The sequence below is a fragment of the Shewanella sp. BF02_Schw genome (assembly GCF_014596695.2).
Lineage (GTDB): Bacteria > Pseudomonadota > Gammaproteobacteria > Enterobacterales > Shewanellaceae > Shewanella.
In genome coordinates this window covers 576715-692057 of record NZ_JABKAW020000002.1, presented here as the reverse complement: position 1 = coordinate 692057, position 115343 = coordinate 576715, and the positions used below count along the sequence as shown (strand labels likewise).

Sequence of the window (115343 nt, the reverse complement as noted above, 5' to 3'; positions counted from 1 at the left end):
GCAGTACATCGCCGTGAACATTAAAACCAGGGGTGCCGATGGTTGAAGGGTTTTTAACCATCAGTAAATCATTGGGCTTAACGGTAATTAGTGCGCCTAAATTACGCATGTCGACCGAGCCGTCTTCGCGTTCTTGTGGTTGTAATAAGCGCTCACGAGCTAAGGCGACTTTTCGGGTTAATATCGCATTGTCGCCGTTAACGGCTGCTTTACCGCAAGCTATGACGCCTTCACAGGTTTCTCCTGGTGGCAATATCGACAAACGCTGCATTAATGCCATGATTTTAGGTTTACTCAATCCCATTTTAATTTTTTGAGTTTTAAGGGTATTAAGTACATCTGGCAGGGTAATATCTTTGCCGCCCCAAGCTGAAGTGATTTTCATACTGGCTTGCATTTTATCGTCACTGACACTGATATTAACGATACCGTCTTTACGTTCGGCAATGGCAAAAAAGAGTTCGTGAGTTCCGGAGTTTTGACCGCATAGAGCATTAACTTCCGCTACCGCTTTAGCAATTGCAGGGGCAATAGGAAACAGCATAGCAAAAGCCGCCTGTGTGAGTAAGGCGTTAATATCCTCTGCTGACACTGGGCCGTGAGTATTGGGAATTATACGTAATCCCACTTTATTTTTATCAGCACTTAGTGCGACGATTGAGGGCTCTAACATAACATCCTTTGTTTTTATTTTTATATCAGGTCATAACAGGCAAATAGAATACCAACGAAATGAATTACAAAATGTGCGTTATTTTGCCTTTAAGCCAATTTAGCTGATATTAATCTGCATTTCCAGCAGTAAGCTTGCTTTGTCGCTTATAAGTGAAGCGGTTTGAGGTGCGGAGTATTATTGGTATGAGTGTTGATGGAAATACAATTTATACTTATTGTTTTCCGCTACCACATTCACTTTGCCAAAATGCGTCGCTATCGTCTCTGAATAAGGCAAATGGCGATTAGCGACAATCTGCCATACACCTTGTGATGTCAGCCTAATAGCACTTTGTTGGACAAATTGCGTGGCAATATCAGTCGTGCTGGTTAACCCATCATGAAATGGCGGGTTGGAGATAATACCATCGAACTTGCCTGAGATTTGATTAAACCCATCTGAAGGATAGACCTTTGCCTGCATACTATTGGCTGCTAGGGTTAATTCACATGAGAGTAACGCCATTGCATTGATATCAATGCACTCAATGGTTAACTCTGGATTGGCTTTTAGCAATGCAGCTGTAATGACCCCTGCACCACAACCAAAATCGAGTACTCTGCCGCGTAAGTTATCCGGTAAATGTGACAGCAGTAATTCGGTACCCTGATCGAGACGTTTCTCGCTGAAAACACCGACAGTATTACAAATTTGCAGTGTTCCCTGTGGGGTTTCTAGTGAATATTGGCTTACCCAATCGCTTATGGATAGCGTTGGTGCTGCTTGGGTTAAATAACTGACATACACTAGACAATGGCGGGCATTATCTTGCTTGATCGGGGTTGAGTAATAATCAGGTGTGAGTTTATCAATTGATTTAACTCCACCTTTATTTTCACCCACAATCATCAATTGGCCATCGATATTTAAATGTTGTGCAGCCAGTTGCAGTAAATAGCCCATTAAGGGTTTAGCTTTTGGAAAGTAAATAATGACGCTATCAAATTTTGTATCAGCTAATGACTCAGGCAGTTGATGGCCAAAATAGCATTGTAATTTTTCATTCGCGCAAGAGGATAATGTGAGGTGATGATTAAAGTCTAGCGCTAGGGCGGTGACATTATCGGCAAACTCAAGACATTGATGTGCAAAAGTATCAGCTTCATAATTGAGCACTAACACATTGTGTTGCTGAAAGTATTTGCTGTTTCTAATTAACGCTTGAGAAGGATTTGTTAACACGTCGGTTGCTCATAATGCTAGTGATAAGATAAACACGCTGATATTAACACAACCCCCCACTTCGATAACGGGGATTGTGTTAGACATAGTCGTCAGTCAGTGATTAAGGTGTTTGCACCGATTGCGGTAGTAAGCTAAACATCTTAATCGCAATATCAATATTGTCTTGATGACCGCTAAATAATCTCGCACCTGGGCCTTCTGCAAAGACTTGAACATCCATCGCGGTATGACCGCCACTTGTCCAACCGGTATTCGATTCAATATCAATGAGTTTACGCAGTGCGATTGATAATGGCTCATTACCTTGCATGCGTGCGCTTTGTAATTGACTGTATTGCGCTTCATTTGGTGTAAAACCAAGTAGCGTCGCCGTTAAAGGTTGCCAGTTATCTTCGGCAATGGCACGGGTAGCAATGACATCAGGGCTGGCTTGAACCTTATGCAGTACTTCAGGGTGCCATTCGTATTTGTCATGTGCACCAACTGATAATCCACCGGTATTATGATCTGCTGTCACAACCATAAGGGTGTCTTTACTTTGGCGAACAAATTGTTCAACCACTTCGATAGCGGATGCAAATTCATCCATTTCACCCATCGCGGTAGCAATATCGTTACTGTGACCTGCCCAGTCAATTAAGCTGCCTTCTACCAATAACACAAAACCTTGTTCATTTTGTGATAGTAAATCTAATGCCTTTTGGGTCATATGGCTGAGTTTATGCGCTTGTTTATCATTAATCACCCAAGGCAATTGTACATCAGCAAACAGCCCCAATACTTTTGGCGTAGTCACTGATTCTAGCTCAGAGAATTCAGTGATGTGTTGGTAGCCTTTCGCGCTAAACTGCTCAAGTAATGTTGGGGTGAAATATTGCTGGCCACCACCAAGAATCACATCAGCATCAGATGCTAAATAAGCTTCTGCAATGTCTATGTAATTACTACGGCTTTCGTTATGAGCCAAAAATGCTGCCGGTGTAGCATGGTTTACTTGGGAGGTAACCGCTACGCCAGTAGATAAGCCTAATGCTTTGGCTTTTTCCATTAAGGTTGTGAGTGGGCGTTTTTCGGTATCAACGGCAATAGCACCATTATAGCTTTTAACTCCAGTTGATAATGCAGTGGCAGATGCGGCAGAGTCGGTGACATAGCCACTGATAGAAGCTGGGTAAGTGCTTGCCATACCAACGAGTAAGCGATCAAAAACCGTTTGTTCAATCTCTTCCGTTTCAGGATTATCTTTATAGTAACGATAAGCTGTGGTGTAAGCCGGTCCCATACCATCACCAATCATAATGATAATATTTTTGGGTCTTGATGGACCGACGGTTGGCACATTATTGCTTGCTGTATTAGCGACTACAGGTGACATAACGACTTCATCAGCCATTGCACCTGTTACGATCAAGCTAGATACCAATAATAATCTACCGATTATCCGTTGGTAGGTAGATAAAAAATGCATGATTAATCCTATTTTTGCTGACTAATACGGGCTTCGATGGCATCCATAAGCATGCCGGTAATATTAACGTCGAACGCTGCTTCAATTTCTTTAATGCAGGTTGGACTAGTCACATTGATTTCAGTTAACTTATCGCCAATAACGTCTAAGCCGACAAAAATAAGGCCACGCTTTTTCAATTCTGGACCAATAGCACGAGCAATTTTCCAATCACTTTCCGATAATGGTTGGGCTACACCACTACCGCCAGCAGCTAAGTTGCCACGGGTTTCACCTTTCATCGGGATACGGGCTAATGCATAAGGTACCGGTTCACCGTCCACCACTAAAATACGCTTATCACCTTGAGTGATTTCTGGAATAAAGGCTTGCGCCATCGCGTATTGTTGACCATAACTGGTTAATGTTTCGATAATCACGCCAACGTTAGGGTCATCTTTTTTCACTCTAAAAATAGACGTACCGCCCATACCATCTAGCGGTTTTAAAATGATGTCTTGTTTTAGCTGGTGGAATGCTCTGATGCGTTTAGCATCGCGGGTAACAATAGTGTCTGGGGTAAATTCAGAAAACCATGCCGTAAACAGTTTTTCATTGGCATCACGTAAGCTTTGTGGCTTGTTAACAATCAATACGCCTTCTTCTTCCGCACGTTCGAGCATATAAGTCGCGTAGATGAATTCGGTATCAAATGGTGGATCTTTACGCATTAAGATCACATCAAGTTCGGCTAAGGGAGTATCAACTGACTCGCCTAAGGTAAACCATTGATCAGCATCTTGCTTAACCGACAATTCACGCATCGTGGCCATGGCTTTGCCGTTGACCATCGCAAGGTCATGCATTTCCATATAAAACAATTGGTAGCCGCGTGCTTGTGCGTCCAATAACATCGCAAAGCTCGAATCTTTTTTGATGTTTATGTCGCTAATCGGGTCCATAACAATACCGAGCTTAATCATGTGTGTATCCTTTAATAATGTGCAGGGAAGATATCGGTTTACCCAATATCGCCAAATTTAACTTGTAATGCGGTAATGGCAGTTAATGACGCTGTTTCAGTTCTAAGTACCCTTGGCCCCAATAAAATGTCGGTAAAATGTTGGGTTTCGGTCATGGCAATTTCTTCGTCAGACAAACCGCCTTCTGGGCCAATTAATAATCTTACTTTGTGGTGTTGACCGGATAACTGCAAACCATTAATACCGTGTGAGGCTCTCGGGTGCAAATTCAGTTTTAAGGCTTCGGTGGATTCTTCACACCATTGTGCCAATGTCATTGCAGGACGAACAACCGGAACAATACTGCGGCCAGATTGTTCACAGGCACTGATAACAATTTTTTGCCATTGTTGCAGTTTTTTGTCTAAGCGCTCACCACTCAGTTTGACACCACAACGATCAGAAAATAACGGAGTAATGGTTGTTACACCCAACTCTACTGACTTCTGAACCGTAAACTCCATTCGGTCTCCGCGTGAAATCACCTGGCCTAAATGTAAGTCTAACGGCGATTCACTGTTGTTAGCCTCACAACTTAAGACCGTGACAGCAATCGATTTCTTACTGGTTTCAATAATTTCAGTTAAGTAATCATTGCCGTCACCGTTAAACAAGCTGATGCGATCACCCATTCCCATGCGCAATACTCGGCCAATGTGGGCGACACCATCCTCATCTAATTGAAGAGTTTGCCCTTGTTGTAAATTGTCTAGGGGCTGAAAAATGCGTGGGACTCTCATCAGTGTTGACCTTATTTAACCAATTGTTCAAGGGAAGCTTGATCGTCAATTAACGAACTAAGCCGTTATTTTGGCATTGTTTGAATACAAAATCATTATGATTACCTTGGTTAGCAGCGATTAAGGTATCACGCTTGCACTCAGTTGCCGTCACTGGCTGCATTTTGTCCCATGCATTAAACAGTTTTTGTTGGCTACTGCTAATCTGTAGACCATAGGTTTGTTGCATATAGAGGTAAGTGCGAGCGATAGGACCTCTTGCTCGTTCAGGCGGTTGTGCTTTGCGGCCTTTAAAGTCGACAATCATTTCACATTGTCCGTATTGATTCGCTTTTCCACCCCAATCACTAAACCTAAAGTTGCTGCGATCGCCATTGACCTCACCAACAGCAGGAACGAGATTATGTAAATCTGCTTCCATTTTTTTGAATTGCTTGTTGTTTTTACCACAATTCTTACGGCCGCCGTCTTGCCAACATTGCAGTTGATGACCAAATTCCCAAGCGGGAACCACGTGCTCCCATTCGATACGGTTGGATCTAATAATTTGTTTTCTAACCTGATAGCCACAGCTAGCATGATCTGCTTGCCATAATTTGCCTGCTATGGCGATGTCGCAGCCGCAATAAAAAGTACTGAGGGGGAGGTGTTGTTGGTAAATCTTTTTAGCAACTTTTTTCGCTTTACCAAAACTACTTGGATGTTCTGCAGCGATAAGTGTGGATGAAAAAATGCCGCACAGAAGCGACACCCAAAATAACCAAGAGTGTGTGGATGATAAGCGCAAAATTAAACCCTAAAATTAACAAAAACATCATTACAGCGCAGGCTTAGCCTGTCATTTTGGCTGATGTTAAGCCATCAGATGCGATGACGCAATTGATACCGTTTATTATTCCGAGCAAAGGTTATTTAGGGTTAAAAGGGGTTAATGTTTGTTGGCAGCGGCGACAGCGATATTGAGTTTGGCCACGGACAATTCTGTTGTGACGTCTTATGGTTAAGTTGATACTGCCACAGCCACAAAAATATTCGAATTGTTGGCCACTGACAGACTGAGTATTGAGTTGGTGAGTGGTCTTGGGAGTAATATTAAATGTCGTCAGCATTACGCTCTGCCATTCTTTACCATGAGGTCTTACTTTACCAAAGAGATGGAAACAGACTAAATGGCTAATTTCATGTGGTACCACTTCGTTAATAAAAATATCCGGATTTTCAGCCAGTAACACCGGGTTAAAGCGTAATTTATTGGTTTGTAAATGTGCTGTGCCGGCGCTTTTTCCACGTAAGCTAAAATGCACACTAGGGCGTGGGAATTGACGTTTAAAATGTTGTTCGGCTAATAGGTAGTCCGTTTCGACTTTGGCCAAGATCTGCTGTTGTAAAGGATCACTAACGGAAGTGTTCAGCGATGGGTGGGTTCGAGAGCCCACTGATAACGAAGACTCCTTTTCGTGGATATCTTGCGTTAATACTTGATGTGCGCGCTGAGTGAGATTAAAAATACTTTTAAACATGTTGAATAGCTTCACTTGCCTGAATGATTAATGAAAGGTTCAGGCAAGTAAAGTATCGGCCTGTTAAGTTAGTTGGTAGACATTACAGTGTGCTCGCCGCTGCAGTTATCATGGCGCGTATTTGCTCGACAATGTCTGACTCTACTTGCGAGTCGTAACCTTTAATACGTGGAGTATGAATGTGTCCTACCGGTAAATTCAAGTTAAATTGATCTCGAAGTAAAATACTGCGATAGGAAATTTCATTGGATAAATAGCCGCCACCAGAGCCTTCTACAGAAATTTCTTTTTGTAGTTCAGCCAGTGATGATGCCTTAAATTGTCCCCGAGATAAGGTGCTAATTTGATTATTGTCATTAACACTCCAATGCCCTTTCACTGCCGCCATTGCTTCAACGGGCAAAGAGAATTGCACAAACTCAGGGCCATTTAATTTGCCATTGGCAGAGGTTCCACCGTTAAATAATGGCGCTTTAGGATTGCGCTGACTGGCACCCGTTAATACATTTAAATTGTCTGGAGCTTCTGCGCTGCGATTACGTCCAGGAAAGCGTTCAATGTCGAAGTTTTCACGACCCATACTAATGGTAAACACCATGTCGACACTGTCTTCACGATAAAACGGCGTGAGTAACGATTCGATAATACCATTGTCGAAATCGCTAAATCTTACTGGAATCATTACGGTTTCGATTTGGGCTTTTTTACCATTAACCTCAAAACGATAACCATCGAGTGCTAATGCAGCTAAACCTGATGGATTGCTTTGGCCAATATTTCTATCAAGGAAAAAGGGGTCAAAACCGGTCACTAAAATATTAATTTGTGTATCGGGAGAAAACGTAATATCGCTAAAGCCGCGAGAGGACTTTTCAACTGCTTTGACTAAAATATCACGTTGCCAATCGGCCATATTGAATCCGGCTTTTTCTTGCTTTAGGACGTTACGCATGCTTAAACGACTCCAGTACAAGGAGCGATCATCACTGTGTCCCGATTGTACATCTCGTACAGCTTGCTGCCATAACCTATGCCCTTGATGCGCTGCCATTTCGGTAACGGCTAACTCATCAGTAGATTGGGCTAACTTGACCTCTAAAGTATCACTGATCGCTTGATAACGATTAACCACATTAGGCATAGTTTGCCCCGCTTTTGATACACGCATCTCTTCAACATCTTTTGAGAGCGGCCCAGCATTAACTGCAGTAGATAAGGTTAATGCCAATGTACTTAACATTATAAAAGCACTGTGTTTAATCATGATGGTTCCTTTAGGACCCTAGATGTCTATCTTTGGGTTGCATTTAACGACTTTACTGCCCGTGAGGCGGTCTACGTTATAGTTATAACACAGTTGTTTAGAGGGTTTAATAGGACTTTAAGACTCGTGTCAGTAAATCGTTTTTAAATTATGGATTGAAGTTAACCTCTTTGGAGGTCGTTAAATGTTGCAGATATGGCGATTTAATTGCTGCTTTTTATATACTATTAGCGCTTCTATACCATACTAAGATCATAAGAAAGATGTAGCTGAGATAACAGATACACTAAAGTTAGTCATCGTTACGGTTAATCTGGGGTGATAAGTCGATAAAAAGATGATTAAAAATGTACCAAGTGTGGTTCTGACTATGTATTAATATTGAATCAAATAATGATACTAGCTATGAGTGACTACATTATTGATGTATTAAATTACCGAAGATATAAACGATTAGCCAATGATCAGGGTTTATATTTCAGTAATATTATCCGGTTATATCTATAGATAAGATGCACATGCTAACCTTGTGTTAGCACTTTGGTGCTCACTGTATCGAAAGGATATCAACATGGAACCATTACTAATGGCAGGTTTTCAGTGTAATGAGCTAAATGAAGTACTTTCTCGATTAGACTTGACCCTGTAACAGATTCTGTGTAACTACCTAATTTATATATAATCTGAAATTCGTTCTTCAAATTCAATAATAAAGCGATTCAGTGCCGGTTTCCAGTTTCTAATCGGCATTGTCCATTTCTTCGATGCTTGCATAATAGCCAAGTAAACAACCTTCTTCGCAGAGTCATCATTAGGAAACAGTTTGCGGTTCTTGATGGCCTTTCTGATAACACTGTTCAACGATTCAATTGCGTTGGTGGTGTAGATTGCTTTTCGGATATCTTCAGGGTAGTTAAATAGTGTATTGAGATTAGCCCAATTTCGCTGCCAAGAGGCTGAGATACTCGGATATTTTTCATCCCATTGCTCGCCAAAACGCGCTAAATTCAGCAAGGCTTCTTCTTCCGTCACTGAGTGGTAAATCTTCTTTAAGTCAGCAGCAACGACTTTGTAATCCTTATACGGCACAAATTTCATCGAGTTTCGTACCATATGCACTATACAGAGCTGAATTTGTGTTTTCGGATATACGGTATTAATGGCATCAGGAAAGCCTTTTAGGCCATCTATGCAGGCGATGAGGATATCATTGAGTCCTCTGTTTTGAAGTTCAGTCAACACATTGAGCCAAAACTTGGCTCCTTCATTCTCCGCTATCCACATCCCAAGCAGCTCTTTGTGACCTTCAAGGTTAACGCCAAGGGCTAAGAAAATCGCTTTGTTGATGACCTTATTGTTTTCCCTTATTTTAACCACGATACAGTCTAGAAAAACGATGGGGTAAACAGGCTCAAGTGGACGCGACTGCCACTCTATAACCTGGTCTATAACTGAGTTCGTCACTCTAGAAATGAGCGTAGGAGAGATTTCAGCACCATACATCTCATCAAAAGTATCGACAATATCGCGTGTTGTCATACCTTTGGCATACAGATGTAAAATCTTGTCATCCATTGATGTGAAGCGGCTTTGATGCTTCTTAACAATTTCAGGTTCAAAACTGCCATTACGGTCGCGAGGCGTATCTAACTCAAAGCTACCTTCTTCCGTTTTGACTTTTTTGCTGGAGTAACCATTACGGCTATTGTTAGTGAGGGCTTTCTCATTTTTTTGATAACCTAAATGATGTTCAAGTTCAGCATTTAATGCTGCTTCAACGGTAACTTTAGTTAACATTGCCCTGAAATCATTTAGGTCTGCTTCAGACTTTATGCCTTTGGCTGCTTGTTTAGCGAAAGCTTCTAATTCTTGTTTATTCATGTGCTACCTTCCATTGACCCTAATAGGGTACTGGTTGAAAAGCAGTTACACAAAATTATTTACAGGCTCTTAGACTTTCAGCTTCACTACATTGATAAGTATGATCAAAATAAAATTCCCATCAATTGTGCCCTGTGTTTAATCGATCTTCGAAAAGAAAATATCATAAATGAAATCAATTATCTGGTCAGAGAGTTAGACCCTAGGGTCCATATCATTGTACTCATCAATAAATCACAACTCGACATTGCAGCGATCACGACTTTTATTGCGCAATATGCTTGGGATTTTTGTACTAGCCCTATTGATCCTGAAAGATTAGCGAAATGCTTGGGTCATGGCATTGGTTTATCTAAATTAAAGCAACAGCATCATGTTCCACAGCCTGAATTAGCTGGCAAAGAAACCGATCCATCGGTGTATCCATCGGACGTCATGCAACAGTTATTTCGTCAAGTTGAGCGAGTTGCACCGACAGATATTCCGGTGCTCATTCGAGGAGAATCTGGCACTGGTAAAGAATTAGTCGCGACCAAACTACATCAATTATCTTCTAGGAAAGATGGACCTTTTATTACGGTTAACTGTGGTGCTATGGCTGCTGGCTTAATTCAATCGGACTTATTTGGTCATGAAAAAGGTGCCTTTACGGGAGCAACAAGTAACAGGAAAGGCAAAATTGCATTGGCTGACGGTGGTACATTATTTTTAGATGAAATTGGTGATTTACCCGCTGAGTTGCAAGTCAATTTATTGCGTTTTTTACAGGAGGGGTTGTACGACTCAGTGGGCGGCGGCATACCGCAATCGGCTGACGTGCGTATTTTAGCGGCGACTCATGTTGATTTAGAAAGCGCCATTGATCAAGGCCGTTTTAGGTTAGACCTTTATTACCGTTTGAATGGCATAACTATAATTACCCCAAGGTTAAAAGAAAGGCGTGATGATATTATCGGTTTAGCCAATCGATTTATTCGGGTGTATTCGAATGAATATGGACTTGTGACAAAGCCATTATCGCAATCAGCTTGCCATGCACTATTAAACTACCCATGGCCAGGAAATGTCCGCGAGTTAATTAATCGTGTTCGCCGAGCGGTGGTATTGTGCGACACGCCGCAGATAAGTGCACAAAATCTAGAGTTAGCTAATATCGATAAAAAACGCCACATTGCGCTATCGCTTAAAACCTTAAAAGACAATGCTGAAAAACAAGCCTTACAACAGGCTATTCTGATTGCAGACGGTCAAGTTGAGCTTGCAGCAAGTTATTTAGATATTTCAAGGGCAACCTTTTATCGACTCATGGATAAACATCGTTTACCGCTGATGTAATTGGTTTAATTGAGACACTATTTAGTTGCTTATTCAGTCTTAATATTAAGATTGTACCTAAAAATAGAATTAAGCTTTATATCAATAACCTAGCTATTTTTATTCTTAACTTTAAGAATCCCTCTTGATCTAGAAAGCGCTATCTATATGAAATTTAATAACTTTCATGTTTGGCATAAGGGTTGCTATATCCTTTTATCAAATATGGAAGGAACATCTTATGGAAATCATTAGCCAGGTACATTGCAAATTGTTGCAATTATCATTGAAGCGAGCAATACAGCTCAGTGCGCTATTGCTGGTTGCTCATTCATACGCTGATGATTCAACGGTGATTGGTTCACATGTGATGCAAGGCGCAGGTCGGGCAAGTATCAACCAAGCTGCTGGCGATTTTAATATTCAGTCTAACAGCCATGCATTAGGCCAACGCACGTCTATCCAAACGATTAATTACAACCAATTACCGCAACCAACATCATTATCAGAATTTAATAAGCAACTTACTGCAGTAATAGACAGCCAAGCCTTTGCTCAATTTCAAGGCTTAGCCAGTATTAATCAAGTCAGCGGTGAGCAAAACATACAAGCTAACATAGGCAGCATTGCCATGGACTCGACCCTAGAAACCATCATAGGGCAAGGGTTGAATGATGAAGCCTTAACTCAAGTGTCGAGCCAATTGGCACCGTCATCTTATCAATTATCACACTATCAGGCCGACATCGCTCCAGACAGTTTTTTGGATGCGCAGGGCGTGATGCAGATTAATCAAATTTCTGGTGACAATAATGTTGCCATTAACCAGTTCTCGTTGCAGTTACCAAGCGGGAATTAATAATCATCGATCGGAGGAATGGAAGATGAAAAAACTCACTCTAGTGCTAAGTATTGCAGCAATAATGAGTAGTTCTGCATATGCAAATGGAATGACAGATTCAGACAGTAGTGTTGAATTAGATAAAAAAATAGATGTATCTAAAGAGCTTAAATATAAAGGTAAAGTGACCATTGAAGGCACTATCACGGCTAATGGTTTAGGCATGGCTGTAGTTGAAAATGTACAGGAAACTAGCGCAAATTTAGTTGAAAATTATTATCACGATAATGACGCTAAAATATCTGGTAATGCGTTTGAAAACTCAAGCGGTAATATTGGTGTTAACCAAGCGGCAGGTGATTTTAATGCGCAAAGTAACTCAGCTGCATTAGCTTCTATTGATGCCGGTTTTGCTTTTGGCTCTGGTGATGCTGAAATCTTCAGTACTCAAATGGGTGGTTTTAATGGTGTGTGGAACGAAGCCTCAACTAATACATCAACCATCAATGGTGCGTCGTTCATGAATGCCTCAGGTAATATTGGTGTCAATGTTGCTGCAGGTAACAACAATATTCAGGCTAACAATATGGCCGCGTCTTCATACAATGGTCGTTTAGGTGAAGCCAGTGTGTCTAATGTGCAAAGTACTGGGCATAACGGCACGATGAATATAGGGGTTGTTCAGGATAGCGTGGAATATGTCGATGTGGATCTTGTTCTTGATGCCGGAGGAACCTATGAAGGTACGTCCGCTTTAAATGATGCCTATTATCCAGAAATTATTTTAGAAGGTGACGGAGAACATAATTCAGGAACAGGAACTGTAGTGGGTCATGTTGATTTTGATACAGAAAACCCATCTGGTGCTGAAGTGATGACCTTTGATGAAGAAGGTGATTTAGCGCTTAATGGTACCGTGAGTGGTCAATTACCTTTCTTTGTTCAAACTGTGCTTCAGAAGTCTAATAATTCTTCATTATTAGCTGGAACAGCCTTCCAGAATGCATCGGGTAACATTGGGGTTAACTTGGCCAGTGGTACGGGTAACCTTCAGTCAAATAACCTTGCTTTAACAAGCATTACGGGTCCTGCAGAGATTATTTCTGGCGAGTAAAGACCTAATGATACGTTATGAATAAGGCAGGGGGGTAACCCCCTGATTCATCTTATGCGCGACATAACTAATTTAATGATTGCACTGCTGATCATGTCCAGCTTTAGTCTCACTTATTACAGTTACGCAGCAGATATCCCATTAACGGGTGTCGTGCCGGGTATGGGAACCTATTCTAAATCTATTCAGAGTATACGTGAGCGAAAATTTGAGCATGTTATAGAGCAAAAAACCGACTTTTCATGCGGTGCCGCTAGTCTAGCTAGCCTGTTGAAATATGCCTATGACCGTCAAGATATAAATGAGCAGGAAGTGTTAATTGGCATGTTAGAGCATGCCGATCTGACATTGGTACAAGAGCAAGGATTTTCACTGCTTAATATGAAACGGTATCTGCAATCTCAAGGATTAAGGGGGCGGGGATATAAAGTCGGTGAAGCTGAAATGTTGTTGCTCAAGATACCTGCCATTGTATTACTTAATGATGGTGGCTATAGCCACTTTGTGGTTTTTCGTCGACATGATCGCGGAGAAGTTTATTTAGGCGATCCCGCATTAGGTAATAGGATCATGACAATGGATGAGTTTACCCAAAAGTGGAATGGGGTTGTATTTGTGGTTATTGGGCAAGAGTATCGACGTGATAATCCATTACTACATCCAAGAGCAAAACTAACGTTTAAGGCACTCGATCCGCTCTCACCTATGACGGATGCTGAGTTACTTGAGTTTGGTTTTTCTTATTCAGATATGCTTTAAGGAGGAAGTTATGAAACTAAGCATGATGCTATTACTGACGATTGCAGCACCTGTGATGGCCAGTTCGCCTTCATTGACGGTATTCCAACATAGCCAAGTGCTGACAGACTTTGAATTGGAATCAATGAAAGGTAAATACACTAATAATGGCCAAGATTATTACTTTGGCTTGCAGATGCAAACGCAGTTTATTCAAGATAATGGTGTCCAGCAACAAGTTGGAATGCAAATTGAGTTTTCTCAAGTCGACAATCAGCCCTCAGTGAATATTACTATCAGCGATCCCAATGCCATTAGTAGTAACAATGGGTTTCAGTTAGATGCTTTGGGTCAAACAGCAGGATTACAACAACGAATTCAAATCGCTGGGAGTAAAAACTTAGCCGTCAATGAATTAGATATGGCTCAAGGGCGATTAACCCCGCTACTGCAAGGGATTAATGTTGCCGTCGGCACAACGCTTGTGAGTAATAATGGCAACACCACGTTTTCGGCTAACGGTAATACAGTTGGCTATCAGGTCGAACTGGCTTCAGGCAGAGCCAGTCAAGGTATTAGTTATCAAAATGGCAATGGTCAGTTAGTTCAAAGCATTTTTATTGATGGACTCAGTCATGGAGTGATAAACCAGTCTACACTAAGGTATGACGGTATGCCTGTTGGACCAATTAAGTCAAATATACTTGGTAGGCAAATCAGCGATTTAACCGCACTAGGATTTTAATTCATTTTGTACAAGCCAAGGATGTATTTATGAATAAGAAATGGACCTCAGCTGTCGCAGTGATCCTGCCTGGAATATTGGCAGTACCTGCGTATGCTGCAGATACTGATCCTCAACCAGCCTTAGAATCAACCTTATCTGAACAAGATATCGCAGTACTTAAACAGAAATTGATTCAGTTGAATCAACAAATTAAATTACAGCAACAGACCATTAATCAGATGGCTCAACAGGTGCTCAAGCAAGAGGCATTAAACAGACAAGCCAGCACGAAAGATCTCGCCTCAACGACTAAGCAACCATCAACTCCATCATCTGCACCATCATCTGCAACATCGTCAGCCGAGCGACAAGATGTTCAATCAAGCCAGCAAGGCGCAATCGCCAGCAACACAACAGAACGAAAAAAAGCGCCAGACAGAGCAAGAAGTACTGATGATGTATTACAAGAAGCACATAATGTCTTCTCTCGGAAATTTACCGTAGAACCCTCATTTACCTATAGTTACTACAGCCGTAAAGATCTCATTCTTAGAGGGTTTTTAGCACTTGATGCTATTTTTTTGGGTAACTTAAACCTAGATCGTATTCGCACTAATACAACACGATTGGATCTCACTACCCGCTATACATTAAATGAAAACTGGCAGTTTGAGCTCGGTTTGCCGTATCTGTATCGTTGGACTCAGTATGACTCAGTGGGGGGAAGGCAACTCTAGTCAACGATATGAAACGGCTAAAATTAGTGGTGGTCAAATAGGGGATGTCAGTGGTGCAGTTTATTACCGCATTAATACTGAATCTGTAGATTGGCCCGATTGGGTATGGAACTTCAGAGTTCGCGCGCCAACGGGAAAAGATCCTTTTGGGATTTTGCTTGAAACATCTGATACCGGCAATTTAACCTATCCTACAGAAATGGCAACGGGTTCAGGTGTTTGGGGGGTATCGACAGGGTTTAGCTTAGCAAAAACGTTTGATCCTGCGATTGTGTTTTTTAATTTAAATTACGGTGCTAGTTTTAAAGAAAGCTTTGATGACTTATCTGGCGCACCAGGGTTAAGCCCCGGTGAAATTGATTTAGGCAATTATCTGGATTACAGCGTGGGATTGGCCTTTGCGGTTTCCGAACGAATGAGTTTGAGTATGAGCTTTAATCAGCGATTTTACAGTAAGACCAAACAAAGACCAGAAGGTGGAGAGTGGGAGAAAATCCCTCGTACTGACACCAATACTGCGAGTTTAGGTATTGGTGCTACGTTAGCCTTATCGCCCAATCTGTCTATGGTGACATCAATGGGTGCTGGACTAACAGAAGATTCACCTGACTACCAAATCAGTCTGCGATTTCCTTATCGATTTTAGTGCTGTTCAGAAAGATTCGCGTTATAAGTTTCTCAATCGAGATAACCTTAAATGGCTTATTTGGCCATTTGAGGTTGTTATTTGAGCTAATATTCTGGTATTGATGCGAGACCATGTGCATAACAAAGACCCGATGGTGACACGTTTGCCGGTGTATAGTTTAACTCATCATCGAATTCAATGATTCTTGGCTGGTATATCGTTTGGTGAAAAAGTCTAAAAAAGCACTTATATTACTGGCTAGTTGACGGCGACTTGAATACACCCCATACACTTTAAACGGTTCCATTGGCCATTCTTGTAAAATGGGCACCAAGCTTCCGGTTGCAAGTTCTTGCTTGCAACTAGTATTAGAAAGCATGGCAATACCATAATCATCCAACGCTAAACGTTTCACCATACTGGCGCTATTAACTCGCACTTTACGTTTAAAGGTCGCCATTATTTTACGGTTACCTTTACCTAATGCCCAAATGGGTGCCGACAGTGTAGTGCCGAGTAAAATGCCGTTATGCTGAGTTAATTCTTGTGGTGTTGCAGGGCTGCTGAATTTTTTAATGTAACCAGGGCTTGCAACCAAAATAGGTTGGCGTTCAAATAATAACCTGGCGACAAGATCTGATGACTGTAGTGGACCATACTTAATTGCGATATCGTAACCTTCACCCACAAGCCCGACATCGTTATCGGTAAATTGAATATCGAGTTCTATATTGGGATAAAGGCGCATAAAACTAGAACATAAATGGCCGATAACATCTTGTGAAAATGATACCGGAATGGCGATACGTAACGCACCAGAAATATCATTATGGGTGTTTTCTATGGTGGCTTTGGCCGCTTCAATTTCATGACTAATAGAATCACAATGTTGAAAAAATAATGCGCCTACTTGAGTCAGACTTAAATTTCGGGTGTCTCGTTGCAGTAATCGTACCCCGAGTTGTTCTTCTAATTGAGCAACTTTACGACTAATTGTTGATTTAGGTTGTCCGATCTCTCGTGCTGCTTGAGAGAATCCTTTTGCTCTAACAACGGCTGCAAACAGCATCATACCGTTCAAATCGGGCATTCAAACCTCACTGTCTCAATTATGGAACAAAGCGTCCAAGCTAGTTTATATGGTAATTTACCCATTAACAAAGTTATATTTACGGGCTAAAAAAATTTTTCAGAGGCTATATAAGCAGAGGATCTAAGGATGACCAGCAAAAAGCAGCCCGCTAACAAGACTCAAGCACTATCGGCTGACCCACTTTTCTTACAAGCTGAACACTTGGCTAAAGACTTTTCATTATTTCCTGCTCATAACAAGCAGAGTTTATCTGAAGAAGTGAAAGGATTATTAACAGAAGATTCCATTCAATCAAACTTGAAGAGTTTGGCATCTTTAGACGTTGACGGTTATGTCAATAAAGTTATTCAACCGACTTTGGATAAAAACCGCCCAGGCGCGAAGCGTATGATCGCTGACTTAAAAGGCAAGATTATTGCCGAAAGTCATATCGGACCGTTTTACCGTGCTGAAGTGGAACTTAACTTTGGTACTCGTACTCGCCGTATCGGTTTTATTGCGCAAGAGCGCACGACCGCAAACGGTGCATGGATGCCAGAACACCATCTTGCAGCATGTAAGGCTATCCGTCACTTCGCAGAATTGTCGATGCCAATAGTATATTTAATTGATACTCCTGGTGCAGATGCTGGCGAAATTGCCAATAGCCAAAATCAAGCGCATACCATTTCTAAAGCGATTGCTGAAAGTGCTAATGTTGATGTACCGACTGTCGGTATTGTGATTGGTGCAGGCTATTCAGGTGGTGCAATTCCATTAGCTGCAGCGAACATTTTACTATCTGTACGAGATGGTATTTTTAACACCATTCAGCCACAAGGTTTACAGAGCATTGCGCGTAAGTACAACTTGTCATGGCAGGAATGTGCTAAATCGGTAGGCGTGTCACCAGAAGAGTTATATACCGCTGGGTGTATTGACGGCATTATCGATTTTACTCCATCAGATAAAGATGAGCGTCAGCATAATTTCCGTCGTGCGATTATCAGTTCTATTGAAGCCGTTGAACGTGCAGCAATGAACTTTGTGCGCGAATCTACCGATTTAAAAGAGCATTATGATCGCAGTTTACAGCGTTATTTAGCGCCGTCGGCTAATCTGCTCACACTTGAAAATAATACCCGCTTATCGGTCGCCAATAACCCAACGATGTACCACAATATTTTTGGTAGTGCATATCGTTATTTGCGTTATTTGACCTTGCGTAGCCGTATTCATTCAATCTCACAAGAACAGTATGGTCGCTTATCAAAAGTGAGCGTGCCAGAAGGTGATTTGTTAGCGCGCATTAAGCAAGAACAGGAACGCGTGTTCCAGGCGTGGTTAACCAACCCAGATAAGCTTGTTTACGATGAAGAACTGAATAAACTTTGGGGTACATTCAGCGCTAAACGTAAAGACATTTCTGCCGAACGTAACGTGATTACACGTTTTATTTTGGGTGAACCAAAAGAGAACTATAAAAAAGCACGTAAAGCATTGTTATTTAACATTGGTTGGTCGTTATACCATCGCTGGAAAAGTAACGCCGCTAACAATTTCAATGGCTTAATTAAGCATTTAGAGTCACTGCCTAAATCTACAACGCAAGCTCCATGGCCTGAGCTAAGTCAGCTTACTGTATTGGATATTGTGGTTAACGATGAATTACGTGCTGATTTTATTTGGCAGTGTCATAACGTGCTTATCTTCAATGCGCTATATGACAATGTCGTAGGCAGCTTGGCGTCAATTTCGAAAGAAGCCATGATGTCAAAAAGTTTATCTCGTGAATCAGTGGATAAATTACTCCACAAATCGATTGATAACGCATTATCGACAAGCGACAAAGCTAACGACAAGAGCAAGTTCTATAAGTGGCTTAAATACTTTATGGATCAATCGAATCGTGCTGAATTGCTTACTCGTGTAGAGCAATGGAAGAGTGTGGGTTTCCCGCAGTTAAACGATTCGCTGTTTGTAATCTTAACTTATTTCTTCGAGCGTCTATTACCAGAGTACTTTGATAGTGAAGATGAACACGATAAATACACGGGGACAATTAACCCTGTACGTATTGGTCGTCGTAAGGATTTTTGGAACCGTTTAACAATGGGTTACCAAGACTTACTGATCCAAAAAATTCTTCGCGAAGAGAAAAAACAAGGCAAGATGGGCTGGGAAAATATTATCAAACAGTTCTTTACTAAGTTTGATGAAATTGATGCCGACAAAATGTCAGCTAACATGCTTAACTTCCCTGGTTTCCGTTTATCGATTGAAGATGCTATTGATAAAAAGATCCGCCCTTGTGGTTTAATTACCGGTCTGGCTGACTTTAATAATAATGGCAGTAAGTTACGTGTTGGTGTTGCCATTTCAAATACGGCATTCCAAGCGGGTGCATTTGATATGGCCAGTGCTGAAAAATTCAGTTCGCTATTAATTGAATGTGCAAAGCGTAAATTACCGGTTATTTGTTTTATCAGCTCTGGTGGTATGCAAACTAAAGAAGGTGCAGCGGCATTGTTTTCAATGGCGGTCGTGAACGATCGTATTACGCGCTTTATTCGTGATAACGAATTACCGGTATTGATGTTTGGTTTTGGTGATTGTACTGGTGGTGCTCAAGCCAGTTTTGTAACCCATCCTTTAGTGCAGACTTACTATCTTTCTGGCACCAATATGCCGTTTGCTGGTCAAATGGTGGTACCTGCGTACTTACCATCTACAGCCACATTGTCTAACTACTTATCTAAAGTGCCAGGGGCAATGACGGGGTTAGTTCATAATCCATTTAGCGACACCTTAGACACTCAGTTGTCGGGTATTGATCCACTGATGCCATTACCGACAATTAAGATTGAAGACGTGATTAGCAAAGCGTTGTCGACTTTAGTGCCTGAAGTGATTGAGCTAGAGGACGTTATTGTACAGGACGATCCTCGTGCATTGATGAAGCCTATCCATAAAGTACTAGTGCATGCTCGTGGTTGTACGGCAGTTAAACTGATTCGTAAAGCACACGACAACAACATTAATGTGGTGTTGGTGGCCTCAGATCCAGACATGACATCTGTTCCAGCAGATATGCTGAAAGATACTGATAAACTTGTGTGTATTGGTGGTAATACATCAGATGAAAGTTACCTCAATGCTTACTCAGTATTGAAAGTCGCTGAGTATGAAAACGTTGATGCGTTGCACCCAGGTATTGGTTTCTTGTCAGAAAGCCCACAGTTTGCGGCATTATGTGTTAACAATGGGGTCAACTTTGTTGGTCCTAGCGTGCATTCAATGACGACCATGGGTAACAAATCTAATGCTATCCATACTTCTCAAAAGCAAAATGTGCCGGTTGTTCCTGGTAGTCATGGTATTTTGACAAACGCAGAACAAGCCGTGAACGTAGCGTCTGAAATTGGTTATCCTGTGCTGTTAAAAGCGGTCCAAGGTGGTGGTGGTAAAGGTATTCAGGTTGTTAAACGCCCTGAGGACATGATTGGTTTCTTCCAGAAAACTGCGACAGAAGCCGCCGCTGCGTTTGGTAATGGCGATTTGTATTTAGAGAAATACGTTACATCATTGCGTCATATTGAAGTGCAGTTACTGCGTGATAAATTTGGTAATACCAAAGTATTGGGTATTCGCGACTGTTCAGTGCAACGTAATAACCAGAAAGTGATTGAAGAGTCTGGTTCGACTATGTTGCCTGAAGAGCTCAAGCAGCGCGTGATGGAATACACTCGTGCGTTAGGTGAAGCGACCGATTACATGGGCGCAGGTACCGTTGAGTTTATTTATAACTTAGATGCTAACGAAGTGTACTTCATGGAGATGAACACACGTCTTCAAGTAGAGCATCCTGTGACTGAAGCGACATCGGGTATTGATATTGTTAGCGCGCAGTTTGATATTGCTGCGGGTCGTTCAATTGAAAATCTACAGCCAATAGACCAAGGTTACGCCATGGAAGTGCGTGTGACTGCGGAAAAAGCGGCGCTTGATAGCCACGGTATTCTTCAGCTTATTCCTAATCCTGGTAAAATCACTGAATGTGTATTGCCTCAGCGTGACGATGTAGAAATTATTTCGATTGCAGCAGCGGGTAAGGAAGTATCGCCATACTATGACAGCTTGATCGCACAGATCATTATACGAGGTACTGACCGTGCCGACGTTGTGTCTAAAATGTATGCCTACTTAGATAGCGTAGTGATTAAAGGTATTGCGACTAACATTCCATTGTTGAAGCTTATCCTTAAAGATCCAACCTTCAACGAAGGGGTGTATGACACAAACTACTTGCCACGCTTAATGGCTGAGTTAGACATTCCAGCACTGATTGCTGAAATGGAAGCGGCAGCAGAAGCGATTGAGGTTGATACTGAATCATTACGTGTTGGCGAAAGCAACGAGTTGAAAGTATTGGCTCAAGGTGCAGGTATTTTCTATACCTCTCCAGCACCAGGTGAAGCAGACTTTGTTAAAGAAGGTGACATTGTCACGGTTGAACAAACATTGGCATTGATGGAAGCAATGAAGATGTTCTCTCAACTAACGTTAGCGGGCTTTAATCGTCAAACAGGTGTGTTATATCCTGAAGACCAAAAGTATCGTATTGAACGTATTCTTAATAGCAATGGACAGCAAGTTTCACAAGGCGACTTACTGTTTGTTATTTTGCCAATCGAAGCGTAATACCTACGATTGATTATTGAATAAAATACCCGCTATTTAGCGGGTATTTTTTTGTCATACTTTCGTATGTTGTAATACACTTAAGAGTATATACACTTTTGGTTCAACTAATTTGTTGGACCATATTGTTGGAGCATACTATTTTGAAAAATGATGCGAACATTGAGTCGACTTGAGTTCTCTAGCGTATTATTGATTACGCTGTTGATATTCATTAATTTGATTAACGCTAAGCATGCCAGTGCTTCGGTGGTTGAGAGTCAGTCTGCCATCAATTCAAAAAACCGTAATATCATCCGTTATTGTGTTGATCCCGATTGGTTACCTTATGAAGCCATTGTCGATGGCCGTCATACTGGTATTTCATCTGATTATTTAGCATTATTAACCGACTATACCGATTTGACTTTTGTGTTAGTGCCCACCTCGTCTTGGCGACAGAGTTTAGAATTACTCAAACAAGGTATATGCGAGTTAACCCCCATTTTAAATCAAACCCCCAAACGCGACGCCTATCTCTCTTTTAGCGATATTTTTTTTAAATCTCCAAACGTCTTGGTGTCATTAAAATCCCAACCTTTTTTACAAGGCTTTGAAAACATCGGTGATCGCTTATTGGCTATACCCAAAGATTATCGTCTAGTGGAATATATCCAACAATTTTACCCGACTATCAATACCGTGTTGACTGATAATGAGCGACAAGGATTGGAAAAGGTGGCTAACGGTGACGCGGATGTCTTCGTAGGGTCGATGTTTTCTGTTAACGCGTATATTCAACAACACGGGTTAACCTCGCTAAAAATAGCGGGTTGGGGTGGTCCTGAAGATGAGTTACGTATTGGCGTTACTCATGCAAAGCAAGGTTTGCTGCCACAGATTAATGCTGGATTGGCAAAAATCACTAAGGCAGACCATATTTCAATTTATAAAAAATGGCATAATATTACTGTTATTGAAGACATTGATTACAGCCTAGTGATCCAAGTGGTGACTGCTCTAGGAATGTTTATCTTATTTCTGCTTTACCGAACAATGTGTGTGAGCAAGTACAACCTTCATTTAGAAACCAACAACAAGCAGTTGCAAAAATTACAGTTAGAGCTGGAGAAGAAAAATTGCGACCTCGATTTTTTGGCTCAACATGATCCGCTGACAAAATTGTATAACCGCCAATATTTTAATCAAACCTTTTTAGATGATGCAAGGCAGCCGCTGAAAAAAATGGGTCAGAACAACAAGATGAGTTTGATCATCATGGATATTGATTTATTTAAAGCAATAAATGACCTGCATGGACATGCAATTGGAGACAAAATATTAGTTCAAGTCGCACAAGTATTACAAGCATCAGTAAGGGAACTTGACGTTGTAGCCCGGTGGGGCGGTGAAGAGTTTGTGGTGGTTTGTCAGCATGTACAGTTACACGATGCCACTGAGCTTTGCCAACGAATTACTGATGAACTTAGTTATTTTCATTTTTATCACAATATTAACGTGACTTGTAGTTTCGGGATTGCCTTATTGGGCGAGAATGAACCTATACAAGCTTGCTTTGAACGAGCCGATGCCGCGTTATACAAAGCTAAGCAGTCTGGGCGTAATCAATATTGTAGTGCGTAGATAAAAACCACATCTTGCTGGATGTTTGTGCCATTAGCAAAAATCGATCTTTATGTGAATAAATGCATATTTGTTGTGGTGTGATGTTGTTTCGCGACATTATGTGGCTCTAAAAATGCCGATTTAGGTATTTCATCTAAAATTTAACATTTTTCGGTCAAATTACTCCTAAGACTAAAAAATAATCTACTATATTTTAGTCAATTGTTTTATATGCAATTTATAGCATTAATTGAGCTTTTTTATGCTAAAAACAAATAAATATTGCAACAGCTATTTGCGCCCAGCAAGGTTCCAATTTACAATATGCGCCTTAATAACCTGATGTGCGGTGTGTCGGTTCTTTTTCGCATGCTCCGTCTACTTCTTAAACTAATCATTAAAGTTGAATCATGACCGAATTATCCAAATACAGAAACATTGGTATCTTCGCTCACGTTGACGCGGGTAAAACCACGACCACCGAGCGTATCCTTAAGCTAACCGGTAAGATCCATAAGATCGGTGAAGTACATGATGGTGAATCAACCACAGACTTCATGGAACAGGAAGCTGAGCGCGGTATTACCATTCAGTCTGCAGCGGTAAGCTGTTTCTGGAAAGATCACCGTTTTAACGTTATTGACACTCCTGGCCACGTTGACTTTACAGTTGAAGTTTATCGTTCGCTAAAAGTGCTTGACGGCGGTATCGGTGTATTCTGTGGTTCAGGCGGCGTTGAGCCTCAGTCAGAAACAAACTGGCGTTATGCTAACGATTCTGAAGTTGCGCGTATCATCTTCGTAAACAAGTTAGACCGTATGGGTGCTGACTTCTTACGTGTTGTTAAGCAAACTAAAGACGTATTAGCGGCTAACCCATTGGTTATGGTTTTACCAATCGGTATCGAAGACGAATTCTGTGGTGTTGTTGACCTACTAACTCGTGAAGCTCACATTTGGGATGATACTGGTTTACCAGAAAACTTCGAAATTAAGCCTGTACCAGCTGACATGGTTGACATCGTTGAAGAATACCGTGAATTGCTGATCGAAACTGCTCTTGAGCAAGACGATGCTTTATTAGAAGCTTACATGGAAGGTGTTCAACCATCTATTGAAGACGTTAAGCGTTGTATCCGTGCGGGTACTCGTACAATGGCTGTGTTCCCAACATACTGTGGTTCAGCATTCAAAAACAAAGGTATGCAGTTATTGCTAGATGCCGTTGTTGATTATTTACCTGATCCAGTTGAAGTTGATCCACAACCTCTAACTGACGAAGAAGGTAACGAAAATGGCGAATTCGCAATCGTTGATGTTGATGCACCTTTTAAAGCATTAGCGTTCAAGATTATGGATGACCGTTTTGGTGCGTTAACTTTCGTACGTATCTACTCTGGCCGTTTGAAGAAGGGTGACACCATCCTTAACTCATTCACTGGCAAAACAGAACGTATTGGCCGTATGGTTGAGATGCAAGCTAACGAACGTAACGAACTTGAATCAGCACAAGCTGGTGACATTATCGCTATCGTTGGTATGAAGAACGTGCAAACTGGTCACACTTTATGTGATCCTAAGCACCCTTGTACACTAGAAGCCATGGTATTCCCTGAGCCAGTTATCTCTATCTCTGTTACGCCAAAAGATAAAGGCGGTTCTGAGAAAATGGGTATCGCTATCGGTAAAATGATTGCAGAAGATCCATCTTTCCGTGTAGAGACTGACATTGATTCTGGTGAAACCATCCTTAAAGGTATGGGTGAACTTCACTTAGACATTAAGGTTGATATTCTTAAGCGTACTTACGGCGTTGACCTAATTGTAGGCGAGCCTCAAGTTGCTTACCGTGAAACTATCACTAAAGAAATTGAAGATAGCTACACGCACAAGAAACAGTCTGGTGGTTCTGGTCAGTTTGGTAAAATTGACTACACTATTCGCCCTGGCGAGCAAAACACTGGTTTCACTTTCACTTCTAAAGTGGTTGGTGGTAACGTACCTAAAGAATTCTGGCCTGCTGTTGAGAAAGGTTTCAAGAGCATGATGAACACAGGTACTATCGCAGGTTTCCCTGTGTTAGACGTTGAACTTGTGCTTCAAGACGGTGCTTTCCACGCAGTTGACTCGTCAGCTATCGCGTTCGAAATCGCTGCTAAAGGTGCTTTCCGTCAATCTATGCCTAAAGCCGGTGCACAACTTCTTGAGCCTATCATGAACGTTGACGTATTCAGCCCAGATGACAACGTTGGTGACGTAATTGGTGACCTTAACCGTCGTCGCGGTATGATCAAAGATCAAAACGCTGGTGTTACAGGTGTTCGTATTAAAGCTGACGTACCGTTATCAGAAATGTTCGGTTATATCGGTTCACTACGTACAATGACTTCAGGCCGTGGTCAATTCTCTATGGAATTTGCTCATTACAGCCCTTGTCCAAACAGCGTTTCTGAGAAAGTTGTTGCTCAAGTTAAAGAACGTAAGGCTGCTGAAGCTAAGAAGTAATTCTAGTTTCGACTTGCCCATAAAAACCGTTGCCTAGGCAGCGGTTTTTTTATGTCTTTTTTATGTGATTTCTACGATATTAAATGGTTATGACACAGTATTGATATTATTCATGACTGTTTCTGCTGAGCGTTAATAGCGCTTGGGCTGGTGGGGTTAACGGTAGGTTCTCTCGCCATATTAAAGCCAGATCCCAGGTCATTGCCGGTTGCATAGGTTTAAATACCAGTTTGCTATTGGTTAGCCGTTGGCAAATGGGTTCGGGTAAAATCGCGACGCCTAAGTTAGCTTCAACCATTGCGGCTAAAAAGTCCCACTGACCTGTTCGAAAGGCGATATTGAGGTTTACACCAACTTTACGGCTTAAATAATTAATTAACTTTGCTAATGAAAAGTCTTCGTTGTAAAGAATGAAGGGATAAGATTCAAAGTCTTGCCAGCGTATGTCAGCATTGTTAGCGAGTGGGTGGCCTTCTGGTAAGCAAGCCAGTAAGGGATATTTAGTCAGAAGTTGACTTGCTAACTCTGTTTTATGCGTTGTCGGAAGTGCAGTAAAGGCTATATCTAGACTGTTGCTCAATAGTGCTTGCTCGCAACCAAATCCGCCATACTCGTACATCTGTAATTCGATTCCGGGATATTTTCGTCGATAATCGGTCAGCAAAGGAGTGATTAAACTACTCATCATAGGGCAGACACCAAGTCGTAATCGTCCTGACTTCAAGCCACTGAGGTTGTTAATACCTTCTTGTAGTCGATGCCAATGGCCTAAAATTTCCCGTGCACTTTGCTCAAACAATTGTCCTGCTTGGGTTAATTCTACTGTTTGGTTATTCCTGATAAGCAATTGCTCACCAATGTTGTCTTCTAAACGTTGAATGGTTTTTGTCAGTGTCGGTTGGGTCATAAAACATTTTTGTGCCGCCCGGGTAAAGTTTTTGGTTTCAACTATGGTGAGAAAGGTCTGTAAGGTCTTGATTGGGATGTTCATGCTTAAATGGAATCCTCTCTATGGTAATTATTCATTTTACCTATGAACCCTAAACGATTACTTTGAACTCGTTAACAAAAACGGAGCAATGGTTATGAAGTCAACATCAAGTTTATGGGTCGGTGCATTATGGCAAGCGGCGATGCCTGTGAAGCATGAGATACAATCACCTAATACGTCACAAACATCAGCAGAACCGAGTTCGCCAGTTACACAGCAGACATATAAACCAACAAACCCAGCCTAGGCTGGGTTTTGTTTTTAGCCCTTTTGTTGTTCGGACTTGTACCGTTTTAACACTGACACTGATAAAAAAATGCCACTTCGATTGAAGTGGCATTGCTCAAATTGAGGAATGGGGGGAATTTATATCTTCACTAATTACTTTGTCGTAAATGTGTTTTCCACTAACTCCTGTTTATTATCTGCTTGTGCAACATGGCACTGTACGCAGAAGTAGTTCATGCCATTTAATGTGCCTTTGTCATCTATAACGTGTGACTTCGCCACTGGCGTTGCTTTCATTCTTTTTGCTTTATCCCAGCTATGGCATGTTAGACAGCCATTTTTGTCTGTAGTGATGCTATAGCTATCTTTGTGAGGGATTAACGGCGGTTGTTCTGCAAAGCTGCGCGCGATAGCTTTTCCTCTTGTAGGGTAGGTGGCGATAGCATCAGCAGGTGAGTTGTCGGTTATGGCGACGTTACCTACACGAGACTCTACTTTTACAGGAGTATTGTCTGCTACGGCTTGTTGTCCAGAATATGCGCTAAGGCTTAATAGTATGGCCACGACGCTAAGTAATTTTTTCATTTTCATCTCCGTTACATCCTAATGAATGTAGAAATCGAGTGTCGCAGCTGTCATGGTGTAATAATCCAGTGACAGCTGCAGCAATTAATATAAAAGCAGTATTAGGCTTTAAATATTTTTACTGGACACTTTTTGAAATCAGTTTCTTTTGATAATGGGTCAGTTGCATCCAAAAGCAGCTTGTTGACTAATTGTTTAGCGTCGAAGAATGGCATAAAGACCACCCCTCTAGGTGGCTTGTTGCGACCTTTGGTTTCCACTCGGGTGTTGATTTCTCCACGTGGTGATGCCACGGTAACCTCGTCCCCTTGGGCTAACCCACGTGCTTTAGCGTCAGCAGGATGCATAAAGACTTGAGCACTTGGCATTGCTTTATGCAATTCAGGTACGCGAGCGGTCATTGACCCTGTGTGCCAATGTTCCAGTACTCGTCCTGTTGACATCCACAGATCAAATTCTTCATTAGGCTCTTCTGCAGCGGGTTCATAAGGCAGTGCAAATATGACGGCTTTCCCATCTGGTTTACCGTAAAAATTGAAGCCTTCACCGGCTTTGACATAAGGGTCACTGCCTTCAACGAAGCGGCGGGTAGTTTCTTTGCCATTAACGACAGGCCAGCGTAATCCTCGCGTTTGATGGTAAGTGTCAAAGTCTGCTAAATCGTGTGCATGGCCGCGACCAAATTGAGCATATTCTTCGAAAATACCTTTCTGCAGGTAAAAACCAAAGTGTTCGTTTTCATCGTTATAAGCACCTTTACAATCGCTGGTAGGGAACTTATTGATTACGCCGTTAGCAAATAACACTTCATATAACGTTTTATCGGCTAGCTCAGGTTGTTTAGCGATTAATTCAGCAGGCCAGACTTCACTCACTTTAAAACGTTTAGAAAATTCAACTAACTGCCATAAATCAGACTTAGACCCTTCAGGTGTTGGAACAAGCTGATGCCAGAAATGGGTACGGCGTTCCGCGTTACCATAAGAGCCTTCTTTTTCAACCCACATTGCGGTTGGAAGAATTAAGTCTGCGGCCATTGCCGTGATAGTTGGGTAAGGATCCGAGACCACAATAAAGTTTTCTGGATTACGGAAACCTGGATAAACTTCATCATTGATATTAGGACCAGCCTGCATATTGTTAGTACACATAGTCCAATAACAGTTTAATTTACCATCTTTAAGCATACGGCTTTGCAGTACGGCATGGTATCCAGGTTTGGCTGGAATAGTGCCGGCAGGGACTTGCCAAAGTTTTTCAGTAATTTCACGATGTTTATCATTGTTCACCACCATGTCAGCAGGTAAACGATGTGAGAATGTGCCTACTTCACGAGCAGTACCACAAGCTGAAGGTTGGCCCGTTAACGAGAATGGGCTGTTGCCCGGAGTGGCTATTTTACCGGTGAGTAAGTGGATGTTATAGAGCATGTTATTTGCCCACACACCACGAGTATGCTGGTTTATACCCATGGTCCATAAGCTCATCACTTTGATGTTAGGGTCGGCGTAAGCTTTTGCCATAATCTCAAGTTTGTCAGCCGGTACGCCGCTCATTTTAGCTGCGTATTCTACAGTGTAAGTGCTAACGAATTTAGCATACTCGTCAAAGCTAATCGGTTTGGCATCACCGCTACCTGGGTTTTTAGCTTTCTTTTCCAATGGATGTTCAGGGCGCAAGCCATAACCAATGTCAGTGGTACCTAGGGCAAATTTAGTGTGCTTGCTAACAAAGTCTTTGTTTACGGCTTTGTTTTGAATAATGTAGTTGGCAATATAATTTAAGATGACTAAGTCTGTTTGAGGCTTAAACACCATGGCATTATCTGCTAAGTCAAAGCTACGGTTCTCGTAAGTAGAGAGTACGTGTACGCGGGCATCTTTATGGCTTAAGCGACGGTCTGTTAAACGTGCCCATAAGATGGGATGCATTTCTGCCATGTTGGCGCCCCACAATACAAAGTGGTCAGCGGCTTCTAAGTCATCATAACAACCCATGGGTTCATCAATCCCGAAGGTACGCATGAATCCGCCAACAGCTGATGCCATACAATGGCGTGCATTAGGGTCGATATTGTTGGTCAGAAAACCTGCTTTATGAAGCTTAGATGCGGCGTAGCCTTCCCAAATGGTCCATTGACCAGAACCAAACATCCCTACAGAAGTTGGGCCTTTTTTGGCTATGCTGGCTTTCCATTTTTCGGCCATGGTATCAAAGGCAACGTCCCAACTTACTGGCGTAAAATCACCTTCTTTATCATATTTTCCATCTTTCATTCTGAGTAATGGCGAGGTTAATCGGTCCTTGCCATACATGATTTTAGATAAGAAATAACCTTTAATACAATTTAAGCCTTTGTTAACAGGGCTTTCAGGGTCGCCTTGAGTGGCAACAATTTTACCATTTCGAGTACCCACTAAAACACTACAACCTACACCGCAAAAGCGACATGGGGCTTTATCCCATTTTATTTCACTTTTACCTTCTGCAGCTTGAACGATATTAATTGGAATAGCGATACCCACGGCCGACGCTGCTGCGGCAGCGGCGTTGGCTTTTAAAAACTCGCGACGACTGATGCTCATGGTGTTCCTCACTCTTAGAATGTTGTACTTGGTACGTGATAGTCATTGGAGGTGACGTGATAGAGTGAGTCTAGACCTTACTAATAACATGGGTATACCTCAGAATGGGTATAGTGGTTAATAGTTGTGCAAGGTCACATTTTTCAGCGTGATGTAAATCTCATTTTAACAATTAGGTAAATGCTGTTTTAGAGATTGCTTGTAAAGCGTATTGTGCTTGAGATGCAGATTATTTGCGGATTAAAAGCCCATTGGTGCTCTGTTGCTAACATGGTACCAAGGAATGGGGAATTGAGATTTTGAGAGGTATGATCTTTGTAGGTAGGCCAAGGCTTGCTTATCTTCGAGAGCGCATTCCACTCGAATGGTAAACAGGCCTAGTAACCCGTAAGCTCCATATAACCTTGACCTTGGTGGCTGCCTTTAATCGTAATGGGGCCTTCCCAATATGAGGTTGATACTGGCATGTCGCTGTTGGGGTTAACGGCTTGAGTTGTGACGTCGATGGCTTCACTGTTAATGTTAATTCGCCATGCAATAGGATGATTGCCTAATGCCGTTTGTTGCCACTGAGTGGGTTGCATATCGATATCATTAGGGTTGTCTCGGCTATTAATATTGTGACCACTACCATCAGCGAACATCCTTCTAGCACTGTAAAAATGTGCTTGGTCATTTTCGCCGCGCAGTCTAAATGCCATTAACGTTGAGTTGTCGTCTAAACGCAGTGAAAACCAATCCCAACCTTGCTGGGCCTTGGTTAAAAATTGTGAACTCCATTCGCGGTCAAGCCAAGCTTTACCGCTGACTTTTTCAGTAACACCATGACGGGTAACTAGACCCGTTACATCAATAAAGGGTTGGCTGTAATAATAAGATGCCACGCTTTGGTCTGCACTTTTGCTGCTATAACCTTTATCGCCTTGTAATTGCAGAGGTTGCTGACTGTTTAGCTGTAATTGATAACTAAACTTATCACTAGCGACATTTAATGTGGCCGGAAACAGACTGTCAGACTTACTTAACCATTGCCAGTTTTGTAAATGTACTTCAAATGGTTGTGGTTTAACGCTTGCAAGTTGTGGGTGGCCTCGTGACCATTTTTCGGCCATTAAATGTTCAGTATTTGTGGTTACCGCGGCATGTGCCATGTAAAGCTGATTGGTCACCCAATTATTCGTTGTTGTCGCTTGAGGGCTTACTGGTGGTGTCATTCCGATACGAAATTGAGTCCATTGCACGCCTACATCTTCACCTGCAGCGGTGGTCAAGTTTGCGGTTAAATACCACCACTCAATTTTAAAGTCATCGTGAGCTAAGTGGTCTTGCGGAAAGAGTAAGGTTTTACCTTGAATTACTTCGCTATAACCTTCAGCAGAAGCTGACGACATACTGCTAATGGTAGACTGTTTTACTGCAACATTTTGCTGAGGAGAGCAAGCCACTAGCAATGCGCTAAGAGGAAAGACAATGACCATCAACCATTGCTTCTGCACTCTGTAGCTAACAGTTTTGAACGCGACGTTGAGTACGCTCTTGAAAGTGAAAGAGGTCATAGTGCTTCCTGTTGCAAGCTGGATATCAAGGGTTTTCTGGTTTGCCAATACAAAGGTAAACACACTGCAAGTAAACAACTGACCACAGCAATGATCACCACTTGAGCATATGCCGCCCAATCCCACACCATGGCGATGCTCCAGCCAAATGCTTGTAACGTGACTTTATGAATTAATAAATAACCCAGTAACGCGCCTGTCGGTAACGCGACCAAGCAGGTTAATAACACGATAAATAGCATTTGCACTAACACCATCATCCGTAATTGATTACGACTAACACCTAGAGCATACAAGCGGGCTAATGGTGCTTGCCTCGCTTGCGTTAGCATCATACAGGCACTGAATAAGCCAATGGCAGCTACCAGTAAGGTTAAGCTATTAAGCACTACAGTGATTGAGAATGTTTTATTAAATATGTTAATCGCTTCAGTTTTAATTCGCTGCTGGCTGTACATGTAAGCAGAAGACAGATTGATTTGCTGGCTAATATTGTCTTGTAGTGGAGTAATATCACCTTGATAAGACACGGCTAGGCTAATGGGTTTGGCGGGTAATTGAGATTGCTGCCATAAGGACTGAGTAATAATCGCTTCGCCTTGGGGATTACCGTAATCGTAATAAATTCCGCCAATGTTCAAGCTAGCTTGACCAAGTTGCGATAGCTGAACTTTATCGCCTATATTGAGTTGGTATTTTATCGATAATGGTTCACTTATCATCAGGCTTTCACCTGCTGTGAATGTTGTCCAAAAGTCATCGGCTGTGGTTTTAAATACAGTTGTTTCGGTTAAAGACAAATGGTCACGACTGACAAGGTGGATAGCAACCTGTGTTTGCGGCGTTTCAATTCGATTAAGGTTGCTGTCGACAGTCCATTGCTCATAAATCGCTTCAACCTTGGGATCTTGTTCCAATAATATCGTTAAGGTATCGATTTGGTTTGGATTGGGTCTAATGTATAAATCTGCATGCAAACGGGCATCGAGCCATTTTTTTAAGGTAATTTCAAAACTGCCCACTAAGGTGTTCATGGCAATATTGGCACACAAAGCTAGCAGCATTGCCATCATCGCAAGCGCGAGAGGAGCAATAATCTCTTTGGTTTCGGCAATCACGTATTGCCACAGTCCTTTAGGCATAAATGGACTGAGTAAGTTAACTCCCCAATGTAAAAATTGAGGTAACAATAACGGAATCGCAACCGAGAGAATACCCAGTAATACTAGGCTATGGCGATACTGTTCGGTAAAAGCGAAGGCGATAGTACACACTAAGATTAGCAATGCTGCGATGATAAATTGTCGCCAATGAATAATGCCGAATTGTTGGCTTTGTGGTTGTTTTTGAGCCCCTTGCGCAAGTGGGGTGTTAATCAGGTTTATCAGCATGGGAATACAAGCAGCAAATGCCGCTGACAAGGTTAATATGAGTGCTTGTGCAAACCATTGCCATTGCCAGTTTCCGGGTAATAATTTGGCGCCATAAAGCTGTTCAAGAGTGATGGCGACCATAGGTTGTAGCCATTGCGATAATTGCAGTCCGACAATAAAACCTAATACACAGCCAATAAACACTAAACAGACTATTTCAATGCTTAGGGCAAGCATGATGGTGCGCCTATCGAGCCCTTGCTGCATGATTTGCACCAGCAATTTTTGACGCTTCATTAAGCTATAACGAACCCCGTTATAGGCAATAAATAAGCCGACAACAAAGGCCAACATGCTCATGGCATCAAGATTAAGATGAAAGCTGGCAGTGAGGGCGGTAAGCGATTCGCCTTCACTCGTTTGGGTGGTGAAATTTAGCTTACTGGTATCAATACCTGCTTGGGTTAGGGTGTTCGTTAATCGAGCTATCAGTTGCTCATCTGTTTCTGATTCGTTTGCGGCTGAGATATTTGCATTTGAAGAGGGTGAATCAAATACGGCAACGTAACTTAACTTACCCTGCATATTCAGCAAGGGTTGAGCGAGTGAGATATCGGCCAAAATTGCCGAACCAAGCCCCCACGAATCATCAATGGCAACGAGTTCAACAGCAGTGTCGCTCAGTATTATGCGGTCAGTGTTGTTGGTCACTTTATTCATGCGTTCGCGCTGGCTTGCCGACATTAGCACTTTGGGTTTGCCTGCCAGTAATTCTGCTAGCGGAATATGCGTCGCTGTTATCGATGAGCTAGCACCTGATTTTTGCTGTTGCATGTTGCTGGTCATAGCGGCAACTACATCACTACTATTAACCCGCCATAATCGGCCTTGTTCATCGGTTGCGATGCCTTCAATGCTGGCAATGGTATTGAATCCTGCATTGGCTAATGCAAAATAAACTGACTCATCAATACTGCTTTCTGTACGGTGGCTAATCGATAAGCGAGCTTGTTGGCTCATTAGTTCGGATACATTGCCATAGCTTTGTTTGGCGTTTTCGTTGGTGGCGTATACGCCAATCAGTAACGTTACCGCGAGCATGATGCCCAGTAAAATAGCACTGGCTTGCAGGGGGGCATGACGATAATGGCTGGCAAACAGGTGCAAGCATAACCTTAAGCGCTTAATTGAGAATAAGTATGATGAAGAGTTAGTTGTCATGGGCTTAACCTTGCAATGTCATGTCAGCAGGGTTAATCACAATCTGTTGATTTTCGACGTGCCAGCGATGCTGCATAAATGCGGCACATTGTTCGCTGTGAGTCACCATTAAAATACAACAGTTGGCTTGTTGAGCGAGTTCGGTAAGTAGTTGCATGACTTGTAATCCGGCGTGTTGATCAAGATTACCTGTCGGTTCGTCGGCTAATATGAGTTGTGGTTTGTGAGCTAATGCCCGCGCGATAGCCACTCGCTGTTGTTGCCCTCCGGATAAGTTTTCAACGTTGCGGTCTAACAATGGCGTTAATCCTAGCTGGTGGCAAAGTTCATCACACCAAGGGCTCCATGCTAACTGATTTAACGCCAGTGAAAATTGAATGTTGTCGCGCACATTTAATGGTGTGAGTAAGTTAAATTGTTGGAATATAACCCCGAGCGACTGACGTCGATATTGGCTCCATTGCTTATCTTGCCACTTTGTCACCGATCGCATGTTATCAGCCTGACGGATTAACATGTCACCGTTGTCTATGGTTTCAAAGCCACCAATGATATTCAGTAAGGTACTTTTACCGCTGCCGCTAGGCCCGGTTAATGCGATAGTTTGACCTTGCTGCAAAGTCAGGTTGACGTGATTAAGCACCGAATGAAATGACTCGCCATCGCGGAACCCTTTACTAATATTTTCTAAGGTGACGATAGTAGTCATAGTCGCTCCATAACGAATTAGCTTAATTGAAGTTCTGAATAAACAGAGTAATATTATCAATAATATACGTGATATAGATCATTAATGTTCAAAAAATAAAAAAGCGAGCCAATGGCTCGCTTAATGAAGATACAACATCAATTAATTAAGCATCTGCTAAAGAATATGGCAACTCGATAATAGTTAGCTGTGAGCTTTCATCTCCGGTAATACGAAGTTGAGCGTTGTTTTCGGTATCATTTGGCAACACCGCGGTAAGCAGTACCTTGTCACCATATTGGACGCATTCAATGATATTGCCACCACGACGGAAGCCGCCTTCAAGGGCAATTTCTAATTGAGTGTCAGTGCTGATGGTTTGCATGGTAGTACCAGACAAAATATACAATGCACGTTTATTGCCACCGCGATATTTCATCCTGGCAATGGTTTCCTGGCCCATGTAACAGCCTTTGGTAAAGCTAATGCCATTAATGGCTTGTAGGTTGCACATTTGCGCAACGTACTGGCCGGAATGAGCGGCATCTATGTTTGGATAACCGGCTTTAATTTCCAATGCTTGCCATGCACTTGCAGCAAACAATGTTTGTCCCGATTGGCTGATAATGGTTTGTGCTGCTGCATTGTTAATAATGGCAATAAAACGTTCACCATCACGAATAATCACACCTTGCTCAACAAGGTTAAGTGGTTGCGATACATCGCCAAAATGTTCAGTTGCAAAGGCTTGTGCTTTTGGGCCAGCAATACCCATTATTTGATAATCATTACTGACATCGGCGAGTTCGGCTTTACTGAATACAGCGTATTTTTGTAACTGAGGTAAATCCAAGCTTAAAGTACTTTTTGGCAGTAACATGAATAAGCTATCGCCGATTGAAAACCCACGGAAACTGGCGAGCATTTTACCTTTAGGGTCGCAATGAGCACCCCATTTCCACTCGTTTGTGCCAAGGGAGGTAATATCTGTGGTGACTTGGCCATGAATGAAACTGCGCCCTTGCTCACCAGTGATTTCGATTAACCCCATATGCGTCAAACTTGATAACATTAATTCAGGAGACGTGGCGATAAAATCCCAATCTGGTTGGTTTACTGAAATGGTCATAACTATCCCTAACGTGTGAATAAGACGGTATGGTTGGAGTGTAACGGATTAATAGAATGCTCAACAGGGGGCTATGGTTTTAAAGCCAATAAAAAAGCTACCTTGTGCACAAGGTAGCTTTTTTAGGAAGACAATTAACTCAAGTTAATTGCTTATAAAAGTCAGTTTAAAACAATACCCGCGCACGGATAGTGCCTTCAATAGATTTTAATTCAACCAATGCTTCTTCTGCTTGATCAGAATCGACTTCCATTACCACGTAACCAATTTCAGCAGTGGTTTGTAAGTACTGAGCAGCAATGTTAATGCCTTTTTCAGAAAACGCTTGGTTAATTTTAATCAATACACCAGGACGGTTTTGATGAATGTGCAATAAGCGTGAGGTACCGCTATGTTGCGCTAAAGACACTTCAGGGAAATTGACCGCAGACAGTGTAGAACCGTTATCTGAGTATTTCACCAGTTTGCCAGCCACTTCTACGCCGATATTTTCCTGTGCTTCAGCAGTACTACCACCAATATGCGGTGTGAGTAATACATTGTCTAAGCCACGCAGTGGAGAGATGAATTCATCATCATTCGACTTAGGTTCTACCGGGAATACGTCAATCGCAGCACCCGCAAGATGTTCTGACTTCAGGGCATCGGCTAAGTCTTCGATATCAACAACAGTTCCGCGAGAGGCATTGATAAAGAAACTGCCTTGACGCATTTGAGCAAATTCAGCTTTAGCGAACATGTCTTTAGTTTGCGGTGTTTCTGGTACATGCAGGCTAACAACGTCTGCTTGGGCCAATAACTTGTCCATAGAGTGAACTTGAGAGGCATTGCCTAACGGTAACTTATCTTCAATATCAAAGAAAATCACTCTCATGCCCAAGGTTTCAGCCAAAATACCCAGTTGAGTACCAATATGGCCATAACCAATCACACCTAAGGTTTTACCACGAACTTCAACACTGCCATTAGCACTCTTCAACCAACCGCCACGATGTGACATGGCATTGCGCTGTGGAATGCCACGCATCAGCATGATGATTTCACCAATCACCAATTCAGCAACACTGCGGGTGTTGGAGAAAGGGGCGTTGAAAACAGGAATACCCAGTTTCTCGGCCGTGGCTAAATCGACTTGGTTGGTGCCAATACAAAAACAACCAATCGCAACCAACTTTTCTGCACGGTGTAATACTTCCGCAGTAAGCTGGGTGCGGGAGCGTAATCCAACAAAGTGAGCATCTTTAATTGATGCAATCAAAGCCTCTTCGCCTAACGAGGCTTTATGGTATTCAATGTTGGTATAACCTGCACGTTCTAGTACATCGACCGCAGTTTGGTGGACGCCCTCCAACAGCAGGATTTTGATCTTATCCTTGTCAAGCGAGTGTTTCGCCATGATATGGGTACCCTCTTATCATTAAATGGTGCTTAAGCTAATGGTTATACTAATGCTTATACTAATAGTTATGATATAAATGCGGACTTCCGGCGCATTATCAAAGTAGCACTTTTTTAAGCGCTTGTAGAGGGCTAGATGGCTAAAGTTTATATTCTAATTTGAGAACAATATCTCATGGAGAGAATTAAGATGAAGAGTAAGGTTATATGGATAGGGATTTATCTATTAGTACTGTTGTGGTCAGTTAGCGCACCTAAAGATATGTTCACTTGGTGGTTAGAAGCTATACCTGCGTTAATCGCATTACCTATTTTATTTTTTAGTCGTAAAAGCTTTCCTCTGACTACGTTAGCTTATGCACTTATTTTAGTGCATTGCTGTGTGTTATTTGTCGGTGCACGTTATACCTATGCTGAAGTGCCGTTATTTGACTGGCTAGCGCAAGTGATGGGCGGCGAGCGCAATAATTACGATAAAGTCGGCCATTTTGCTCAGGGTTTTATTCCGGTAATATTAGCTCGCGAAATATTTATTCGTAAACATGTCATGCAAATAGGTGCTTGGTGTCAGTTTTTAGCAGTATGTTTTGTGTTGGCGTTTTCAGCTTTTTACGAATTAGTTGAATGGTGGGTTGCCATTGCTACCGGTGAAAATGCCGAGGCATTTTTAGGCACTCAAGGATATGTTTGGGATACTCAATCTGACATGTTTCTAGCATTAATTGGTGGGGTATGTGGCTTACTGTTGTTATCGTCTCTTCATAATAAACAAATAGCGACCAAAATGGCGCTTAACCAGCAGTCTTTATCATAAGGCTCACTTAACTTATTTAGTTAGCTTATTTTGTCATAAAATGAGTAAATTTGGCTGCTAGCATTGATGAGAGATTGATGATGTTGAGCGAATTGAAAGTATGAGCTTATCAGTCTTGGGTTAGTGATAAAGTCTACGCAAAGTCAGTCAAATTTACTATTCATACTTTAGACTTACATAATAGTCATATCAACTAACAAATTTTTACTATGCTTGCTGTATAGGAAGGTTTTTATTATAAGAATCGTGATTGATAATGACCGACTTAACCTAATAGCCACTTTTTTGGTGAGTCGATTTATCTCGTAACGCGATTAACGAATGAAGAAAGAACATGCTCTAATATAACGACAAAAAGTAAACTATCTGCTCAGCCTAGTTTTGAAGGCTAGTAAACGTATTTCATTTACGTATAGTATATAGCCTCAGGATGTGCTCAAGGTATGTTGAGCAATAATGTACTTTTCAGGGAGAAGAGTGATGAGTTCAAATATTGATGAGTTGGTGTTTTTGCACCAAATCGCAGCACCTTGCCATTTAGCTATTTTGGCAGAATCTATCGGGTTGAAAACTCGAATTGTAAAACATGCGGCTGAGCTTGAGTTAGAAAAAAAATCCAACAACTTTTATCTTGTTTCACAAAAAGGTGCGGCCTTAGACAGTAAGGGCATCCCGTTACTGGTATCGCGTTTAGTGGAGCATGTCCCTGTAGCATTGTACCAAGTTGAACGTGGATCACTTGATCAAGAGTCAGCATTACTCTTAGGCGTACGGGGTTTGTTATACAGTGATCAACGCATGGACTTAATGCTGACGGGTCTGCGTAAAATGGTTTCTGATGAATTGTGGTACGACCGTCCACTGATCAGTAAGATTTTTAGACGTTTAGTCCAGCAACTCGATACCAACGTTGAAATCCCTGCCGATACCGTGGCCATCCTCCAAAGATTAACCAGTCGAGAAAGAACCATTATTCAGCTTGTTTCTAGCGGTGCGCGTAATAAAGAAATTGCCCAGCGTTTGTGTATTAGTGAACATACTGTAAAAGCGCATATCTCATCTATTTTCCGTAAAACGGAGTCTCGTAACCGAGTTGAGTTATTGCGTTGGGCACAGACCTACCAAAGCCATTGCGAATTAGTGAGTTAACGTACATATAGATTTAGTGAATAACTATAAAAGGAGCTTAGGCTCCTTTTTAATGGGTTAATGTTATTGATCGCGTTTTTCTTTCAAAAAGGTAAGCTAATCAGTACACTGAGTTTTCTAATAATAATAATGATGGATATTAAGAATGAGTATTTGGTTTAACATTGTCACTTTAGAAGATTGTGCTCGCTTAGATGCAGGGATTCAGGGAAAGGGCACCTTAATGCAAACATTGGGCATTAAAATTACTGAAATCGGCGACGATTATATGGTTGCCACTATGCCAGCCAATCCAGCAATACATAATCCATTAGGGATTGTTCATGGTGGTGCGAACGTCGCACTAGCAGAAACAGTAGCCAGTTATGCCGCCAACTTTGTGGTCGACTTTACCCGTTATTATTGTGTCGGCCAAGAAATCAACGCCAATCATTTGAAAGCATCACGTAATGGTGAATTAACGGCAACGGCTAAACCTGTGCATTTAGGTAAACGCAGTTCGGTTTGGGAAGTCCTTATTCGTAACAGTGCGGGTGAACTTTGTTGTATTTCACGAATGACGGCAGCGGTTGTAGAGCGATAAGCTATTATAGATACTAGAATTCTAGTAATAAATAGGCCTTATAATCAGCGATAGACCAACGTTTTAATTTTGTTGATTCGGTATTATGCATATAAGGCGTTTTGCTTGTTTGAATGTAAAAACAGATGCGTTAAGCAATAAGGTTATTTCATTCACTGACTCACGCTAGCTTAAGGTTGTTACTCGCTTGCATTGGTGTAGGCATATTAATATAAGGAAAATCCATGGACAGTATTAACATCTGGGAATGGGTAGGATATTTAGCCTCTGTCGTTGTGGCTATTTCGCTGATGATGTCAGACATTAAAAAACTACGCTGGTGGAACTTAATTGGTGCAGGGTTGTTTGTGGCTTATGGCCTCGCGATTGATGCGATCCCTGTGGCGCTGGTTAACTTTTTTATTGTATTAATTGATCTCTATTATTTAGTGAAGTTATACCGTGAGCCTACTCCACCCACTGAATAGTCACATTGTGTCTCGATAAAGCCAAATAATCAGTTTGGCTTTTTTATTGCCTGCATTTTAGTTTTAATCTGTTTTTCCTATCCTTAATAAATTACATAATCGCTTTTTTAGTTTGCAATAATCTATTTTAATCGTTTTATGTAATTCTGAAGTGCTTCTATTATGTGTCCATCGAATGATGAGTTGAGTGAGGAAAATCATCATGGCAACAGTTTATGACTTAATTGAGCAGTGGTTAGTAGACCGCACATAGGAGCAAAAAAATGAATCAAGGTAATTATTTAACCAGCCAAAATGGCGCCCCGGTAGCAGATGATCAAAATTCAATCTCGGCTGGTGAACGTGGTCCACTGCTTTTACAAGATTGGCATTTAATAGAGAAGCTGGCTCATTTTAACCGTGAACGTATTCCTGAGCGTGTGGTACATGCTAAAGGGACTGGTGTATATGGGACGTTTACACTAACTAAAGATTTAAGTGAATTTACCATAGCGGATCATTTTAATGGTGTCGGTAAGCAGACTGAAACATTTATGCGCTTCTCTACGGTAGGCGGAGAAATGGGGTCAGCAGATGCAGAGCGTGATCCACGCGGTTTTGGACTACGTTTTTATACTGCTCGTGGTAACCACGATATTGTCGGTAATAATACCCCTACATTCTTTATTCGTGACGGTATTAAATTCCCTGACTTTATTCACACTCAGAAACGTCACCCACAAACTAATTTAAAAGATCCCCAAGCAATGTGGGACTTTTGGGCGCTCAATCCAGAGTCGATGCATCAGGTGACCATATTAATGTCAGACCGTGGTATTCCGGCTAACTATAGACAAATGCATGGTTATGGTTCGCACACGTTCTCGTTTTGGAATGCTAAGGGTGAACGTTTTTGGGTTAAGTTCCACTTTAAATCACAGCAAGGCGTGGTAAATTTAACCGGCGAACAAGCAGATATACTAAAAGGGATAGATCCTGATTCATCACAACGCGACATGGTGGCAGCAATTAATGATGCTAACTTCCCGCGTTGGACTGTGAATGTGCAAATTATGCCAGAAGCTGATGCCAATACTTACGCCATTAATCCATTTGATTTGACTAAAGTATGGCCGCACAGTGATTATCCGTTGATTGAAGTGGGTGAACTTGAGCTAAACCGTTTACCACAAAACTACTTTGCTGAAGTTGAACAAGTGGCATTAGCACCAAGTAACTTAGTGCCAGGAGTGGGGGCGTCGCCAGACAAAATGCTGCAAGCCCGTTTGTTTTCATATGCAGATGCGCAGCGCTACCGTATAGGGACTAATTATAATCAATTACCCGTTAACTCTCCGCATGCCGCTAAAGCCAACCATCATCAACGTGCTGGTGCTATGGCAGGAACACAGTGTCCTTATCAAGGTAGCCAAACCGGTGGTGATGCCAGTGTTAATTATGGTCCTAACAGCGTTGCACCACTCACTGAAAATGCAAGTTTTGAAGAACCACCGTTACGTTTAGAAGGAGAGGCTGCACGCTTTAGTCGTTATAACCAAGATGACTTTACCCAAGCGGGTAATCTATATCGTATCTTCAGTGAAGCAGAGAAAAATCGTTTAGTGGAAACGATTGCGGGCACACTCAGTCAAACAACCTTAGATGTGCAACAAAAAATGGTCGATCATTTTACTAAAGCGGATGTTGATTACGGTCAACGTGTTAAGCAGGCTTTGGCAAAGTAACCTGTATTTTGCCAAAGAATAAGCGACGATTAAGGCCTTAACGCTAACAAAATAGTTGTTTAGTAAAACAGGAAGATAATCATTATCTTCCTGTTTTACTATTCATCACTAATACATGTGGGCGTGTAACCATTTATATGGGGAATATGCACGCTTACCAGTAAATAGGGACTTTTAAGGCACTTTTTCGCGAATGCTCCATGGCAAACAATAAACTGGTTTCTTTATTGTCTAACCAAGCTTCAATATTAAGCTGATGCTGTGCACTCAAATGCCTTAATATTTTATATGCAGATAACGTACTAATCCCTAACGCTAAGTCTTGCCATGGTGCCCGAAAAGCCTCGCGCTTTTTAGCGGGATACATTTCTCCATAAGCAAACCCAACTAAGATACTTTCATCCAAAGCATCAGCAACGTGTTGGTAATCAATACTGTTCATTTCAGCGGTTATAGGCATTGATTTTCCAATACGTTTCCATGAGGCTTGCTGTAGCTGGTTGGCAAATAAACCTAATTCGGGATAATGACGGCTTTCATTTTTGCCGCTTTCAGCGGTTAATAGCAAATCGACCAATGCCAATTGTAATTGACCATACTCAGGATGTTGCCATATTGAGCCTAATTGAGTTGATATCGACATAGAGTCGATATAGTTTTCTAGTTGTAGGCAAACAAGGGTTTTATTGTTGATGTTGGCAAGTGGTTTAGCATCGTCTTGTAATAATAAACAACAACTTTGCAGTGGGCTAACAAATGCCAGAGCATGCTCAAGATGATCGAATAATGGGCTGGTGTGCTGATCTAATAAACCAAATTGATTTAAGGTGAGCCTGAGTAAGCGCACACAGCGGCGTAATTCGCCCCACAAGGCTGATTGTTGATGAACATCACCAGTTGGCAGCGTTAATATATTTTCAATCAATTGCCAGCGCTCAAGACCTGTTTCTAATAATGTGCTCAAGGCTTGCTGCATATTATTGTTTTTTGGTAATGAAACATAATCAATATGCTCAATGGTGAACGGCTTTGATTTGCCTGCAAGTTGATAACCGCGTTGAGCTTTACTGGCTTTACCTAAGCGAAATGGTACTGACTTAGCGACTTCTGTTGCGAGTATTAATAATGCAGACGTCTCTCCTGCGAGTAATTCAAATTCGAGTTCGCATATAGGGTCAACTTTATCATCAGCAATTATTTCACCTACATCTAGTGCAACCTCAACAAGGCTATCATTAAGGTATATATGCCAAGTTTGACGCTCAAAGTTGGTTTCAAAAATACATTTTAGCGATGTTGACACCTTGTCGAGATCATTTCCCTCTGGCCAAATTTCTTTTGGGAAACGTGACAAGATCGGTGTTTTTTGATCAATGCTGACATTATATTCAGGACGAGAATGGATCCCTCCTACGACCCTGCCTGCTGTTTTTATGGTCTGTTCGAGTTGATTGTCAAAACCTCTTACGCGTAAGCCCATATCCCAACGACGCAGTTGTAAGTCGTCGGTATCGAAATATCCGTTGGTGAGTTTTTTCTGCCCTTGTGGGCTTGAATTAGGGTAGTCATTCAATATTTTTTTTAACAAATCATGATGTTGTGATTGAATGAATAGTTTTAACTCTATTTCTGCGTCCATTGACTTTATGTTTGCCTTGTCATCAAATATTCACTAATGCGTCACATTATCTTCATAATGTCATATTGTTGTAATAAAAATCTCTTAGGATAGCATTGCTCGCATCATATATACTGAGCAACGATAACAGAGAAACTGTCGTACGAAATTAAAAAACACAGTTTCATTATGCGGACGCTTGGGTTAACATGCGCCCGCTTTTTCCAAACTGGAATTTATTAAATAGGTAAACGGCAATGCCAGTAAACTCTATTTTAGGTGTGTTTGCAAAATCACCTCTTAAGCCTTTAGAACTACATATCGACAAAGTACATGAGTGTGCATCACTTCTTGTTCCTTTCTTTGACGCAACCAACTCAGGCGACTGGGATGAAGCGATAAAGATCCGCAAACAAATTAGTTTGCTTGAAAAAGAAGCGGACTCACTCAAGCGTGAAATTCGCCTGACTCTTCCTGGTGGATTATTTATGCCTGTTGAGCGAACTGACTTGCTTGAGTTATTAACTCAACAGGACAAAATCGCTAACAAGGCAAAAGATATCTCTGGCCGTATTATTGGCCGTCAGTTAGTCCTTCCTCAGCCTATGCAAGATGCCTTTGGTGCTTATCTAAAACGTTGTTTAGATGCCGTATCACTTGCGAAACGGGCTATTAACGAACTCGATGATTTACTCGAAACCGGTTTCCGTGGTCGTGAAGTTGAGTTAGTTGCCAAAATGATTAATGAATTAGATCTTATCGAAGAAGATTCTGATGATTTACAAATTCAAGTGCGTCGTCAGTTGTATGCATTAGAATCTGAATTGAATCCGATTGATGTGATGTTCACGTACAAAATTATCGAATGGGTTGGAGGTTTAGCAGATATTGCTGAGCGTGTCGGTTCCCGCCTAGAGCTAATGCTAGCTCGTAACTAATCACAAAGGTTATCAAGGAAACAACATGGTTGATGTATTAGTCACCAACGGCCCTATGCTCATTATGATAGCGGCTGCATTTGGATTTTTGATGGCATGGGGCATTGGTGCAAACGACGTAGCCAATGCAATGGGAACCTCTGTAGGTTCTAATGCCATTACCATTAAACAAGCGATTATTATTGCAATGATCTTTGAATTCGCCGGTGCTTTTTTAGCTGGTGGTGAAGTCACGAGTACAATTCGTAAAGGTATTATCGACGCGAGTTACTTTACTGATGTCCCAGAATTGTTGGTATACGGCATGATTGCCTCATTACTTGCTGCGGGTATTTGGTTAGTTGTAGCGTCAGCGTTAGGCTGGCCAGTTTCGACAACGCATTCAATTATTGGCGCTATTGTTGGCTTTGCCGCAGTGGGTGTCAGTGCTGATGCAGTTGAATGGGGTAAGGTTGGCGGTATTGTAGGCTCTTGGGTAGTGACACCTGCTATTTCGGGTTTTATTGCTTATATCATTTTCCAAAGTGTGCAAAAGCTGATTTTTAATACCGATGATCCATTAGCAAGTGCTAAGCGTTATGTGCCTTTCTACATGGCATTGGCCGGTTTTGTGATGTCACTTGTGACCATTACTAAAGGCTTATCACATGTAGGCATAAACTTTTCAACACTTGAAGCATATGCATTAGCAGCTGTGGTTGCAGCCGTAGTCGGTCTTGCAGGTAAAATTGCTATTAGTCGTTTAAAAATGAGCGATAAAGCCGATCTAAAAACCCAGTATGGGAATGTTGAAAAAGTATTTGCCATATTAATGGTTGTGACTGCATGTTGTATGGCATTTGCCCATGGCTCAAACGACGTTGCTAATGCGATTGGTCCTTTAGCTGCTGTGGTTTCTGTCGTAGAAAGCGGCGGTATTATTGGTGCTAAAGCGGTTCTAGCATGGTGGATTTTACCACTTGGTGCTGTTGGTATTGTTATGGGCTTGGCCATTTTTGGACAGCGTGTGATGCAAACCATTGGTAAAAACATTACGCATTTAACCCCAAGTCGTGGTTTTGCTGCTGAATTAGCTGCCGCATCGACTGTGGTTATTGCTTCTGGTACTGGTTTACCTATTTCAACAACGCAAACGTTAGTGGGTGCTGTGTTGGGTGTGGGCATGGCGCGTGGTATTGCAGCAATTAATATTGGTGTAGTACGTAACATTGTTGTGTCTTGGGTTATTACTCTGCCAGCCGGTGCTGCACTGTCTATTTTGTTCTTCTTCATTATCAAGAACATCTTTAGTTAATTTGACTAAGACGCAATGAAGTATTAGCAGAAATGTGAACGCTGAATGTATTTAAGAAGGAAGTCATATGACTTCCTTCTTGCATTCAGAGCATTTAATAAATAGCATGACAATAAGTTTTCTGAGTTTGGATAAATACCGTGTTAAGAGTACTTTCAATCCTTATATTTTTACTTGCGCCAAGTGGCGTATTTGCAGCCCAAGCACCAACGCGATTTATTTCTGATGATGTGTTCACCTATATCCACGGTGGACCGGGTACAGAGTTTCGTATTATCGGTAGTGTTGAAGCGGGTCAGCCGATCACTTTATTGGATAATACCGAAGGTGATTTTACTCAAATCATTGATCATAAAGGTCGTGAAGGCTGGGTATTAACCAGTTTAGTTTCAGATCAGCCTAGTTTTCGTGAGCGTTTTCCTGAAATGGAAGCACAATTAAAACAGGCTAATGAGCAATTAAATAACATTACGCAAAATACTGACAATACTGAAGAATCTTTAACACTGTCTAACGAAAAGGTGTCTGAGTTAAAAGCCGCTCTTACCAAAGCGATTAAAGAACGAGATGATGCTAAGTCAAAAGTACAGCAAGCCGCGGATAACCAACGTTATGAAATGTGGCAGCAAGGTGGGTTAATTGCAGGTATTGGTGCGTTGATTGGTATTGTATTGGTGTATTTACCTCGTCCACAACGTCGTAAGAAAAGCCGTTGGATGTAACATCTCCAATAACGATGAGATTTTCGCGGATAAAGTGATACGACTAATGTCTCTCATTTGATTGTATAAAGGCCAACTATTCAAACGTTGGCCTTTTTTTTAATCTTTTTCTTGATGAAATATATTCATATTCCATGTTGGTATAATTATTAAAAAAGTTACTAATTAACATTAACTTAAACGTTTATTGTTGTTGTGATGTTAATTAACTAGCACATTGTTTCTGTCTGTTTCAGTGACCAAAATCAAACAATTATTAGCAAGTTTTCAACTTGAGTGTCCAAGTTCACATTTTGAATGTATAATCGCCGAAAATCAGATCGTACATTGTATACAAAATAAAATATTCGTGAATACAGTGTCCATTCAACAACGATAATAACCATCCTTAACCTGACCTAGATGGAAGCGAATACTATGTTCAAAGCGAGTGAAGTACTGGACGGCCGCTATGACAATGCCACTCTTGAGGAACTGTTTACTGCAGTGACCAACAACTACATTGTCGATGAAGAGCAATACCTGTCTGAATTAATTAAGCTTGTGCCTTCGTCTGAACAAGACATTGAGCAAGTGACTCGTCGTGCCCATGAGCTCGTGAGCAAAGTTCGTCAGTTTGAGAAAAAAGGTCTGATGGTTGGTATTGATGCATTTTTGCAACAATACAGCTTAGAAACGAAAGAAGGCATTATTTTAATGTGCTTGGCTGAAGCCTTGCTGCGTATTCCTGATGCTGAAACAGCTGATGCGCTAATTAAAGATAAATTGTCTGGTGCCAAGTGGGATGAACACCTAAATATGAGTGGTTCATTGCTGGTTAATGCCTCAACGTGGGGGTTAATGTTAACCGGTAAACTGGTTAAGTTAGATCGTAATACTGACGGTTCGCCAAGCAATATACTTAAACGTCTGGTTAATCGTGTCGGTGAGCCGATGATCCGTCAAGCTATGTTAGCGGCGATGAAGATCATGGGTAAGCAATTTGTGTTAGGTCAGGACGTTAAAGAAGCGCTTAAAAATAGCGAAGCTAAACGTAAGTTAGGTTATACCCATAGCTATGACATGTTAGGTGAAGCAGCATTAACCGCCAATGATGCGCAAAAGTATTTTAACGATTACAGCAATGCTATTCGCGATTTAGGCGCGCAGCAATATGAAGAGTCTGGCTCACCAAGACCGACTATTTCGATCAAATTATCTGCATTACACCCTCGTTATGAAGTCGCTAACGAAGATCGTGTATTAAGCGAATTATACGACACGGTTATTAAACTTATTATACAAGCGCGTGAACTCGATATTGGTATTTCTATCGATGCTGAAGAAGTTGACCGTCTTGAATTGTCATTGAAGTTATTTAAGCAGCTTTATCAATCAGAAGCCGCTAAAGGCTGGGGCTTGTTAGGTATTGTAGTACAAGCTTATTCTAAGCGTTGTTTACCCGTTTTGTGTTGGTTGACGCGTCTTGCTAAAGATCAAGGCGATGAAATTCCGCTGCGTTTAGTCAAAGGTGCTTATTGGGACAGCGAGCTAAAATGGGCGCAACAAGCAGGCGAAGCTGGCTACCCACTTTATACCCGTAAAGCCGGCACGGATGTGTCTTATTTAGCGTGTGCGCGTTATTTATTGTCTGATGCCACCCGTGGTGCTATTTATCCACAGTTTGCTACTCACAACGCGCAAACCGTTGCCAGTATTGATGCGATGGCCGCTGATCGTTTATATGAATTCCAACGTTTGCACGGTATGGGCCAAGAGCTTTACGACACCATGCTTGCAGAAAGCGGTGCTAAAGCGGTACGTATCTATGCACCCATTGGCGCGCATAAAGACTTACTGCCGTATTTAGTTCGTCGCTTACTGGAAAACGGAGCCAATACCTCATTTGTACATAAACTGGTTGACCCTAATACCCCAATAGAAAGCTTAGTGGTTCATCCATTGGTGACGCTATTAGGTTACAAGTCGTTAGCGAATCAAAAAATTGTTAAGCCTGCTGATATTTTCGGTGCAGAACGTAAGAACTCTAAAGGATTAAACATGAACATTATTTCTGAGTCAGAGCCATTTTTTGCTGCACTGGACAAATATAGCGATACTCAATGGACAGCAGGTCCATTGGTAAACGGTAAAACCTTAACGGGTGAAGTGCAAACCGTTGTTAGCCCATACGATACTTCATTAACGGTAGGTAAAGTGGCTTTTGCTGATGCTAACGCAATTGAACAAGCCATTGCTGGTGCAGATGCTGCTTTTGGTGGTTGGGCACGTACACCTGTTGAAACTCGTGCTAATGCACTACAGAAATTAGCTGATTTATTGGAAGAAAACCGTGAAGAGCTGATTGTATTATGTACTCGTGAAGCGGGTAAGAGTATTCAAGATGGTATTGATGAAGTTCGCGAAGCAGTAGATTTTTGTCGTTATTACGCCGTACAAGCTAAGAAGATGATGGCTCAGCCTGAATTGCTTCCTGGCCCAACAGGCGAGTTAAACGAGCTGTTTCTACAAGGTCGCGGAATTTTTGTGTGTATTAGCCCATGGAACTTCCCGTTGGCGATTTTCCTTGGTCAAGTTTCTGCTGCACTTGCTGCGGGTAACACGGTTATTGCCAAGCCTGCAGAGCAAACCTGTTTGATCGGTTATCGTGCTGTGCAACTTGCGCATGAAGCCGGTATTCCTACCGACGTATTGCAGTTTTTACCAGGTACTGGTGCAGTTGTCGGTTCTGCAATCACTGCAGATGAACGTATTGGCGGTGTGTGTTTTACCGGCTCGACTGGCACTGCTAAATTGATTAACCGCACCTTGGCCAACCGTGATGGCGCAATTATTCCATTAATTGCTGAAACCGGTGGTCAAAATGCCATGGTGGTTGACTCAACATCACAACCAGAACAAGTTGTTAATGACGTGGTGTCTTCATCGTTCACCAGTGCTGGCCAGCGTTGTTCGGCATTGCGTGTATTGTTCTTACAAGAAGATATTGCAGATCGCGTAATTGAAGTCATGAAAGGCGCCATGGAGCAATTAGTGATTGGCAACCCAAGTTCAGTGAAAACCGATGTGGGCCCCGTGATTGATGCCACTGCCAAAGCTAACTTGAATGCCCACATTGATCATATCAGCCAGGTCGGCAAGTTAATTAATAAACTTGAATTACCTGCGGGTACTGAAAATGGTCATTTTGTAGCGCCTACAGCCGTTGAAATTAGTTCAATTAAGCTACTCGAAAAAGAACATTTTGGGCCTATTTTGCATGTTATCCGTTATAAAGCGGCAGATTTGGCAAAAGTGGTTGATGAAATCAACAGCACAGGTTTTGGGTTAACATTGGGTATTCATAGCCGTAATGAAGGCCATGCGCTTAGCTTAGCAGACAAGGTTAACGTGGGTAACGTATACATTAACCGTAACCAAATTGGTGCAGTTGTAGGTGTACAACCATTTGGTGGCCAAGGATTATCGGGTACAGGTCCTAAAGCGGGTGGCCCACACTACTTAACTCGTTTTGTGACTGAAAAGACTCGCACCAATAACATTACCGCTATTGGTGGCAATGCGACGTTATTGTCACTAGGCGATGCTGAAGAATAAACCTGAAGTAGTTGCATTAAGCCCACTTTTTAGTGGGCTTTTTGTTATCTCGAGTTTAGGTTATGTGACCCTAATGGGTATAAGGCTATTTAATTATGAGGCAATTTAATGATGACTCTGGATATCATTGCGTTGTAAGCCACGACTGACATTTTTACACAGTTTTCCAAAGCGGCTGATATCGCCAAGTGAAGGTATAACGCCCTGGGCAATGGCTGCGTCCCAGTAATTAACTTCAGCATCAACCAAATCGAGTAACTTTTTAGGGCAGCCAACACAGTTGTTGTTAGGGCCACAGCTAAATATACCGGGTTGATCAAATGGTAAGGTATTTTTTACTTGCTCAAGGAGTCGCTTCATTGCACTCACTCTGTCTGGTTTACGTTCCATAGCCTCACCTCTATATAAGTTAGAGAATCCTTGTCAGCGTAACAAATCGGCATTAGGTTATGATTAACGTACATCAATTTTTTAGTGAATAAAGAGACCTAAATAGATAAATTGATTATGGTTATGTAAAATATTTGTAGCAGTTCTCAGGTTTTAGAATAAAAAACGCTTTGGAAGCAAAGAAGTCTAGACGTCTAGATTGACAGCGGCGAACAGTTCTCTTATTCTTGGCACAACTTGTTATGATGTGACTGCAATATTTAGCACCTTTGAATCTGTTGTTAAATAATCACCGATGACCGAGATTGTGTCGTACTCGCTTTTCTCATCCAACAATCCCTATTCGTTAAGATAAAGAGAGATCATTTTGACCAAAGCTACTTCATCAGTTACCACAGCAGGAAACAGCCCGGCATCGTTTGTGGCGTTATTACCGTTATTTTTGTTTTTAGGATTATTTATTGGCGCAGGCTTATATTTTCAAAGCCAAGGTGTTGATTATGCGTTCTATCAATTACCCAGTGTGATTGCGATTCTCCCTGCCATCGTGTTGGCAGTTTTGTTGTCGAAACAGAAAATAAATAGTGCGATAGAAACCTTTATTGAAGGTATTGGCCATAGCAATATTATAGCCATGTGTTTAATTTATTTATTGGCAGGCGCATTTGCTGCAGTGGCTAAAGCCACTGGTGGCGTTGATGCCACCGTTGCGCTTGGTTTATCGTTTATCCCATCAAATTTATTATTGCCAGGTTTCTTTGTTATTGCCGCTTTTATCGCGACCTCAATGGGTACATCTATGGGCACCATCGCGGCGGTAGCACCAGTGGCACTAGGTGTCGCAGACCAAGCACAAATTGATTATGCCTTAATGGCGGGTGCGGTGATGTCTGGTGCATTATTTGGAGACAACTTATCGATTATTTCTGATACCACGATTGCGGCAACACGTACTCAAGGTTGTGAAATGAAAGACAAGTTCCGTGAAAACCTAGTATTTTCGATACCGGCGGCGATCCTCACCTTGATTGCTTTTTCGATTGTCGGTCAAGGACAAGCGGATATAGCAGCTCAGGACATCGAAATATTAAAAGTATTACCGTATTTAACCATTCTGGTGTTAGCTGTGATCGGTTTAAACGTCTTTGTAGTGTTGTCGTTAGGGATTGTACTTGCTGGCATGACAGGCGTGCTGAGCTCGGGTTATAGCGTTATTCAATTTGGTAATGATATTTATACTGGTTTTACCAATATGCAGGAAATTTTTATTCTGTCGATGTTAGTCGGTGGTTTAGCGGCGTTAATGCAGCAACAAGGCGGATTAACTTTTGTCAGTAAGCAAATTGAAGGTTTAATCAGTCGCTTTTCAAAAGCTAATGGCGAAGCATCAAGCCGTGCGGCAGAGTTAGGCATGGCAGCGATTGTTGCCGCCACTAATACCTGTGTTGCTAACAATACAGTATCGATTGTGGTCACCGGTGACATTGCTAAAGAGCTTGCTGAAAAACATGGGGTATCGCCAAAACGAGCTGCGAGTATTTTAGATATCTTTGCATGTATTATTCAGGGATTAATTCCACATGGTGCCCAAGCATTATTAATTGCCTCGGTGTTTACCATCAGCCCATTAACTGCAGTGTCTAATGCTTGGTACTGTATGATTTTGGCCGTTGTAGCGGTGATAATTGTAATATTGCGTCAACGTACTTAAATTGGCTACAGGGTAAATCACACTGTCGCTAAGGTTAACAAGATTAAAGTTAAGGTGACGATTTAGCCGCTATTGCAACCAATGCCCAGTCAGTAACGATTGGGCATTTTTATTTTTGGTTTAAGTTTTTGTTTAAATTTTGCTTTAAGTTAGGGCTTAGGTTTAGTTTTTTGGTTATGTGATTATCGGCTTTTACTTTTTTGCTTTCCGCGTTAACATTCTCATCCCATTTTTGACATAAGTATCGTTCAGTGACAGATAGAGTCCGTAATTATGATTTACACCTAGTGATTGTATTTATGTCATTGGCTGCGGCTGTAATCTGCTCTTTTGGTGTAGGAAGTGCGTTAATCGTGCAAGCCGACGGCATCAATTTGGACATGTTGATGATCCGCCCCGATACGCTTGGCGATTATATGCATTCGTCGTTTGCAATCGTGTTTAATTTATCACTATTAGCGGGTGGCTCATGCTTCTTACTCGCCATGGTGGCGGTGTTTAATACTTTCCCTGATTTACTGAGCCGCTACATCGCCATTATTGGTGGCGTAGTGGGTGTGAGTATTGTGCTAATGGGTGTGTTTCCGATTAACTTTCTAGACTTACACCGTAAAGCGTCGACGCTTTATTTATTCAGTACTATTTTTTTGCATTGTATTTGCCTACTTGATTACTTTAAACCTGGCAGCACGATGACCAAGCGAATGCTTAGTTTGAGCATTATTTCACTGTGTAGTGGGTTATTATTATTAACGTTGTTCGATTGGAGTCAGCTGGATTTTACCGAGTGCTCAACGGATTTACCTCAGTATTGTATTGTGTCTTCAGCCATGTGGACATTAACGCAAGCGAATATTCTATGGTGTATTTGCCTTGGGTTAAGCCTACTGACAACCATTAAAACTCAACAACATAGTGTGTATCAATTTCTCGAAACCCGTTAACGTCTATTTATTCTTGCTTGAGTACTATCTATGATATCAATACGATTAAGTCTATGACATCAATGCGATTAAGTCATTATTTGGCGGTGTGTGGTGTGGCCTCAAGACGCCAAGCTGCACGGCTTATCGACAGTGGTCGAGTGAGTATTAATCATCAATTAGCTAAACACACTGATCGAGTTAACCTTTGCGAAATCGAGACAATTCTAGTAGACGATAAACCGATCCTTGCTGTGCAAGATAAACAGTATTGGCTATATCATAAGCCTGTTGGAATGGATTGCCGTTTATTAGTTGATGATCCTCACAGCTTACTGCATGTATTACCTGAGTTACCAAGGTTGTATCCTGCAGGGCGTTTGGATAAAGATTCTCGTGGTTTGCTACTACTCACTAATGATGGTCAATTAACGCAAGCGCTCATGCATCCCGATTATTATCATCCTAAGACATACGTGGTCCAAGTTGATAAGCCAATTAGTGCTAGTTTTCTATCGATGATGACAAAGGGTGTCAGTTATGGCGATGTGCAAACTCGACCATGCGAAGTTCGGCCATTGAGCCTGGCGAGTGCAGAAGACAGGTTTGAGATTGTATTAACCCAAGGATTAAATCGGCAAATACGCCGTATGTGCAAAGCATTAGGTTACAAGGTGATTGATTTAATGCGAACACAATTATTAGATATACGTATTGATGAGCTTGCAGAAAAAACAATGCGGCCATTAACGACCGCAGAGTTATTGAGTCTTAAACGTGCAGTAAACTGAACGTTATCTAACGATTTCCATTTCAGCTAATAAGTTGTCAGCATTATCTAAATACTGCATTACCCATAGCATGTAGCGGCTGTCTACTTGGATAGAACGGTTACTTTGTGCGTCGTATCCCCAGTCTCCAATGATACTTTCGTACACACCATCAAACAGTAAACCCACTAGTTCAGCACGACCGTTTAAGGTTGGTGAGCCTGAGTTACCACCCGTTGTGTCTAGGGTAGATAAGAAGTTAACCGGTACAGAGTCAACCGCTTTGACGTAGTAATCGCCGTATTGCTTTTGTTTAATCAGCTCAAGTTGTTTAGCTGGCGCATCGAAAGGATCAACACCAGTGTCTTTGGCTAAAATGCCTTCTAAGCGGGTAAAAGGCACCGCCACTAAACCATCCTGTGGTGAATAACCTTTCACGTTACCTACCGTTACACGCAGGCTTGAGTTTGCATCAGCATAAACAGGTTTTCCTAACTCGCGATTGTAGGCAATGATAGCGTCCATATATTGTGGACGTACTTTCATTAAGTCACCTTCTAATTGCTTTTTCTCTTTCTCGCGCGCCATGTCAGCATCATAGGTTTGTACTGCAAATTGAATGAATGGGTCGTTAGATGCTTTAAAGTCGGCAACCGATTTGTTCATCCATGCTAAGCGAGTTTCTTTGTTATTTAGCTTGGTGTTGGCGTACATTTTATCGAGTGTTTTAGCTAATGCTTTAGCATCGAACTTGCTGCCAATACCAAATGCTTTGTCTAAAGCGGCTAAATGCTGCTCTGCAGGTAATGCAGCATAACGTGTCAGTAAATCGGCTAGCAGGGCTTTATCGACACTGGCGGCATAACGGCGATCAATCCGTTCCATGCTTGAAGTGAAGTTGGTCATGTCACGTTGTTGGTAGCCTGGTTCACGTGCCATATCAGCTAAGGTTTTCTCATTAGCTAAGCGATACAAATCACGTGCGGTAGTGACCATAGTGGTGTAACCGATGTAACCTAATAAAATGTCACGTTGCTGATTTTGCTGACTCTTTGCCACTAACTTTTCTAAGCTTGATAGTGTTTCGCCATACTGCAGCTGGCGTTTTTTATCTTTACCAATCCAGTTTGCTAAATCGCTTTCTATTTTCTCACGATCAGCGAGCATGGTTGATTTTCCATAATACTCAATCATCGAGGTAAAGTTTTTAGCATAATTAGCTAAACCAGCAATCAAGCTTTCGTATTTAATCCGCTCGTCGCTGCCTTCAGAGGCTGTTTCTTTGATGATGCTAATCATGCGCTCTTGTAGGACTTTGCCTTCTGGATAAGCCCAATTAAACTGATTGTTAACTTCATCGGCTGTGCGATAACGGTTGGTACGGCCAGGATAGCCAGCAACCATCACAAAGTCGCCATCGCTAACGCCTTTAGCTGATACTTTTAAAAAGCTTTTTGGCTCGTACGGTACGTTGTCTTTGCTAAAATCGGCAGGCTTGCCGTCTTTAGATACGTAAGCACGATAAAATGAGAAGTCACCGGTATGACGAGGCCACATCCAGTTATCGATATCACCGCCGTATTTGCCCACGCTAGCGGCTGGGTTATAGGCTAAACGTACGTCACGAATTTCTAACTGCTTAACAAGATAATATTCTAGGCCGCCATGGAAACTATACACCTGGCAACGGTAACCATCTTCTTTTTCACATTCAGCAACTAAGGTTTTTTCTTGTAGTTCTATACCTTTATAAAACTCATTACCCACTTTATCCATCTGGTTTGCTTTAACTTTATCAGTAACATTGGTTACCGCTTCAGTTACAAAAATACGTGAACCAGGTGTCGCCGGTAATTCTTCTGCGTAAGTTTTTGCTAAAAATCCGTCTTTAAGGAGGTTTTTTTCTGGGGTTGAGTTGTACTGAATTGAGCCATAGGCACAGTGATGGTTGGTAACCACTAAGCCTTTTGGCGACACAAATGATGCGGTACAACCACCCAGGCTGATAACGGCATTCATTGGGAATTCGGTTAATTTTGAAATTGAATCAGCGCTTATTTCTAAGCCTTTTGCTTTAAGTTCATCAGCCATAGCGGGAAGTTGATGTGGTTGCCACATACCTTCATCTGCCGCAGCGCCAAAGCTGGCTGCCATAGCGACAGTTAATAACCATTTTTTCATTATAATAATTCCATTTGGGGTGTTCACGGGTAATCAATATTGCCGTCAGTCGTGTCGATTTCTTGTTTAATCATCTAGGTCAATGTTGGCGGACTATAAAAACGTCGGACCATAAAAACAAAAAAGTCAGGCTAAGCCTGACTTTAACAAATGTTTTACTATCTTAACAGCGTTTGAAAAACTCGCTTACAAATCCACTTTATCAGTCATCGGATTTAGGCTAATGCCACCATCAACTGCGCCACAACAATTAATGTGCCGAGCAATCCTGCGGCGATAAGCCCCAATGTGCCACCAGACACTTGATAACCGCCCATTTTCTGCGCGCGTTGCTTTAATGCCATCGCAATGGGTAAATAGATAATCATCACCACTAATGGAATGGCTGCAAAACCAAGCACTTTGAAAAACCCGTCTGGGTAGTAAAGCGCACATAACAGCGGCGGTATAAAGGTTATCAACCATGTTTTAGCACGACCAACAGCGTCATCTTTAGCTCGGGTCAGTTCGGCGACATAATCAAATAGGCTCATGGTGACACCTAAAAATGAGGTCACCAATGCAAGGTTGGCAAACAGATCAATTGCTTGGCTGATAATGTGTGACTGGGCTAAGCCTTGCAAAGCAGCAACCAGTTTCGGCAGTGAACCACCAAAGCTATGAACTGTTTCGCCGCCTAAAGAACCTAGTGTTACGAGCAACCACAGGATGTAACAAACCAGTGGAATGGTCGATCCTATTAATAACACTTTTCTAAGTGATGCAGCATCACCTTCTAAGTAGCGCACAATGGTGGCAATACACACATGGAAACCAAATGAAGTGAATACCACTGGGATGGCTGCTAACCATAATTGTTGCAGGGCGGTGCCCGACGCTACATCGGTTGAGTAATTGTTTAGTGCACTAATTAAATTAACGTCTGGTAATAGAAATGCCACCACAATGACAAGCAGCACCACCATCGATGTAAATAATATGCGTGATACTTTATCAATCCATTTAACACCAATAGCAATCAAGCCACCAAAAATAACCGTGAACAGTATGACGGCGACTTGGTTGCTCATGTTAATGCCGATGGGTTGTAAACGGGTTTCTAATAGCGATGACCCTCCCATTAGATACACCATGGTTAATGCGAATAATAAGCTAAGGAATGAGCCACCTTGAATGAGCTGGCCGACTTTGCCCAGTGTTTTACCGGTAATGGCATGGACGTTATCGCCGACACCACTATGAAGATTAATTTCTAACATCAGTAACGAGGTGTAAGCCGATAAACCCCAAATAACCACTAATAAGATTAATGCGGGGATCATCCCCAAAGCTGCTGTTGCTAATGGTAGCGCTAGCATGCCTCCGCCAATTGCCGTTCCCGCGACAATCGAAATAGAACCTAAAGTTTTAAAATTCACAGAAAACGTCCTGTTTAATTATTATTTTATTTGTGTCGGACATTAGCAGAAGGGTGACAGAGCAGGCAAGGATCTTTGACTGTTAAAGGCTAACAGCTATGTTTATAAACAATTACACAACAATAGACCAAACTTTTTTACACGTGATTTTTGCAATAGCGTAGCATTACGGCGTTACGAGTAGGGTAGGGTTATTTATATGTCGAATTTACAATGTAAAATGAGTGCGTTGAATAAAATTATTTAATCGTTATAATGCGACTTGTTTTAGGGGAGTAGCTAATCTTGTCTTGCTGTTATGGCACACAAGATGTCTGTATCAACATAATTGGCCTCACGCCATGGTGCAGACAGTAACACACTGTTAATCAGTGATTTTACCAAGCGAGACCTAAGCACAGTAACTGCATCAAGGGGTATGCGGTGGCTCGTGCTTAGTTGTCATTTACCCCTAGGAATATCACATTGGAAGCTTTATTCGCCTCAACTCTTACTGTTGCCATCGCTGAAATAGGCGACAAAACTCAATTATTAGCCTTACTGCTCGCGGTGAGATTTAGCAATAAAACCGCTATAATCTCAGGCATTTTGTTCGCCACATTATTAAATCATTTTCTTGCTGCATGGTTAGGTCAATGGGCCATAGCGTGGATTGATCCACAATGGGCGACCTATCTGGTGGCCGGGTCATTTTTTGCTATTGCACTATGGGTGCTGATACCCGATAAAATGGATGATGATGATAATCGCTTCTATAAACTCGGTGCTTTTACTGCGACGTTTATTTTGTTTTTTATTGCTGAAATAGGGGATAAAACTCAAATTGCGACAGTAGTCTTAGCGGCAAAATACCAAGCACTGACATGGGTTGTCATCGGCACGACATTGGGAATGTTAATTGCTAATGTCCCCGTTGTGCTGGCTGGGCATTTTAGTGCTAACAAATTGCCCATGAAACTGATTCATCGCGGTTGTGCTGTGTTGTTTGCGCTACTTGGGGTCGCTACACTGCTGTGGTAAAAGGAGGTTCAATGTCCGATAACCAAGTTCTTGATGCAGATACTGCCCGCGGGTTGCCCTGGGTTGTTGCCATTGCTTTTTTCATGCAGTCACTCGATGGAACGATCCTTAATACTGCATTACCCGCTATGGCCAGTGATTTAAATGAAGACCCGCTGCGTATGCAAGGCGTGATTATCGCTTACATGCTCACCGTGGCATTGCTGATCCCTGCTTCTGGCTGGATCGCTGATCGCTTTGGCACCAAAAAAATCTTCTTTGGTGCGATCTTATTGTTCAGCTTTGGATCATTGCTTTGTGCATTGTCCAATTCATTAGACATGCTGATTGGTGCTCGGGTGGTACAAGGGTTAGGTGGTGCTTTAATGTTGCCAGTCGGCCGACTTGTAGTGCTGCGGGCATATCCACGTTCGGAATTGGTACGGATTATGGGCTTTATCACCATCCCCGGTTTACTGGGGCCACTGCTTGGTCCAACGATGGGCGGTTGGATGGTGCAATACTTGACATGGCATTGGATCTTTTTAATCAATCTGCCTGTCGGTGTAGTTGGTTGTTATGCGGTGTGGAAGTTCATTCCAGATCTGCGTGGTAAGGAAAAATCACGTTTCGATAGCTTCGGATTTTTGTTGTTTGGGGCTGCGATGTTATTGATCACCATCGCTATGGAAGGACTCGGCGAACTGCACTTGCCGCACTTACGGGTGATGTTGCTGTTATTTGGTGGTATGGCGTGTTTGATAGCATATTGGCTGCGGGCTGGTCGTATTAGTAATCCACTGTTTTCGCCATCGCTATTCAACACCAAAACATTTGCTATTGGTCTTTTTGGTAATCTGTTTGCTCGTTTGGGCAGTGGTGCATTGCCATTCTTGGTGCCGTTGTTGCTGCAAGTTGCACTGGGTTATTCACCATCTCAGGCTGGAATGAGTATGCTGCCGCTGGCCGCTGCAGCAATAATGGCCAAATCAGTGGCTCGACCGATTATCGAACGCTTAGGTTATCGAGTAGTGCTTACCGCGAATACTTTGGCGCTTGGCGTTATGCTGGCGACCATGGGCTTGGTTAGCGAACAAACTCCTTACTGGTTGCTATTAGCTCTGTTGGCGATTCTTGGCGCGATTAACTCGTTACAATTTACGGCCATGAATGCCGTGACCTTAATAGATCTTGATGATGTTAATGCCAGTAGCGGTAACAGTCTATTGTCGGTAGTAGGTCAATTATCATTAAGTTTAGGGGTTGCGTGTGCAGGTGCTTTGCTCGGTGGCTTCAGTACCGATGTCGGCAGCGGTACAGCGGGAACGGTACTTGGCGCTTTCCAACTGACTTTCGTTACCGTTGGTCTTATGACAATGTTAGCCGCAGTGATATTTTCGCAATTATCTAAAGACGATGGCCGTCGGATAACCCATTAATAACAGTGCATAATTTCGCCGATTTCGGATAAAAAAAGTATTTTGCGATTATTTATAACGCGGTATTTTTTACCAAAATGATGCTCTGAATATGACACAGATAAACCTCAATTTTAATTTCCCATTAGTTTTTTGTGCAATCCTGCACACACTTCATTGTATGATTGGTTAAAATATAAGCATGAATAAGCTTTATGGATAGCCGTGTGCATGTAAATGTGTAAGCGGATGGTAAACGGATGGTAAACGGATGGTAAACGGATAGTAAGCTGATAGTTAAAGGAGTCACGATATGGATATGAAGAAACATGGTTTATCGATAGGCATAAACCGAATTAAAAATGTGTTTTTTGTGACATTAAAAGCCATTGGCACATTAACCCACGAAGACTATCTCGTCATTACCCCTATGCTAGAGGGGGCATTAAGCCAAGTTGATCAACCTAAAGTGAGTTTGTTTCTCGATGCTACCGAGCTCGACGGCTGGGATTTGCGCGCCGCGTGGGATGATTTAAAGCTGGGGTTAAAGCACAAATCTGAGTTTGAAAGAGTGGCCATTTGGGGCAATAGAGATTGGCAAGAATGGGCGGCCAAAGTCGGTAGTTGGTTTATTGCGGGCGAGATAAAATATTTCGACGATGAAGATGATGCGTTGAAATGGCTTCGATACTAATACGATGTTCAAGGTATGTTTATCTCGAATGATGCCTAGATCTTTACCGTTGTGATGGCATGATTAACCCTAGGAACAGATTCTCTAGGGCTATAAGCATTTACGCCGTGGTATTAACATTGTGACCACTGTTGCCAACGGGCTGCGGCGCAGGTGGTTGTGCTGCTTCAATGAGCTGCAATGCCATTTGACCTTCAATCTTTTGCTGTTCTTTAGCCATTACGGCCACTTTTAAGCTGCTGCCAGAATCAATCGTTGTTGGCATTGAAGACGGTGAATTAACACTAATTGACATGGTTAACCTTAATATAAAGTCGGATGGTAATAGTATATCGGCTGAAAATCGAAGTGCTTGACACATTTTTGCTAAAAAGCATTCGTTGAGCTTTTTTTGATTATAGGTTGCGCACAACCAATGTTATAATTAACTCATATTATTGGTTAGTGGAGTGAAGCCTATGTCTAGTAAAGCGCTTACTGAGTCTCAATTACCTTTAGCGCAAAACCCGCTAGCACTTGAAAATCAAGTGTGTTTTTCATTGTATAGTGCGACTAATGCGATGATCCGCGCATATCGACCATTATTAGATGAGTTATCGCTGACTTATCCTCAGTATTTAGTGATGATGGTACTTTGGAAAGAGCCGGGGATTAGTGTTAAAACCTTAGGTGAAAAATTACATCTAGATTCTGGAACGTTAACGCCCTTGCTAAAGCGTTTAGAAGGTAAGGGCTTAGTGAGCCGTGGTCGCAGTGAGTTAGATGAACGCGTGCGAGTATTACATGTTACTGAGCAAGGCCAACAATTACATCAGCAAGCGTTGAGTATTCCTGAACAGATGCGTTGTAAAGTGGGTGGCACTATTGAAGACTTACAACAATTAAAGCAACTGTGTGATCAAGCATTTACCATGTTAAATTCCGGAGAGGCGAGCAGCTGTGAAATGTGATTATTTTGAGCGTGGCGATTGTCTGTCATGCCGCAATATTCAACTACCTATGGTTGAGCAAGTGAGTGTAAAGCAACAACAATTAACCGATTTGTTTCGCGGCATCTCAGTTAAACAATGGTTAGCGCCAATATTAAGCGCAGAATCAGGTTTTCGTAATAAAGCCAAAATGGTCGTTTTAGGTGCAGCTCACAAACCTATTTTAGGTTTGGTTAATCCTAAAGGGGAGCCGGTCAGTTTATGTGACTGCTCGTTATACCCTAAAGATATGCAATTATTGCTACACCGTTTAGAGCGATTTGTGCAGCAAGCAGGCATACCACCTTATCGGGTCGATAAGAGCAAAGGCGAGCTAAAATTTATTTTACTGACTCGCAGCCAAAGTAGTGGCCAGTTTATGCTGCGTTTTGTATTACGTAGTGACCAAGCCATCGTGAGAATTGAACGAGAATTACCCCAATTATTACAAGAGTTTCCCGAAATCACCTTAGTCTCGGCCAATATTCAGCCAATTCACATGGCTATTCTAGAAGGCGAAAGGGAAATATTTTTAACGGAAACAACACGATTAGAAGAACAACTTAATAATGTACCGTTGTTCATACGGCCAAAAAGCTTTTTTCAAACTAATCCGGAGGTTGCCGCCCAGTTGTATCAAATAGCGAGGGAGTGGGTTACTGAATTCAAACCGAACTATATTTGGGACTTATTTTGTGGTGTCGGTGGATTTGGACTGCATTGCGCTAACAGCAATACCCGTTTAACTGGAATTGAGATCGAATCTGAAGCAATAGAATGTGCCATCTTGTCAGCAACCAAACTAGGGCTTACACAAGTGGATTTTAGTGCACTCGATTCAACTCATTTTGCCAAAGGACAATCTGCTCAAGATAAACCGGATCTTATTATTGTCAATCCACCTCGGCGTGGATTAGGTAAATCATTATGCGATTTATTGAGTGAGTTTGCGCCTAAAGCAATCGTTTACTCTAGTTGTAATCCACACACCTTAATGAGCGATTTAGAGTGCATTACGGGTTATCAAATCACCAAAGTTCAAATGTTTGATATGTTTCCTCATACCGATCATTTTGAAGTGCTGGTTATGCTAGAACAGCTGTAATAGTCTTTGCTATCAATTAAGGTGTTTTATAATCGAAATTAAGTACTCGTTTGGTGTCGCTAAATTATAGATTATATCGAACAAAGGTAGCTGTTAGGTTGTGGTATATGTTGTCATCATAAAAATGTCATCTCAATGTCATAACATTGTTTATTAACATAAAAAAGGTACTAGGACTATGTGGCAAATTTTCAGTCGCTTTTTAGCGTTAGGGTTAATCAGTTTCGGTGGCCCTGCGGCTCACATAGGCTATTTTAGAAAAGCATTTGTTGACGACTTACAATGGCTAGACGGTAAACAATATTCAAGTTTTATCGCCCTGAGTCAGTTTATGCCTGGGCCAGGCTCAAGCCAGATAGGGTTTGCAATTGGGTATCACCGAGGTGGTTTATTGGGCGGATTAGCCGCCTTTTTAGGTTTTACCTTGCCGTCTTTTTTACTGATGTTTTTATTTGCTGTGACCAGTGCTCAATGGTTGGAAATAACGGCCGTAGAGGGGGCTATTCATGGCTTAAAGCTACTGGCAGTAGTGGTCGTAGCGGATGCGACTTTGTCAATGTTCAATCAATTCTGTCAACGAAAAACTGCTAAAATACTCATGGCTGCCACCGCCGTTGCTATCATATTAATGCCTTCATTATTAATGCAAATTGGCGTACTAGTTGTGGCCGCTATTGTTGGAGTCATGTTGATGACTCGGGGTGAGCGTATTACGCCAGACACACCTGCTATCGAGCTTAATTATGCTTGGTTAGCGTTATTTATTATAGGCATCGCAGCATCTTTATATTTGATCAATCAACCTGACAGTCTTGGACAGATTTTTGCGCAATTCTTCCAAGTGGGCAGTTTAGTATTTGGCGGTGGGCATGTGGTATTACCCTTGCTTGAAACCAGTGTCGGTGAATACATTACCCCTGATCGATTTTTAACTGGCTATGCACTTGCGCAAGCCATTCCTGGCCCTATGTTTACCTTAGCAACCTTTTTAGGGGCAGATTTATGGTTAGAATCTCCTATTTTGGGCGCGTTAGTGGCGACGTTAGCTATTTTCCTTCCAGGTTTTTTATTGATGCTGGTGGGCTTAAAAAGTTGGCATTCTATTAGCCAGCATCCTGCCATAGCCGGTTCGTTAGCGGGGGTAAATGCAGCCGTTGTTGGTTTATTGCTTTCGGCGCTATATCAACCCGTGTTCACTAGTGCGGTGATCATGCCGCTAGACATGGCATTAGTGATCATTGGTTTTAGTGTATTAAAAGTCTTTAAGCCTGGTCTTGTATGGTTGGTAATAGGATTTGCAGCAATGGGCAGTGGATTGACAATGTTGTAAAACGGTTATTATATTGGATGATTTTGCGATAGGTCTCACTTTATTGAGTTGCAATAGTTTGTTAGCTTAACCATCTATACCCGTGATCATTGAAAATGCTTGATTTTGTCCCAAATGGGATCATCATAGCCCCATGAAACAAATTACACTCTCGCCAGAACAAAAAGTAGCATTGGAAACTCGACATAAAAGCTCGAGTGATAGGCGTGAGTGTGATCGCATTAAAGCCATTTTACTACGCGATGAAAATTGGCCAACGCCAATGATTGCCCAAGCGTTACGTATTCACGAAACGACCGTAGTTCGATACATTGATGCCTATGCTCACGACCAAAAACTCACGTGTAATAGTGGCGGCTCCTTAAGTTATCTGAGTCAAGAGCAAACTGAACTATTGATTGCACACCTGTGTGAGGTGACCTACTTGCATAGCCATCAAATAGTCGCTTATATCTCAGAACAATTTCAGATTAAGTACACAGTGTCAGGCCTCAATAAATGGCTGCATAAACATCAGTTCAGCTATAAAAACCCTAAAGGGGTTCCTCACAAATTTGATGAAGACAAACAAACGGCTTTCATTGAATATTATGAGCAACTAAAATCCTCGTTAACCCCTGATGAACCGTTATTATTTATGGATGCGGTTCATCCGACCCAAGCCACAAAAATCACCGCAGGCTGGATAAAAAAAGGCGTTGATAAACCGATAGAAACGACGGGAAGCCGAACCCGTATTAACGTGGTTGGTGCAATCCGACTTGGTCACTTAACAGAAGCGGTCATTGAGCAATATAGCAAAACGGTTAACGGTGCATCCATCATCGATTTTTTAAACCAAATTAGAGCGCGTTACTCAACAAGTGGTGTTATCCATTTGGTGCTTGATGGCGCTGGATACCATCGAAATGCCTTAGTAGTTAAAGAGGCTAAAAATCTGAATATAACATTGCATTACCTGCCGCCTTATAGTCCAAATTTAAACCCAATAGAACGATTGTGGAAGGTAATGAATAAGCATGCGAGGAATGGGCAATACTTCGCAACGACAAAAGAATTCCGACGAAAAATCACTGACTTTTTTAGCATCACCCTCCCCGATATTGCCGATACACTCGGTGATACAATTAATGATAACTTTCAGAAATTAAAACCTGCAGTTTGAATTCACTTGAGTATATAATAAATAGACTATTATATTGATAGACTATTACCTTAAAAGACCTTCAAAAGGCTGGCCACTATGCTGAGATCTTCCCTACGCAATAAACTACTGGGGTTATCGCTAATTCCGCTTTCGTTGATCCTCATCGTACTACTGAGTATTTTTTATGTGAATGAAGAATCGTCTCTAACCAAGGATATTGATAATTTTCGCAGTGAGTTAATTTCAGAACGTAAAAATCAACTAAAAGAATCGGTTCAAATTGCCCAAGGTGTTGTGGAGTATGAGCTTGCTTTGGGTAGCAGTGGTAATGTCAATGGAGCATTACGATATCTACGTTTTGGAACTGCAGGGTACTTTTTTATATATGATGATGCTGGCGTCAATATTTTTCACCCGACTATGCCTGAACTTGAAGGTCAAAACAAAATTGACATGGCCGATCCTAATGGTACCAAGATTATTGTTGGGTTATTAGATGCGGCTAAATCGGGTACTGGTAATTTTTCTTATTATTATAAAAAGCCCGGTAGCGAACAGCTTGTAGAAAAGCTCGGTTTCGCGGTAATGATCCCTAATACCAATTGGATGTTAGGCTCGGGCGCTTATATTGATGATATTGAAGAGTCTATTGTCGGTTATGAAACTTATAAAACTGAAGAGATGAATCAAAAAGCATTAATGTTTCTATTAATTGCTTTAGGTCTTACGGGGATGACTGCTTTTGGCGTGGTGCTGATGGCCCATAAAATGGTGGTGCCAATTCAAAATATGGCGTCATCGCTTAATGATATCGCTAAAGGTGAAGGTGATTTAACTAAACGTTTAGATATCACCAGTGAGGATGAGATTGGCCAATTAGGCAGCGCATTCAATCTGTTCATCGACAAATTACAACATATTATGGGTGATGTGGCTGGTGCGACCGACAGGGTTAAGCATGCGGCTCAAAATATCAGTGGCCAAACAGTGTCAATGACAGAGCAACTCTACAATCACAATAATGAAATTGACCAAATTGTCACCGCGATCACCGAAATGTCGGCGACGGCGCATGACGTGGCCCACAATACTAATATGGTAGCTGAAGCCACGCATGCTGCCTCTGATAACGTTACGAAAGCGCAAGATTGTGTCGATACCTCATTAACGGAAGTGTCTAATTTAATGAACCAAATTGACAACGCTGCGGCCAACGTCAAATCATTAAGTGAACAATCTAAGAAAATTAATTCAGTGCTGAGTGTGATAGGTGGGATTGCTGACCAAACCAATTTACTGGCACTCAATGCGGCAATCGAAGCAGCCCGAGCGGGCGAGCAAGGTCGGGGTTTTGCGGTTGTTGCTGATGAAGTGAGAAACTTGGCTAGTCGAACCCAAGCCAGTACGGTTGAAATTAATGAAATGCTGGCAGAACTGAATAAGCTAGTGACTCAAACGGTACAAACTATGGAAGAAAGCCAGGTGAGTTGTTTGAGTTCGGTGGAGTCTTCTAGAGCGATTTCTGAAAGTTTAGGTGCCGTGACATCATCAGTAACCAGCATTAATGACATGAGTACTCAAATTGCCACCGCGGCTACTGAACAAAGCTCAGTGACCGAAGAAATCAATCGCAATATCAATTCAGTGCAAGAGATTGTTAATACGTTATTGGTGGCCAGTCAAGATGCGTCCGGTATGAGTAAAACCGTTGCTGATGATGGTCAGACGTTAGCGGAATTAGTGGGTCAATTTAAAATATAATGTTTACTTGGTAGGTAATTAAAAATGAACCCGAAGCGGTTCATTTTTTTTAGTCCAATTTTTAATCTACACCAGAGCCTAAATTTGAACCTATATTTGTTGAAGCAAACTTTAACATTATAAACGGTCCATTTATTCTATTCATTCGTGGGTAAGTGTTTTTCCAGATGTTGATTTGATGAAATATATTCGTCATTTGTTTATTAATAATCGGCCTTCCGGTCTAGGTTTAGTGCCTATCATGGGGTAAAATGCGCCGTTGCACCTTTTGTTAACCGCCAAATTTAAGTTGAATATTCATGTTTGAAGTTAATCCTGTAAAATTCAAAATTAAAGAGCTAGCCGAACGTACTGAGTTACTTCGGGGGTATCTTTGACTACGCTGCTAAAAGTGAGCGTTTAGAAGAAGTCAGTCGCGAGCTTGAAAGCCCTGAAGTGTGGAATGAGCCTGAACGTGCTCAAGCATTAGGTAAAGAGCGTGCTGCGTTAGTGGTTGTGGTCAAAACCATTGATGATATGGACACGGGTCTAGAAGACATCCAAGGGTTACTTGAGCTTGCCATTGAAGAAGATGACGAAGAAACCTTTAATGATGCTGCCGCAGAACTTGAGGAGTTAGACACTCGTCTGGCTGATCTCGAATTCCGCCGCATGTTTTCTGGTAAGAGTGATGCTTCAAACTGTTATCTTGATATTCAATCTGGTTCAGGCGGCACCGAAGCACAAGACTGGGCCAACATGGTTCTGCGCATGTATTTACGCTGGGGTGACGCGCATGGTTATAGCCCAGAGTTAATGGAAGTGACCGACGGCGATGTGGCAGGTATTAAAGGTGCTACGATTAAGTTCACTGGTGAGTACGCTTTTGGTTGGATGCGAACAGAGACGGGTGTGCACCGTTTAGTACGTAAATCGCCATTTGATTCATCAGGTAAACGTCATACTTCTTTCTGTTCTGTTTTCGTTTACCCTGAAATTGATGATGATATTGAAATCGATATCAATCCATCAGATTTACGTATCGACACTTACCGTGCTTCTGGCGCGGGTGGTCAGCACGTCAACAAAACCGATTCTGCGATACGTATTACACATTTACCAACCAACACTGTGGTGCAATGTCAAAACGATCGCTCGCAACATAAAAACCGTGACTCTGCTTTTAAGCAATTAAAGGCGAAGTTGTACGAGTTAGAAATGCATAAACAAAATGCCGATAAACAAGCTGCTGAAGATGCAAAATCAGATATCGGTTGGGGCAGTCAAATTCGTTCATACGTATTAGATGACGCCCGTATCAAAGATTTACGTACAGGGGTTGAGAACCGCAACACTCAAACTGTGCTGGATGGTGATTTAGATAAGTTTATTGAAGCCAGCCTAAAATCAGGACTTTAATTAAATTAACTTTTTCCGCCATGTAAGTGTGGCGAGTAAACGCGAGAATATAATATGACTGAACACGTACAAGATGAAAACAAACTGATTGCTGAACGTCGCGCTAAATTAGACCACATCCGCACCAACTGTCCTGCGAATGCTCATCCAAATACATGGCAGCGTAGTCATAAAGCGGCTGAGTTACAGGCTCAATATGGCGAGCAAACCAAAGAAGCGCTAGAAGAGTTAGCTTTTCAAACCAGTATTGCTGGCCGTGTTATGGCCAAGCGTGGTCCGTTTTTAGTAATTCAAGACGTGTCTGGCCGTATTCAAGCTTATGCTGGTAAGCCAGTGCAAGGCGACTTAAAAGAGCGTTATCAAGGTTTAGACATCGGTGATATTATCGGTGTTAAAGGTCAGCTGCATTTATCTGGCAAAGGCGACTTGTACGTTAATATGGAAGAATATCAGTTACTGACCAAAGCATTGCGTCCGTTACCTGAAAAATTCCATGGTTTAACCGACCAAGAAACGCGTTATCGTCAGCGTTACGTTGATTTGATCGTTAACGAAGATTCGCGCAATGCCTTTATTATGCGTTCTAAAGTGGTTTCTGCTATTCGCAACTTCATGATCAAAAAAGAGTTCATGGAAGTTGAAACCCCAATGATGCACGTTATTCCTGGTGGCGCTTCAGCACGTCCATTTGTGACTCATCATAATGCATTAGACATGGCGATGTACTTACGTATCGCGCCTGAGCTATACCTTAAGCGTTTAGTGGTTGGTGGTTTTGAGCGTGTGTTCGAAATTAACCGTAACTTCCGTAACGAAGGTTTATCACCACGTCATAACCCAGAATTCACCATGATGGAATTCTATATGGCATATGCTGATTACAAAGACCTAATGGACTTAACCGAAGAAATGCTGGGGTCAATTGCTCAAGAATTATTAGGCAGTACTAGCATGCCGTATGGTGAAGAAACTGTTGAGTTTGGTGGCGCTTATGCTCGTTTAAGCATGTTAGAAGCGATTCAGAAATACAATCCTGACAATGCGACTATTCAAGCTATGACCTACGAGCAAGTTAAAGACGTAGAGTTTATGCGCGACTTAGCATCGAGCCTAGGCATCAAGTTAGAGAAATTCTGGACCTGTGGTCAGTTACTTGAAGAAATTTTCGGTGAAACTGCTGAAACTAAGTTAATGCAACCTACGTTCATTACTGGCTACCCAGCGGATATTTCACCTTTGGCGCGTCGTAATGATAACAATGACTTCATTACCGATCGTTTTGAGTTCTTTATCGGTGGCCGCGAAGTGGCTAACGGCTTTAGTGAGCTCAACGATGCTGAAGATCAAGACAACCGCTTTAAAGCGCAAGTTGATGCTAAAGATGCAGGCGATGACGAAGCAATGTTCTATGACGCTGACTACATCACAGCACTAGAGCACGGTTTACCACCAACAGCAGGTCAAGGTATTGGTATCGACCGTTTAGTGATGCTATTCACTAACACGCATACCATTCGCGACGTGATTTTATTCCCAGCGATGCGCCCACAAGCGTAATGACATAGGTTGGCAGTAGCTAACACTGAGGAATAATCAAAACCAGCTTTCGGGCTGGTTTTTTTGACTAAAATTAACTGGAAATTTGTCTCGTACTGGTTAATTTGCTGCTTGCAAAAAACGCTAGTCGATGACGCCACTTTTAGGTTGGATAAACTTTGCCGATGCTGTCACGAAAGCTTTATTGTTAACAAAGAGCGCAGCTTCTAATTGGTACATCCCTAAACGTTGGCTCACCAATCGACCGACAATTTTGATGGCATCACCAACCTTTATGGGGGCAATAAAGCGGATGGTCATTTCGGCGGTTAAGGCCTTAATACCTTGCATCAGCAAACAATGAGTCATCGCCGCATCGACTAAGGCACTGGCAACGCCGCCATGCAAGAAGCTGTTGTAGCCTTGAAGCTGCGGACTCACTTTATGATAACCAACCACTTGGTTATCACCGTCAGCAAAAAATTTACACTGTAACGACAATGGATTTTGTTTAGCGTCGCCACAGACAACACATTGACTGTGGCTTTGTTTGCTATCTTGATAACGGTTCACACAAGACCTTATTTATTGATGAGTATAAATCCCAGCAATGCTTTAAAAGCGCGCATTAACCATTTGGTAGGTTTTATAACCACCAGTGAGGTTACGCACTTTAAAACCATGCTGGATTAACATGCGATAAGCGACATGACCGCGTAAACCCACCTGGCAAAATACCAGTAACTCTTTGTCTTTAGGGAGTTCGTTTAGTCGGTCTCGAAGCTCTGGCAGTGGAATATTCATTGCGCCTGCAATTGAACCCACGGCCGTGAGTTCCCCTGGGTTTCGAACATCGACAATGATTTGTTCTGCGGTCAAAGCGTGTAAATCTTGACTGTGACATATGGCTTCATCACCTAATAATACATTGGCTGCGACCATACCTGCTTGATTGACCACATCTCTTGCAGAACCAAATGGAGGCGCGTATGTGAGTTCAAGATCGGCTAAGTCATGCACCGTCATACCAGCGCGTTGCGCCACGGCTAATACGTCCATACGTTTATCAACGCCGTCAATCCCTGCTGCCTGCGCGCCTAAAATACGGCCTGAACTAGGGCAGAACAATAGCTTTAAGCTAATAGGGTGAGCCCCAGGATAATAGCTGGCGTGGCTTGCTGTGTGGACATAGATTTTTTCAAATGGGATATTTTGCTTGAGTAAACTTTTCTCATTTAATCCTGTTGAAGCAATGGCCATATCAAACAACTTACAAATAGCTGTGCCTTGAGTGGCACGATATTTTTTATCACCACCAAGCATGTTATCGGCAGCTAATCGTCCTTGGCGGTTGGCAGGGCCAGCAAGGGGGATGAGTGTCGGATTACCAGTAACAAAATCTGCAGTTTCGATGGCATCGCCCACAGCATAAATATCTGCATCGGAGGTTCGCATGCCTTCGTCAACCCGAATACCACCGAGTGGGCCTAATACTAAACCGCACTCAGACGCCAAGCTGGTCTCAGGTTTAACACCAATGGCGAGGATGACTAAATCGGTTGCTAAGGTGTTGTTATCACTCAATGCTAGTTGCAGATGGTAGTGAGGTAATATTGGCTTATCATAATCACCGGTATTATCGGCTTCAGCCAGTTGTATCGGGTATTCATCAACAGCGGTTAAGCCGGTTTTTAAGCGTAAATCAACCCCATTATCAACCAGTTTTTGATGCAGCATATTGGCCATTTCAAGATCAACTGGCCCCATCACTTGGTCTGCTAGTTCGAGTAAGGTGACGTCTAACCCAAGGTGGCGCAGCGCTTCTACCATTTCTAAGCCAATAAACCCACCGCCTACTACCGTGGCATGTTTAGGTTTATGCAGTAGAAGATTCGACAGGATTTTATCCATATCAGGAATATTACGCAGGCTATGGACGAAATGGTTATTGATGCCGCTAATGGGTGGTTTTATTGGTGATGCACCGGGGCTGAGTAATAGCTTTTCATATGACTCTTGATACATTTCATTGGTCATAAGGTTACGTACGGTTAATTGCTTGGCTTGTCTATCAATCGCCACGACTTCATTATGTACCCGTACATCGACATTAAAACGCGACTTAAAGCTTTCGGGTGTTTGCAGTAATAGTGCGTCTCGGGATTCAATTTCACCACTAATATGGTAAGGCAAACCACAGTTGGCAAATGAAACAAATTCGCCCCTTTCAAGGATGATTATTTCAGCAGTTTCAGATACGCGTCTTGCTCTTGCTGCTGCCGATGCACCACCAGCAACACCACCAATAATGACTATTTTGGTCATGCTATTCTCCAATAAAATTAACGATTAACCTAGCGACTATCAATCAGACTTTTTGTTTTCTGATTTGCTATTAAGTGCTTTTTGGCAAGCAAAGCAGTGACCGTATATATTGAGGCTGTGGTGGTGAATACTCATGCCGTGATGTTCTGCCGCTAATCCTAAGCGTAGCTCAATCAAGGGGTCGATAAAATCGATTAACTTGCCACAGGTTAAACAAATTAGATGATCATGCCGTGGTTTATTACTGAGCTCATAAACAGTATTTTTAGATTCAAATAATCGACCTACAACGAGGCCTGCTTGTTCAAAATGCGCCATAATTTGGTCTACAGTATGAAGGCTAATGGTCTCTCCCTGTGCATTTAACCCTTGATAGATATTTTCTACCGTTAAATGCTGTTCATCGGTTTGAGTAAGAAACTCAAGTAACTTACACTTTTGAGTGGTTATTTTGAGACCAGATTCTTTCAATACTGCTTGCATTAGATTGACCTAAACACGTCGACACGTGTTAACTGTGTTTAATCTTCAGCTGATATTATTTGTCATCAACGCTTTGCCATTAATAAGACTATCAACCACCTTATGCCTAGCTCCTTTAACCAAGTTCGCCAACGTTTGACGAGAAATATTCATTGATTTAGCTGCTTCTTGTTGTTGCATCCCCAGTAAATCAACTAAGCGTAAAGCCTCCATTTCATCCTCTGCAAGTGGTACCTGTTCTAACTGCGTCATCGGAATACCATTGGGCTTAAAACAGATGTTGGCAGCTTGGCCGCATATAGTTCGGGGGATTTTAGGTCTTGCCATGTAGCACCTCGTTTGTAGCATATGCCATATATACTGAATGTAGTTCACACATGCAAGCTCTATTCTTTATTGAGTATGAGATACAAACAGATCTTTGATCTAGCCCATAAAACTGACTATTCAACGATACTGATTTTATCACCGTGCTAAATCCAGCTGGCTTTGGAATTGTTAGTGACTGTTTAGTGATGCTATTGATTCATACGGTTACTATCCGAGAGATTATTGATTACCAGTGATACGCCCAACAGTGCCAGTATCTATGAGGTGCCAATTGCCAGTCAATCACACGAACAATGCAAATCAAATAACGCTGTTATGATTTTTTATTATCTCTGATGGAGATAAACTTATAAGCTCCAGGTCTCAAGTGCACCATCAGAGCTTAAGGTCAATAGCTTACCATTAGGTTTGATCACCATTGAAAATACCGTAGTGCCAGTGTTATAGGCGGTGATATCCCAATGAGAAAGCTCTTTTCCTGATGAAGCATCCCAATAGATAACACTTTGTTTTGACGTTGCGGTAATTAAGTTTTTGCCGTGATTGACGAATAACGCCTGCCGAAAATAGCGATAGCGCTCAAGGTAATCTAGATGACTTACTGGCTGCGTTGTTTGGGTATCGATAATGACATTGTTATCAAGTGCATCGGCAATAAATAAGCGCCGATTAGCGTCATCAAAACTCACGCTGGTGATTTGTTGAGGACGTGAGAAACTGCTGATCAACTCACCGCTATAAGCAGCCCAAATATGGACATCACCATCAAGTCCTGTCGATAAAACCTGTTGTTCAAAGCCTGATAGCTCAACATGATTAACGGCGGCGCTGTGTTGTTTAAACAATGACATTGTCATGCTACTTCGTTGTATCACTGTGATTGAACCATCATTCATCCCCACCAAAATAGTGCTGCCTGTTTGGCTCAGAAAAAGGCTCGAAATGCTGGCATCGGGATTAAATCCGTGGGCGGGCCAACGTATATCTAATTTGCCTGTCTCAAGGTTAAAAACGGATATTTTTTGTTTGCCAGCCGTCGCAAGGAATTGTTTGTTACCAGACAACGCCAGCAGATAATTGGTTTCATCAAAGTCATCGTCAGACCATTGGCGTAATAGTTGGCTTGTTGCCACATCCCAAATTGATAATGTACGGCTTCTGCCTAATGTGACAGCCATACTGGCATCGTTAGACAGTACGCCATCAATTAGCGTTTCTTGTACGAGTGGTTGAATATTATCGGGGGTTTTCATCACCTCAGCTTGATTGCAGCCAGAGACAGCCATCATTATCGTGATGACGCTAATAAGGTGCACACTTATCTGTAATCTAAATCCGGCATTAGCTAACAATTTAATTCCCCCTATAAAAAGATGCTTTCAACATAATAGCATAGAGCGTTACCGCCGGTTTTATGGGCTCGCAACTGCATGAATCGTGAAATATTTACTATAAATGGCATGACTTTTTGCTATAGCAAAGTCAGCGTTCAAATTATGCATCTATTAAGAAAAAGTGAATTCAGGCACAATAACGGCTAACAATCTGTTATTTAAGCCAAGGAACCCACATGACGCAAATTACCTTAACCACTCCCGATGATTGGCATCTTCATTTTCGAGATGGGGATATGCTAGGTGAAACGGTTCCTGCGACGGCTAGACTGTTTCAACGCGCGATTGTGATGCCTAATTTAGTCCCACCAGTAACGACCGCTACAATGGCTTTAGCTTATCGAGATCGTATCTTGGCGGCGCGCCCAGCCGGAAGTAGTTTTCAGCCGTTAATGACGCTATTTTTAACTAATAACACCAGCGCTCAAGATATTATCGATGCCAAAGCGGCAGGGGTAGTGGCTGGAAAGTTATACCCAGCAGGTGCGACCACAAATTCAGATGCAGCAGTTAAAGCCTTGGATGAGTTGTTTCCGATATTTGAGGTTATGGCGCAACAAGGCATGTTGTTATTAGTACATGGTGAAGTAACAGAATCGCATATTGATATTTTTGATCGCGAAAAGATGTTTATCGATCGCTATTTATCGCGCATTGTCGAAGCCATTCCTAGCCTTAAAGTGGTGTTTGAACATATCACCACTAAAGAAGCGGCTGAGTTTGTCGCAGAGGCTTCAGCTAATGTTGCTGCAACCATTACCCCACAGCATTTATTGTTAAATCGTAATGATTTACTCGTCGGTGGTGTGCGTCCGCATAACTTTTGCTTACCCGTATTAAAACGCAACATTCACCAGCATGCATTGCAAGCTGCTGTGGCGACAGGCTCAAGTAAATTCTTTTTAGGTACTGATTCTGCCCCGCATGAAAAACACCGCAAAGAGTCAGCCTGTGGCTGCGCAGGTTGTTACAGTGCCTGGAGTGCATTAGAACTCTATGCGCAAGTATTTGATAACTTAGGGGCATTAGATAAGTTAGAAGGTTTTGCCAGCTTACATGGCGCAGACTTTTATGGCTTACCACGCAACAGTGGCACTGTGACGCTAGTGAAACAAGAATGGACGGTACCAGAAGAGATTATTCTGCCAAACGGTAATCCTATCGTGCCATTTTTTGCAGGACAAAAAGTGAATTGGAAAGTGAAAACGGCTTAAGTTAATCACTAAGTTGTCTAGGTAATTAACGCAGCATGCTGTTTTTATCACGGGTAGCTAAGTGGAAATAGCTTAATAACCAAATAGATTTATTAATGCCTGTCAGTTTGCTGACAGGCATTTTTGATCAGCGTCTTATTAAAGATCTCTTATTGGCTTTTTCATTTGTTGCCTGCGCCTGTAAAAGTGCTTCAAATGCTGCTTGGGGTAATGGTTTACTAAATAAGTAACCTTGGCCGTAATCACATTTCAATGCATTAAGCAGATGATACTGCTCTTCTGTTTCAACGCCTTCTGCCACGACCGTTAAATTGAGACCGTGCCCCATAGCGATTGCCGCACCAACAAGTTCTAGATCGCCCGGATCGACGGTTATATCGTTAATAAAGCTTTTATCTACTTTTAAGGTATTGAATGGGTAACTGCGCAGGTAACTGAGCGACGAATATCCGGTACCAAAATCGTCCATTGAGATACTGACACCAATGTCGTTAATGGATATCAAGTTACTGTCGATGACGGCGTCGCCACTGAGTAAGACTCCTTCGGTGATTTCCAGTTCAATAGTGCTAGGATTAATCTGATGTTTATCTAGCTGGATATTAAGCATGTCAACAAAGGTATTTTCCCTGAATTGTTTTGGGGACACGTTAATGGCAATTTTAAAATGAGGATTATAGGTTTGTTGCCATTTTTTGGCTGTAGCAAATGCAACCTCGATAACATATTGACCGATTGTGACAATGAGTCCCGTTTGTTCAGCAATAGGGATAAACTCATCAGGAGTGACTTGACCGAGCAAAGCATTATTCCAGCGTAAAAGGGCTTCCGCGCCGATAATTTTGCGGCTCTTGATATCTACAAAAGGTTGAAAGTAAACCTCGAGTTCTTTTTGCTTCAATGCACTGCGTAATTGCTCTTCAACTTTCAAGCGCCGATTCATATCGTGGTTCATTTGATGTGTATAGAAATTATAGGTATTTCTGCCGCGATCCTTTGAATGGTACATGGCTGAATCTGCTTGTCTTAGCAATTCTTTAGGGTCTTCACTATCTAGCGGGTAAAGGGCAATACCAATACTGATGGTTGACACTAGCTCACGATTTTCGAGCCTAAAAGGCTGGTAAAATTGCTCGAGTAGCTTACGGGCAATAATTTCAACTTCAGTGGGTTCATTAATATTGCTCAATATAATGATAAATTCATCACCTCCCAACCTACCCACAACATCACTTTCTCTAATGGTATTTTTTAACCGAACCGCCGCTTGGATCAACAGTTCATCACCAACAGAGTGACCCATGGTGTCATTAACCTTTTTAAAATCGTCTAAATCAATAAACAATACTGCCACATTATTTTTGGCTCGATGGGCGTCTTTAAGCATTTGCGACAATCTATCAAGTGACAGTAGTCTATTAGGCAGGCCTGTTAAGCTATCGTAATGGGCTTGATGAAGAATTTTTTCTTCTTGTTGTTTGTATTGAGTGACATCTTGTTTTAGGGCTAGATAGTGTTTAGTGACGCCAGCGTTATCAAAAATAGGTGCAATATGAGCATGTTCCCAAAAAATATCGCCGTTTTTCTTTTTGTTTTGCAGCTCGCCTTGCCATGCATGTCCGGTAGAAATAGCATTCCATAATTCTTTATAAAGTGATTTTGGGGTTAATCCCGACTTTAGCATGCTGGCCGATTGGCCAATGACTTCACTCGCGGCGTAGCCAGAAATTTTTTCAAAGGCACTATTCACATATTCAATTTTGCTGTCGATATTAGTTAATATCATTGATATTGGGCTTTGTTCTATTGCTTGTGACAATGTAAGAGCTTGTTCTTCAGCCTTTTTTTGGGCGCTTAAATCGATATCGATACAGTACATTTCTGCTTCATTATCGGTATTGTTGATTAACGTATGGGATGAATAAACCGCTACATTACTACCATCTGCACGTTGCAGGAGTAATTCTTCAGCGAGAATAGGAACCCCTTCATTAATCCATGCATTGACGTTATTGATCACATGTTCTCGGTAAGGTGGGGGAATAATGAGGTCTTCTAATTGCTTCCCTAATGCTTGCTCTTTGGTATATCCATAAAGCTTTTCACTGGCCTGGTTCCAAAAAATGACCGAACGGTTTTTATCATAACCTTGGACCGAAATTGAGGGTATTTGTTCAAAAATATGTCTAAACTTAGATTCACTCAGAAGCAGTTTTTGTTCGGCATTAATGCGCTGTGAAATATCTTTAACAAAGCAGAATAACATCCCATCATCACCATCCCAAAAGCTGATGCTCACCTCAACATGAAACAAATGACCTAACTTATGTCGGTGTTGAGAGGTGTAATTAATAGACTTTGTTTGCTTAACTTTAATGACATTTTGAGTAGAATACTGGTGTTTTTCACTGGTTTCGATCTCTCCAATCGGTTTATTGCTCAGCTCGTCGAGAGTATAACCGGTCATATTAGCGAAACTCTGATTCGACTCAATTATTTTGCCGTCCACCGACACAATAACAAAGCCATCTTGCGCGGTACTGATAATATTACGATAAGTACTTTCACTGCGGCGTAACTGTTCTTCAATGAGTTTTCGGTCGGCCATATCTCGACTTACGCCCACAATCCCCTCAATTTCCCCTGACAAATTAGTAAAAGGCGTTTTATGGGTTTTAAAAATATGGGCGATTCCATCTGGTGTTGTGACCCATTCTTCATTCATCCACGGCTGGTTTTCTCGTAATACAAAGCGATCGGCCTTGATAAAGCTGTCTGCCTGCTGACGATCAAATAAGTCATAGTCTGTCTGATGCTTAATATCCTCGGGTTTAAGGTTTAACGCTTCAGAGAATGCCTTGTTACAACCTAAATAAATCCCGTCGACCGATTTGTAAAAAATGATATCGGGAATGCCATCAATAATGCTTTGTAACAGGTTTTTCTCGGTTTCGAGGAGGCTTTTGTGATGATGTAACTCTTGATATATTTGTTGCCTTTGTTGATGCTGTTTTAGCAATAACCCCACTAGCATGGTGCCACATGTATATACCGTTAATAATGTCGGACCAATTGTAAGAATAATGTCGTATTTATCTACCACTGGCATGAGTAATAAACACAGCAAAATGCCAATCTCCACCACAAACCCCATGGCCAGTAAGTTTTGCCAATTGGGTTGTTTGTTTGCAGACTTCATCCAGTATCGCCAGCCTAACCCAATGGCAGAGCTGATAATAATAATTAAGGTTCCAACGTATAAACCGGCGCCGCCTTGATAAATACGGAAACAAGCAGCGAGTAACGCGGCAATCAATGTCGGGATAAAACCAAAAAATAGCCCACTTAAACTTAACAGTACCCAACGAGTATCAAAAAATATCCCCGGCCTTAACTCCCAAGGATTATTCATGACACAAATTGCAATCATTCCGATAAAAACCCCACTCAAGACATTTCCATATTTCTTGGGGGCTATCTTTTGTAATTTTATGGCATCATAAATAACGACAAGTGCCAGTAACAATACGGTGTTACTCATCAAACTGAAAAAACTATCCATTCTTTCCCCGCATAAAAAGAGCATTGCCTTCTTTTACTGTAGTTCAAATCTGATAATAATAAAAAAATAAACTATTTTTATCATTACGTTAATAAGATTTTTACCATTAATATCTAACGCCTGTGACCATTGAAATCTGAGCAAAGGTTCAAATAAATGGCATGATCAAGTTTAGTCGTTAAACGGTATTTTTGTGTACTAAATCTTCATCCGTTGACGAGTTCTGTGAAACACCGCGCTTCATTTTTATCGGCTGTAAATGTAGGGGGAAAACGCAATCTAGCTAAAACGATAGAATGATGACTTATCTAAGGATGAATGGCTGAATATTGAACGATTATTCAGCTATTCAATAGCTTGAGTTTCTGTCGAATGACAGGGTGTTTAATGATCTGTCATTGGCGTGTGTTAATTCATTTCGGGGCTATGCATTATAAAGCCGATTACATTTATAAAATGCTAACTATCAATAATACAATAAGATAAAGCTTAACGAGTGACACTAATTTGTATTAAGTCATCTTTAATATAAAAAGTTGAAATTTATTTGTATATATCGAGGTCTTTTACATTAATACCAACATACTTAATCGTTAAGTATGAAATATGGATGAATATTATTATGACGACTTCATTTTCTGTAAAAATGTTACTCACCTCAACCACCGTAGGCTTAACGCTATTATTTGGCATGCCAGCTCAAGCATCGAGTATTACAGTACCGGACTCAATGATAGTTGAAACCGTGAATGGTCAGAACGTCAGTATAAAAAATACGATTGGACTTAGCCGCGGGCAACAATTGGTTGAAATTAACTATCGCGACTTATTTCAAGATAATGCTGATGATTCAGGCCATTGGGTACGTTCTGAATCCTTGTACCTCACATTAGAAGTTGCTGAAAATCAACGTTATGAGCTTGCTACACCTGATATTTATAGTGCAGAAGCTGCTCGTGATTTTTTAGATAACCCACAAGTCACGCTGAGTATTAATGGTCAACAACACAAAAGTGTCGCATTATTGACTCAGTCGCAGTTATTAACTCAATTAGTGTTGAGGTAAGTTTAAAAGTGGTTAGCAAGTCTTATCATCAGAAGCGGCTTGCTAAAAATTATTTTAAGACACTGCTACTCTCGTAATACGGATTCTATATCGCCGATTCTATAACTCGTTATTGTGTAAATATTAATTCAAGTAATAATATTTCTAATTGTTAGTTTATTTGTTAATTTATTTGTTTTTTTTGATAACTTCAGCTCAGTAATTTTATTGAGTTGATATTATTGAGTTGATATTATTGAGTTGATATTATTGAGTTGGTATTGTCGATTAATGTTGTCGATTAATGTTGTTTGGATTATTTTGTTAATGATATCTATAGGTTAATTTATAGTTTTTGTCGTGTTTTTAGATATTTATTGAAAATAGTAGATTCAGTTTCATCATTAATGTGTATTTAGTTTCCTCCATTCAAATATTCAACACGCCAACTAGCTTTTATACTATGTTGTCGAACATATTTGCCATTTTTCTGGGGTATTGAGTTGTAGAATACAGCTGCCCAACGCTTATTGCTCATGAGTGTTTGCTTTAAATAATAGATACCGAGTCAATGACTTTTATCAATGGATTATATCGTAAACTATTGATAAATATGGGCTATTATGGCATCTAAAAATGGAGTTTATTTTTTTGTGTTCATCCTACGATGAACACAACTTACCAAAGCAGTCCTTAAACAATATCGTTGGTAAGCAAAGCATTGGTTCTTGTAAGATGAACTCGCGGCGCGATAATCAATTCATTTATTGATCATTCTCTGTATTTTAGTAAATCATTTGCGTTAATATACTGTTGCATTCTAGAGCAGTTATTTGTAATACAAATGGCTAACATAAAGTAAAATAAAGGAATATTAATGCAGTTACTTTTTAGGAAAGCTATCACTCCGTTATTGGTTACCGCCAGTTTAACCGTTGCAGGTTGCAGTGGTGGGGGAAGCGAGTCAGCCAGTAATAATGTCACACCTCCGGTGACAGACAGCAGTAGCATCACTTGGACCAAAGGCCAGTTTACTCCATACGCGGATGTCGCATTACAGTGCAAGGCCGATCAAACTGGATCTGAACTCACCGAAAAGCTTTGGCTTCGCTCATGGAGTAACGACACTTACCTTTGGTATGATGAAATTTTCGATCGCGATCCAGCTCCTTATACCGTAGCGCAATACTTTGATTTATTAATCACAGATGAACTGTCTGAAACCGGTAATGTAAAAGATAAGTTTCATTTCTCAATGCCGACTGATGAATGGGAGCAATTAAATCAATCTGGCGCATCATTCGGTTACGGATTTAACCTGTCACTTCGCAATGCATCTGCGGGGGTAACTCGTCAGGTCACCATTACTTATAGCGAACCTAATTCACCGGCAGTTGCCGCGAGAATAAATCGCGGCGCTATTATTGTTGCTGTAGATGGCGTCAATGTGGCTAATGCTGACGATAGTGCAAGCATAGATACATTAAATGCAGGGTTGTTCCCAACTCAAAGTGGCAAACAAACGACATTTACCGTGCGAGATCTCAATGCCATTGTCGATCGCAATGTCATATTGTCGGCCACCACAGTTATCTCTACCCCGGTGCAAAATACCCAAGTGATCCAAACCGCAAGCGGCAAGATTGGATACTTACAATTTAATTCTCATATTGCGACTGCAGAGCGAGGGTTGTTTGATGCTATCACCACGTTAAGCGAAGCGGATGTAGAAGATTTAGTCCTAGATTTACGCTACAACGGTGGCGGTTTACTCGCCTTAGCGAGTCAGTTGGGTTACATGATAGCAGGTGATACCGCGACCAATAATCGCATATTTGAACGCACCAGTTTTAATGATAAATATCGAACTATCGATCCCGTAACTAGAGCAATACTCGAACCAACGCCGTTTATTCCGCAAACAATAGGCTTTAATACTGGGTTGCTGCGTGCAGGGATTACACTGCCTTCACTAAACCTCAAGCGGCTTTATGTATTAACAACAGCAGATACATGCTCGGCCAGTGAAGCATTGATGAATAGTCTGCGTGGTATTGATATTGAAGTGATTCAAATTGGTGGCACAACGTGCGGAAAGCCTTATGGATTTTACCCAACACCAAACTGCGGTACCACTTACTTTAGCATTCAATTTAAAGGCGTAAACGATAAAGGTTTTGGTGATTATTCAGATGGTTTTGTACCCACTACAAGTCCAACACTCGACAGTGAAATTGAAGGTTGTGCGCTAAGCGATGATTTAAACCATGCGCTTGGTGATACCAATGAGCGACTCTTAAGCGCCGCATTGTATTACCGTGATAATAACCAGTGTCCAGAGCTGACGTCATCAGCGGCTAAAGTGTCAGCGGCTCCAACAATGATGGATAAGGGCTTTATGTTGAAAGATGACCGTCACTCAACATTGCTTAAAAATAATCGGATAATGTCGACAGGAGCCATGTAATGTCCCGTTTACCTTCTGGTTTACTTATTGCTGTAGTGATGTTTTCCACGGCTTTTATGGGGTGTGGCACTTCAACGGCCGGAAACGATAGAGCGGTTCCTGCGCTAATCACGTCGCCAAATAGTGCCAGTGTGGATGAACTACAAGCGGCTATTGCCAGTTTGTTGAATACAGACCATGTGATGATTGCTCAAAGCGCGTTTGCAGACACCAGCGTCTTGTCTATTGAACCTGCAATGCACAAAGACACTAATGGTCGTTTATTAATGGGGCGCTCTACCGAGATGCCAGAGAGTGTGCAATTGCTTATTCAAGGCGATACATGCTTGCTTGAGCACGCCAAAAGCGGCCAACGTAAAATATTGCAAATAACCACCTGCCGAGCCGAGTAACACTGGCTAACTTATGGCGTAGTTACCTGTTAATTCAGGCTTGGACTCATTAGTACCAATGACGAAATATTGTCATTGGTACTAATGGGATATTGCTGGTTTATTACCGGAGTTTTATTGTCAATCTGATGGATATTATTGTGATTAACGCTTCAGCGTTAATCACAATAATGAGTTAAGAGTTAAGGATTGAGTTAAGAACTAAATTCAGGGCTAAATACAGACTACGTATTAACCTTGAGTCTGGTAAGTAAAACATTCTTAGTGAATAGAAAGGTAGTCTAGGCTGCCTTTCTATGATTACTTCTCCAGTGAGATAATTATCTATTATCTGTAGCAGAGGTTATTTATTATCTGAACGTATCACTAACTCAACGCGGCGGTTTTGTTTCTGGCCCGCTTCATCAAGATTATTGGCAATAGGCGAGTACTCACCAACCCCTTTGGCTTCAACTTGTTGTGCAGAAATAGAGAACTGTTTAATCAATCGGGTTTTAATTGCAGTCGCGCGTTTTTCTGACAAGGTTTGGTTATAAGCTTGCGAGCCCTGGTCGTCTGAGTGTCCTACCACATAAAAAAGCTGCTTAGGGTGTGTTTGTAGGTATTGAGCTACCACTTCAACAATCGGATAAGCTTCTGGCAGTAATTCATCGCTATCATATTTAAACAACAAACCGTCTAGTGCCACATGGCCGGTTTTGGCTATCTCGTCGGTTAAGCCCTGCAAATCAATTCCCACACGATTATTGTTTAATGTGGTTTCTTCAATGATTCGGACTTCTGCTGACAATTGGCCTGGAAAACCAATGACGTATACCATAGCGTACACATTACCTTCAGCTCTATCTAACTTGTATAGTCTATAAAATTGGTTTTCGTCAAAGCCAATCGTTGCTAGTAATGCTATCTTAGTTTCTAATGTATCTTCGTTTCCGCACTCCTTCCCTAAACAGGCATAAACCTCTGTAAAACCGAGTTTAGTTAACGCATGTTGATAATTTGCGTCAATCTCAAATTCTGAGTAAGTACGTGGTAATAGGTAAGCAATATCAGTAATTTTTCCTTCCAGTTCTATGGTTTTATAGTTATCACCCACAAGTACTGAGGCTTGGTTAAAACCATGTGTAATATATTTTTGTATATAAGCACCTGGAATTCTGCTTAGCATTGGGTGGTCAGCCGAGTTTTTAGTATCTTTATCGCTATTGTCTTTAACCGTTATTTCACTCACAGCTTGTGATAAATAACTTTGATTAGTGGCCACCAAATCTAATGGCTCAGCGATGACTTCTATAATATCCAATTCTAAATTGGTAGCATTCTGCCAGCTAATCGCATATATCGACACATAAACTTGTTTTTTAGGCAGGGTAATATGTGCTGTTATTAATGATGGCAAGCTACTGGAAATATTTGTCAAAGGCGAGATAAATGAAGATAGCTTACGTTCATCACCACAACTTGCTTGTTCACATTCAAAAATGATCTCGGCATTGAGCGCGTTAAGCTGGTTTTTATAGTTATTGATTAAATGTGCCGGTGTATAAGACGGCGGTAGCTCATAGTTGGTTCTAGTTAGTTTTCCTTTCACTTCTTTTGATTGAATATTTTTATCGTCAATTGCCGTGATCAATTGCACAGGCGTGAAGTGCCTTAATTCATTTTTTGTTTCTTTTACCTCTTTAGGCTCAGAAAATAATTCTTGTAATGTTGCTGAATAGGCATTCATCGCTGGTATCACTGCAATGATAATGGCTAATGACATTAGCGCGGGTTTTAACATATCAACTCCCTGTTGTGTGGTATCCAATATTTTGTGAAATAACATTAAGTGATCATAAGATATTCAAACATCAATAAGGTGTAAAACAATTTGTAATATGATGACTATATACCTATCACTTTTAGTGCCTTTTGTTTTTTGCTCCATCCTTAAGGATGTATTTAAGTGGTGAGTAATATTTTATTAGGAAAAGGTAACAGGTTTATTGGTGAACATTCTGTTGATGGTGATAAAATTTGAGTACATTAATAAGGATATTGCTCACTAATAATCATTATGGCCAAAATAATAGAGTTAGATGATAAATCTTGGTTTTATAACCTGTACATAAAAGGGATGCGTAACTTTAACGCGCAAAGTGACGTGGGTTTATATGTCGCTAATATAGGTTACCCTCTGTCTTTGGGCGTTTCGTTGTTACTGCTTATTTTGATGGTCGGTTTGGCTGTGCTACCTCTTAGTGTTCCTAATACTGAGCTTGCTCGTGCATTAGTATTAATCAACATTGGATTATTACCTGTCTACTTAATAGGACGTTATTGGCTGGTTAGGCGACGTTACGGTATTACCGGGACATTACGTTGCTATGTGAGCCAGCAGCGTATTGCCATTCCTGCGAATGCAATAATGGATAAGCCTGTGGGGCAGTTGGAGTTACAACGCGATGACATTGATCGCATAAAGGTAAAATATAAATCTCAAATGCATCGTTTACATGCTGACTCTTCTACACAAGTATAAAAAATATTGAACTTCTGGGGTGAACTGTGATCAGATCAAGTAACTTCAGTTACTTAGAGAAAAACCATGTCAATATTCAACCCAGAGCAATGGTCATACAATCACTTTAAAAACGGTTTCTTTGGTGACCCGCGTCGCACAGATCGTGTCATCGAAGTCGCTGCAGATATGGCACGTTGTAGTGGTAAGTCTATCGCTTTATCATGTCAAGGTAATGAGGCTAAAGTTGAAGGGGCTTATCGATTGATCCGTAACGACAACATTTCTCCAGAAGTAATTAGAGCTTCTGGTTTTCAACATACTGCAGAGCTTGCCCAGCCCTATGCTGAGATATTAGCCATTGATGACACCACTGCGCTGAGTTACAAACATCAAGTAGCAGAAGAGCTTGGCAAACTGGGGACGACGACAGATAAATCACGTGGTTGGTGGGTTCATTCAACCCTGCTATTAGACAGCTTCACGACTCAGACTATCGGGCTCATTCATCAAGAATACTGGCTTCGTCCTAATAATCCTGAAGATGCTGACGAAAAAGAAAGCGGTAAGTGGTCAGAAGCCTCTTATTTCTGCCGTCAACGCTTGGGAAAGCTCATGTCACGGGTAATTTCAGTGTGTGATAGAGAAGCAGACATACTGAGTTATATTCAAGATAAACAGAAGCATAATGAGCGTTTTGTCGTTCGAGCGAAACATTCTAGAGCGCTGATAGAGACTGACTCTACGTTATTTGAACATCTTGAATCACAAGCCGAACGGGGTGAATACACTATCGATATCGCCCAGAAGGGGACAAAAAATAGTAAAGGGAAGCCTGTAAACCGCGTGGCAAGAAAAGCCAAGCTAACCATTAAAGTGGCACAGGTTACGTTCAAAACGAAAGGTGAGACTAAGCCAGTAAACGTGGTGTACGCTCAAGAAAAAACATCAAAAAGCGTTACTGAGCCGTTGCGCTGGGTGCTATTAACAACAGAGCCAATCGATACGTTAATTCAAGCACTTCATATTATTGATATTTACACCGCAAGATGGCGAATTGAGGATTTTCATAAAGCATGGAAAACGGGTGCAGGAGCTGAGCGCCAAAGAATGACAGAGCCTAAGAACTTAGAAAGAGCGGTTTCAATCTTAGCTTTTATCGGCGTCCGTTTACTGCAACTCAGAGAAGCCATCACCATCCCTTATTATTTACGTAAAAAAGGGCTGGTTGAGGAGGCCAAAGCAGTGGAGGCTCAACGCTGTGACACGGTACTCGAAGAAGATGAATGGAAGGTGCTAATGCGGTTTAATAAGCCTAGAGGGCATAAAGATAAAGGCGCGCCGAGTCTGAAATGGGCGTATCAATCAATCGCAAAGTTGGGTGGTTTCACCGATACCAAACGAACAGGGATCGCAAGCTGGACGGCGGTTTGGGAAGGTTGGAGTACATTACAGTCTCATGTTGTAGGCTACCGAGTCGCGAAAGAAATGATTGCTGATGGCGAGAGCTTATGAAATCTGATCAAGAGACAGGTTTACATGTGCGCAACCATATTACCGCGTGTGATATTGAGCTTAAGAGCGGTGAAGTCATTACCCTTAATGCGATGTATTTTCCGCTTAAACACATTGTTTACATGCTGTGTTTTTTCGACTACCCATTAACAACGCTGCACGGCAATTGGTCATGGGCTTTTTTGCCTAATATTATAGCCGTAATATTCCCTGTTTTAGTCAATGTCGTTGTCACAGGCATATTAGTGAAACACTATTTTTTGTAGTGTATATTCAATTGATTACATACATGATTGATTGTGAGTTTTTAAGCGTTAGTAAAGCAATAACGTAACATTAAAAGGATGTTTTCATGTACAAATTAATCGCTATTATTTTATTACTATTTATCTCGACAGCGTCAATGGGAGCGACTGAAGATGAGCAAGCTCAGTGGATGGAAGCCGCAAAGAAAATTAACTTATCTGAACCGCATTCCTTGTGTAAAAAATCAGTTAATGTCGTAATCAATCAAGATGTAAAGTTATTCAGAACAATATTTGCTGAGATACCAGCAACAGATGAACAAGTAAAAATGCATTTAGCCGACTTACATGATAAATATTATAACAAGTCATATTTGGGTATCGATAATTACCGAATTGATGAAGGACGCGAGTTTGCGTTTGAAGATGCTAAAAACGCTAACAATAATTTAGTTCGTCAATCTGCGCAGATGCGTGGACATGATCTTGAGGTATGGGTGGGATATCGTTTTGATACTGTTTCACCGAAAACCAACAAACCTCGTCAAGCGAGTGGATACTGTAAACTAGCCTATCTACAAAACCAGTGGAAAATTATTTCGTTATTGTAGGCCATTATATGGTACCTGCTTATCCTTTTTGTTCATTACCGGCATGTTAATGACGTAATAGAATTATATGGCTAAAAATAGTCGATAACGAGGCTCTTTATATAGCTGGTAGACACTGACAACAATCTTAAAAATGTAAATTCGATTAAGGAACAGGATGTTTAACAAGTTAACAGGGACGTTATTGATTACCGCGTCATCATTTTCAATCGTGTCAGCCGTTGAAAAAATAAAGTGGATTTTTATATGTTTTAATCTGATTTATGTTGTGTTGGCGGTAAGTGTCTTTTCTTTTTCGGCTGAAACTGTCGGGCGTTTAATGCTCAGTATATTGTTGATCTTGGTAGCGTTTAGTTATCAATGTCGATGGTGTTTTGATGCCTCACGCAATGTGTTAATACAGTTCCATGGTTTCAAGTTAGGGGGGGGATCCATTTATTCCCTTCAACAACAAGATGTTGATTACTCGATAATAAAAAATATTGAGTTAAAAGAAGTGCATAATACTTATAAAGTGATTTTGCATGTTAAAGAGAGTCAACAAGCTCAATTTCCTGAACCGATATCGATATCGTTAAAAGTGAAGCAACATAAGTTGCCCGCATTAGTGCAACAATGTCGAAAAGAGTTAATGTCGCAGGGGATTAATGTTGTCGGTCAATTTGATAGCGTTAGTCGTAAAGATTGGCCAACCTTTAGTTCAGTTCCGCTCGACCTAGATACCGTAAAAGCCTTTATCGGGATTAAGTTATTTAACGACCCGATAAAACTACAATACCCCGTCACACTGTTTATGCTGCCTTTACCTCGGCAATACTTTCATCAAGTCTGGGCTTCAAGTTATATTAGTTTTATGGCTGCCCTGTTTATCCTTTATTCCAGCCATAATATCGTAGCGGCCATAGTGGTTGCCTTATTTGGGGTAGCTGTGTCTGCTGTAAGGCGAAAGCTCATTTGCGATAAGCATTATACACAGGGTATATCGACTCCTAATGAGATTGTTATCAGTGAAAATTCACTTGTTATTTCAAGAGTGTATTTTGAGGACAAGCAAGTTAGACAGATAGAAAAGTCTGCGATTAAATCAATTAATATTGAGTGGAATTGGTATAAAGCTGGCGATGGTGACAGTACCCGGAGGCAATACAGGCGACCTTTTGTATTTAGAGTAAACATTGATGTGAGTAACGGTGAAAGCATTACGTTAGCCGGGCAAACATTTGATAGTAATAAATTTGTTATTGCACTGTCTCAACTCGGCTACAGTGCAACGTTGACGCAAATCCCAAAAATAGCAGCGGTATGGCGTTTTTACATACTCATACCGATGGCTATAGCGCTACTAGGTATGACAGGCTTTGGCTTGTACTCGCTATATATTCGTTATTTGGTTTAAAAGTAAAAGCATTAACGTTGTCATAACACGACAGAGTTAGTGTTAAATACATGACTTAAGGATGAGCTAAAAATGAAAACGATAGGATTACTGGCATTGTGCGGCTTAAGCACAGCCAATGTATATGCAAGTTGTAATATTGATGTTGAAGTACAAGGTGAGCTCGACCCTTCATTGCAGTACCAATTGACTTACTATAATACTCTGCATTCACGTAAGACGATGGATTTAAACAACCTTACCGCGTTTACAAAAAACAATATTGAATTGCCTGGCTGTCCTCAAAAGCATAAAGCCGATATGACTTTGACTTATACCAAAGAGGGCACCAGTTATATTGTGTTTGAAAGTCATTTGTTTCCTAATCAATCCAGTATTTATTTTAGTCACAGCAATACATTAGCGTTTAGAAGTTGTGCTGGTTGCGACTTGCAACAATACACCTATGTCGCGAAAGAGATCCAACAGCAAGGGATGGATAAAGAGTTGAACGCTTTGGTTGTGCAGCAGGCTGACTATCTTGATTATCTTCGCTATGCCGATGTTAGAGCTGTTTTTGGTGAAAGGTCAAAGGCGATTGTTAATGCTGCTATTGAGGCAGGATATATCACTCCACCCAATATTGGTGCTATTAATGAAAAGCCACCTCATACCCGCGATGTGATTAAACAATGGCTGGCAATATTGGCACCGCAAAAAAGTTTTAAAAATATTTTAGGGGCGAAAACCCGCCAGCAGGACGCTTTTGCTGACTATGAGGCAATGACAGATAAAATTTCACTGACTAACCCAACGTTTTTCGATCAACTGACAAATCTCACCAAAGGGTTCAAGGATAAAACGATATTTACAGGGGAAGTGCAGTCGTTAATCGCCCCGTTTTTGTCGACCACCGATGCGGATATAAAAAAACTTGTCAGCATGATTAATGAGTCATTAAGCCAAGCATTATCGTTACCTGAGCAGGTAAACAACGTAGTGATATCAAAAGGCGATATTAACAACCCTAAGCCTGACGATTCCGCTAGGTTGATGGCAAATTGGTTTAGATTGTTGCACACCATTGAGTCTGGCACGCCTGAGCAATTAGCCATGTTTTCAGCTCAGTTTAGAGCCGGTGTGATGACAGATATTTTGAATCGTGATGACTCAAAGCAAAAAATACTTTCAGCAGCGATAAAAAAGTACAGTAAAGCAATACGTTATTCACCGTCAAAAAGTAGCGACAAAGATGTAGCCGCTTACAATATGCTATTAGATGAATTTAAAGGGAAAGTTGAAGTTAACGGAAAACGTTTAATGTTAAAAGACGCTGACAGTGCTCAACAACTGGAGTGGGTTTACGAAAATAACAGCTGGAAACTGGATACCGTTTTAATTAAATAATTCAGACTGGTGAAAAGTGTAACTATTAAATCAATTAGGGATAAATGATGATGTTCATTAAATGGGTAAAAAGTCGCTGTTATCAATTTTCAACTATTGCATGTAGCTCAATGCTGGTATTTTCCGTATCAGCCAGCGAGGCCAGTTTACCTAAAGAGGTCAGTGAGTTAAAGCCGCGTTGTGATCAAGTAATGCGGGATATTCGTGATGAAAAAATAGATGAAATTATCAAAGGGTATCACCCTATGATGCAACAATGGCAGGATGGAAAAAGAGCTCGGAAGTTGATTGAGCTTAGTTTAGGCGGTTATAAAAGAGCTTCCGGTGGAGGAGAGCTAATAGATTTTATGATGTTTGATCCAGAATCGTCAGGCTTTATGGAGCCGAGTGCAAACTTAAAAGGAAATTACCCCAATACCACACGTGTTATAACAATTAACTACAGTTATAATTTTATAAAGCCAAATGGGCAAAGTCGTACAGGTGGCACAAGATGCATACTATTTGAAGATGATGGCCAATGGTATTTTTATGATGATTTACCCTTTTAGTATTGCTTTATAAATTACCACTTGTAGATGAAAACCAGCAGTCAGTTGACTGTTGGTTTTATTTTAACAATGTTCAGTGACGTATTAGTTTCTGATGTTAATGATTGTTGTAAAGTAGAGCCCTTATTAATGCCGTGGATTAAACAGAGTTTTAGTATTTTTAAAAGTAATACGACACTCGAAATGAAATTAGATGAACGTCATAAAGTTACATTTGCCTCAAGAATCTTCATTTCACCTTTTTCAATGCTAACTTGGCTATTGTTGTTAACCAGCTTTGTGGGCGTACCTTTGCTATTGATGTTTGTGTTACAGGCATCTCCAGATGCTATTTTGTTAAAAAGCCTTAACTATGTCAAAAAGCCCTGTTGTTAAATCAATAGGGTTTTGTTTTTTTAATGCCTAAAGCATATTAAAGGGATTTATGAGTTATAAAATTTGTAAGCAGACAGATGATTGCATTGTGCTGCAAGATACTGGTGGCATTATCGACTTTGTTTTTGGTATTGGTATGGCGGCAATGGGTGCAGGTGTTATTTATTTAGGTTGGTTCGGCTACCAAGATACGGGCGAGATATTCATGCCACTCATTATAGCCCTTGTCGGTAGTTGTTTATTCTTCCCTATATTTAAGCGTAACCGATTAACGATTGATGCGACCCGTAAAGAGGTGGTGAAAACAAAGTCCTGGTTCGGTATCACCAAAGAGAAAGAAATTGTGACTAATAACAATCTTTCATTACTCGAAATGTCTGGTTTCATTACCGGTGAATTTAACGCTTTTTTTGATCGTCAAGAAATAGTTAGGCATCATTATGCGCTTAAGTTTTATAGCTTCCCTGAATGGCATATCACTATCAGAAATGTATCAACCATGATCAATATTGTGATGTTTTTTGAAAAACACTTTGATACCGATTTGGCATTAGTTGTTCAGCATAAAAGGCATAAATTTAGTACCAAAGGGTTATTAAAAGACCATAAGCCGACTGCACTTCCAACAGGTGATTTAGTACGTGAATCAGGCTTTCAGCAACTAACTATCGGCGGCATGCCTTTTACATCATTAAGATTTTGGCTGTTTGCGATGAGTACCATAGGCATATCATTTTTTATTTCGATATTTATATTATTCTTTTCTGAATCCGTTTTTACGCCTTATGTATCCTTGCCAGTTCAATATGCTTTATCAGCGTTACTGATTGGCTTTTTTTCTTGGGTATTTTTTTACCGCGCAGCGGGGACAAAACTCAGAATTTATAATGATACTTTGATTGTTAAACATGGTGTGTTTAACGAAAAGACCTATAAACGTTCAGATATCATTGGCGTAGTAAACATTACCCGAAATACGTATTTAGTGACTCGATTAGGTGCCGAATGGTTAGCTTTTAGATTACCAACTGAGCACAGCTATGCCATTCACAGCTGGTTAATGCCATACCTTAAACGCTGAATAGGATATTGGCTCAAATCACTTATTTAAATCTCTACTAACAGGATGTTATCGATGAACATGATGAAAAAAGCCAGCTTACTGGTGGCCATTACTACTGCCATTACCACAATGAGTTTTGCTGCATTGGCGAGTAACCAAGCTGCTATTGATGCATTTGAAGCTAAAACCAAACCCATAGCGCAAGATGCAAAAGTGCTATCCGATAAGCAGCTAGTCTTGATGCAAGAGTTTAATCAGCTTATGGATTCTGGCAATGCGTCGGCTGTATTCCAAAGTGGCAAGGTGCAAGAATTACAAGCACTCGGTGAGCAGACGTTGGTGCAAGCTAGGTTGTTTGTCAAAGAGTATGAGCAGTTTTTAGCGCAATTACCTGAAACATCTACCTGCTATTTGCCTGAAAACGTCACAGAATATAACAATCTCATTGATGAGGTCTCTGCTAATAACCAGTCGTTATCTGAATTGAGCGCTACAGTATCACCCGGCGATGATGCAGGTGCCACCATGGCATTATTAAATGTACAAATGCATGCAGGACGGGTTAGCTCTTTTGTGCAAATGTTTCAGCTGGTGAAGATGTGTTATATAACCGAAGCCATGGGTTACACCAAGCAAGATGTTGAGCGTATGGAAGCGGAAGAAGATGGTGATGAGCTGTAATGCTAGTATCTAATATGTCACTTTACATATTGGCAGTGTTTACTTTGTTGATTGTTAATAAGTAACAGGTTATTGAGTTGGATGGGGTGTATGCTATAGCAGTTATTCTATCTAGCATATCTAGTGCATTAGGGATTCATCATTTTTATGGCAGCAGAACGGTCCTTTGTCTATGGTGTGTTTGATTTGGTCTTAGCAATTGTTGGTCGTTTTATTGATAAAGAAAACGATATGATTAAAGCAGGCTAATATTTGTGGCTTGATGATAAAAAACCATTAGCTTTTGCTAATGGTTTTTTACATTGCGAGTAAGCAATAAGCCTCTTATGGTGTTGTTTTTAGTGACAATAAATGATTGTATAATATTTGGGTAAAGCGTTCTGAATTGTCATAAGTCATCATTAGTTGATTGTTTGCGTCTTTCGTGTCGAAAGCTTTATTTAAATTGACTTCAATTAACTGTTGATCTGCAACTAAATAATATGTCGGAAGAATGTGCTCAGCAACTTTGTCATTTATAGCGTCCTCAGTTGTAATAATTAATGGCTGATTACTTGGGCTAATGCTGCGTTCTACTGTAAATGTCGTTTCTGGTTGCAGGTTAATATCAAGCAGAGTGATCTTACTTTGTTGCTCATCGACGATGATAAACTCTGGATATAAACTATCAAATTGTGCTCTAGCGATATCATCAACGGTGATCATATCAGCCGTCTCGTAATCAGGAAGGTCGTAGATTTCATAATTATTGACTTCACGACACATGACATCAGCTTCTTGAGATACGTTTATAGAATATAATGTTTGTGGCCAATTTAGCGTGTTGAATTTAAGACTATCAGGAATAATGTTAAGTATTGAGCTCCAGCTATCACTTGGTGTGAGTATTTTTTCTACATTAATAGTGACATTAACATCTGTTGATTCATACACTGTTTTGTAACTATTACCATCTATAAACGGTTCAGGCGTCGGCAATGGTGCAATGGTATACCAACCGTTATGGGTTGTGTTCCAGCATTCAATTTCTATTTCTTGCTCATCTATATCTTTAGGGAATTCGGTAACATACCCAATTCCGTCAATAGAGGCTGATCCTATAACTGTCTTTCCTGTCTCATCATTGTCTAGTGAGAATGTGCTGAACTGTGACAGCAACGCTAGCGATAAGGTATTAGTGAAACCTTTATCATTAATGATATTACCTAGCACAACATCCCAATCATTTTGTGACAAAATACGTGAATCAATAGGTAATTCTGTAAATCCTAATGCGATAGCTGAATCACTAAAGAGTATATTTGCGGCTAAAGTAAATATGTCGTCTGAGAAGAACTCTTCGATAGAAAGGCCGCTATCACTTAATATTTGCCAAAGCTCTGCATAAGTCGCAGCAAGAATTTTTTCTGCTGCGATTAAGTTTGGAATTTGAGTCGCGATGACTTGCTGTAAATAAGCAATGGCATAGTCTATGCGCATAAAGTTAGCTGAGGCTGATGTTTCCGCTGAAATAGAATACAAGGTGTCTGCATCTAATTGATACAAAATAGCCAATAGAGTGTCTAATTCAGCCGATAATTGACTAATATCACTGTTAGACAGACTTTGACTCTTCATCTCAATCACCCGAGAGAGTTTAATATGGGTCAGGTTGTTAATCGCGCCATTGTATTGTGGGCTTGCGATTAATGTCCCTTGTCCTGCATCATTAACGATAGCTTTTGGTGCTGCTCGGTTAGTCGGGTTTTTAACCTTAAGTGCTAAAGAGCGGGCCTGGATTGCTTGTGTTGCTGTTGCTGTTGCTGCTTGCCAGTTAGCCACTAAGTAATAGTCTGGGGTTTCAACTTCGCTCTTCCAGTCTATTTGATAGTTACTAAAATAACATGGCCACCCAAAACTGTTGGCTAAATATTAAACACTCAACTACGCTTTATTTACCCTTCCTAAATGGTATTTGAAGATGGCCAGACCAAGACAAACTATCGTTAGCTTAGAAGATACACCTTACTATCACTGTTGTTCACGCGTGGTACGTAAGGCTTTTTTGTGCGGTTTTGATAGCTCAACAGGTGAAAACTTTGAGCATCGACGAGAATGGGTTGATGCCCGTATTATTGAATTAGCGACAATTTTCGCCATTGATATTTGTGCGTATGTTGTCATGAGCAATCACTTGCATGTAGTGATTAAAGTGGACGCAGATAAAGCAAAAAACTGGTCAGATAAAGACGTACTGATTCAGTGGCACAAAGGCTTTAAAGGTACCTTACTGACACATAAGTTAGTCAAAGGTGAAGACCTGAATGAATTTGAATTAATGACGGTAAATGACAGTATCACCCAATATCGACAACGCTTAATCGATATTAGCTGGTTTATGCGCTCACTCAGTGAGCCGATAGCCCGAATGGCCAACAAAGAAGATAAGTGCACAGGCAGGTTCTGGGAAGGACGCTTTAAATCTCAAGCACTATTAGATGAAGCCGCAGTATTAGCTTGTATGGCTTATGTTGATTTAAATCCTATTCGCGCCCAAATGGCCACCACACCCGAAAGCTCAGACTATACCAGTATTCAGCGTCGAATAAATTCAGCGATAAAAGGTGAGCAACCAACAGAATTATTGCCTTTTGTGGGTAATGAGCGCTTAAACATACCTAATGGGTTAATGTTCAGTGTAAAAGACTACATCGTACTGGTTGAAGATACTGGTAGGATTATTCGACAAGATAAGCGCGGTGCCATTAGTTCAAGCAGCCAAGATATTCTTAATAGACTCAACATCCCTGCCGAGAACTGGCTAAAAATTACTACCGAGTTTGGCGCGTTATTCAAAGGCGCAGTAGGGGCTTTACCTGCATTAACTGACTATTGTGAACATTTAGACCGAAAGCGACGACAAGGCGCTTCAAATTGCCAGCGCTGGCTGTGTGCTTAAGGCTTAATATCGAGAAAACTATAATGTATTTTGACACTTTGGTTGGTATCAATCAGCTAGTGTTGCCTTCATTTTGGCCTATAAGCTGATTATCAAGTTTAAAAACTTATTTACTGTTTAAAAGGATGTATTTTTGTTTTTGTATAGTCATAAAAGGCTATCGTAATTCAAGTGAAAAGGCAGTAAGTTATTTCATTATAAAAATGGGTGGCATTGTTGGCAGCATTGTTGGCAGTAAGTTATTTCATTATAAAAATGGGTGGCATTGTTGGCATTTGCATTGTTGGCATTTCGTATCGTTGTTAAGGATAACAAATGCAGTATTCGCAATTATCTAAACAGTATAAATTTATCAATCCAGTAGGGCTGCCAGAGCAATTACGCATTGCCACTAAAAGGCATTATTTTTGTAAGGCGTTTTGTTTTCTTGGGTTAATACCTCTGTGTGTATCAGTGCTAATGACTTTAACACTTGATGGAAACCAGCAACTTTTTTATCAAGCTGTGGTGGCATTATTATTATCGACGCTAATATTATTAGGTTTGTGCCAACATTACCTCGTGTTTGACCGTACAACTAACCAACGTTTTGTGCAATTACAATTGTTAGGTTATTACTTTAAAGAAAATAACGGTGAGTCACTGCAGTCAACTGAATTAATCTTGCTGCATAATGTTAATGACAGAAGCCAATACTGCATGAGATTAAACGGTACCAGCTATATGATTGGTACTCTTGAAGAAACATCTGAGCTTGTGTTATTTATTTCACAAAATTTTAATATTACAGCAAAAGAGCAAGTTACTGACTTTCCTAACATCCATACTTTAGATACTCATGTGCCAGCCGCATCATTGGCTGAATCGGGCTCTCAAGGCATTTATACCATGGATATGCCTACCTCTAACTCTAACTCTTTGCATAAAGCTAATGCTAAGCAGACAAATTCCATTGATTCACCGTCAATGTTTATCCAACCACTTTGGCAAGTTCGTATTGGATTAAGGCTGTTATACCCATTACCTTTTATATTGTTATTTTGCTTTTCCATGAAATACATCGGAGGCTTATAGCATGTTTTTCAAACCACTATCGCCAACAAAGGCCGTTATGGCCAAGACTCGTTTACACATTATCACCCGAGTGTTTTTTAGCTGTGTGTTTGCTTGTATGCTTTTAATTGTCATGGTGGATATTGCGCAACACACATATGATGAGGTGTTCATGTATTCAACTCTTGCGCTACTCTGGTGGCATTTCACATTTGCAAAGCGACAAGTCACATTTGATCTTCAAAGCCAGCAAATCACCACCAAAATCAGCTCTCTCTATTTATTAACTCAGCAGGTTATTCCCATCAGGAATATTGCAGCGCTGCAATTACGCCGCAGGGCAAGTAGTAATGGCGGTCGTGCTTACGAGTTATTAATCGTGATGCACACCCAAACTGAACCGTTAAGGTTTGAGTATGGGGGATTATATCGAATGCAATCTCTAAGCAAGCAAATAGCAGATTTCTGCAACATACCGTTTATAAATCAGTTAGATTAACAAGACATGTGAGCTCAAACCGCTAACCGACTCATTTTGTTGTTAAGCGAGTAAAGCACATAATGGACATAGTGACCTAGGCTAGTCGTATCAATTAAACTACGTCACTTTGTTTTTTTAATGCCTAAAAAATATTAAAGGGATTTAATGAGTTATAAAATTATTAAGCAGACGGATGAGCATATTGTGCTGCAAGATACTGGTGGCATCATCGATTTCATTTTTGGAATAGTGTTTGCGTCACTTGGCGCAGGGGTTATATATTTAGGTTGGTTTGGCTACCAAGATACCGGTGAGATATTCATGCCACTCATTATAGCCCTCGTCGGCAGTTGTTTATTCTTTCCTATGTTTAAGCGTAACCGATTAACGATTGATGCGACACGTAAAGAGGTGGTGAAAACCAAGTCCTGGTTTGGTATTACCAGCAATAAAGAAATAGTCACGAATAGCGGTTTATCTTTACTAGAAATGTCTGGTTTCATTACCGGTGAATTTAACGCTTTTTTTGATCGTCAAGAAATAGTTAGGCATCATTATGCGCTTAAGTTTTATAGCTTCCCTGAATGGCATATTACTATCAGAAACGTTTCTACCATGATCAATATTGTGATGTTTTTTGAAAAACACTTTGATACCGATTTGGCATTAGTTGTTCAACATAAAAGGCACAAATTTAGTACCAAAGGGTTATTAAAAGACCATAAGCCGACTGCACTTCCAACAGGTGATTTAGTACATGAATCAGGCTTTCAGCAACTAACTATCGGCGGCATGCCTTTTACATCATTAATATTTTGGTTGTTTGCGATGAGTACCATAGGCATATCATTTTTTATTTCGATATTTATATTATTCTTTTCTGAATCCGTTTTTACGCCTTATGTATCCTTGCCAGTTCAATATGCTTTATCAGCGTTACTGATTGGCTTTTTTTCTTGGGTATTTTTTTACCGCGCAGCGGGGACAAAACTCAGAATTTATAATGATACTTTGATTGTTAAACATGGTGTGTTTAACGAAAAAACCTATAAACGTTCAGATATCATTGGTGTAGTAAACATTACCCGAAATACGTATTTAGTGACTCGATTAGGTGCCGAATGGTTAGCTTTTAGATTACCAACAGAGCACAGCTATGCGATTCACAGTTGGTTAATGCCATATCTGAAACGCTAAACGCTGGATTTATTATAAGCACTTATTTAAAACTCAACTAACAGGATGTTATCGATGAATATGATGAAAAAAGCCAGCTTGCTGGTGGCCATGACTACCGCCATTACGACAGTGAGCTTTGCAGCATTGGCGAGTAATCAGGGTGCTATTGATGCATTTGAGGCTAAAACTAAACCGATTGCCCAAGATGCAAAAGTGATATCAGAAAAACAATTAGCGTTGATGGGTGAGTTTAATCAGCTCGTGGCGTCGGGTAATGCTGCTGCAGTATTTCAAAGCGGTAAGGTTACAGAGTTACAAGCTCTAGGCGAGCAGACGTTGGTGCAAGCTAAGCTGTTTGTCAAAGAGTATGAGCAGTTTTTAGCGCAATTACCTGAAACCTCTACCTGTTATACACCTGAAAATGTCACTGAATATAATCAGCTTATTAATGAGGTCGCAACTAAGAATCAATCTTTATCTGAGTTAACTAACACGGTCGCGCCGGGTGATGAAATGGCTGCTACGATGGCAGTATTAAATTTGCAAATGCATGCCGGGCAGGTGGGTAGTTTGGTGCAAATGTTCCAACTGGTGAAGATGTGCTATGTCACCGAAGCGATGGGATACACCAAGCAAGATGTTGAGCGTATGCAAGCGGAAGAAGAGCAGTAAAGTCTATATGAGTGATCATTTATTAACGCCCTAATGCAGCATCAAAAATAAACCCCATTCGCTTTTGCTTATGGGGTTTATTGTTATCAGTGAAAACGCCTTAAATTAGGCAACACAACTTGCTATGTGACTAGAGTTAAAATACCAGTGGATTAACCTGATCATATAAGTGTTGGTATAACGTTTGAGTAAACCCTGTGTTGTTATCAAAGGTGACTGACACATTGTTAGAAGCAGACGTTTGCATTTTTTCATTGAGTTCAACTCTGATCAACCGCTGCTCATCAAATAAGAAGTAGTCTGGATACACATATTCCTGTGCGGTGCCTTCGACGATTTCAGCCACTTTAATTAATAACTGATCACTTGGACTATTGCTTTTAGTCATTTGATAACGTTGTTCAATATTGCCATCGCTATCAAGCAAGGCAATGGTTTGGTTTTCTTCATCGATAATGATGTCGAGCGGGAAATAAAAATCAAATAAGACTTCGGCTACCATTGTTGTAGAAAGTGTTTCTTCAGTGACAAAGCTTGATAGCGCATATGTTTCATAATCTTGAACTACACGGCACATCACATCATCGGCTTGAGTGACCGTTAAACTATACAGCGTATCTGGCCAGGTTAATGCGTCTAATTTTAACATTTCTGGAGATGTATTTAACACTGATTGCCAAAAGTCGCTGGTGTTGGCGTTAGTGATCTTATTGATATCGATAGTAATAGGAACATTCGTGCCTGTATAAACCGTATTGTAGGTATTTCCTGTAATACTAGGTTCAGTCACTGGGCCATTGTCTTCTGTATACCAGCGCTTGTCTGTTGTGTGCCAACATTCTGTAAGCTCGTCATCGTCTTCATCTAATGGTGCTTCAAATGCTAGGCCTTGGCCGGTTAGAGCGGAGACCCAGACCAACACTTTTGTGTTGTCGGCATTTTGCATAGAAAACCCACTTAGATCAGAAGATAAAGTAAGTGATAAGGTGTTAGCAAAACCGCTTTCATTAATGATATTACCTAGCACAACATCCCAATCATTTTGTGACAAAATACGAGAATCGATAGGTAATTCTGTAAATCCTAATGCGATGGCTGAGTCGCTAAAGAGTATATTAATGGCTAAGGTAAAGGCGTCATCTGAGAAGAACTCTTCGATAGAAAGGCCGCTATCACTTAATATTTGCCAAAGCTCTGCATAAGTCGCAGCAAGTATTTTTTCTGCTGCGATTATGTTTGGAATTTGAGTCGCGATGACTTGTTGTAAATAGGCAATGACATATTCTATGCGGGTAAAACTCGCGGTGGCTGACATTTCAGCAGAAACTGAGTACAGGGTATTTGCATCTAATTGATACAAAATAGCTAATAGCGTGTCTAACTCGGTTGATAGTTGACTAATGTCACTGTCAGACAGGTTTTGATTCATCATTTCTATAATGCGAGACTGTTTAATATGAGTCAGGTTGTTAATCGCGCCATTGTATTGTGGGCTTGCGATTAATGTCCCTTGTCCTGCATCATTAACGATAGCTTTTGGTGCTGCTCGGTTAGTCGGGTTTTTAACCTTAAGTGCTAAAGAGCGGGCCTGGATTGCTTGTGTTGCTGTTGCTGCTTGCCAGTTAGCCACTAAGTAATAGTCTGGAGTTTCAACTTCGCTCTTCCAGTCTATTTGATAGTTACCGTCAACATCTGTAATAGTAAAAGGTTCATCGCTATCACAAACTAAGTTTTTATTTAAATCAGCACACACGGTTGCGCCAGATAATGCCCCTTGGTAGACCGCAAGGCCGTTTACCTGGTGAGTGTATTCTGATGCTACTGGCGGCGTAGTAATCGGGGGAGGTGTACCTGAATCTGGTTGCGTGATTTCGGTATTAGAGTCGTCGTCAGATGAACCGCAACCGACTAAGAGTGTGCCAGAGATTAATATGGCTAATATGCTTTTATGGTGCATTAATGTGTCCTTACATTATGGGGTGAAGTGTTTTTAAAACAATGAAAATATCGAGTGTGAAATATTAAGCGAGCCTAATAATGTATCGTTTACTGGATACATTGTTAGGCTCACTTTTTAAGTGCTAACTGGAGTATTTGATAGAGGATTAACCGGCAGCGAAAGCAAATAATTGGCCACGGTTTTTAATCTTGGTTTTTTTATAAATATTCTGTACGTGCATTTTGACGGTATTAACAGAGATGTTGAGCTCTTTGGCCATTTCTTCGTTGGTTAATCCATGCAGTATAAGTGATAAGACTTGTTGTTCTTTTTTTGTGGTGACGGCAAGTATTTTGGCGCGATTACCTGATGATGGAATACGCTTTCTTTGGAGGATGTATTTAGAAACGGCTTTAGGGTTAAAGCTAATGTCGCCATCTTGTACTTGTTTAATGCTTTGTATTTGATGAGCTATAGAGTCAGAGACACTAATGGCGCCATGAAATCCAGATGAAATAAGGATAACTTCTAGTTCTACATTCAAAGCAGAACAAAATGCAATGTGCAAGTCGCTTTTAAATAATTCAGCAGATAAGTAACCAATTTCTTGTAATGGATTATCAAGATAATGAACCATAATGGCGCTGCCATTTTCGGCATTTGATGCAGCAGACAATTCTGATAACGCGCAGTTCGCATTGGTTGGAATTAAGTTAAATTCAATCAAACTAGCGAGATTTTGAAATTGTCCATGAAGATGGACAGGGAAATCTACGATTATAAGGTTATTGCTGAACATGTCACATTCCTTGTTTAAAAACCCAGCGTCCGTTTGCTGTTGTTTTATACTTTTTCGATGTTTGTTTGTGCTATTTATTGAAAACTTGCAGCAACACTAGCATGTATCAAATCAATAAAAAATGCATTTTGTGTAATCTATTAGCATGAGTGATTATACAATGTTTACTGTAAACCGATGTTTTATTTACATTTGAGCAATATTGATTGTTTAAATAATGCTCAGAGCAGTATCCTACAACATAAAAAGACTATTGCATACGGTAAAATGATTATTTTTAACCCGTAAGCTTATCCTAAGCGGTGTATCACTTATGCTGTTTTTTTGGATCAACGTTTAGGTTTTCTTGAATGACTTGGTTTACCTTTATTCGCCACCGGCTTTTTAGGTTTCGCGCCTCGACCTTGCATAAAGTGCTCTGGACCTTCAATTTTATCTCGTAAACTTTGAGTCGGCTTTTTCTTGGCTTTTTTGGGCGCGTTTTTGACTTCTGAAGATGAATGTTCAATTAACTTCATTAGCGTGCTGAGTTCTTGCTCATCCAAATCGCGCCATTCTCCTACAGGCAGCCCTTTAAGCGACACATTCATAATTGACTGACGTTCTAGCTTGGTCACTTCAAAGTTGAAATGTTCGCACATTCGACGAATTTGACGATTAAGCCCTTGAACTAGAACTATTTTAAATACGAACGTTGAAACTTGTTCAACTTTACATTTTTTAGTGATGACACCTAACATCGGCACGCCTGCTCGCATACCTTGTAAAAATGCTTCGGTGATCGGCTTATTAACCGTGACCACATATTCTTTGTCGTGATTGTTGCCTGCGCGGAGAATTTTATTGACTAAGTCACCATTGCTGGTGAGAAATATTAACCCTTGTGAATCTTTGTCTAAACGACCAATCGGAAATACGCGTTCGCTGTGGTTTACAAAATCGACAATATTATCGCGTTCGGTATTTTCGGTGGTACTCACAATACCTACTGGTTTATTAAGGGCGATGAAAACAAGATCGGCTTCGTCTCGAGGGGCGATATCGTGACCATTCACTTTGACTTTATCGCCAAATTCGACGCTGTCACCAATTTTGGCGCGTTTACCGTTGATAAAAACATTACCTTGCTCAATGTAGCGGTCTGCTTCACGGCGTGAGCAAATACCACTCTCACTAATGTACTTATTTAGACGGGTTGCAGATTCACTCATGGTGGTTCCTTTATCAACATAAACGCACTGCAAAGGCAGGCTGGATCGGCGCAGATAATATCATAAAATAACCGGACAAAGAGCTGTTTGATAAACGTTTATTATCAGTCGTTGAGGTTTCCTATGTCATATAGGTGAGTATCACAAATCAAAACCCAGTTGCGTTGTGGTGTGCTGTTGTTGAGGTAATAGGTTAATGTCGGCCAATACTGATGCACTGTGTGCCAACTGTTGTTGCAGTAAACGGTACAAATCGACCGCTAATTGCGGTGCATTGTGATTGTCTGGGGTGTGGATAAACAAATAGGGTTGTTTGTTTTGCGCGATCCATAAAGGCAGCTGTTTAAGCCAGTTTTGGAAAAAATGTATATTGGCTTCCGCTTGCGGATGACCAATAAAGCGCACCACAGGATTGTTTGCGGTTGCAATGGCGTGTACTGGCACTTTAGGCTTTTTTTGGTGGGCATCTATCACTGCGGCTGTGGTTGGCGCGGCCGCAAAAACAGGCCTCGTATCCATAATGATACGATTGCAGTTATTGTCGATGAGTAAGCGGTTTAATGCTTGCTCTGCTTCACCTTTAGCAAAAAAGGCGCTATTACGTACTTCGACGCCATAGGTTAGGCCTTGTGGTACTTGAGTTAAAAATTGCGCTAACTGTGGCAACGATTGTGGCCCAAAACTGGCCGGAAGTTGAATTTTCCACACCCCGGTTCGGTTAATTAGCGGTTCCATTACGCTAAAGAATTGTTGTAGGGCCGGCCCTGCATGTTGTAGCTGTAATTCATGAGTGATGTGCTTGGGCAGTTTAAAGGTAAATTTAAAATCGTCATGGGTTGCGGCGTACCAATTTTGTACATTCTGTAACGACGGCGTGGCATAGAAAGTAGTGTTACCTTCAACGGTATTAAATATTTCGGCATAGCGCGCGAGCCGATGTGCTTGGCTATTGCCGTAGACGGTTTGTTGCCATTGGTTTTGTGACCACATGGCTAAACCTAATCTTAATGGCGGATAAATAGTCGCTGTTGAAGTGCTATTGTCCAAAACAATCCTTAGACTTGGGTAAGTGTTTTATATAAAAATATCGATATTGTGCTAATAAGGTCTTTAATGGGCTAAAAAACAACATTTAGTTATTTTTGTCTATATCTAATGGCTTTACCCATCTGATAAAATTATCACAATTAGTTACGCGATGTATTGAACATCTCAACCAAAAGTTAAATGGTGCGTTATTGTGATTTTATGCGTTAGATGGAGAGTTTGTGTCTAGTCCACATACAGACAGTCAGTTTGATAATTATCGACCTAATACATCTTCCGCCAAACCGGCTCCGGTTCGTCGCAGTAAAGCGGGTTGGTTATTCATCGTATTATTGTTAGCAACAGCCTATCTGATCGAGTTTGAGGTGCGGACATCGTATTATCAATCTTATTTTTTGCATCAATATGCGACTAAATTAACCTATAAAGTACGTGATTATCGCAGCGATGCAGTGATTTATCCTGAGTATGGTCCTTTTGATGATCGCCATGGTTATAGCCAATTACCGCAGAAAATAGCGCGTTTAATTGAGCGTAATTATCAAATCACTCAGCAAGTGGCATTTTCACCAATGTTGATGGATTATACCAATATTGGTTTTTTCCCACCGTATCATGAAAAAGCCCAATCAGGCTTAATGATAAAAGATTGCCGTGACATGACGGTATTCGATTTCTCCTATCCTAAACGAGTGTATCAAGACCAAGATAAAATCCCCGACCAAATCATTAATACCTTATTGTTTATCGAAAACCGTGAAATGTTGAGTCCAGAAGCTAAATACAATCCTGTGGTTGACTGGCCTCGATTTGTGTTGGCTGCCGCCAGCCAGGTAGCGGGTATTTTTGGGGCTGATATGTCTAAAGCAGGTGGCAGTACCTTGGCCACCCAAATTGAAAAATTTAGGCATTCTAACCACGGCTTAACCTTGAGTATCAAGGATAAGTTATTACAAATTGGTTCGGCAATTGTGCGAGTGTATCAGCAGGGTGAAAGCACCATTGGTGCTCGCCAACGTATCGTACAAGATTATCTCAACACAGTGCCATTATCATCGGCGCCAGGGTTTGGTGAAGTTCATGGTATTGGTGATGGCTTATGGGCCTGGTTTAAAACAGATTTTAATCAAGCTAACCAAATACTATTGAGCCGTCATACTCAGCAAAATGCTGCTGAGCGTGGCAAGGTGTTTCGTCAAATCGTGGCCTTAATGATTGCTCAGCGTCGGCCGTCGTATTACTTACGCCAAGGTCATGAGGATTTAGAATCGTTAGTAGACAGCTATTTACGTTTACTGGGCGGTGATGGTCTGATTGAAACGCAATTGATGGTGTCGGCACTTGAGCAAACATTACAATTTAATTCTAGTAAGTTAGCGACGACTAACCTCGCTAACAATAAAGGGGTTAATGCGGTACGTATTCGTACTGCGGGTATGTTGGGATTAAGTTTATTTGATCTCGATCGCTACGATTTATCGATTAACAGTACCTTTCATGGTGACTTGCAACAACAAGTTAGTGATTACTTACGTAGTTTAGCTCAGCCCAGTTCGGCTGAACGTATCGGACTACTAGGTGAGCGTTTACTGTCTGTGCAGCAGTTAGATAAAGTGTTGTACAGCTTTACCTTATATGAAAGCACCGACAGCGCCAATCGGGTACGGATTCAAACCGACAGTATCGATCAGCCGTTTGATATTAACGAAGGCAGTAAGTTGGAGCTTGGTTCAACGGCTAAGTTACGTGTATTAGCGACATATTTAGACATTATTGCCGAATTACAACAGCGTTTTTCGGCAATGACGGTGGCTGATTTACGCCAAGTGGATGTGGAACGTAAAGACCATATTACACGCTGGGTGGTCGATTATTTGATTACCACCCGTGACCGTAATTTAACCCGAATGTTAGATGCAGCACTGCAGCGCGAATATTCGGCTTCACCAGAAGAACGTTTCTTCACCGGTGGTGGTTTGCATGTATTTAACAATTTTAATAAAAAAGAAAACAGCCGCGTACCAACATTATATCAAGCATTGCAAGAGTCAATAAACTTGCCTTTTGTGCGCTTAATGCAAGACATTGTTAATTACAGCAGTAGTTATAACAGTGAAGGCAGTGTGTCGCAGCTATTGCGTAACGACAAAGATCCGCGCCGTGAAGAATACCTAAAAGCATTTGCTAAGCGTGAGGGCAGTTCGTTTGTAAAACGTTTTTATCGCAAGTATCGTCAGCTTGCACCAGAGCAACGTCTTGAGGTGTTATTTGATGGTATTCAACAACAAGAGCACAAGTTAACGGCGGTTTATCGTTATTTAAAACCTTACGATGGTGCCCGTGAGTTAAAGATTTTTCTTGCAAGGCGTTTACCAGCAAAAACCTTTACTGATAAACAAATTAATGTGCTGTACAACAAGTATGGCGAAGAAAAGTTCAATTTGGCTGATCAAGGCTATATTGCGCGGGTGCACCCGTTAGAGCTGTGGGTATTACGTTATTTAAATGACTATCCAGAAACGGGTCTTACTCAAGTATTAGAGGATGCGCAGCCGCAGCTACAAGAAGTATATCGCTGGCTGTTTAGAACGCGTCATCAAAATGCACGTGATGTGCGTATTCAAGTGATGTTAGAAGTTGAAGCTTTTTTAAGTATTCATCAGCGATGGGTGAGAATGGGTTATCCGTTTGAATACATGGTGCCATCATTAGGCTCAGCTTTAGGCAGCTCGGGCGACAGACCTGCAGCATTGGCTGAGTTAATGGGTATTATTCAAAATGATGGCTATCGTTACCCTACAGTGAGAATTGATGAGCTGCAGTTTGCCAAGGACACACCATATGAGGTGACATTGGCTAATAATAAGCAAACAGTAACGCGGGTGATGCATCAAGAAGTTGCGCGAGCGTTGAAAAAAGCACTGGCAAATGTGGTCGAAAATGGCACTGCGAGAAGGCTCAAAGGCAGCTTGGTGGATAGCAATGGCCAGGCTGTTGTTATGGGTGGTAAAACGGGTACTGGTGATAACCGTATTGCGACTGAAATTCGTAATGGCCGTAAAGTGTCTTCAACCGCTATAAACCGTACCGCAACGTTTGTGTTCTATTTAGGCGATCGTCACTTTGGTACCTTAACGGCGTTTGTGCCAGGGGAGAAGGCCGACGACTTTAGCTTTACTTCAGCACTGCCATTACAAGTACTTAAAGGCATGATGCCGATTTTATCACCGATGATAAACCAGCAAGAACAGTGTCAAACTGGTTTATAAATGATGAATCCAGCTTGCTGCGATCAACAAAAAAGCCCATGCTGTAAAGTATGGGCTTTTTTGTTCGAATTAACATGTTGTTAAACGCTAAAAAGACTGAGCATAACAATAATGTGGCATACTACAGCAGCACTGGTTAATATTGTGCGTAATGTGAGGTAGCTGGTGGTGGTTGATAATTGTTTGGCTTTAAATTCAATATACAATAAATACAGATAACCACTGGCGAGTAGGATAAGCGCGGATAATGCAAATGGTGTTAACAGTGCAATCCAACAAGCGAGAGCGATGATATTACTAATGATAAGTAACTTAGCGATATTGTCGTCTAAGGTTAATATAACCGCTTTGCCCCACAGAGTACCGGCAACAAAACTTAAAATCACTGCGCTATAGCTAACAAACCCTAACATAGTATTTTCGGGTGCTAATAGGCTATGATTGAAGGCTAATACACTGAGAATAATAAAAGGTAAAAGGCCAGCAAAGCCTAACCATTGCCATGTTTTAATGCTTTTCATCCTGTAGTCCTTTAATGCATGTTGATACGGTTACTCATCGTCAAGCGTGTCGATGAATGAGAATATATAACCTCAATTATGGATAATAAACGATCATCAAACAGGCATTTCCGCTATCAGTGTTGAATCGACTTACAATAGGCGAGCTATTGATACGTCCAATATGCCTTGTTAGCAAAACACATGGCAAGTTTGATATTGCAGACTTGAATTAAACCCGTTTTTAACGATTTATCCCATCTCTTTTTAGAGCTGAGGTTATCTATAATATAAATGATCTTGGTGACACAACATAGAAAAGGCGAACCCGAAATGAATATTTCTCTTCATCCCATTACTGAAGCAGATTTAGATATATTGTTTGAATTTGAAAACGACCCTATTGCTAATAAAATGGCAGATTTTGTGCCGCGTAAACGTAAGGCTTTTAACCTGCATTGGCAGCAAAAAGTATTGGCTAATGAAAAGGCGATAGCGCAAGGGATTTGGATCGATGATGTTTTAGTGGGTAATGTTTTATCGTGGATTAATACCGACGCAGCAGCAAAGTCCGACCCACAAATGCGTTTAGTTGGGTATTGGATTGGACGTGAACATTGGGGCAAGGGCATTGCCACCAAAGCAGTGGAAATGTTTTTAAAGCAATTTATTTCGAGCCCTGTTTTTGCTTATATCGAGAAACAGAATCAAGGCTCAGTGGCAGTGGCGTATGCCAATGGCTTTTTCGACGTTACAGCGCAGTATCCGCAATTAATCAGTAAAGACAATTTACGTTTATTCAGACGTGGTAACGTTTAATATTCTCGTGGATTAATGATTGCCGCCGCCACATCCACCGCAACAACTGCCACCATTAGCTTGTTTTTTGGTAGTATTTTCAGCCTGAGATACTTTTTCTGTTGCAGAGTTCGAGTCTGTTACAGCAGTGTCCTGGGCTGTAGGCGCCACATTGCTAACTGGTTCAGCTTGCTTGGCAGGCTTGAAAATACCGCTAATTGAAAAACTCATGGTGATACCTCGTTATGGGAGCTGATTGTGTAATGTTGTGATGAGATCTAGTGGCTAAATTTAAACATGTTTTTTATTTGCATGTTTAAATTGTATAAGGCTTACTTTTTTAGTCAAGTGATATCTGCCGCAAAAAGCTCGACCTGCTTAAGATGTGTTGAGTATCACATTTAACTGCCGTGTTAATTAACGATAATCCAAGCAAGCACTGCCTAGAGCCTTTGTTTTAATCTGAATGAGCGTGATAAACTGCCCATCCACATGTTTGGAGTTTTTATGTCTTTTGCAGATTTATCGTTACATCCCATATTGATTAACCGCCTAGCTGAATTAAAATATCAGCAACCTACGCCAATCCAACTACAGGCTATTCCGGTTATTTTAAGCGGTAAAGACGTGATGGCGGGGGCGCAAACGGGCACCGGGAAAACGGCTGCTTTTGCATTACCGTTACTGCATCAACTATTGACTCATAAAGATGCTTTAGTCGCTCAGCCAGATACTCAATATATTCATTTAACCCCTATTACCGCGCTTGTATTAGTCCCAACTCGAGAGTTAGCCCAGCAAGTGCACAGTAGTATTGAGCAATATGCTTATGGCAGTTCAGTCACTAGCGTGATGGTTTATGGCGGGGTTAGCATTGGTGAACAAATCCGTCAGCTAGCCAATGGCACCCATATTTTGGTGGCGACCCCCGGACGTTTATTAGACTTGTTACGTAAGCGTGCGTTGTCATTGTCGCAATTAACTCATTTGGTATTTGATGAAGCCGATCGCATGCTGGACATGGGCTTTAAAGATGAAATTGTCGAGGTGCTTAAGCGTTTACCAAGTACACGACAAACATTATTATTTTCAGCCACCTTAGATGACCGTATGCTCAGTTTTAGCCGACGCTTATTACGCTCACCACAAGTGATTGAAGTGGCTCAGCGAAATACCACCGCCAGCAGTATTGTTGAGCGAGTGTTTAATGTCGACGCTAACCGAAAATGCGCCATGCTGTGTCATTTAATCAGCCAAGAAGGTTGGCAGCAAAGCTTAATATTTAGCCGCACCAAACAAGGTGCTGATGCACTGGTAAAGCAAATGAATCAAGCTGGTGTAGCGGCTGAAGCATTTCATGCTGACTTATCTCAAGCAGTACGTGAACAAGTATTAGCAGCATTTAAAGCCGGTGATGTGGCCGCGTTAGTCGCCACCGATGTGGCTGCTAGAGGGTTAGATATTAACGAGTTGAATTATGTCGTTAATATGGAGTTACCGTTTCAAGTTGAAGACTACGTACACCGAATTGGCCGCACAGGCAGAGCAGGTAAAGCTGGGCAAGCTATTACATTATTAAGCATCGATGACGAGCCATTATTAACTAAACTAGAAGCCTTTTTAGACCGACGTTTACCACAGCAATGGCTGGCAGGTTTTGAGCCAGACCTTGATTTAATTGCTCCAGTTACCCGTAAAACAACCAAATCTGCATTAAAACAACAAGCACGTAAAAAGGCATTAGCGGCATCTTCACGTGGTAAAAAACGCTAACATGAGTTTTATATTAATTCCATCACACATGACAGTGTGGTGAGTGTCTTTTTACTGCCACATTAATGTCATCTAGTTTGAACCGAGTTGTCACATTAGACGCTTATCTTAACTGACAAATAATTATACCTATATTTGATCCGTTATTTTCAGAGCATATCTAAGGACAATTTATGAGCAAGGCGACATTTGATCCAACTCGTTTTAACAACAGTAAAAATACCCCCTTCAATGAAGTGATGGATAATCATCTATCACGTCGTAATTTTGTTAAGCGTGGTTTAGGCCTTAGTGCTATGACGGCGTTTGGTGGCTTCGGATTAAGTGCTTGTGGCTCTGACAATGACACCGTTGCAGAAACGCCAACAACGCCGATCACGCCAACAGCACCAACAAAAAGTTCTGCAGTATTAGGTTTTGAGTCTATTGCCGGTTCTAAAACCGATGCAGTTGCGGTAGCTGCTGGTTATTCAGCTTATGTGTTAGCACCTTGGGGAACACCCTTAAATTCGAAAGCTGCAGCGTGGAAAGCCGATGGCAGTAATACTGCTATCGATCAGGAAAACTCAGTAGGTATGCATCATGATGGTATGCATTTCTTCCCGTTGAATGATTCGGCAGATGACGGTTTATTGTGTATTAACCACGAATACATTGACCAGGATGCTTTACATCCAACAGGCCCAACGTTTGATGCTGATGGTAAGCGCACTGTAATTGATGAAATCCGCAAAGAAATCAACGCCCATGGTATTTCAGTTGTACGTATTAAATTAGTTTCTGGACGATGGCAAGTGGTCGAAAACGACAGCCATAACCGTCGTTTTACCGGTGCAACCGTGATGGATATTGCTGGCCCACTAGCGTACAGCTCATACCTTGAAACGCGTTATTCGCCCGATGGCAGCCAAGCGCGCGGTACCTTAAATAACTGTGGTAATGGTTATACGCCTTGGGGCACTTATTTAACATGTGAAGAAAACTGGCCGGGTTACTTTGTTAATAAAGGCACCTTAACGCAAGAGCAAACCCGCATTGGTATTTCGACTTCTGACACTCGTTATGGCTGGAGCCATTTAGCCGGTAATGACGATGAACGTTTAGACGAATTTGCTCGTTTTGATGTAACGCCAACGGGCTCAAGTGCGATTAATGATTACCGTAACGAAGCTAATGGCCATGGTTATATTGTTGAAATTGATCCATACAATCCCAACTCGCGCGCCATTAAGCGTACTGCATTAGGTCGCTTCCGCCACGAGGGTTGTGCCTTTGGTAAACTTGAAGAAGGCAAACCAATCACATTTTATTCAGGCCACGATTCACGTTTTGAATATCTGTATAAGTTTGTTTCTGACGCAGCATGGGATCCAGCAGATGCTAACAGTACTAACCGCTTAACAGTTGGCGATAAGTACATGAATGCCGGAACCTTATATGCGGCTAAGTTTACCGAAGACGGTGTCGGTGAATGGTTACCACTAACGTTAGATGGGGTGACTGCCGACGGAAGCACGCTTGCGAGCAGCTTTGACTCACAAGCGGCGATTATATTAAATACCGCTGGCGCTGCTGATTTAGTGGGAGCTACACCAATGGATCGCCCAGAATGGACAACTGTCGATCCATTTACAGGTACGGTATACCTAACGTTAACCAACAACAGTAAACGTACCGACAACACCAACCCTGCTAACCCACGTTTAAATAACAACTTTGGTCATATTATCCGTTGGGATGAAGGTGATGCAGCAACGGAATTTAGCTGGGATATCTTTATATTTGGTTCACCTGCAGATGGTGATGCTGAGACTAACTTATCTGGCTTAACTGACTTAAACCAGTTTGCTAGTCCAGACGGTTTGGCGTTCGATCAACGTGGTATTTTATGGGTGCAAACCGACAATGGTGCCTCTGAAGTTACCGAAGAAACCAACGATCAAATGTTAGCGATTGTGCCATCAACGATGGTAGATGCAGACGGTAATCAACAAGTGGTAACGGCTGAAAACCAAACTCAGCTTAAGCGTTTCTTTGTTGGCCCTAACGGCTGTGAAGTGACTGGTTTTGCCATGTCGCCAGATTACACCGCAATGTTTGCCAATATTCAGCATCCTGACAACTGGCCATACTCTGATAGAGCAGATGAAGAAACGCCTGCAGGCACAACGGTTCGTCCACGTGCGGCCACAGTGATGTTTATTAAAGATGACGGCGGTGAAATCGGCGTTTAATGTAAACCACTTTCTCTGGAAGTCACTAACCTTGCTTTAGTCTTGTTTATGACTTTAAAAGCGTATATTAACCCTGATAGACTTGTTCTATCAGGGTTTTACTTTTTTCTGTGTACAAAATCTAATGATCAGTTCTAATTACCAGCTTTAATTATTAATAGTCTATTTACAAGGACAGCCATGCTAAATGGAATTCATCACGTCGCGATTATCTGTGCCGATTACCCACGTTCAAAAGCATTTTATACGCAAGTTTTAGGGTTAAAAGTTATTGCTGAGCATTACCGTCAAGCGCGCGACTCTTACAAACTCGATTTAGCTTTGCCCGATGGCAGCCAAATTGAACTATTTTCATTTAATGGTGCGCCGCCAAGACCCAGTTATCCCGAAGCCCAAGGCTTGCGTCATTTAGCGTTTAAAGTTGATGATCTCGATGTGGTAGTGGCTCATTTGCAGCAAAACCAAATATCAGTCGAACCCATTCGTATTGACGAATATACCGGTAAACAATATACCTTTTTTAGCGATCCAGACGGTTTACCGTTAGAGCTTTATCAAGTCAGTTAATCGATATCGACCAGGCCGCTGTTTTTGAGCGGTATTCAAACTGTTATCAATGACGGTTTTTATCAATAACCGCGGTTATTAATAACGGCTACCTATCTGCTTATTGCCTCCTTTGTTAGCTAAATCTCTTATTTAATAAATCTTTACACAAATGATAATGATTTGCATTTGCGATCTTTGTTTCATTTATGTAAAGTGCATCACATAAATGAAATTTAGTTAACGCTTATTAATAACAGGATGATGTTAAGCATGAAGTCGAGTAATTACAGTAAGTTATCGTTAGGTGCTCAAGTCGTTGCTGCAGCATTAGTATTCAGTAGCCCAGCGCTATATGCTGCAGACACCAAAAATGAAACTTGCGATAAGGATATATTGGCGAAATGTAAACCCGCGCAAACGGACGAATCAATAGAGCGAATTCGTGTTCATGGTGTGCAAAACTCGGTTTACATGTTTAATAACTCAGCCGACAAACGCCGAATGGCTGCACTTGTCGATACGCCTCAAGTGATTACCGTGTTAACTCAAGACCAAATTCAAGAGTCAGGAAATACGGACTTAAAAGACATTTTGTCAGCTCAAGCAGGTGTCACCCTTGGTACGGGTGAAAACGGTAATGCATTCGGTGATCGTTATATTATCCGTGGTCACGAAGCACGTAGCGACGTGTTTGTAGATGGACTTCGCGACCCTGGCATGACCACTCGTGAAAGTTTTGCCACCGAGCGCGTTGAAATTACCAAAGGTCCAAGTTCAACATTTGCTGGCCGTGGTTCATCAGGTGGTGCCATTAACAGTGTGACTAAAAAAGCCTCAGTAGCTTACGATTTTGGCCGTGTCGATCTGGGTATTGGTACTGACGATCACACTCGTCTAACGGTGGACTATAACTTACCGATATCAGACAAAGTGGCAGTACGCCTTAATGGTTTAGCGGCTGAAGAAGACAAGCCGGGCCGCGAAGGCATTACGAGTGAACGCCAAGGTGTTCAGTTATCGGGTGTGTATGAAGCCACCGATGCATTGTCATTTACCGCCGATGGTTACTACCTAGACGCGAAAGATGAGCCAGATTTAGGCAGTTATTTTGATCGAGATACTCGTAAGCCGCTAGAAGATATTCCTGTTTATGCTCAAGATGGTGACTTTCTAAATTCTAAGGTCACCACGTTTACCTT

Annotated in this window: 95 protein-coding genes and 1 riboswitch (2 of these 96 only partly in view); of the genes, 58 read left to right on the top strand and 37 right to left on the bottom strand. The window is 41.3% G+C overall.

The genetic code is table 11. From position 1 onward, the window contains the following. From HNW13_RS11405 to HNW13_RS11365, 9 genes are all read right to left on the bottom strand, one after another. Positions 1 to 673 carry the start of a FapA family protein gene (locus HNW13_RS11405; protein WP_192115413.1) on the bottom strand. 995 nt of this gene lie to the left of the window's left edge, so only the first 673 of its 1668 coding nucleotides appear in the window; it begins with the start codon at positions 671 to 673; its stop codon lies off the left edge, out of view. Positions 674 to 850: 177 nt separating this feature from the next. After that, a complete protein-coding gene (locus tag HNW13_RS11400; protein ID WP_192115414.1) occupies positions 851 to 1897 on the bottom strand; it encodes a class I SAM-dependent methyltransferase in 1047 nt (348 codons plus the stop codon). Between the two features lie 103 nt (positions 1898 to 2000). After that, positions 2001 to 3275: an alkaline phosphatase gene (locus HNW13_RS11395; protein ID WP_242445122.1), complete on the bottom strand. Its 1275-nt coding sequence runs from the start codon at positions 3273 to 3275 to the stop codon at positions 2001 to 2003. Positions 3276 to 3376: 101 nt separating this feature from the next. Then, positions 3377 to 4330 carry a glutathione synthase gene (gshB, locus tag HNW13_RS11390; RefSeq protein ID WP_101086196.1) on the bottom strand — a complete coding sequence of 318 codons (954 nt, stop codon included), beginning with the start codon at positions 4328 to 4330 and terminating at the stop codon, positions 3377 to 3379. 38 nt (positions 4331 to 4368) lie between these two features. After that, positions 4369 to 5109 (bottom strand): 16S rRNA (uracil(1498)-N(3))-methyltransferase, encoded by a 741-nt coding sequence (gene rsmE / locus HNW13_RS11385; RefSeq protein ID WP_101086195.1) that lies wholly within the window; start codon positions 5107 to 5109, stop codon positions 4369 to 4371. A 49-nt stretch (positions 5110 to 5158) separates the two neighbouring features. Next, positions 5159 to 5860: an endonuclease gene (locus HNW13_RS11380; protein WP_174839669.1), complete on the bottom strand. Its 702-nt coding sequence runs from the start codon at positions 5858 to 5860 to the stop codon at positions 5159 to 5161. 157 nt (positions 5861 to 6017) lie between these two features. Then, a complete protein-coding gene (locus HNW13_RS11375) occupies positions 6018 to 6629 on the bottom strand; it encodes a SprT family zinc-dependent metalloprotease (RefSeq protein ID WP_162022257.1) in 612 nt (203 codons plus the stop codon). 82 nt (positions 6630 to 6711) lie between these two features. Then, positions 6712 to 7893, bottom strand: a complete 1182-nt coding sequence (locus HNW13_RS11370) for a hypothetical protein (RefSeq protein WP_162022258.1) — start codon at positions 7891 to 7893, stop codon at positions 6712 to 6714. Between the two features lie 672 nt (positions 7894 to 8565). Further along, positions 8566 to 9774: an IS256 family transposase gene (locus HNW13_RS11365; protein WP_192115415.1), complete on the bottom strand. Its 1209-nt coding sequence runs from the start codon at positions 9772 to 9774 to the stop codon at positions 8566 to 8568. On the opposite strand from HNW13_RS11365, the gene HNW13_RS11360 reads away from it, so the two are divergent. The 7 genes from HNW13_RS11360 (at position 9775) to HNW13_RS11330 (ending at position 15891) form a co-directional block, all read left to right on the top strand. Beyond that, on the top strand, positions 9775 to 11109 hold the full coding sequence (locus tag HNW13_RS11360) for a sigma-54 dependent transcriptional regulator (protein WP_208062850.1): 1335 nt from the start codon (positions 9775 to 9777) through the stop codon (positions 11107 to 11109). 220 nt (positions 11110 to 11329) lie between these two features. After that, entirely contained in the window at positions 11330 to 11947 is a 618-nt protein-coding gene (locus HNW13_RS11355) for a hypothetical protein (protein ID WP_101086190.1), read from the top strand. Between the two features lie 25 nt (positions 11948 to 11972). Continuing rightward, positions 11973 to 13043, top strand: a complete 1071-nt coding sequence (locus HNW13_RS11350; protein ID WP_101086189.1) for a hypothetical protein — start codon at positions 11973 to 11975, stop codon at positions 13041 to 13043. 54 nt (positions 13044 to 13097) lie between these two features. Next, positions 13098 to 13802, top strand: coding sequence for a C39 family peptidase (locus HNW13_RS11345; protein ID WP_243756246.1), 705 nt, complete (start codon positions 13098 to 13100; stop codon positions 13800 to 13802). A 10-nt stretch (positions 13803 to 13812) separates the two neighbouring features. Next, positions 13813 to 14526, top strand: a complete 714-nt coding sequence (locus HNW13_RS11340) for a hypothetical protein (protein ID WP_192115417.1) — start codon at positions 13813 to 13815, stop codon at positions 14524 to 14526. Between the two features lie 29 nt (positions 14527 to 14555). Continuing rightward, positions 14556 to 15245 (top strand): hypothetical protein, encoded by a 690-nt coding sequence (locus HNW13_RS11335; RefSeq protein WP_192115418.1) that lies wholly within the window; start codon positions 14556 to 14558, stop codon positions 15243 to 15245. After that, positions 15217 to 15891 carry a transporter gene (locus tag HNW13_RS11330; RefSeq protein ID WP_192115419.1) on the top strand — a complete coding sequence of 225 codons (675 nt, stop codon included), beginning with the start codon at positions 15217 to 15219 and terminating at the stop codon, positions 15889 to 15891. Before HNW13_RS11335 ends, HNW13_RS11330 begins: the two co-directional genes overlap by 29 nt. A gap of 160 nt (positions 15892 to 16051) precedes the next feature. Here HNW13_RS11330 and HNW13_RS11325 read toward each other — a convergent pair whose 3' ends face one another. Beyond that, positions 16052 to 16963 carry a LysR family transcriptional regulator gene (locus tag HNW13_RS11325; RefSeq protein ID WP_101086187.1) on the bottom strand — a complete coding sequence of 304 codons (912 nt, stop codon included), beginning with the start codon at positions 16961 to 16963 and terminating at the stop codon, positions 16052 to 16054. A 129-nt stretch (positions 16964 to 17092) separates the two neighbouring features. On the opposite strand from HNW13_RS11325, the gene HNW13_RS11320 reads away from it, so the two are divergent. The 3 genes from HNW13_RS11320 to fusA all read left to right on the top strand — a co-directional run bounded on the left by HNW13_RS11320 (position 17093) and on the right by fusA (position 25755). Beyond that, the gene (locus HNW13_RS11320; protein ID WP_192115420.1) at positions 17093 to 21646 is read left to right on the top strand and encodes a biotin carboxylase N-terminal domain-containing protein; all 4554 of its coding nucleotides are present in this window, start codon (positions 17093 to 17095) and stop codon (positions 21644 to 21646) included. 153 nt (positions 21647 to 21799) lie between these two features. Further along, positions 21800 to 23269, top strand: coding sequence for a diguanylate cyclase (locus tag HNW13_RS11315; RefSeq protein WP_192115786.1), 1470 nt, complete (start codon positions 21800 to 21802; stop codon positions 23267 to 23269). Between the two features lie 392 nt (positions 23270 to 23661). Next, positions 23662 to 25755 (top strand): elongation factor G, encoded by a 2094-nt coding sequence (gene fusA / locus HNW13_RS11310; protein ID WP_101086185.1) that lies wholly within the window; start codon positions 23662 to 23664, stop codon positions 25753 to 25755. Positions 25756 to 25861: 106 nt separating this feature from the next. Here fusA and HNW13_RS11305 read toward each other — a convergent pair whose 3' ends face one another. Further along, positions 25862 to 26746, bottom strand: a complete 885-nt coding sequence (locus tag HNW13_RS11305) for a LysR family transcriptional regulator (protein ID WP_192115421.1) — start codon at positions 26744 to 26746, stop codon at positions 25862 to 25864. A gap of 94 nt (positions 26747 to 26840) precedes the next feature. Here HNW13_RS11305 and HNW13_RS11300 point away from each other — a divergent pair, with 94 nt between their 5' ends. Continuing rightward, positions 26841 to 26993, top strand: a complete 153-nt coding sequence (locus tag HNW13_RS11300) for a hypothetical protein (RefSeq protein ID WP_192115422.1) — start codon at positions 26841 to 26843, stop codon at positions 26991 to 26993. 134 nt (positions 26994 to 27127) lie between these two features. Here HNW13_RS11300 and HNW13_RS11295 read toward each other — a convergent pair whose 3' ends face one another. The 7 genes from HNW13_RS11295 to serA all read right to left on the bottom strand — a co-directional run bounded on the left by HNW13_RS11295 (position 27128) and on the right by serA (position 37507). Further along, a complete protein-coding gene (locus tag HNW13_RS11295) occupies positions 27128 to 27559 on the bottom strand; it encodes a nitrate reductase cytochrome c-type subunit (RefSeq protein ID WP_101086183.1) in 432 nt (143 codons plus the stop codon). A gap of 101 nt (positions 27560 to 27660) precedes the next feature. After that, the gene (gene napA, locus HNW13_RS11290) at positions 27661 to 30144 is read right to left on the bottom strand and encodes a nitrate reductase catalytic subunit NapA (protein WP_101086182.1); all 2484 of its coding nucleotides are present in this window, start codon (positions 30142 to 30144) and stop codon (positions 27661 to 27663) included. Between the two features lie 377 nt (positions 30145 to 30521). Continuing rightward, positions 30522 to 31700: a lipocalin-like domain-containing protein gene (locus HNW13_RS11285; protein WP_243756245.1), complete on the bottom strand. Its 1179-nt coding sequence runs from the start codon at positions 31698 to 31700 to the stop codon at positions 30522 to 30524. Continuing rightward, entirely contained in the window at positions 31697 to 34294 is a 2598-nt protein-coding gene (locus tag HNW13_RS11280) for an ABC transporter permease (RefSeq protein ID WP_192115423.1), read from the bottom strand. Before HNW13_RS11280 ends, HNW13_RS11285 begins: the two co-directional genes overlap by 4 nt. Before the next feature lie 4 nt (positions 34295 to 34298). Further along, entirely contained in the window at positions 34299 to 35003 is a 705-nt protein-coding gene (locus HNW13_RS11275; RefSeq protein WP_101086180.1) for an ABC transporter ATP-binding protein, read from the bottom strand. A 145-nt stretch (positions 35004 to 35148) separates the two neighbouring features. Beyond that, positions 35149 to 36111 (bottom strand): tRNA-modifying protein YgfZ, encoded by a 963-nt coding sequence (gene ygfZ, locus HNW13_RS11270; protein ID WP_192115424.1) that lies wholly within the window; start codon positions 36109 to 36111, stop codon positions 35149 to 35151. Between the two features lie 166 nt (positions 36112 to 36277). After that, a complete protein-coding gene (gene serA, locus HNW13_RS11265; RefSeq protein WP_101086178.1) occupies positions 36278 to 37507 on the bottom strand; it encodes a phosphoglycerate dehydrogenase in 1230 nt (409 codons plus the stop codon). 192 nt (positions 37508 to 37699) lie between these two features. Between serA and HNW13_RS11260 the strand changes: the two genes are divergently transcribed. From HNW13_RS11260 to katB, 5 genes are all read left to right on the top strand, one after another. After that, positions 37700 to 38323 (top strand): DUF2238 domain-containing protein, encoded by a 624-nt coding sequence (locus HNW13_RS11260; RefSeq protein ID WP_162022264.1) that lies wholly within the window; start codon positions 37700 to 37702, stop codon positions 38321 to 38323. Between the two features lie 480 nt (positions 38324 to 38803). Then, entirely contained in the window at positions 38804 to 39472 is a 669-nt protein-coding gene (locus HNW13_RS11255; protein ID WP_101086176.1) for a response regulator transcription factor, read from the top strand. A gap of 145 nt (positions 39473 to 39617) precedes the next feature. Then, a complete protein-coding gene (locus tag HNW13_RS11250; protein WP_192115425.1) occupies positions 39618 to 40055 on the top strand; it encodes a PaaI family thioesterase in 438 nt (145 codons plus the stop codon). Positions 40056 to 40279: 224 nt separating this feature from the next. Next, on the top strand, positions 40280 to 40522 hold the full coding sequence (locus HNW13_RS11245) for a YgjV family protein (protein ID WP_101086174.1): 243 nt from the start codon (positions 40280 to 40282) through the stop codon (positions 40520 to 40522). Positions 40523 to 40785: 263 nt separating this feature from the next. Next, positions 40786 to 42246, top strand: coding sequence for a catalase KatB (katB, locus tag HNW13_RS11240; protein WP_192115426.1), 1461 nt, complete (start codon positions 40786 to 40788; stop codon positions 42244 to 42246). Positions 42247 to 42400: 154 nt separating this feature from the next. On the opposite strand, the gene HNW13_RS11235 is transcribed toward katB, so the two are convergent. Beyond that, the gene (locus HNW13_RS11235; RefSeq protein ID WP_192115427.1) at positions 42401 to 43885 is read right to left on the bottom strand and encodes a CYTH domain-containing protein; all 1485 of its coding nucleotides are present in this window, start codon (positions 43883 to 43885) and stop codon (positions 42401 to 42403) included. Positions 43886 to 44121: 236 nt separating this feature from the next. Between HNW13_RS11235 and HNW13_RS11230 the strand changes: the two genes are divergently transcribed. From HNW13_RS11230 to putA, 4 genes are all read left to right on the top strand, one after another. Beyond that, positions 44122 to 44802 (top strand): TIGR00153 family protein, encoded by a 681-nt coding sequence (locus HNW13_RS11230; protein WP_059747637.1) that lies wholly within the window; start codon positions 44122 to 44124, stop codon positions 44800 to 44802. A gap of 25 nt (positions 44803 to 44827) precedes the next feature. Then, entirely contained in the window at positions 44828 to 46096 is a 1269-nt protein-coding gene (locus HNW13_RS11225) for an inorganic phosphate transporter (RefSeq protein ID WP_101086171.1), read from the top strand. A gap of 140 nt (positions 46097 to 46236) precedes the next feature. Next, positions 46237 to 46818 (top strand): TIGR04211 family SH3 domain-containing protein, encoded by a 582-nt coding sequence (locus HNW13_RS11220; RefSeq protein ID WP_101086170.1) that lies wholly within the window; start codon positions 46237 to 46239, stop codon positions 46816 to 46818. Between the two features lie 402 nt (positions 46819 to 47220). Continuing rightward, entirely contained in the window at positions 47221 to 50415 is a 3195-nt protein-coding gene (gene putA / locus HNW13_RS11215; RefSeq protein ID WP_192115428.1) for a bifunctional proline dehydrogenase/L-glutamate gamma-semialdehyde dehydrogenase PutA, read from the top strand. A gap of 105 nt (positions 50416 to 50520) precedes the next feature. On the opposite strand, the gene HNW13_RS11210 is transcribed toward putA, so the two are convergent. Next, the gene (locus tag HNW13_RS11210) at positions 50521 to 50805 is read right to left on the bottom strand and encodes a hypothetical protein (RefSeq protein ID WP_101086168.1); all 285 of its coding nucleotides are present in this window, start codon (positions 50803 to 50805) and stop codon (positions 50521 to 50523) included. A gap of 367 nt (positions 50806 to 51172) precedes the next feature. Here HNW13_RS11210 and HNW13_RS11205 point away from each other — a divergent pair, with 367 nt between their 5' ends. From HNW13_RS11205 to HNW13_RS11195, 3 genes are all read left to right on the top strand, one after another. Then, positions 51173 to 52516, top strand: a complete 1344-nt coding sequence (locus tag HNW13_RS11205) for a Na+/H+ antiporter NhaC family protein (protein ID WP_192115429.1) — start codon at positions 51173 to 51175, stop codon at positions 52514 to 52516. 251 nt (positions 52517 to 52767) lie between these two features. Beyond that, the gene (locus tag HNW13_RS11200) at positions 52768 to 53460 is read left to right on the top strand and encodes a hypothetical protein (protein WP_157822783.1); all 693 of its coding nucleotides are present in this window, start codon (positions 52768 to 52770) and stop codon (positions 53458 to 53460) included. A 62-nt stretch (positions 53461 to 53522) separates the two neighbouring features. Beyond that, positions 53523 to 54230 carry a 23S rRNA pseudouridine(2604) synthase RluF gene (locus HNW13_RS11195; RefSeq protein ID WP_192115790.1) on the top strand — a complete coding sequence of 236 codons (708 nt, stop codon included), beginning with the start codon at positions 53523 to 53525 and terminating at the stop codon, positions 54228 to 54230. Positions 54231 to 54233: 3 nt separating this feature from the next. Here the strand turns inward: HNW13_RS11195 and HNW13_RS11190 are convergent, their stop codons facing one another. Both HNW13_RS11190 and HNW13_RS11185 read right to left on the bottom strand, forming a co-directional pair. After that, complete coding sequence (locus HNW13_RS11190) at positions 54234 to 56390, bottom strand: S46 family peptidase (protein WP_192115430.1); 2157 nt, start codon at positions 56388 to 56390, stop codon at positions 54234 to 54236. A 215-nt stretch (positions 56391 to 56605) separates the two neighbouring features. Further along, positions 56606 to 57808 carry an aromatic amino acid transport family protein gene (locus HNW13_RS11185; protein WP_101086163.1) on the bottom strand — a complete coding sequence of 401 codons (1203 nt, stop codon included), beginning with the start codon at positions 57806 to 57808 and terminating at the stop codon, positions 56606 to 56608. Positions 57809 to 58066: 258 nt separating this feature from the next. Further along, a riboswitch (yybP-ykoY riboswitch) is annotated at positions 58067 to 58177 on the top strand. Between the two features lie 96 nt (positions 58178 to 58273). Here HNW13_RS11185 and HNW13_RS11180 point away from each other — a divergent pair. From HNW13_RS11180 to HNW13_RS11170, 3 genes are all read left to right on the top strand, one after another. Beyond that, positions 58274 to 58828 (top strand): TMEM165/GDT1 family protein, encoded by a 555-nt coding sequence (locus HNW13_RS11180; RefSeq protein WP_192115431.1) that lies wholly within the window; start codon positions 58274 to 58276, stop codon positions 58826 to 58828. An 11-nt stretch (positions 58829 to 58839) separates the two neighbouring features. Continuing rightward, positions 58840 to 60246, top strand: coding sequence for a multidrug transporter subunit MdtD (mdtD, locus tag HNW13_RS11175; protein ID WP_192115432.1), 1407 nt, complete (start codon positions 58840 to 58842; stop codon positions 60244 to 60246). Between the two features lie 292 nt (positions 60247 to 60538). Then, the gene (locus HNW13_RS11170; RefSeq protein WP_192115433.1) at positions 60539 to 60919 is read left to right on the top strand and encodes an STAS/SEC14 domain-containing protein; all 381 of its coding nucleotides are present in this window, start codon (positions 60539 to 60541) and stop codon (positions 60917 to 60919) included. 100 nt (positions 60920 to 61019) lie between these two features. Here HNW13_RS11170 and HNW13_RS11165 read toward each other — a convergent pair whose 3' ends face one another. Next, a complete protein-coding gene (locus tag HNW13_RS11165) occupies positions 61020 to 61214 on the bottom strand; it encodes a cytoplasmic protein (RefSeq protein WP_101086160.1) in 195 nt (64 codons plus the stop codon). Positions 61215 to 61377: 163 nt separating this feature from the next. Between HNW13_RS11165 and HNW13_RS11160 the strand changes: the two genes are divergently transcribed. The 7 genes from HNW13_RS11160 to lysS all read left to right on the top strand — a co-directional run bounded on the left by HNW13_RS11160 (position 61378) and on the right by lysS (position 70185). Then, positions 61378 to 61869, top strand: a complete 492-nt coding sequence (locus HNW13_RS11160) for a MarR family transcriptional regulator (protein ID WP_192115434.1) — start codon at positions 61378 to 61380, stop codon at positions 61867 to 61869. Further along, entirely contained in the window at positions 61859 to 62992 is a 1134-nt protein-coding gene (rlmC, locus tag HNW13_RS11155; protein ID WP_101086158.1) for a 23S rRNA (uracil(747)-C(5))-methyltransferase RlmC, read from the top strand. Before HNW13_RS11160 ends, rlmC begins: the two co-directional genes overlap by 11 nt. A gap of 178 nt (positions 62993 to 63170) precedes the next feature. Next, positions 63171 to 64322: a chromate efflux transporter gene (gene chrA / locus HNW13_RS11150; RefSeq protein WP_192115435.1), complete on the top strand. Its 1152-nt coding sequence runs from the start codon at positions 63171 to 63173 to the stop codon at positions 64320 to 64322. 133 nt (positions 64323 to 64455) lie between these two features. After that, positions 64456 to 65487 carry an IS630 family transposase gene (locus HNW13_RS11145; protein ID WP_124013279.1) on the top strand — a complete coding sequence of 344 codons (1032 nt, stop codon included), beginning with the start codon at positions 64456 to 64458 and terminating at the stop codon, positions 65485 to 65487. Between the two features lie 78 nt (positions 65488 to 65565). Continuing rightward, entirely contained in the window at positions 65566 to 67230 is a 1665-nt protein-coding gene (locus HNW13_RS11140) for a methyl-accepting chemotaxis protein (protein ID WP_192115436.1), read from the top strand. Positions 67231 to 67529: 299 nt separating this feature from the next. Then, a protein-coding gene (prfB, locus tag HNW13_RS11135) for a peptide chain release factor 2 (protein ID WP_162022282.1) occupies positions 67530 to 68628 on the top strand; the annotation gives its coding sequence in 2 pieces (ribosomal slippage) (positions 67530 to 67604 and positions 67606 to 68628; 1098 coding nt in all). Between the two features lie 54 nt (positions 68629 to 68682). Beyond that, positions 68683 to 70185, top strand: coding sequence for a lysine--tRNA ligase (gene lysS / locus HNW13_RS11130; protein ID WP_182743557.1), 1503 nt, complete (start codon positions 68683 to 68685; stop codon positions 70183 to 70185). A gap of 123 nt (positions 70186 to 70308) precedes the next feature. Here lysS and HNW13_RS23725 read toward each other — a convergent pair whose 3' ends face one another. From HNW13_RS23725 to HNW13_RS11105, 5 genes are all read right to left on the bottom strand, one after another. Next, positions 70309 to 70737: a PaaI family thioesterase gene (locus HNW13_RS23725; RefSeq protein WP_192115437.1), complete on the bottom strand. Its 429-nt coding sequence runs from the start codon at positions 70735 to 70737 to the stop codon at positions 70309 to 70311. Positions 70738 to 70779: 42 nt separating this feature from the next. After that, a complete protein-coding gene (locus HNW13_RS11120; protein ID WP_192115438.1) occupies positions 70780 to 72489 on the bottom strand; it encodes an FAD-dependent oxidoreductase in 1710 nt (569 codons plus the stop codon). A 39-nt stretch (positions 72490 to 72528) separates the two neighbouring features. Beyond that, on the bottom strand, positions 72529 to 72972 hold the full coding sequence (locus tag HNW13_RS11115) for a transcriptional repressor (RefSeq protein ID WP_192115439.1): 444 nt from the start codon (positions 72970 to 72972) through the stop codon (positions 72529 to 72531). Positions 72973 to 73017: 45 nt separating this feature from the next. Further along, positions 73018 to 73299: a DUF134 domain-containing protein gene (locus HNW13_RS11110; protein WP_059747677.1), complete on the bottom strand. Its 282-nt coding sequence runs from the start codon at positions 73297 to 73299 to the stop codon at positions 73018 to 73020. A gap of 350 nt (positions 73300 to 73649) precedes the next feature. Then, complete coding sequence (locus tag HNW13_RS11105; RefSeq protein WP_242445108.1) at positions 73650 to 74654, bottom strand: WD40 repeat domain-containing protein; 1005 nt, start codon at positions 74652 to 74654, stop codon at positions 73650 to 73652. 218 nt (positions 74655 to 74872) lie between these two features. Here HNW13_RS11105 and pyrC point away from each other — a divergent pair, with 218 nt between their 5' ends. Continuing rightward, entirely contained in the window at positions 74873 to 75910 is a 1038-nt protein-coding gene (pyrC, locus tag HNW13_RS11100) for a dihydroorotase (RefSeq protein ID WP_101086150.1), read from the top strand. Between the two features lie 127 nt (positions 75911 to 76037). Here the strand turns inward: pyrC and HNW13_RS11095 are convergent, their stop codons facing one another. Beyond that, on the bottom strand, positions 76038 to 79472 hold the full coding sequence (locus HNW13_RS11095) for an EAL domain-containing protein (RefSeq protein WP_192115440.1): 3435 nt from the start codon (positions 79470 to 79472) through the stop codon (positions 76038 to 76040). 622 nt (positions 79473 to 80094) lie between these two features. Here HNW13_RS11095 and HNW13_RS11090 point away from each other — a divergent pair. From HNW13_RS11090 to HNW13_RS11080, 3 genes are all read left to right on the top strand, one after another. Next, positions 80095 to 80538, top strand: a complete 444-nt coding sequence (locus HNW13_RS11090) for a DUF2057 family protein (protein WP_157822782.1) — start codon at positions 80095 to 80097, stop codon at positions 80536 to 80538. 856 nt (positions 80539 to 81394) lie between these two features. Continuing rightward, entirely contained in the window at positions 81395 to 82984 is a 1590-nt protein-coding gene (locus HNW13_RS11085) for a S41 family peptidase (protein ID WP_192115441.1), read from the top strand. Continuing rightward, on the top strand, positions 82984 to 83376 hold the full coding sequence (locus HNW13_RS11080; RefSeq protein ID WP_192115442.1) for a hypothetical protein: 393 nt from the start codon (positions 82984 to 82986) through the stop codon (positions 83374 to 83376). Before HNW13_RS11085 ends, HNW13_RS11080 begins: the two co-directional genes overlap by 1 nt. A 343-nt stretch (positions 83377 to 83719) precedes the next feature. Here HNW13_RS11080 and HNW13_RS11075 read toward each other — a convergent pair whose 3' ends face one another. Further along, a complete protein-coding gene (locus tag HNW13_RS11075) occupies positions 83720 to 85159 on the bottom strand; it encodes an OmpA family protein (RefSeq protein ID WP_192115443.1) in 1440 nt (479 codons plus the stop codon). Positions 85160 to 85435: 276 nt separating this feature from the next. Between HNW13_RS11075 and HNW13_RS11070 the strand changes: the two genes are divergently transcribed. The 10 genes from HNW13_RS11070 to HNW13_RS11025 all read left to right on the top strand — a co-directional run bounded on the left by HNW13_RS11070 (position 85436) and on the right by HNW13_RS11025 (position 93702). Then, positions 85436 to 85900, top strand: a complete 465-nt coding sequence (locus tag HNW13_RS11070; RefSeq protein WP_192115444.1) for a hypothetical protein — start codon at positions 85436 to 85438, stop codon at positions 85898 to 85900. Positions 85901 to 85966: 66 nt separating this feature from the next. Further along, the gene (locus HNW13_RS11065; protein WP_192114076.1) at positions 85967 to 87394 is read left to right on the top strand and encodes an IS4 family transposase; all 1428 of its coding nucleotides are present in this window, start codon (positions 85967 to 85969) and stop codon (positions 87392 to 87394) included. Further along, the gene (locus HNW13_RS11060) at positions 87391 to 87660 is read left to right on the top strand and encodes a hypothetical protein (protein ID WP_192115445.1); all 270 of its coding nucleotides are present in this window, start codon (positions 87391 to 87393) and stop codon (positions 87658 to 87660) included. Before HNW13_RS11065 ends, HNW13_RS11060 begins: the two co-directional genes overlap by 4 nt. Positions 87661 to 87746: 86 nt before the next feature. After that, positions 87747 to 88250 carry a hypothetical protein gene (locus tag HNW13_RS11055; RefSeq protein ID WP_101086143.1) on the top strand — a complete coding sequence of 168 codons (504 nt, stop codon included), beginning with the start codon at positions 87747 to 87749 and terminating at the stop codon, positions 88248 to 88250. A gap of 157 nt (positions 88251 to 88407) precedes the next feature. Next, positions 88408 to 89646 (top strand): hypothetical protein, encoded by a 1239-nt coding sequence (locus tag HNW13_RS11050; RefSeq protein ID WP_192115446.1) that lies wholly within the window; start codon positions 88408 to 88410, stop codon positions 89644 to 89646. A 72-nt stretch (positions 89647 to 89718) separates the two neighbouring features. Further along, entirely contained in the window at positions 89719 to 91032 is a 1314-nt protein-coding gene (locus HNW13_RS11045) for a hypothetical protein (RefSeq protein ID WP_192115447.1), read from the top strand. Between the two features lie 44 nt (positions 91033 to 91076). Continuing rightward, complete coding sequence (locus tag HNW13_RS11040; protein WP_182743568.1) at positions 91077 to 91583, top strand: hypothetical protein; 507 nt, start codon at positions 91077 to 91079, stop codon at positions 91581 to 91583. A 27-nt stretch (positions 91584 to 91610) separates the two neighbouring features. Next, a complete protein-coding gene (locus tag HNW13_RS11035) occupies positions 91611 to 91958 on the top strand; it encodes a hypothetical protein (protein ID WP_182743569.1) in 348 nt (115 codons plus the stop codon). 49 nt (positions 91959 to 92007) lie between these two features. Continuing rightward, positions 92008 to 93039 carry a hypothetical protein gene (locus HNW13_RS11030; protein WP_182743570.1) on the top strand — a complete coding sequence of 344 codons (1032 nt, stop codon included), beginning with the start codon at positions 92008 to 92010 and terminating at the stop codon, positions 93037 to 93039. A 54-nt stretch (positions 93040 to 93093) separates the two neighbouring features. Further along, positions 93094 to 93702 (top strand): hypothetical protein, encoded by a 609-nt coding sequence (locus HNW13_RS11025; RefSeq protein ID WP_192115448.1) that lies wholly within the window; start codon positions 93094 to 93096, stop codon positions 93700 to 93702. A 324-nt stretch (positions 93703 to 94026) separates the two neighbouring features. Here HNW13_RS11025 and HNW13_RS11020 read toward each other — a convergent pair whose 3' ends face one another. Further along, positions 94027 to 95523, bottom strand: coding sequence for a hypothetical protein (locus tag HNW13_RS11020; RefSeq protein ID WP_192115449.1), 1497 nt, complete (start codon positions 95521 to 95523; stop codon positions 94027 to 94029). Positions 95524 to 95662: 139 nt separating this feature from the next. On the opposite strand from HNW13_RS11020, the gene HNW13_RS11015 reads away from it, so the two are divergent. From HNW13_RS11015 to HNW13_RS10995, 5 genes are all read left to right on the top strand, one after another. After that, positions 95663 to 96640, top strand: coding sequence for a transposase (locus tag HNW13_RS11015; protein WP_192115450.1), 978 nt, complete (start codon positions 95663 to 95665; stop codon positions 96638 to 96640). Positions 96641 to 96955: 315 nt separating this feature from the next. Then, positions 96956 to 97714: a hypothetical protein gene (locus HNW13_RS11010; RefSeq protein WP_192115451.1), complete on the top strand. Its 759-nt coding sequence runs from the start codon at positions 96956 to 96958 to the stop codon at positions 97712 to 97714. Position 97715: 1 nt separating this feature from the next. Then, a complete protein-coding gene (locus tag HNW13_RS11005; RefSeq protein ID WP_192115452.1) occupies positions 97716 to 98192 on the top strand; it encodes a hypothetical protein in 477 nt (158 codons plus the stop codon). A gap of 147 nt (positions 98193 to 98339) precedes the next feature. Then, on the top strand, positions 98340 to 99371 hold the full coding sequence (locus HNW13_RS11000; protein ID WP_192115453.1) for a hypothetical protein: 1032 nt from the start codon (positions 98340 to 98342) through the stop codon (positions 99369 to 99371). Positions 99372 to 99425: 54 nt separating this feature from the next. Next, positions 99426 to 100025 (top strand): hypothetical protein, encoded by a 600-nt coding sequence (locus HNW13_RS10995; protein WP_192115454.1) that lies wholly within the window; start codon positions 99426 to 99428, stop codon positions 100023 to 100025. A 136-nt stretch (positions 100026 to 100161) separates the two neighbouring features. Here HNW13_RS10995 and HNW13_RS10990 read toward each other — a convergent pair whose 3' ends face one another. From HNW13_RS10990 to HNW13_RS10975, 4 genes are all read right to left on the bottom strand, one after another. Then, the gene (locus HNW13_RS10990) at positions 100162 to 101982 is read right to left on the bottom strand and encodes a hypothetical protein (RefSeq protein ID WP_192115455.1); all 1821 of its coding nucleotides are present in this window, start codon (positions 101980 to 101982) and stop codon (positions 100162 to 100164) included. A gap of 148 nt (positions 101983 to 102130) precedes the next feature. Next, positions 102131 to 102763 carry a response regulator transcription factor gene (locus HNW13_RS10985; RefSeq protein WP_192115456.1) on the bottom strand — a complete coding sequence of 211 codons (633 nt, stop codon included), beginning with the start codon at positions 102761 to 102763 and terminating at the stop codon, positions 102131 to 102133. A 329-nt stretch (positions 102764 to 103092) separates the two neighbouring features. Next, on the bottom strand, positions 103093 to 103974 hold the full coding sequence (rluF, locus tag HNW13_RS10980) for a 23S rRNA pseudouridine(2604) synthase RluF (protein WP_182743574.1): 882 nt from the start codon (positions 103972 to 103974) through the stop codon (positions 103093 to 103095). A gap of 141 nt (positions 103975 to 104115) precedes the next feature. Further along, positions 104116 to 104964 carry a DUF72 domain-containing protein gene (locus tag HNW13_RS10975; RefSeq protein ID WP_182743593.1) on the bottom strand — a complete coding sequence of 283 codons (849 nt, stop codon included), beginning with the start codon at positions 104962 to 104964 and terminating at the stop codon, positions 104116 to 104118. Between the two features lie 278 nt (positions 104965 to 105242). On the opposite strand from HNW13_RS10975, the gene HNW13_RS10970 reads away from it, so the two are divergent. Beyond that, positions 105243 to 108290 (top strand): transglycosylase domain-containing protein, encoded by a 3048-nt coding sequence (locus HNW13_RS10970; RefSeq protein WP_192115457.1) that lies wholly within the window; start codon positions 105243 to 105245, stop codon positions 108288 to 108290. Between the two features lie 80 nt (positions 108291 to 108370). Here HNW13_RS10970 and HNW13_RS10965 read toward each other — a convergent pair whose 3' ends face one another. Then, entirely contained in the window at positions 108371 to 108811 is a 441-nt protein-coding gene (locus tag HNW13_RS10965) for a DUF3429 domain-containing protein (RefSeq protein ID WP_192115458.1), read from the bottom strand. Positions 108812 to 109123: 312 nt separating this feature from the next. On the opposite strand from HNW13_RS10965, the gene HNW13_RS10960 reads away from it, so the two are divergent. Further along, positions 109124 to 109609: a GNAT family N-acetyltransferase gene (locus tag HNW13_RS10960; protein ID WP_157822781.1), complete on the top strand. Its 486-nt coding sequence runs from the start codon at positions 109124 to 109126 to the stop codon at positions 109607 to 109609. Positions 109610 to 109621: 12 nt separating this feature from the next. Here HNW13_RS10960 and HNW13_RS10955 read toward each other — a convergent pair whose 3' ends face one another. Further along, complete coding sequence (locus HNW13_RS10955) at positions 109622 to 109819, bottom strand: hypothetical protein (protein ID WP_162022300.1); 198 nt, start codon at positions 109817 to 109819, stop codon at positions 109622 to 109624. A gap of 276 nt (positions 109820 to 110095) precedes the next feature. Here HNW13_RS10955 and HNW13_RS10950 point away from each other — a divergent pair, with 276 nt between their 5' ends. The 4 genes from HNW13_RS10950 to HNW13_RS10935 all read left to right on the top strand — a co-directional run. Further along, a complete protein-coding gene (locus tag HNW13_RS10950) occupies positions 110096 to 111361 on the top strand; it encodes a DEAD/DEAH box helicase (protein WP_192115459.1) in 1266 nt (421 codons plus the stop codon). Positions 111362 to 111534: 173 nt separating this feature from the next. After that, entirely contained in the window at positions 111535 to 113595 is a 2061-nt protein-coding gene (locus HNW13_RS10945) for a PhoX family phosphatase (protein ID WP_192115460.1), read from the top strand. A gap of 180 nt (positions 113596 to 113775) precedes the next feature. Further along, positions 113776 to 114162 (top strand): VOC family protein, encoded by a 387-nt coding sequence (locus HNW13_RS10940; RefSeq protein WP_192115461.1) that lies wholly within the window; start codon positions 113776 to 113778, stop codon positions 114160 to 114162. A gap of 252 nt (positions 114163 to 114414) precedes the next feature. After that, a protein-coding gene (locus HNW13_RS10935) for a TonB-dependent receptor (RefSeq protein WP_192115462.1) crosses the window boundary here: on the top strand, positions 114415 to 115343 show its 5' portion. The gene runs 1393 nt beyond the window's last position; only the first 929 of its 2322 coding nucleotides appear in the window; it begins with the start codon at positions 114415 to 114417; its stop codon lies beyond the right edge, outside the window.

What these genes read in the sequence shown, in the direction of transcription:
- HNW13_RS10965 (WP_192115458.1), bottom strand. Translation starts at nt 108,811, where the DNA reads ATGAAAAGCATTAAAACATGGCAATGGTTAGGCTTTGCTGGCCTTTTA.
- HNW13_RS11110 (WP_059747677.1), bottom strand. Translation starts at nt 73,299, where the DNA reads ATGGCAAGACCTAAAATCCCCCGAACTATATGCGGCCAAGCTGCCAAC.
- chrA (WP_192115435.1), top strand. Translation starts at nt 63,171, where the DNA reads ATGTGGCAAATTTTCAGTCGCTTTTTAGCGTTAGGGTTAATCAGTTTC.
- HNW13_RS11120 (WP_192115438.1), bottom strand. Translation starts at nt 72,489, where the DNA reads ATGACCAAAATAGTCATTATTGGTGGTGTTGCTGGTGGTGCATCGGCA.
- HNW13_RS11300 (WP_192115422.1), top strand. Translation starts at nt 26,841, where the DNA reads ATGAAGTCAACATCAAGTTTATGGGTCGGTGCATTATGGCAAGCGGCG.
- HNW13_RS11285 (WP_243756245.1), bottom strand. Translation starts at nt 31,700, where the DNA reads ATGACCTCTTTCACTTTCAAGAGCGTACTCAACGTCGCGTTCAAAACT.
- napA (WP_101086182.1), bottom strand. Translation starts at nt 30,144, where the DNA reads ATGAGCATCAGTCGTCGCGAGTTTTTAAAAGCCAACGCCGCTGCCGCA.
- HNW13_RS11065 (WP_192114076.1), top strand. Translation starts at nt 85,967, where the DNA reads ATGTCAATATTCAACCCAGAGCAATGGTCATACAATCACTTTAAAAAC.
- HNW13_RS11195 (WP_192115790.1), top strand. Translation starts at nt 53,523, where the DNA reads ATGCGATTAAGTCATTATTTGGCGGTGTGTGGTGTGGCCTCAAGACGC.
- HNW13_RS11335 (WP_192115418.1), top strand. Translation starts at nt 14,556, where the DNA reads ATGAATAAGAAATGGACCTCAGCTGTCGCAGTGATCCTGCCTGGAATA.
- HNW13_RS10945 (WP_192115460.1), top strand. Translation starts at nt 111,535, where the DNA reads ATGAGCAAGGCGACATTTGATCCAACTCGTTTTAACAACAGTAAAAAT.
- HNW13_RS10975 (WP_182743593.1), bottom strand. Translation starts at nt 104,964, where the DNA reads ATGTGGTCACAAAACCAATGGCAACAAACCGTCTACGGCAATAGCCAA.
- HNW13_RS11275 (WP_101086180.1), bottom strand. Translation starts at nt 35,003, where the DNA reads ATGACTACTATCGTCACCTTAGAAAATATTAGTAAAGGGTTCCGCGAT.
- HNW13_RS11280 (WP_192115423.1), bottom strand. Translation starts at nt 34,294, where the DNA reads ATGACAACTAACTCTTCATCATACTTATTCTCAATTAAGCGCTTAAGG.
- HNW13_RS11095 (WP_192115440.1), bottom strand. Translation starts at nt 79,472, where the DNA reads ATGGATAGTTTTTTCAGTTTGATGAGTAACACCGTATTGTTACTGGCA.
- HNW13_RS11260 (WP_162022264.1), top strand. Translation starts at nt 37,700, where the DNA reads ATGAAGAGTAAGGTTATATGGATAGGGATTTATCTATTAGTACTGTTG.
- HNW13_RS10955 (WP_162022300.1), bottom strand. Translation starts at nt 109,819, where the DNA reads ATGAGTTTTTCAATTAGCGGTATTTTCAAGCCTGCCAAGCAAGCTGAA.
- katB (WP_192115426.1), top strand. Translation starts at nt 40,786, where the DNA reads ATGAATCAAGGTAATTATTTAACCAGCCAAAATGGCGCCCCGGTAGCA.
- HNW13_RS11085 (WP_192115441.1), top strand. Translation starts at nt 81,395, where the DNA reads ATGCAGTTACTTTTTAGGAAAGCTATCACTCCGTTATTGGTTACCGCC.
- HNW13_RS11115 (WP_192115439.1), bottom strand. Translation starts at nt 72,972, where the DNA reads ATGCAAGCAGTATTGAAAGAATCTGGTCTCAAAATAACCACTCAAAAG.
- HNW13_RS11015 (WP_192115450.1), top strand. Translation starts at nt 95,663, where the DNA reads ATGGCCAGACCAAGACAAACTATCGTTAGCTTAGAAGATACACCTTAC.
- HNW13_RS11160 (WP_192115434.1), top strand. Translation starts at nt 61,378, where the DNA reads ATGTCTAGTAAAGCGCTTACTGAGTCTCAATTACCTTTAGCGCAAAAC.
- HNW13_RS11225 (WP_101086171.1), top strand. Translation starts at nt 44,828, where the DNA reads ATGGTTGATGTATTAGTCACCAACGGCCCTATGCTCATTATGATAGCG.
- HNW13_RS10940 (WP_192115461.1), top strand. Translation starts at nt 113,776, where the DNA reads ATGCTAAATGGAATTCATCACGTCGCGATTATCTGTGCCGATTACCCA.
- HNW13_RS11250 (WP_192115425.1), top strand. Translation starts at nt 39,618, where the DNA reads ATGAGTATTTGGTTTAACATTGTCACTTTAGAAGATTGTGCTCGCTTA.
- putA (WP_192115428.1), top strand. Translation starts at nt 47,221, where the DNA reads ATGGAAGCGAATACTATGTTCAAAGCGAGTGAAGTACTGGACGGCCGC.
- HNW13_RS11365 (WP_192115415.1), bottom strand. Translation starts at nt 9,774, where the DNA reads ATGAATAAACAAGAATTAGAAGCTTTCGCTAAACAAGCAGCCAAAGGC.
- rluF (WP_182743574.1), bottom strand. Translation starts at nt 103,974, where the DNA reads ATGAGTGAATCTGCAACCCGTCTAAATAAGTACATTAGTGAGAGTGGT.
- ygfZ (WP_192115424.1), bottom strand. Translation starts at nt 36,111, where the DNA reads ATGACCATTTCAGTAAACCAACCAGATTGGGATTTTATCGCCACGTCT.
- HNW13_RS11165 (WP_101086160.1), bottom strand. Translation starts at nt 61,214, where the DNA reads ATGTCAATTAGTGTTAATTCACCGTCTTCAATGCCAACAACGATTGAT.
- HNW13_RS10950 (WP_192115459.1), top strand. Translation starts at nt 110,096, where the DNA reads ATGTCTTTTGCAGATTTATCGTTACATCCCATATTGATTAACCGCCTA.
- HNW13_RS11055 (WP_101086143.1), top strand. Translation starts at nt 87,747, where the DNA reads ATGTACAAATTAATCGCTATTATTTTATTACTATTTATCTCGACAGCG.
- HNW13_RS11060 (WP_192115445.1), top strand. Translation starts at nt 87,391, where the DNA reads ATGAAATCTGATCAAGAGACAGGTTTACATGTGCGCAACCATATTACC.
- HNW13_RS10960 (WP_157822781.1), top strand. Translation starts at nt 109,124, where the DNA reads ATGAATATTTCTCTTCATCCCATTACTGAAGCAGATTTAGATATATTG.
- HNW13_RS11320 (WP_192115420.1), top strand. Translation starts at nt 17,093, where the DNA reads ATGACCAGCAAAAAGCAGCCCGCTAACAAGACTCAAGCACTATCGGCT.
- HNW13_RS11140 (WP_192115436.1), top strand. Translation starts at nt 65,566, where the DNA reads ATGCTGAGATCTTCCCTACGCAATAAACTACTGGGGTTATCGCTAATT.
- HNW13_RS11040 (WP_182743568.1), top strand. Translation starts at nt 91,077, where the DNA reads ATGATGATGTTCATTAAATGGGTAAAAAGTCGCTGTTATCAATTTTCA.
- HNW13_RS11075 (WP_192115443.1), bottom strand. Translation starts at nt 85,159, where the DNA reads ATGTTAAAACCCGCGCTAATGTCATTAGCCATTATCATTGCAGTGATA.
- HNW13_RS11350 (WP_101086189.1), top strand. Translation starts at nt 11,973, where the DNA reads ATGAAAAAACTCACTCTAGTGCTAAGTATTGCAGCAATAATGAGTAGT.
- HNW13_RS11315 (WP_192115786.1), top strand. Translation starts at nt 21,800, where the DNA reads ATGCGAACATTGAGTCGACTTGAGTTCTCTAGCGTATTATTGATTACG.
- HNW13_RS11045 (WP_192115447.1), top strand. Translation starts at nt 89,719, where the DNA reads ATGAAAACGATAGGATTACTGGCATTGTGCGGCTTAAGCACAGCCAAT.
- lysS (WP_182743557.1), top strand. Translation starts at nt 68,683, where the DNA reads ATGACTGAACACGTACAAGATGAAAACAAACTGATTGCTGAACGTCGC.
- HNW13_RS11375 (WP_162022257.1), bottom strand. Translation starts at nt 6,629, where the DNA reads ATGTTTAAAAGTATTTTTAATCTCACTCAGCGCGCACATCAAGTATTA.
- HNW13_RS11305 (WP_192115421.1), bottom strand. Translation starts at nt 26,746, where the DNA reads ATGAACATCCCAATCAAGACCTTACAGACCTTTCTCACCATAGTTGAA.
- HNW13_RS10995 (WP_192115454.1), top strand. Translation starts at nt 99,426, where the DNA reads ATGAATATGATGAAAAAAGCCAGCTTGCTGGTGGCCATGACTACCGCC.
- HNW13_RS11345 (WP_243756246.1), top strand. Translation starts at nt 13,098, where the DNA reads ATGCGCGACATAACTAATTTAATGATTGCACTGCTGATCATGTCCAGC.
- HNW13_RS11170 (WP_192115433.1), top strand. Translation starts at nt 60,539, where the DNA reads ATGGATATGAAGAAACATGGTTTATCGATAGGCATAAACCGAATTAAA.
- HNW13_RS11295 (WP_101086183.1), bottom strand. Translation starts at nt 27,559, where the DNA reads ATGAAAAAATTACTTAGCGTCGTGGCCATACTATTAAGCCTTAGCGCA.
- HNW13_RS11035 (WP_182743569.1), top strand. Translation starts at nt 91,611, where the DNA reads ATGAAAACCAGCAGTCAGTTGACTGTTGGTTTTATTTTAACAATGTTC.
- HNW13_RS11340 (WP_192115417.1), top strand. Translation starts at nt 13,813, where the DNA reads ATGAAACTAAGCATGATGCTATTACTGACGATTGCAGCACCTGTGATG.
- HNW13_RS11355 (WP_101086190.1), top strand. Translation starts at nt 11,330, where the DNA reads ATGGAAATCATTAGCCAGGTACATTGCAAATTGTTGCAATTATCATTG.
- HNW13_RS11330 (WP_192115419.1), top strand. Translation starts at nt 15,217, where the DNA reads ATGACTCAGTGGGGGGAAGGCAACTCTAGTCAACGATATGAAACGGCT.
- HNW13_RS11030 (WP_182743570.1), top strand. Translation starts at nt 92,008, where the DNA reads ATGAGTTATAAAATTTGTAAGCAGACAGATGATTGCATTGTGCTGCAA.
- HNW13_RS11190 (WP_192115430.1), bottom strand. Translation starts at nt 56,390, where the DNA reads ATGAAAAAATGGTTATTAACTGTCGCTATGGCAGCCAGCTTTGGCGCT.
- serA (WP_101086178.1), bottom strand. Translation starts at nt 37,507, where the DNA reads ATGGCGAAACACTCGCTTGACAAGGATAAGATCAAAATCCTGCTGTTG.
- HNW13_RS11395 (WP_242445122.1), bottom strand. Translation starts at nt 3,275, where the DNA reads ATGTCACCTGTAGTCGCTAATACAGCAAGCAATAATGTGCCAACCGTC.
- HNW13_RS11050 (WP_192115446.1), top strand. Translation starts at nt 88,408, where the DNA reads ATGTTTAACAAGTTAACAGGGACGTTATTGATTACCGCGTCATCATTT.
- HNW13_RS11090 (WP_157822782.1), top strand. Translation starts at nt 80,095, where the DNA reads ATGACGACTTCATTTTCTGTAAAAATGTTACTCACCTCAACCACCGTA.
- HNW13_RS10985 (WP_192115456.1), bottom strand. Translation starts at nt 102,763, where the DNA reads ATGTTCAGCAATAACCTTATAATCGTAGATTTCCCTGTCCATCTTCAT.
- HNW13_RS11370 (WP_162022258.1), bottom strand. Translation starts at nt 7,893, where the DNA reads ATGATTAAACACAGTGCTTTTATAATGTTAAGTACATTGGCATTAACC.
- HNW13_RS11255 (WP_101086176.1), top strand. Translation starts at nt 38,804, where the DNA reads ATGAGTTCAAATATTGATGAGTTGGTGTTTTTGCACCAAATCGCAGCA.
- HNW13_RS11000 (WP_192115453.1), top strand. Translation starts at nt 98,340, where the DNA reads ATGAGTTATAAAATTATTAAGCAGACGGATGAGCATATTGTGCTGCAA.
- HNW13_RS11235 (WP_192115427.1), bottom strand. Translation starts at nt 43,885, where the DNA reads ATGGACGCAGAAATAGAGTTAAAACTATTCATTCAATCACAACATCAT.
- HNW13_RS11230 (WP_059747637.1), top strand. Translation starts at nt 44,122, where the DNA reads ATGCCAGTAAACTCTATTTTAGGTGTGTTTGCAAAATCACCTCTTAAG.
- rsmE (WP_101086195.1), bottom strand. Translation starts at nt 5,109, where the DNA reads ATGAGAGTCCCACGCATTTTTCAGCCCCTAGACAATTTACAACAAGGG.
- HNW13_RS11245 (WP_101086174.1), top strand. Translation starts at nt 40,280, where the DNA reads ATGGACAGTATTAACATCTGGGAATGGGTAGGATATTTAGCCTCTGTC.
- gshB (WP_101086196.1), bottom strand. Translation starts at nt 4,330, where the DNA reads ATGATTAAGCTCGGTATTGTTATGGACCCGATTAGCGACATAAACATC.
- HNW13_RS11070 (WP_192115444.1), top strand. Translation starts at nt 85,436, where the DNA reads ATGGCCAAAATAATAGAGTTAGATGATAAATCTTGGTTTTATAACCTG.
- HNW13_RS10990 (WP_192115455.1), bottom strand. Translation starts at nt 101,982, where the DNA reads ATGCACCATAAAAGCATATTAGCCATATTAATCTCTGGCACACTCTTA.
- HNW13_RS11325 (WP_101086187.1), bottom strand. Translation starts at nt 16,963, where the DNA reads ATGCCCGATTTGAACGGTATGATGCTGTTTGCAGCCGTTGTTAGAGCA.
- HNW13_RS11210 (WP_101086168.1), bottom strand. Translation starts at nt 50,805, where the DNA reads ATGGAACGTAAACCAGACAGAGTGAGTGCAATGAAGCGACTCCTTGAG.
- HNW13_RS11005 (WP_192115452.1), top strand. Translation starts at nt 97,716, where the DNA reads ATGTTTTTCAAACCACTATCGCCAACAAAGGCCGTTATGGCCAAGACT.
- HNW13_RS11145 (WP_124013279.1), top strand. Translation starts at nt 64,456, where the DNA reads ATGAAACAAATTACACTCTCGCCAGAACAAAAAGTAGCATTGGAAACT.
- HNW13_RS11080 (WP_192115442.1), top strand. Translation starts at nt 82,984, where the DNA reads ATGTCCCGTTTACCTTCTGGTTTACTTATTGCTGTAGTGATGTTTTCC.
- mdtD (WP_192115432.1), top strand. Translation starts at nt 58,840, where the DNA reads ATGTCCGATAACCAAGTTCTTGATGCAGATACTGCCCGCGGGTTGCCC.
- HNW13_RS11025 (WP_192115448.1), top strand. Translation starts at nt 93,094, where the DNA reads ATGAACATGATGAAAAAAGCCAGCTTACTGGTGGCCATTACTACTGCC.
- pyrC (WP_101086150.1), top strand. Translation starts at nt 74,873, where the DNA reads ATGACGCAAATTACCTTAACCACTCCCGATGATTGGCATCTTCATTTT.
- fusA (WP_101086185.1), top strand. Translation starts at nt 23,662, where the DNA reads ATGACCGAATTATCCAAATACAGAAACATTGGTATCTTCGCTCACGTT.
- HNW13_RS11010 (WP_192115451.1), top strand. Translation starts at nt 96,956, where the DNA reads ATGCAGTATTCGCAATTATCTAAACAGTATAAATTTATCAATCCAGTA.